This is a genomic window from Pectobacterium brasiliense, from assembly GCF_016950255.1.
GTDB classification, from domain to species: Bacteria; Pseudomonadota; Gammaproteobacteria; order Enterobacterales; family Enterobacteriaceae; genus Pectobacterium; species Pectobacterium brasiliense.
Genome location: NZ_JACGFN010000001.1, coordinates 2,936,399 through 3,051,741 on the forward strand (window position 1 = coordinate 2,936,399; position 115,343 = coordinate 3,051,741).

General features: G+C 52.2%; 92 protein-coding genes, 3 tRNA genes, 3 rRNA genes and 1 pseudogene (1 of these 99 cut by a window edge). 53 read left to right on the forward strand and 46 right to left on the reverse strand.

What is annotated here, in order from left to right; translation table 11 throughout:
• Positions 1–1,018 carry the 5' portion of a serine hydrolase domain-containing protein gene (locus H4F65_RS13050; protein WP_048255958.1) on the reverse strand. It extends 185 nt beyond the left edge of the window, so 1,018 of the gene's 1,203 nt are visible here — the first part of the coding sequence; it begins with the start codon at positions 1,016–1,018; its stop codon lies beyond the left edge, outside the window.
• Between the two features lie 320 nt (positions 1,019–1,338).
• Here H4F65_RS13050 and H4F65_RS13055 point away from each other — a divergent pair, with 320 nt between their 5' ends.
• The 6 genes from H4F65_RS13055 to H4F65_RS13080 are packed head-to-tail and all read left to right on the forward strand — an operon-like array spanning position 1,339 to position 8,648.
• Positions 1,339–2,976, forward strand: coding sequence for a TIGR04028 family ABC transporter substrate-binding protein (locus H4F65_RS13055; protein ID WP_010281735.1), 1,638 nt, complete (start codon positions 1,339–1,341; stop codon positions 2,974–2,976).
• A gap of 20 nt (positions 2,977–2,996) precedes the next feature.
• Positions 2,997–3,941, forward strand: coding sequence for an ABC transporter permease (locus H4F65_RS13060; RefSeq protein ID WP_010281733.1), 945 nt, complete (start codon positions 2,997–2,999; stop codon positions 3,939–3,941).
• Positions 3,938–4,798: an ABC transporter permease gene (locus H4F65_RS13065; RefSeq protein ID WP_010281730.1), complete on the forward strand. Its 861-nt coding sequence runs from the start codon at positions 3,938–3,940 to the stop codon at positions 4,796–4,798. Before H4F65_RS13060 ends, H4F65_RS13065 begins: the two co-directional genes overlap by 4 nt.
• Positions 4,795–6,468 carry a dipeptide ABC transporter ATP-binding protein gene (locus H4F65_RS13070; protein WP_010281729.1) on the forward strand — a complete coding sequence of 558 codons (1,674 nt, stop codon included), beginning with the start codon at positions 4,795–4,797 and terminating at the stop codon, positions 6,466–6,468. Before H4F65_RS13065 ends, H4F65_RS13070 begins: the two co-directional genes overlap by 4 nt.
• A 15-nt stretch (positions 6,469–6,483) precedes the next feature.
• Positions 6,484–7,518 (forward strand): putative FMN-dependent luciferase-like monooxygenase, encoded by a 1,035-nt coding sequence (locus tag H4F65_RS13075; protein ID WP_010281728.1) that lies wholly within the window; start codon positions 6,484–6,486, stop codon positions 7,516–7,518.
• Positions 7,515–8,648 carry an alkylhydroperoxidase domain protein gene (locus H4F65_RS13080; protein WP_039320733.1) on the forward strand — a complete coding sequence of 378 codons (1,134 nt, stop codon included), beginning with the start codon at positions 7,515–7,517 and terminating at the stop codon, positions 8,646–8,648. The genes H4F65_RS13075 and H4F65_RS13080 overlap by 4 nt, the downstream gene beginning before the upstream one ends.
• Before the next feature lie 56 nt (positions 8,649–8,704).
• Here H4F65_RS13080 and H4F65_RS13085 read toward each other — a convergent pair whose 3' ends face one another.
• On the reverse strand, positions 8,705–9,214 hold the full coding sequence (locus tag H4F65_RS13085) for a phenolic acid decarboxylase (protein WP_010281725.1): 510 nt from the start codon (positions 9,212–9,214) through the stop codon (positions 8,705–8,707).
• 102 nt (positions 9,215–9,316) lie between these two features.
• On the opposite strand from H4F65_RS13085, the gene H4F65_RS13090 reads away from it, so the two are divergent.
• On the forward strand, positions 9,317–10,189 hold the full coding sequence (locus H4F65_RS13090; protein WP_010281722.1) for a LysR family transcriptional regulator: 873 nt from the start codon (positions 9,317–9,319) through the stop codon (positions 10,187–10,189).
• Positions 10,190–10,232: 43 nt separating this feature from the next.
• Here the strand turns inward: H4F65_RS13090 and H4F65_RS13095 are convergent, their stop codons facing one another.
• Positions 10,233–10,856 carry a LysE family translocator gene (locus H4F65_RS13095; protein ID WP_010281721.1) on the reverse strand — a complete coding sequence of 208 codons (624 nt, stop codon included), beginning with the start codon at positions 10,854–10,856 and terminating at the stop codon, positions 10,233–10,235.
• A gap of 181 nt (positions 10,857–11,037) precedes the next feature.
• On the opposite strand from H4F65_RS13095, the gene H4F65_RS13100 reads away from it, so the two are divergent.
• Together H4F65_RS13100 and dsbG are read left to right on the forward strand one after the other, a co-directional pair.
• Entirely contained in the window at positions 11,038–11,742 is a 705-nt protein-coding gene (locus tag H4F65_RS13100) for an SMI1/KNR4 family protein (protein WP_010281718.1), read from the forward strand.
• Between the two features lie 69 nt (positions 11,743–11,811).
• Positions 11,812–12,567, forward strand: coding sequence for a thiol:disulfide interchange protein DsbG (gene dsbG, locus H4F65_RS13105; protein ID WP_010281715.1), 756 nt, complete (start codon positions 11,812–11,814; stop codon positions 12,565–12,567).
• Positions 12,568–12,600: 33 nt separating this feature from the next.
• Here dsbG and H4F65_RS13110 read toward each other — a convergent pair whose 3' ends face one another.
• Positions 12,601–13,506 (reverse strand): siderophore-interacting protein, encoded by a 906-nt coding sequence (locus H4F65_RS13110; protein ID WP_039320731.1) that lies wholly within the window; start codon positions 13,504–13,506, stop codon positions 12,601–12,603.
• A 253-nt stretch (positions 13,507–13,759) separates the two neighbouring features.
• Here H4F65_RS13110 and H4F65_RS13115 point away from each other — a divergent pair, with 253 nt between their 5' ends.
• Both H4F65_RS13115 and H4F65_RS13120 read left to right on the forward strand, forming a co-directional pair.
• Positions 13,760–14,011: a type II toxin-antitoxin system Phd/YefM family antitoxin gene (locus H4F65_RS13115; RefSeq protein ID WP_010281712.1), complete on the forward strand. Its 252-nt coding sequence runs from the start codon at positions 13,760–13,762 to the stop codon at positions 14,009–14,011.
• Positions 14,008–14,295, forward strand: a complete 288-nt coding sequence (locus tag H4F65_RS13120) for a type II toxin-antitoxin system RelE family toxin (RefSeq protein ID WP_010281709.1) — start codon at positions 14,008–14,010, stop codon at positions 14,293–14,295. The genes H4F65_RS13115 and H4F65_RS13120 overlap by 4 nt, the downstream gene beginning before the upstream one ends.
• 119 nt (positions 14,296–14,414) lie before the next feature.
• Here H4F65_RS13120 and gorA read toward each other — a convergent pair whose 3' ends face one another.
• Complete coding sequence (gorA, locus tag H4F65_RS13125) at positions 14,415–15,767, reverse strand: glutathione-disulfide reductase (protein ID WP_010281708.1); 1,353 nt, start codon at positions 15,765–15,767, stop codon at positions 14,415–14,417.
• Positions 15,768–15,895: 128 nt separating this feature from the next.
• A complete protein-coding gene (locus H4F65_RS13130) occupies positions 15,896–16,738 on the reverse strand; it encodes a 23S rRNA (adenine(2030)-N(6))-methyltransferase RlmJ (protein ID WP_010281707.1) in 843 nt (280 codons plus the stop codon).
• 242 nt (positions 16,739–16,980) lie between these two features.
• Here H4F65_RS13130 and H4F65_RS13135 point away from each other — a divergent pair, with 242 nt between their 5' ends.
• Positions 16,981–17,685 (forward strand): DUF1266 domain-containing protein, encoded by a 705-nt coding sequence (locus H4F65_RS13135; protein ID WP_234830628.1) that lies wholly within the window; start codon positions 16,981–16,983, stop codon positions 17,683–17,685.
• Positions 17,685–20,402, forward strand: a complete 2,718-nt coding sequence (locus tag H4F65_RS13140) for a J domain-containing protein (RefSeq protein ID WP_010281704.1) — start codon at positions 17,685–17,687, stop codon at positions 20,400–20,402. Before H4F65_RS13135 ends, H4F65_RS13140 begins: the two co-directional genes overlap by 1 nt.
• 44 nt (positions 20,403–20,446) lie before the next feature.
• Here H4F65_RS13140 and H4F65_RS13145 read toward each other — a convergent pair whose 3' ends face one another.
• Complete coding sequence (locus H4F65_RS13145) at positions 20,447–22,138, reverse strand: molecular chaperone HscC (protein ID WP_010281702.1); 1,692 nt, start codon at positions 22,136–22,138, stop codon at positions 20,447–20,449.
• A 220-nt stretch (positions 22,139–22,358) separates the two neighbouring features.
• Between H4F65_RS13145 and H4F65_RS13150 the strand changes: the two are divergent.
• A pseudogene (locus tag H4F65_RS13150) lies at positions 22,359–22,653 on the forward strand (DUF2623 domain-containing protein).
• A 10-nt stretch (positions 22,654–22,663) separates the two neighbouring features.
• Here H4F65_RS13150 and H4F65_RS13155 read toward each other — a convergent pair.
• The 4 genes from H4F65_RS13155 to H4F65_RS13170 form a co-directional block, all read right to left on the reverse strand.
• Positions 22,664–23,485, reverse strand: a complete 822-nt coding sequence (locus H4F65_RS13155; protein ID WP_010281700.1) for an energy transducer TonB — start codon at positions 23,483–23,485, stop codon at positions 22,664–22,666.
• A 200-nt stretch (positions 23,486–23,685) separates the two neighbouring features.
• Positions 23,686–24,675: a FecR domain-containing protein gene (locus tag H4F65_RS13160; RefSeq protein WP_010281696.1), complete on the reverse strand. Its 990-nt coding sequence runs from the start codon at positions 24,673–24,675 to the stop codon at positions 23,686–23,688.
• Positions 24,672–25,184 (reverse strand): sigma-70 family RNA polymerase sigma factor, encoded by a 513-nt coding sequence (locus tag H4F65_RS13165; RefSeq protein WP_010281694.1) that lies wholly within the window; start codon positions 25,182–25,184, stop codon positions 24,672–24,674. Before H4F65_RS13165 ends, H4F65_RS13160 begins: the two co-directional genes overlap by 4 nt.
• Before the next feature lie 179 nt (positions 25,185–25,363).
• A complete protein-coding gene (locus tag H4F65_RS13170) occupies positions 25,364–27,913 on the reverse strand; it encodes a TonB-dependent receptor (protein ID WP_010281693.1) in 2,550 nt (849 codons plus the stop codon).
• 320 nt (positions 27,914–28,233) lie between these two features.
• Here H4F65_RS13170 and prlC point away from each other — a divergent pair, with 320 nt between their 5' ends.
• The 3 genes from prlC (at position 28,234) to H4F65_RS13185 (ending at position 33,067) form a co-directional block, all read left to right on the forward strand.
• Positions 28,234–30,276 carry an oligopeptidase A gene (gene prlC, locus H4F65_RS13175; RefSeq protein WP_010281692.1) on the forward strand — a complete coding sequence of 681 codons (2,043 nt, stop codon included), beginning with the start codon at positions 28,234–28,236 and terminating at the stop codon, positions 30,274–30,276.
• The gene (rsmJ, locus tag H4F65_RS13180; protein WP_010281687.1) at positions 30,273–31,019 is read left to right on the forward strand and encodes a 16S rRNA (guanine(1516)-N(2))-methyltransferase RsmJ; all 747 of its coding nucleotides are present in this window, start codon (positions 30,273–30,275) and stop codon (positions 31,017–31,019) included. The genes prlC and rsmJ overlap by 4 nt, the downstream gene beginning before the upstream one ends.
• Before the next feature lie 152 nt (positions 31,020–31,171).
• Complete coding sequence (locus H4F65_RS13185; RefSeq protein ID WP_010281686.1) at positions 31,172–33,067, forward strand: bifunctional metallophosphatase/5'-nucleotidase; 1,896 nt, start codon at positions 31,172–31,174, stop codon at positions 33,065–33,067.
• Positions 33,068–33,169: 102 nt separating this feature from the next.
• Here H4F65_RS13185 and H4F65_RS13190 read toward each other — a convergent pair whose 3' ends face one another.
• The 3 genes from H4F65_RS13190 to uspA form a co-directional block, all read right to left on the reverse strand.
• On the reverse strand, positions 33,170–34,483 hold the full coding sequence (locus H4F65_RS13190; RefSeq protein WP_010281685.1) for an NAD(P)/FAD-dependent oxidoreductase: 1,314 nt from the start codon (positions 34,481–34,483) through the stop codon (positions 33,170–33,172).
• A 173-nt stretch (positions 34,484–34,656) separates the two neighbouring features.
• Positions 34,657–36,000: an NADP-specific glutamate dehydrogenase gene (gene gdhA / locus H4F65_RS13195; protein WP_010281683.1), complete on the reverse strand. Its 1,344-nt coding sequence runs from the start codon at positions 35,998–36,000 to the stop codon at positions 34,657–34,659.
• A gap of 291 nt (positions 36,001–36,291) precedes the next feature.
• A complete protein-coding gene (gene uspA, locus H4F65_RS13200) occupies positions 36,292–36,729 on the reverse strand; it encodes a universal stress protein UspA (protein ID WP_010281679.1) in 438 nt (145 codons plus the stop codon).
• Between the two features lie 553 nt (positions 36,730–37,282).
• On the opposite strand from uspA, the gene uspB reads away from it, so the two are divergent.
• Positions 37,283–37,618 (forward strand): universal stress protein UspB, encoded by a 336-nt coding sequence (gene uspB / locus H4F65_RS13205; RefSeq protein WP_010281678.1) that lies wholly within the window; start codon positions 37,283–37,285, stop codon positions 37,616–37,618.
• A gap of 122 nt (positions 37,619–37,740) precedes the next feature.
• On the opposite strand, the gene pitA is transcribed toward uspB, so the two are convergent.
• Positions 37,741–39,246: an inorganic phosphate transporter PitA gene (pitA, locus tag H4F65_RS13210; protein WP_010281677.1), complete on the reverse strand. Its 1,506-nt coding sequence runs from the start codon at positions 39,244–39,246 to the stop codon at positions 37,741–37,743.
• A 278-nt stretch (positions 39,247–39,524) separates the two neighbouring features.
• On the opposite strand from pitA, the gene H4F65_RS13215 reads away from it, so the two are divergent.
• Positions 39,525–40,724, forward strand: coding sequence for a BaiN/RdsA family NAD(P)/FAD-dependent oxidoreductase (locus H4F65_RS13215; RefSeq protein ID WP_010281676.1), 1,200 nt, complete (start codon positions 39,525–39,527; stop codon positions 40,722–40,724).
• A gap of 92 nt (positions 40,725–40,816) precedes the next feature.
• Complete coding sequence (locus H4F65_RS13220; protein ID WP_010281674.1) at positions 40,817–42,424, forward strand: EAL domain-containing protein; 1,608 nt, start codon at positions 40,817–40,819, stop codon at positions 42,422–42,424.
• Positions 42,425–42,467: 43 nt separating this feature from the next.
• On the opposite strand, the gene H4F65_RS13225 is transcribed toward H4F65_RS13220, so the two are convergent.
• The 4 genes from H4F65_RS13225 to ligB all read right to left on the reverse strand — a co-directional run bounded on the left by H4F65_RS13225 (position 42,468) and on the right by ligB (position 47,262).
• The gene (locus H4F65_RS13225) at positions 42,468–42,992 is read right to left on the reverse strand and encodes an Ail/Lom family outer membrane beta-barrel protein (protein WP_010281672.1); all 525 of its coding nucleotides are present in this window, start codon (positions 42,990–42,992) and stop codon (positions 42,468–42,470) included.
• Between the two features lie 435 nt (positions 42,993–43,427).
• Positions 43,428–43,504, reverse strand: a tRNA-Pro gene (locus tag H4F65_RS13230).
• Between the two features lie 131 nt (positions 43,505–43,635).
• Entirely contained in the window at positions 43,636–45,315 is a 1,680-nt protein-coding gene (gene eptB / locus H4F65_RS13235) for a kdo(2)-lipid A phosphoethanolamine 7''-transferase (protein ID WP_010281670.1), read from the reverse strand.
• Positions 45,316–45,570: 255 nt separating this feature from the next.
• Positions 45,571–47,262 (reverse strand): NAD-dependent DNA ligase LigB, encoded by a 1,692-nt coding sequence (ligB, locus tag H4F65_RS13240; RefSeq protein ID WP_010281669.1) that lies wholly within the window; start codon positions 47,260–47,262, stop codon positions 45,571–45,573.
• A 321-nt stretch (positions 47,263–47,583) separates the two neighbouring features.
• Here ligB and gmk point away from each other — a divergent pair, with 321 nt between their 5' ends.
• The 7 genes from gmk (at position 47,584) to H4F65_RS13275 (ending at position 56,837) form a co-directional block, all read left to right on the forward strand.
• Complete coding sequence (gmk, locus tag H4F65_RS13245) at positions 47,584–48,207, forward strand: guanylate kinase (RefSeq protein ID WP_010281667.1); 624 nt, start codon at positions 47,584–47,586, stop codon at positions 48,205–48,207.
• A gap of 53 nt (positions 48,208–48,260) precedes the next feature.
• Positions 48,261–48,536 (forward strand): DNA-directed RNA polymerase subunit omega, encoded by a 276-nt coding sequence (gene rpoZ, locus H4F65_RS13250; RefSeq protein WP_005968230.1) that lies wholly within the window; start codon positions 48,261–48,263, stop codon positions 48,534–48,536.
• Between the two features lie 18 nt (positions 48,537–48,554).
• Positions 48,555–50,654 carry a bifunctional GTP diphosphokinase/guanosine-3',5'-bis pyrophosphate 3'-pyrophosphohydrolase gene (spoT, locus tag H4F65_RS13255; RefSeq protein ID WP_010281663.1) on the forward strand — a complete coding sequence of 700 codons (2,100 nt, stop codon included), beginning with the start codon at positions 48,555–48,557 and terminating at the stop codon, positions 50,652–50,654.
• A 5-nt stretch (positions 50,655–50,659) separates the two neighbouring features.
• Positions 50,660–51,352, forward strand: a complete 693-nt coding sequence (gene trmH, locus H4F65_RS13260) for a tRNA (guanosine(18)-2'-O)-methyltransferase TrmH (protein ID WP_010281662.1) — start codon at positions 50,660–50,662, stop codon at positions 51,350–51,352.
• The gene (recG, locus tag H4F65_RS13265) at positions 51,352–53,433 is read left to right on the forward strand and encodes an ATP-dependent DNA helicase RecG (RefSeq protein ID WP_010281661.1); all 2,082 of its coding nucleotides are present in this window, start codon (positions 51,352–51,354) and stop codon (positions 53,431–53,433) included. The genes trmH and recG overlap by 1 nt, the downstream gene beginning before the upstream one ends.
• A 166-nt stretch (positions 53,434–53,599) precedes the next feature.
• On the forward strand, positions 53,600–54,988 hold the full coding sequence (locus tag H4F65_RS13270) for a nucleobase:cation symporter-2 family protein (protein ID WP_010281660.1): 1,389 nt from the start codon (positions 53,600–53,602) through the stop codon (positions 54,986–54,988).
• Positions 54,989–55,145: 157 nt separating this feature from the next.
• Positions 55,146–56,837, forward strand: coding sequence for an AsmA family protein (locus tag H4F65_RS13275; RefSeq protein WP_010281659.1), 1,692 nt, complete (start codon positions 55,146–55,148; stop codon positions 56,835–56,837).
• A gap of 371 nt (positions 56,838–57,208) precedes the next feature.
• On the opposite strand, the gene fabY is transcribed toward H4F65_RS13275, so the two are convergent.
• From fabY to typA, 4 genes are all read right to left on the reverse strand, one after another.
• Complete coding sequence (gene fabY / locus H4F65_RS13280) at positions 57,209–58,150, reverse strand: fatty acid biosynthesis protein FabY (RefSeq protein ID WP_010281658.1); 942 nt, start codon at positions 58,148–58,150, stop codon at positions 57,209–57,211.
• A 153-nt stretch (positions 58,151–58,303) separates the two neighbouring features.
• The gene (gene dtd, locus H4F65_RS13285) at positions 58,304–58,741 is read right to left on the reverse strand and encodes a D-aminoacyl-tRNA deacylase (protein WP_010281657.1); all 438 of its coding nucleotides are present in this window, start codon (positions 58,739–58,741) and stop codon (positions 58,304–58,306) included.
• Between the two features lie 64 nt (positions 58,742–58,805).
• On the reverse strand, positions 58,806–59,417 hold the full coding sequence (gene yihX / locus H4F65_RS13290) for a glucose-1-phosphatase (protein ID WP_010281655.1): 612 nt from the start codon (positions 59,415–59,417) through the stop codon (positions 58,806–58,808).
• A gap of 162 nt (positions 59,418–59,579) precedes the next feature.
• The gene (gene typA / locus H4F65_RS13295) at positions 59,580–61,403 is read right to left on the reverse strand and encodes a ribosome-dependent GTPase TypA (RefSeq protein ID WP_010281652.1); all 1,824 of its coding nucleotides are present in this window, start codon (positions 61,401–61,403) and stop codon (positions 59,580–59,582) included.
• A gap of 369 nt (positions 61,404–61,772) precedes the next feature.
• Between typA and glnA the strand changes: the two genes are divergently transcribed.
• The 4 genes from glnA to H4F65_RS13315 all read left to right on the forward strand — a co-directional run bounded on the left by glnA (position 61,773) and on the right by H4F65_RS13315 (position 66,135).
• Positions 61,773–63,182: a glutamate--ammonia ligase gene (gene glnA / locus H4F65_RS13300; RefSeq protein ID WP_010281651.1), complete on the forward strand. Its 1,410-nt coding sequence runs from the start codon at positions 61,773–61,775 to the stop codon at positions 63,180–63,182.
• 201 nt (positions 63,183–63,383) lie between these two features.
• Positions 63,384–64,433 (forward strand): nitrogen regulation protein NR(II), encoded by a 1,050-nt coding sequence (gene glnL, locus H4F65_RS13305; protein ID WP_010281649.1) that lies wholly within the window; start codon positions 63,384–63,386, stop codon positions 64,431–64,433.
• An 8-nt stretch (positions 64,434–64,441) separates the two neighbouring features.
• Positions 64,442–65,854 carry a nitrogen regulation protein NR(I) gene (gene glnG / locus H4F65_RS13310; RefSeq protein ID WP_010281648.1) on the forward strand — a complete coding sequence of 471 codons (1,413 nt, stop codon included), beginning with the start codon at positions 64,442–64,444 and terminating at the stop codon, positions 65,852–65,854.
• 143 nt (positions 65,855–65,997) lie between these two features.
• A complete protein-coding gene (locus tag H4F65_RS13315) occupies positions 65,998–66,135 on the forward strand; it encodes a YshB family small membrane protein (protein WP_010281646.1) in 138 nt (45 codons plus the stop codon).
• A 54-nt stretch (positions 66,136–66,189) separates the two neighbouring features.
• Here H4F65_RS13315 and H4F65_RS13320 read toward each other — a convergent pair whose 3' ends face one another.
• The 3 genes from H4F65_RS13320 to yihI all read right to left on the reverse strand — a co-directional run bounded on the left by H4F65_RS13320 (position 66,190) and on the right by yihI (position 68,749).
• Positions 66,190–66,438, reverse strand: coding sequence for a hypothetical protein (locus tag H4F65_RS13320; protein ID WP_010281644.1), 249 nt, complete (start codon positions 66,436–66,438; stop codon positions 66,190–66,192).
• Positions 66,439–66,495: 57 nt separating this feature from the next.
• Positions 66,496–67,869, reverse strand: a complete 1,374-nt coding sequence (gene hemN, locus H4F65_RS13325; RefSeq protein ID WP_010281642.1) for an oxygen-independent coproporphyrinogen III oxidase — start codon at positions 67,867–67,869, stop codon at positions 66,496–66,498.
• Between the two features lie 325 nt (positions 67,870–68,194).
• Complete coding sequence (gene yihI, locus H4F65_RS13330; RefSeq protein ID WP_010281636.1) at positions 68,195–68,749, reverse strand: Der GTPase-activating protein YihI; 555 nt, start codon at positions 68,747–68,749, stop codon at positions 68,195–68,197.
• Positions 68,750–68,952: 203 nt separating this feature from the next.
• Here yihI and yihA point away from each other — a divergent pair, with 203 nt between their 5' ends.
• Positions 68,953–69,588: a ribosome biogenesis GTP-binding protein YihA/YsxC gene (gene yihA / locus H4F65_RS13335; protein ID WP_029367904.1), complete on the forward strand. Its 636-nt coding sequence runs from the start codon at positions 68,953–68,955 to the stop codon at positions 69,586–69,588.
• Positions 69,589–69,793: 205 nt separating this feature from the next.
• Here the strand turns inward: yihA and spfP are convergent, their stop codons facing one another.
• The 5 genes from spfP to H4F65_RS13355 form a co-directional block, all read right to left on the reverse strand.
• Positions 69,794–69,841, reverse strand: coding sequence for a small protein SpfP (gene spfP, locus H4F65_RS22230; RefSeq protein WP_071892919.1), 48 nt, complete (start codon positions 69,839–69,841; stop codon positions 69,794–69,796).
• 162 nt (positions 69,842–70,003) lie between these two features.
• Positions 70,004–72,793 (reverse strand): DNA polymerase I, encoded by a 2,790-nt coding sequence (polA, locus tag H4F65_RS13340; protein ID WP_010281627.1) that lies wholly within the window; start codon positions 72,791–72,793, stop codon positions 70,004–70,006.
• A gap of 378 nt (positions 72,794–73,171) precedes the next feature.
• Positions 73,172–73,795 (reverse strand): thiol:disulfide interchange protein DsbA, encoded by a 624-nt coding sequence (gene dsbA, locus H4F65_RS13345; RefSeq protein ID WP_010281626.1) that lies wholly within the window; start codon positions 73,793–73,795, stop codon positions 73,172–73,174.
• A 24-nt stretch (positions 73,796–73,819) separates the two neighbouring features.
• On the reverse strand, positions 73,820–74,806 hold the full coding sequence (locus tag H4F65_RS13350) for a serine/threonine protein kinase (RefSeq protein WP_010281625.1): 987 nt from the start codon (positions 74,804–74,806) through the stop codon (positions 73,820–73,822).
• Positions 74,807–74,884: 78 nt separating this feature from the next.
• A complete protein-coding gene (locus H4F65_RS13355) occupies positions 74,885–75,154 on the reverse strand; it encodes a YihD family protein (RefSeq protein WP_010281624.1) in 270 nt (89 codons plus the stop codon).
• A 210-nt stretch (positions 75,155–75,364) separates the two neighbouring features.
• On the opposite strand from H4F65_RS13355, the gene mobA reads away from it, so the two are divergent.
• The gene (gene mobA / locus H4F65_RS13360; RefSeq protein WP_010281623.1) at positions 75,365–75,943 is read left to right on the forward strand and encodes a molybdenum cofactor guanylyltransferase MobA; all 579 of its coding nucleotides are present in this window, start codon (positions 75,365–75,367) and stop codon (positions 75,941–75,943) included.
• A complete protein-coding gene (mobB, locus tag H4F65_RS13365; RefSeq protein WP_010281622.1) occupies positions 75,933–76,454 on the forward strand; it encodes a molybdopterin-guanine dinucleotide biosynthesis protein MobB in 522 nt (173 codons plus the stop codon). Before mobA ends, mobB begins: the two co-directional genes overlap by 11 nt.
• A 208-nt stretch (positions 76,455–76,662) precedes the next feature.
• Here mobB and rrf read toward each other — a convergent pair.
• The 12 genes from rrf to H4F65_RS13425 form a co-directional block, all read right to left on the reverse strand.
• A 5S ribosomal RNA gene (rrf, locus tag H4F65_RS13370) occupies positions 76,663–76,778 on the reverse strand.
• 140 nt (positions 76,779–76,918) lie between these two features.
• Positions 76,919–79,825: ribosomal RNA gene (locus tag H4F65_RS13375) — 23S ribosomal RNA — on the reverse strand.
• Positions 79,826–80,040: 215 nt separating this feature from the next.
• A tRNA-Ala gene (locus H4F65_RS13380) sits at positions 80,041–80,116 on the reverse strand.
• 42 nt (positions 80,117–80,158) lie between these two features.
• Positions 80,159–80,235: transfer RNA gene (locus H4F65_RS13385), tRNA-Ile, on the reverse strand.
• Positions 80,236–80,308: 73 nt separating this feature from the next.
• Positions 80,309–81,850 (reverse strand): 16S ribosomal RNA (locus H4F65_RS13390).
• The 16S, 23S and 5S rRNA genes sit together here with 2 tRNA genes alongside, the layout of an rRNA operon.
• Before the next feature lie 429 nt (positions 81,851–82,279).
• Positions 82,280–83,275 carry a ribose operon transcriptional repressor RbsR gene (rbsR, locus tag H4F65_RS13395; RefSeq protein WP_039320122.1) on the reverse strand — a complete coding sequence of 332 codons (996 nt, stop codon included), beginning with the start codon at positions 83,273–83,275 and terminating at the stop codon, positions 82,280–82,282.
• A 3-nt stretch (positions 83,276–83,278) separates the two neighbouring features.
• Positions 83,279–84,205: a ribokinase gene (gene rbsK / locus H4F65_RS13400; protein WP_010681481.1), complete on the reverse strand. Its 927-nt coding sequence runs from the start codon at positions 84,203–84,205 to the stop codon at positions 83,279–83,281.
• Between the two features lie 71 nt (positions 84,206–84,276).
• Positions 84,277–85,164, reverse strand: coding sequence for a ribose ABC transporter substrate-binding protein RbsB (gene rbsB / locus H4F65_RS13405; RefSeq protein ID WP_010681480.1), 888 nt, complete (start codon positions 85,162–85,164; stop codon positions 84,277–84,279).
• Between the two features lie 25 nt (positions 85,165–85,189).
• Positions 85,190–86,158, reverse strand: a complete 969-nt coding sequence (gene rbsC / locus H4F65_RS13410) for a ribose ABC transporter permease (protein ID WP_010681479.1) — start codon at positions 86,156–86,158, stop codon at positions 85,190–85,192.
• 7 nt (positions 86,159–86,165) lie between these two features.
• Complete coding sequence (gene rbsA, locus H4F65_RS13415; RefSeq protein ID WP_010681478.1) at positions 86,166–87,671, reverse strand: ribose ABC transporter ATP-binding protein RbsA; 1,506 nt, start codon at positions 87,669–87,671, stop codon at positions 86,166–86,168.
• Positions 87,672–87,678: 7 nt separating this feature from the next.
• Positions 87,679–88,098, reverse strand: coding sequence for a D-ribose pyranase (gene rbsD, locus H4F65_RS13420; RefSeq protein WP_010681477.1), 420 nt, complete (start codon positions 88,096–88,098; stop codon positions 87,679–87,681).
• A 315-nt stretch (positions 88,099–88,413) separates the two neighbouring features.
• Positions 88,414–88,809 (reverse strand): YgiW/YdeI family stress tolerance OB fold protein, encoded by a 396-nt coding sequence (locus H4F65_RS13425; RefSeq protein WP_010681476.1) that lies wholly within the window; start codon positions 88,807–88,809, stop codon positions 88,414–88,416.
• A 244-nt stretch (positions 88,810–89,053) separates the two neighbouring features.
• Between H4F65_RS13425 and qseB the strand changes: the two genes are divergently transcribed.
• Both qseB and qseC read left to right on the forward strand, forming a co-directional pair.
• Positions 89,054–89,716 (forward strand): quorum sensing response regulator transcription factor QseB, encoded by a 663-nt coding sequence (gene qseB / locus H4F65_RS13430; protein WP_010681475.1) that lies wholly within the window; start codon positions 89,054–89,056, stop codon positions 89,714–89,716.
• On the forward strand, positions 89,713–91,062 hold the full coding sequence (gene qseC / locus H4F65_RS13435; protein ID WP_010681474.1) for a quorum sensing histidine kinase QseC: 1,350 nt from the start codon (positions 89,713–89,715) through the stop codon (positions 91,060–91,062). Before qseB ends, qseC begins: the two co-directional genes overlap by 4 nt.
• Before the next feature lie 138 nt (positions 91,063–91,200).
• Here the strand turns inward: qseC and kup are convergent, their stop codons facing one another.
• Positions 91,201–93,069 carry a low affinity potassium transporter Kup gene (gene kup, locus H4F65_RS13440; protein ID WP_010681473.1) on the reverse strand — a complete coding sequence of 623 codons (1,869 nt, stop codon included), beginning with the start codon at positions 93,067–93,069 and terminating at the stop codon, positions 91,201–91,203.
• A gap of 351 nt (positions 93,070–93,420) precedes the next feature.
• Between kup and ravA the strand changes: the two genes are divergently transcribed.
• Positions 93,421–94,920 carry an ATPase RavA gene (ravA, locus tag H4F65_RS13445; protein ID WP_010681472.1) on the forward strand — a complete coding sequence of 500 codons (1,500 nt, stop codon included), beginning with the start codon at positions 93,421–93,423 and terminating at the stop codon, positions 94,918–94,920.
• Positions 94,921–94,926: 6 nt separating this feature from the next.
• The gene (gene viaA, locus H4F65_RS13450) at positions 94,927–96,405 is read left to right on the forward strand and encodes an ATPase RavA stimulator ViaA (protein ID WP_010681471.1); all 1,479 of its coding nucleotides are present in this window, start codon (positions 94,927–94,929) and stop codon (positions 96,403–96,405) included.
• Here the strand turns inward: viaA and asnA are convergent.
• On the reverse strand, positions 96,402–97,394 hold the full coding sequence (asnA, locus tag H4F65_RS13455; protein ID WP_010681470.1) for an aspartate--ammonia ligase: 993 nt from the start codon (positions 97,392–97,394) through the stop codon (positions 96,402–96,404). The genes viaA and asnA overlap by 4 nt on opposite strands.
• Before the next feature lie 152 nt (positions 97,395–97,546).
• Between asnA and asnC the strand changes: the two genes are divergently transcribed.
• The 13 genes from asnC (at position 97,547) to H4F65_RS13520 (ending at position 109,064) form a co-directional block, all read left to right on the forward strand.
• Complete coding sequence (gene asnC / locus H4F65_RS13460) at positions 97,547–98,008, forward strand: transcriptional regulator AsnC (protein ID WP_010300103.1); 462 nt, start codon at positions 97,547–97,549, stop codon at positions 98,006–98,008.
• A gap of 89 nt (positions 98,009–98,097) precedes the next feature.
• The gene (gene mioC, locus H4F65_RS13465; RefSeq protein WP_010300101.1) at positions 98,098–98,541 is read left to right on the forward strand and encodes an FMN-binding protein MioC; all 444 of its coding nucleotides are present in this window, start codon (positions 98,098–98,100) and stop codon (positions 98,539–98,541) included.
• 390 nt (positions 98,542–98,931) lie between these two features.
• The gene (gene mnmG, locus H4F65_RS13470; protein ID WP_010681469.1) at positions 98,932–100,821 is read left to right on the forward strand and encodes a tRNA uridine-5-carboxymethylaminomethyl(34) synthesis enzyme MnmG; all 1,890 of its coding nucleotides are present in this window, start codon (positions 98,932–98,934) and stop codon (positions 100,819–100,821) included.
• An 82-nt stretch (positions 100,822–100,903) separates the two neighbouring features.
• Positions 100,904–101,524: a 16S rRNA (guanine(527)-N(7))-methyltransferase RsmG gene (gene rsmG, locus H4F65_RS13475; protein WP_010681468.1), complete on the forward strand. Its 621-nt coding sequence runs from the start codon at positions 100,904–100,906 to the stop codon at positions 101,522–101,524.
• Between the two features lie 623 nt (positions 101,525–102,147).
• On the forward strand, positions 102,148–102,531 hold the full coding sequence (gene atpI, locus H4F65_RS13480) for a F0F1 ATP synthase subunit I (protein ID WP_010300094.1): 384 nt from the start codon (positions 102,148–102,150) through the stop codon (positions 102,529–102,531).
• Positions 102,532–102,553: 22 nt separating this feature from the next.
• Positions 102,554–103,354, forward strand: coding sequence for a F0F1 ATP synthase subunit A (gene atpB / locus H4F65_RS13485; protein WP_010681467.1), 801 nt, complete (start codon positions 102,554–102,556; stop codon positions 103,352–103,354).
• 49 nt (positions 103,355–103,403) lie between these two features.
• The gene (atpE, locus tag H4F65_RS13490; protein WP_005976545.1) at positions 103,404–103,643 is read left to right on the forward strand and encodes a F0F1 ATP synthase subunit C; all 240 of its coding nucleotides are present in this window, start codon (positions 103,404–103,406) and stop codon (positions 103,641–103,643) included.
• A 63-nt stretch (positions 103,644–103,706) separates the two neighbouring features.
• Positions 103,707–104,177, forward strand: coding sequence for a F0F1 ATP synthase subunit B (atpF, locus tag H4F65_RS13495; protein ID WP_010681466.1), 471 nt, complete (start codon positions 103,707–103,709; stop codon positions 104,175–104,177).
• A 14-nt stretch (positions 104,178–104,191) separates the two neighbouring features.
• Positions 104,192–104,725 carry a F0F1 ATP synthase subunit delta gene (gene atpH, locus H4F65_RS13500; protein WP_010681465.1) on the forward strand — a complete coding sequence of 178 codons (534 nt, stop codon included), beginning with the start codon at positions 104,192–104,194 and terminating at the stop codon, positions 104,723–104,725.
• Positions 104,726–104,737: 12 nt separating this feature from the next.
• On the forward strand, positions 104,738–106,279 hold the full coding sequence (gene atpA, locus H4F65_RS13505; RefSeq protein WP_005976551.1) for a F0F1 ATP synthase subunit alpha: 1,542 nt from the start codon (positions 104,738–104,740) through the stop codon (positions 106,277–106,279).
• A gap of 52 nt (positions 106,280–106,331) precedes the next feature.
• Positions 106,332–107,195 (forward strand): F0F1 ATP synthase subunit gamma, encoded by an 864-nt coding sequence (atpG, locus tag H4F65_RS13510; RefSeq protein WP_010681464.1) that lies wholly within the window; start codon positions 106,332–106,334, stop codon positions 107,193–107,195.
• A gap of 47 nt (positions 107,196–107,242) precedes the next feature.
• Positions 107,243–108,625, forward strand: coding sequence for a F0F1 ATP synthase subunit beta (atpD, locus tag H4F65_RS13515; RefSeq protein WP_010681463.1), 1,383 nt, complete (start codon positions 107,243–107,245; stop codon positions 108,623–108,625).
• A gap of 19 nt (positions 108,626–108,644) precedes the next feature.
• Entirely contained in the window at positions 108,645–109,064 is a 420-nt protein-coding gene (locus tag H4F65_RS13520; RefSeq protein WP_010300077.1) for a F0F1 ATP synthase subunit epsilon, read from the forward strand.
• A 284-nt stretch (positions 109,065–109,348) separates the two neighbouring features.
• Here H4F65_RS13520 and pelX read toward each other — a convergent pair whose 3' ends face one another.
• Positions 109,349–111,583, reverse strand: coding sequence for a pectate disaccharide-lyase PelX (gene pelX / locus H4F65_RS13525; protein ID WP_010681462.1), 2,235 nt, complete (start codon positions 111,581–111,583; stop codon positions 109,349–109,351).
• 324 nt (positions 111,584–111,907) lie between these two features.
• Between pelX and glmU the strand changes: the two genes are divergently transcribed.
• Entirely contained in the window at positions 111,908–113,278 is a 1,371-nt protein-coding gene (gene glmU / locus H4F65_RS13530) for a bifunctional UDP-N-acetylglucosamine diphosphorylase/glucosamine-1-phosphate N-acetyltransferase GlmU (RefSeq protein WP_010681461.1), read from the forward strand.
• A 189-nt stretch (positions 113,279–113,467) separates the two neighbouring features.
• Positions 113,468–115,300: a glutamine--fructose-6-phosphate transaminase (isomerizing) gene (gene glmS, locus H4F65_RS13535; RefSeq protein ID WP_010681460.1), complete on the forward strand. Its 1,833-nt coding sequence runs from the start codon at positions 113,468–113,470 to the stop codon at positions 115,298–115,300.
• Positions 115,301–115,343 lie beyond the last annotated feature (43 nt).

Consider the following 115,343-nt stretch of genomic DNA (forward strand, 5'->3'; position numbering starts at 1 on the left):
AGCCGACCTCATCAGTAATCCAGGCAATATTGGCCGCCTGTTTGGTACGATTGTAATACGTCTTCATTGAATCATTTATGGCTTCGTCCAGTGCGTAATAGCCCGTCGGATAAACATGTGCTCGGGCAAATTTCAACAGATCATTGGCACTGGTGTACAAGCTGGCAGCGCCTACCATATTGGAAGAAAAGTGCCAGTCAGGTATCGGCTTACCGCGCATAATAAATTTGGGCTGATCGCCAGCGTGACCAATTGCTCGGTAGGGAAAGCGCGTTAGTTTTTGTGGGGTAAAACTGGTGTTTTCTAGTCTGAGAGGTTCGATGATAGTTTCATTAACCAACCGATCAATGGATTCCCCCGTTTTTAGCTGTAGGACATACCCCAGAATGGCGTAGCCAAGATTCGAATAAGTCGGCTCTGGATTCGCCGGTAACGTAACGTCAGCCAAATAATCCAATACGCGATCGTCATCCAATAGCGTATAGAAGTTATTCCCAGTAAATAGATACTCGGCAAAAAGCCCCAGCATCTGCATATCCATCATCTGGCGAGGTAAGCCCGAAGTGTGGGTAACCAACTGTAGTAAGGTGATCTTTTTTGCGCTATCGCTTAAGAGAATCTGACCAGGCAGGAGTTCTTCAAGCGTATCCTCCCAGCGTAATATGCCTCGCTTTACCAGAATGCCCGTGGTTTCCGCCATAAACCCTTTACTCACCGACCCCACGGCAAACAGGGTATCGCCCGTAATGGGGTAACGGTGATCGCTGTCCGTAAAGCCATATCCCCAACTCCGCATCGTTCCATCCGCAGTTAATATCCCAACAACCAAGCCCGGTATCGCTTTTTGTTTAAGGAAAGGCACGGCCAGACGATCGACCTCAGCGGTTAAATCTTGGTAGCAGGCAAGCCGTAGAACATCAGCATCCGATTCATCAATAGATATATTTGATAATGCACCACACCCTGAAAGCATCAATAATACTGCCATGCACAGCGTAAATCGAAAGCGTAAACGCATAATATAAATATCTTAAATTGACTATACGGCGTTGAATTTTTTCGATCTTAAAAGGTTCGTTCAAAAAGCACTATCAATATATTTCCCCCACGTAACTATGCTCCCATTTATTAACGCTATTCGTTTTCTTTCTACCTAAAACTGGATAACCAATACCGGTATTGTTCTTTGCTGTTTCCTACCTCCTATGGAAGTATCGGCTGTAACGAGCGGTTAACGTCTTCTGCTGTATTCCCCGTTTCAGGACGTAATCGATACGCGTATTCACCTGATAAAAAAAACAAATTTAATAAAAACCATCACATGTAGGGAAAACCATCGTGGCGACTTTTTTGCATCCTCATCAGAAACTCACTATTTTTGCCTCATTGCTCCTTCTGGGTGGTGCGTTAAGTGCACAGGCAGCGAACGACGCACCGAAAATCGGCGGCACGCTGATTTATCTGGAGCAGCAGGCACATACCAATCTCTATACGCCCGCAGGCGGGTTTTACCCGAATGGCGGCATCCTCAACCAGATTACCGATAAGTTGACGTATCAGAACCCCGAAACGCTGGAGGTAGAACCGTGGATTGCAGAATCCTGGACCATTAACGCGGATAACACCGAATACACGTTCAAGATTCGTCCGGGTGTTAGCTTCTCTGACGGCACGCCGCTGGATGCCAACGCAGTAGCGAAAAACTTCGATACCTACGGTTTAGGGAATACGGCACTCAACCAACCGGTTTCCGAGGTCATCAATAACTACCTGCGCAGTGAAGTAATCGATCCGCTCACGGTGAAGTTTTACTTTAAGAAGCCGTCTCCAGGCTTTCTGCAAGGGACTGCAACCATCGGTTCCGGTCTGGTTTCTCTCAGTACGCTTGCGCGCAATTTCAATCAGTTAGGCAATGCTAAAAACATTATTGGCTCCGGCCCGTTCGTGGTGAGCAGCGAGAAACTGGGACGCGAACTGAAGCTGACCGCCCGTAAGGATTACAACTGGGCACCGGTTAAATCGAAGCATCAGGGACGCGCCTATCTGGACGGCATTACCTATCTGGTCACCCCGGAAGACAGCGTGCGTATTGGCGCGTTGGTATCCGGTCAGGCTGACTTCATTCGTCAGATTCAGGCCTATGATGAGAAGCGGGTGCAGAGTCAGGGCTTCAATCTTTATGCCCCGCCGACGCGCGGCGTCAATAACAGCGTGGTTTTCCGTCCGGATAACCCGCTGGTCGCCGATATCCGCGTGCGTAAAGCGCTGCTGCACGCCACCAACACCAAAGAGATCATCAATACGCTGTTCTCAGACAACTACCCACATGCCACGTCACCACTGGCTAAAACCGCCGCTGGCTATGTCGATCTCTCCAGCAAGCTCACGTTCGATCCCGCACAGGCCAACAAACTGTTAGATGACGCAGGCTGGAAAATCGGCTCGCAGGGATTACGACAAAAGGACGGCAAAACGCTGGAGCTGACCGCCTATGAATCCCTGCCGCAACCGCAGAATAAAGAAACCTTACAGCTGGTTTCTCAACAGTGGGCAAAAGTCGGCGTGAAGCTGAACGTGCTGGCGGGCGATGCGGGCAGCAAGACCGTCGATAGCCTGGATCCGCTGAAAACCGGCGTGGCTCCGGCGATGGTAGGCCGTGCCGACCCGGATGTGCTGAAAAGCCAGTATTACCCGACGGTACGTAACGTCCTGCTGCAAAAAGGCGGTTCCAGCGACAAGGTGAACACCTTTGTAGATTCACATCTGAATACGCTACTGGATGGCATTGCGGCAGAAACCGACCGCAGCAAGCGGCTGGCGCTGGTTGGAGAGGTGCAGAGCTACCTGATCGATCAGGCCTACGTCATTCCTATTTTCGAAGAACCGCAGGTATTTGCGGGTGCGCCCACCACGAAAGGCATCGCGTTTGAAGCCGTTGGCCGCCCCAGCTTCTACAACACTTGGCTGGATAAGTAATACAGAACAGAGAGGCTATCATGAACCGATATCTGGCACTGCGCATCGGTCAGGCACTGCTCGTCCTGTGGGCGGCATTTACCTTATCTTTCATCCTGCTCCAGGCAATGCCGGGTGATGCGGTACTGATCAAGTTCCAAAACCCGGAGCTCGGCCTGAGCGCCGAGCAGATCGCGCAGCTGCGTTTGTCCTACGGTGCCGATACACCGGTACTCACGCAATATTTTCATGCGATAGCCCAGATACTGCGTGGCGATCTCGGCCTCTCTCTTCAGGCGGGCGTGCCAGTCACCGAGCTGATTGCCGCGAATCTGCCGCCTACGCTGCTGCTCGCGGTGCTGGGTTTCATTGCCGCTGGTCTGCTGGCGTTTGCCCTCGCATTCTTATCGACGATGACGCCGTTCCAGTGGCTGCGAACCGCGCTGCAATCTCTGCCGTCGCTGTTTATTTCCGTGCCAACCTTCTGGCTGGGCATCGTGCTGATTCAAATTTTCTCTTTCCGTCTGGGGCTGATCCCGGTGATTAACCCCGGCGAGTGGGAAGGGCTGATTTTGCCCGTTCTCACGCTGGCATTGCCGATTTCCGCTCCGCTTGCCCAAGTGCTAATGCGCAGCATCGATCAGGTGCAAACCCAGCCGTTTGTTGCCGTCGCCCGTGCCAAAGGCGCCAGCCGCAGCGGCGTACTCTGGCGACACATCGCCCGCAACGCGATGCTGCCCACACTGACCATCGCCGGCCTGCTGTTGGGCGAGCTGATTGCGGGCGCACTGATTACCGAAACCGTATTTGGCCGTAACGGGCTCGGCCAGTTGACGCAGGAAGCCGTGAACTATCAGGACAGCAGCGTATTGCAGGCCATCGTACTGATTTCCGCCGCCGCCTTTGTTGTCGTCAATCTGGCCGTCGACCTGCTCTATCCCCTTCTCGACCCGCGCCTGAAAAGCACGACAGGAGCCACGCTATGACTACCGTACAGCTGGAAAAAATTACGTTTCCTCTTCTGCGCAAGCGACCTCTGCTGCGCCGCTACGCCTTTCAGCCGGGGCTGGTGCTAGCCTGGCTGGTGATGCTGACCGTCACGCTCTGGGCGCTGTTTCCCGGCTGGTTTACCGGCTATAGCCCAACGGAAGGCATCGCGGGCGCACAGCGGCTGGCACCTGACGCTGACTACTGGCTCGGTACCGACCAACTGGGGCGCGATCTCTATGCGCGCATCGTTTATGGCGCGGTGCACTCGCTTTCGGGCGCGGTTATCGCCGTCGGCCTGGGTTTGGTGCTCGGCAGCCTGTTCGGCCTGCTGGCAGGTGCCGTTGGCGGCTGGCTGGATAGCGTCGTGATGCGCAGCATTGATGTGTTACTGGCCATTCCCGGCCTGCTGCTGGCACTGAGCGTCATTATCCTGTTGGGTTTCGGCACGGTTAACGCCGCGATTGCCGTGGGCGTCACCTCCGTCGCCAGTTTCACGCGACTGGTGCGTTCAGAAGTGCTGCGCGTGCGCCACAGCGACTACGTCGAAGCCGCCTATGGCAGCGGCGGCACCTTTTTCAGCGTGCTGTGGCGACACATCCTGCCGAACTCACTGACCACCGTTTTCGCCTTTGCCGCCCTGCAATTCGGCAGCGCGATTCTGGCTATCTCCACGCTGAGCTTCCTCGGCTACGGCGCACCGCCGCCCACGCCGGAATGGGGACTGCTGATCGCAGAAGGCCGCAACTACATCGCAACCGCCTGGTGGCTAACCACCTTCCCCGGCCTGATTGTCGTACTCGTTGTGTTGTCCGCTAACCGTATCAGCCAGTCGATCAGGAGGACGGAACGATGAGCCTGTCAGCCAGCTTACAAACCAGCGCGGCCGTACCCGTACTGGCTCTGGAGAATGTCACGATTGCCTATCGCGGTGACGATCGTGAGCAGACCGTGGTGGAAGGCGTCTCTTTCCATATTCAGCCCGGTGAAGTGGTGGCGCTGGTGGGAGAGTCCGGTTCAGGAAAGACGACCACTGCGCAGGCCGTCATCGGTTTACTCGCCGAGAACGGCAGGCTCACACGCGGCGCGATTCGGCTAAACGGCGTGGATATCAGCGGCTGGTCGCAGAAGCGATTGGATAGCGTGCGTGGTGCACAGATCAGCCTGATCCCGCAAGATCCCACCAGTTCCCTGAACCCGGTGCAGACCATCGGCGAGCAGGTGGACGAGATTCTGCGCATTCATCAGCGGGAAGATCGTCAGACTATCCGTCAGAAAACGCTGGCGCTGCTGGAACGCGTAGGGCTAAACCAGCCGGAGCTGCGGGCAAAGCAGTATCCGCACGAGCTGTCTGGCGGCATGAAACAGCGCGTCCTCATCGCCATTGCCATTGCGCTAAAACCTGCGCTGATTATTGCCGATGAGCCCACCAGCGCGCTGGACGTCACGGTGCAGAAACGTATTCTCGATCTGCTTGATGAACTGCGGCGCGAAAATGGAACGGCAGTGCTATTCGTCACGCACGATCTGGGGGTGGCGGCCGAGCGTGCCGATCGGCTGCTGGTCTTCCAGAACGGCTATATTCAGGAACAGGGGCCAACGCTTGAGGTGCTCAGCGCGCCCTCAAGCCACTATGCCCGCACGCTGCTGGCAAACGTGCCGTCACTTAATCCCACTCCGCGTCCACCGCGCAACCATGCTTCCGACATTATTGTCTCGGTTGAAAATCTGGTGCAGACCTTTCCCCTGTCGGGCCGCAAAGGGGAACATTTTCGTGCCGTGGATGACGTTTCTTTCAGCGTAGCTCGCGGCACAACGCACGCCATTGTTGGCGAGTCCGGTTCCGGCAAAACCACCACGGCGCGCAGCCTGCTCGGGTTCCATCACCCTAGCGCGGGACGCATTCTGATCGACGGAACCGACATCACGCATCTGAAGGGTGAAGCGCTGCGGCAGTTCCGGCAGAAAATCCAGTTGGTCTATCAAAACCCTTTTAGCTCGCTCGATCCGTCGCAGCGTCTCTACGACATCGTCGAGGAACCGCTGCGTAATTTTAATCGCCATACCGCCGCGCAGCGGGAGCGAAAAATTCATGAGATGTTCGAACGCGTTGCCCTGCCGGTCGCGCTGCTGTCACGCAAACCGCGTGAGCTGTCCGGCGGCCAACGCCAGCGTGTCGCCATCGCCCGAGCGCTGGTGCTAGAACCGCAGGTGCTGGTGCTGGACGAGGCCGTCTCAGCGCTGGATGTCACCGTGCAGGCGCAGATTCTGCGTTTGCTGGCCGAGCTACAGGAATCACTCGGGCTGACGTACCTGTTCATTTCGCACGATTTAGCAGTGGTACGCCAAATCGCCGACACCGTGTCCGTGCTGTACCACGGCAAACAGCTTGAATCCGGCCCGGTGGAGCAGATCTTCGCCCAACCCGAACATCGCTACACCCGTGAACTCATCGAGGCCATCCCCGGGCAGCAACACCCGGCTTTTGACCGCTCGCACCACGCTCAGATTCACCATTCGCACTAAACCAAGGACTGTAGAATGACAACGAAACGGCTGGGATTTTTCACGCGATTGCTGGATGACGTCTCCGCCCAGCAGCGCTATCGGCTGGCGACGGAACAGATCGTCAAAGCCGAACAATTAGGATTCGACAGCGCCTGGGTCGCACAGCATCATTTTCACGCCGATGAAGGCGGATTGCCTTCACCTCTGGTGTTTCTGGCGCTGGTTGCTGCCCGTACTCAACGTATCCAACTCGGTACCGGCGTGATTACGCTGCCGATGGAAGAGCCATTGCGCGTGGCGGAAGATACTGCCGTGCTCGATTTACTCAGCAACGGCAGGCTAGAAGTCGGCGTAGGTTCCGGCGGCACGCCGTCCTCATTTGCCGCATTCGGCCACGACAGCACACAGCGCGGGCAGATCCTCGGGCGCTATCTGGAAAAACTGCGCGCCGCGTGGCGGGGGGAAGCCTTGAGCGAAGACGGTAATCAGCTCTACCCTGCCGCGCCGCATTTGGATAAGCGCGTCTGGCAGGCCACGTTTTCTATCGAAGGCGCGGAGCGAGCCGGTAAAGCAGGCGATGGCCTGATGCTCTCTCGCACCCAGCCACGCCCGGAACACTTCCCAGATGCCACGCTCGCCGATCTGCAAAACCCGATGATCGACGCCTATCTGGCCGCGCTGCCTGCGGGCGTCGCACCACGCATCCTCAGCTCGCGCAGCGTTTTCGTGGCTGACGATCGTCAATTAGCGCTGAGTCTGGCAGAAAAAGGGCTTAATCGTTCCTCCGCCCGTTCTGGCACGTTCCGCCCGATCCCTCACGACTCGGTAGAGGCGCTGATCGCCTCGTTCGATAGCCATGTTGGCACCGCGCAGGATGTCATCACGTCACTTCAGGCAGACAGTTCTCTGGAGCGTGCGACCGATGTGACATTCCAGGTGCATTCCATCGATCCGCCGCATGCGCTGATTCTTCGTTCGCTTGAACTGATTGCCACTCAGGTAGCCCCGGCATTGGGCTGGAGACCCGCCGTCAAACAGAAAAGCCCGCTCGGGCAGGAGATTGCATGACGCACGCTAACACGTTACACACTCAGGACGTACTGGACGCGCTGGCTGAAATCAGCCCGGATTCTGCCCTCGCCGCCGCCAGAAAAACCCGTGATGCGGCAACTCGCCATACTCAGGGCAGCTACGACGCGCTGTTTAACGCCGATGCCGCAGACGATGCGACATTACCGTTATCGCTGCGCTTCTGGTTTGCGACCAAAATCAGCGGCTGGCAGCAGGACGATCAGCTACAGCATTTTTATGCCGAGCGGCTGGCGGACTTCCCGGAACCCACGCTGACACCGACACTACAGCTGGCGCTGGACCATGCCGAGCGTCTGACGAAAACGCCTGTGCAGGCCTCGGCATCCCACGTCAACGCGCTGGAGCAGGCGGGCTGGTCGGTAGACGATATCGTGACGCTGTCGCAGCTCATTGCGTTTGTGAATTTTCAAAGCCGATTGCTGCGCGGCTATCGCCTGATTGCCGGCCATCGCGTCAGCCAACCGCATTCGAAGGCCGCTGTTGCAGGTCAGTGGCATACCCAACCGCAGACGCACAGCGGCAAGTCTGCACCGCAGGCGTTTACTCAGGCAGAGCTGGGCTGGGAACCGTGGATCGCCCCCAAACCGTTAGCCGAATTCAATGCCGATGAGCAGGCGATTCTGGCGCGCTTCGGCCACACCGATTCCGACTATTTCCGCTTGCTAGGCCGCAACCTTCCGGTACTGGAGCAGCGCACGCTGACGGATAAAGGGATTTTCTATACCGCAGGCGGCCTGCCGCGCAAGGAGCGCGAACTGATCGCCGCCGTCACCAGCAAGGTCAACGGCTGCATCTACTGCGCCTCGGTACACGCGCGTAAAGCCAGCCAGCTCTCCAAGCAGGACGGCGATGTGCAGCGGTTGCTGGACGTCGTCCCCGGCGGGGATTTAAGCATCGGTCAAAGCCCGCGCTGGCAGGCGATTATCGATTTCTCGGCACGCCTTTCCGCCACGCCCGCGCAGGTCAACGCAAATGACCTGAAACAGCTGCAAGAACAGGGATTGGATACGCTAAAGATTATCGATGTGGTGCAGTCAGCCGCCTTCTTCTCATGGGCCAACCGACTGATGCTCACGCTAGGCGAACCATTCTGGCCGGAGCATTAAATCAGCGTTGCCCTCTAGCGAATCAGGCGGCACGGCTGCGTGTCGCCTTTCAGTCTTTATTTTTTCAGGTAAGCAGGGAAATCCGCAGACAATTCGCTGGCAGGACAGTTGATGACCTCATTGTTGTTCTCACCACAGTCGCGGATGAACGTGATGGTGGCGAATTCATCGATAACTTCGGTCGGGTACACAGGGCCCGCATCGCGATAGGCTTCCATTTCAGCAATGTGTTCGTTCTGGAAGCACACTGTTTTCTCTGGATTATTGATGATCCAACGCGGGAAGAAGATAGTGCCGTGGAAAACCTTATCAGCAATATTCACGATCAGGCTGACGTCTGTTCCCGTCGGTTCTGTCCATGAAATCTTATACACCTCGCGGGCAACCTGCACGATATACACCTGCTGATCCTTAACCCAGCGGTTACCCACGATACCGCTATGAATGCGATAGTCTATGGTGTTGGCATTTTTGACATACAGTTCGTAATTCCAGCCATTGTCATAGGTATATACCAGGTGTTTCCCTACAAAATGGCTCAGATCATGTTGATTGAATGAAGGCATGATTGTTCTCCTGAAGTGTGTGAATTCACTTTAGATCTTTATTAATTCGATGAATAACGCTATTTTTCAGGGAAAATCATTCAATATTTAGATATATAAAAGATGCTGGCAAAGACGACGCTGGAACAGTGGGAAATCCTTCAGGCAGTTATTGATTTGGGCGGCTATACACAGGCGGCGAATGCGCTTCATCGCAGCCAGTCTTCGGTCAGCTACCAGCTTGCTCTGCTGCAAGAGCGGTTGGGCATCGCGCTACTCACGATCCACGGACGCAAAGCCGAGCTCACGCCAGAGGGCGAAAATCTACTCGCGCAGGTGCGGCCCGTAATACGTTCATTTCATGCGCTGGAAGCGCGCGCCCATTCTCTGAAAATGGGTGAACAGTCCAGCATCAATCTGGTTGTTGACAGCACCTTCCCCAAAGATCGCCTATTCCACCTGCTCAGCACCTTTCAAAAACGGCATCCGGCCACACGTATCCACCTGACCGAAGTGCTACGTAATGAAACGCCGGAACAGTTGAAGGCACGGGATGCGGATATTTACGTCATCACACAGCGTGAACTCGACGACATTGCCGGACAATGGCTGATGAACGTTGATTTTGTCGCTGTCGCACATTGCCATCACCCACTTTTCTCACTCCCCACGCCGTTAAGCCATGAGGATCTGTCTCGCTATCCCTGTGTCGAGATCGTGATGCGCACGACGCCGCATAAGCAGCCTTCCTCCGCCGAGAGTTGGACATTCACCACGTTTGAAGCCGCCACGCAGGCCGTTTTGCATCAAGTGGGCTACGGCTGGCTGCCGGAAGCACGAATCGCAGAGCACATTACGCGGGGAGAATTGCAAATATTACCGTTGCAACAGGGGGAAAGGCGCACCACCCCACTCTATCTGTTAGCGGAAGAGAAAGGGCAGCCGCTCAGTAAAGCGCTCCTCACGCTCATCGCGCTACTGTTCGGCAGGCTCTGAGGTATGGGAGGTCTTTATCGATAATTTCGATGCTAGGGCTGTCCTACCGCCGGGAAAAAGCCAGACGCGCGGCGAATGCCAGAAAGATAATGCCTGTCGTTCGGTCCATCCACTTCACTACGGAACCACGACGCAAAAAACGCGACAGCGGGCGCGTAGCGGCAATCAGCGTAGACGACCACAGCGTGCCGATAAAGACGTGAATAAGAACAAGCAGGTAAGTCCACAGCACTACTGAATGGCCAGCAGGGATAAACTGCGGCAGGAGTGAAACGTAGAACACGCCGATTTTTGGATTTAACACGTTGCCCAACATGCCACGGAGAAACCAGTTCTGCGGCTTCGGTATGTCTTGTGACGCCGCCATCACCAGCTCGGTTCTGGGTTTCAGGATCATTTGCAGACCCAGCCAGCAGAGGTACGCCGCACCACACCATTTCAGGATGTTATAGGCCAGTTCCGACGCGGCAATCAGCGTTCCCAGACCAAACGCCACCATCGCGCCCCAAATCAGGCAGCCGACTTGAATACCAAACGCCGCATGGAAGGCTTTCTTACTGCCTTCAACGGTCGCGGTGCGTAGAATCAATGCCGTGTCCAAACCCGGCGTCAGGGTTAATATCGTCGCGGCAAACGTAAAAGCAATCAGCGATTCGGTCAACGTCACGGTAATTCATCACTCCAGCAGGGAAAACCACAAAACGCGCCATCCTCATCGAGAATGAGGCAGGTTAGCGGACACGCTATCTTATAGTAATCTCTACCTAATAGACGATAGGGCATGGTCATATCCATCTCTTCAGCCAGGCCATGCAACTCAACATCACACAACGATAGCGAAAAATGAGATGCACAGACTCGATGATCTAGAAAGCTGGTTAATCAATCAGTTGCCTGAAGTAACAGAAGACCTAAACCCCGGCGCAGCGCAAAGCGAGCTCGATGCCTTTATAGAGCACATCGGCGTAGCAGTGCCGGATGATTTTCTCGCGCTGTATCGCTGGCACAACGGGCAGCGTATGGAACAGAATACCGGCCTGTGGTATGGCATGAGCTTTTTACCGCTAGCGCGCGTCATGCAAGAAGTCGATGGATGGCGAGAGATTGTGAATACATCAAGCGATGACGATCTCACCAGCTTGAATTACGGGATGTCATCTACGCCCCCTCACTACGTTAAGCCTGTTTATGCCAATCCACTGTGGATTCCCTTCGCCTATGACTGGGGCGGCAACTATCTGGCGGTCGATCTGGATCCCGATGTACAAGGTACGCGTGGACAGGTAATCAACTGTGGACGTGACGAAGACAGGAAAATAGCCATCGCTCCCAGTCTTGATGCCTTCGTCCACTGGATGATGGAGGAGTTAAACGCAGGCAACGTCAATATCCGTCTTGAGGATGACGGTGGCCGGAGTTTCAACACGCTACGGCCAGAGAAATACCATTTCCTCGATGCATTGGCAGAGATTTTTGACGATGCACCATCGCCAGCAAGCACCTCGGAGACATCAGGAAAATCAATCTGGTCCTGGTTCAAAAAGCGCAAATAAACTCCTCCGATCGCTTACCTTCCGCTACGCTATCCGGCAGGCAATGACTCACGATACAGGCGCAACACCATGATAAAACGTTTCTTCCTCACGCTCGCTTTATTGACGTTTTCCGCATCTTCGCTGGCGCAAGACACTCTGCCAGAGGCGGTGAAGAGTATCGAAAAACAGGGCATTACGATCATCAAACCGTTCACTGCCCCCGGCGGCGTGCAAGGCTGGCTGGTTAGTTATCAGGGCGTAGGGGTGACCATCTATTTAACGCCGGACGGTAAGCATGCCATTTCGGGCTATATGTATGACGAACACGGTAACAACCTGAGTGAAGCGCTAATTCAGCAGGAAGTGTATGTGCCTGCCGGTCGGGAGATGTGGCAGAAATTACAGCAGGCGCCGTTTATCACCGAAGGGGCGAAGGATGCGCCGCGTAAAATCATCGTCTTTGCCGACCCGTTATGCCCGTACTGCAAACAGTTCTGGCAGCAGGCACAGCCGTGGGTAAAAGCAGGGAAAGTCCAACTGCAAACGCTGCTGGTCGGCGTCATTAAACCGGAAAGCGGGCGTTATGCCGCCGCGATTCTTGCCGCCAGCGATCCGGCTAAAGCCTGGCATAAATATGAACTGTCGAACGGCAAAACGGTGCCTCCGTTCCCCAAAAACTCATCACGCGATATCTGGAATAACATTCAGCATAATCAGCGGCTAATGGATGAACTGGGGGAAAACGTCACGCCCGCCATCTATTACCTGAATGATAAGAATGAGCTACAGCAAGTGGTCGGGCTGCCGGATGCACAACAGCTGGCGGAGATGATGGGAAAATAGACACAGGAGGGAATCTCCCTCCTGACGTTTCTCTTAGCGATGCGACCAGTACGCCATAAAGTTGATCGTCTCTTTATCGAGGTGCCGCTCGTCGAGCAAATAGCGGCGCAGCCGTTTGATGGCGGAAGACTCTCCCGCCGCCCAGGCGTAAAACGGGCGATGTGCCGTTGCCCGTTCCCACAGTAGCTCGTCTTCCGGCGTTTCCTGTGCAATCTCATCACGATTAGTACAGGCGCTGGCAGGAATATTCACGTCCTGCTGAACCGCAACCAGCAGGCGTTCGCCCCACACTGTGCTGCCCGTTTCCTCACGCGGCAGCCAGTGAATCTGCGCAAAAGGGAAGTCGCCTGATGTCACGCAGTCAGCCGCTTTTGGCACTTCAAAAAAAGCCTGTACCGACGGCGGAGAAGGCTGGGTAGCCAGCTGTTCAAGAATTCCCATTGCCGCAGGCAGCGCCGTTTCATCTGCAATCAGCAGTACCTGCTCAACGCCATCGTGCGGTGCCCATTCATAGCCGCCGCTGTCGCCATCGGCCTCTGCATTGGGCGCGACAATCTGTAGCGTCTCACCCGGCTTAGCGTGATTCGCCCAGCTTGAAGCAGGCCCGGTATCACCGTGCAGCACAAAATCGATTGTTGCCTGCTGTGATTCCTGTGAGACAGAACGCAGCGTATAGGTACGCAAAATCGGACGACGCTCACGCGGCAGCCCCAGATAGTCCTGATACCAGGTATCGCTCACGGCCATCGGCGTCAGCTCCCCGCTTTCGCTGGCGAGCAGCAGCTTGATGCGCTGATCCGGCGCGTCCAGTTTCATCTGGCGCACTTCCGGGCCAGTGAACACACAGCGTACTAATGAAGGCGAGAGTAACGTCTTACTCTCTAAGCGTAAATTGAACAGCCGATAGGCGGAAGACGTTGTACGGGTAGCTAAAGACATAGTGAGAAAACCGTATGTTTTGTAAGGAAAATCAGTTCACGGGATAAACCCTATTCACGGCAACTTACCATAAACAAAACACTAACGATAATCATTATCACCATTCGGATGAATGTCGTGATAAAAGCAGCATTTTCTTCATCTCACAGGCCAGGGGCCGTTCTGAGCGGGGATAAAAAATCATCAAAAGACTTGTTAACAGGTCTTCTATTGCTTATTTTAAAGACCTATTAACCGTCATTAAAGGTCTGTCATGCCGAATATTATATTGAGTGATACCAGTGCTAGCGTCAGTGAACTGAAAAAGAACCCGATGGCGACGGTCAATGCTGGCGATGGTCTACCTGTCGCTATTTTGAACCGCAACCAGCCTGCGTTTTATTGCATTCCTGCGGATCTCTACGAAAAAATGCTGGATGCGCTGGACGATCAAGAACTGGTTAAGCTAATCGGTGAACGTAAAAACCAGCCGCTGGTTGACGTGGATTTGGATAGTTTCCTATGAGCTGTAGCGTCAAATTCAGGGAAGATGCGCTGAAAGAATGGCTCAAGCTCGATAAAACCATCCAGCAGCAATTTGCCAAAAAACTAAAAAAATGCTGCGAAAATCCCCATATTCCTTCGGCAAAGTTACGGGGGGTGAAGGACTGCTACAAAATAAAGCTCCGAGCGTCAGGCTTTCGTTTGGTTTATGAGGTTATTGACGACATATTGACTATCGCCGTAGTGGCGGTAGGCAAACGTGGGCGCAGCGGTGTTTATCATCTGGCGAGTGAGCGAATGAGATAACCACATTAACCTGGGAATAAAAAAACCTGAGAATAAAAAAATGCCGGCCAAATAGTTCACTATTCAACCAGCACATTTTCGTTTTTCAGAAAAGCAGTAAGACCCGCTTTCCTACTCCATCATCGCATCGTCACAAACTCTTCCGACGCAGTCGGGTGAATGGCGACGGTGTTGTCGAAGTCTTTCTTGGTTGCGCCCATTTTGACGGCGACCGCGAAGCCTTGCAGCATCTCATCCATACCAAAACCGATGCCGTGGATGCCGACGATTTTTTCTTCTTTACCCACGCAGACCAGCTTCATACGGCACGGCTGGCGGTGCTGCGTAACGGCGGTGTACATCGCGGTGAAGGCAGATTTATACACTTTCACCTGATCGTCGCCGTACTGCTCACGCGCCTGCGGCTCGGTCAGCCCAACGGTGCCAATCGGCGGGTGGCTAAAGACGACGGTTGGGATGTTGCTGTAATCCAGATGCTCGTCCGGCTTGTTATTAAACAGACGTTCGGACAAACGACGCCCCGCCGCGACAGCAACCGGCGTTAGCTCAACCGCACCAGTGTTATCACCTACGGCATAAATGCCAGGAACGTTGGTGTTCTGGAATTTATCGACATTGATGTAGCCTTTGTCGTTCAGCTCTACACCGGTGACGCTCAGGTTCAGGTTATCCGTCGCGGGTTCACGACCAACCGCCCAAATCAGGCAATCGACAGTTTGTGACTGACCGTTTTCCAGCTCCAGCGTCAGGCTGCCATCCGCGTTCTTCACAATCGCTTTCGGGATCGATTCGGTATGCAGCGTCGGCCCTTCGGTGTTCATCACTTCCACCAGCGTATCGACAATCAGCGGATCGAAGCTGCGCAGCGGTGCGTGTTTACGTACAAACAGGTGAGTTTCAGAACCCAGCCCATTCAGCACGCCGGCAATCTCTACCGCGATATAGCCTGCACCGACGATAGCCGTACGCTTCGGCAGTGCATCCAGTTCAAAGAAGCCGTCAGAATCGATACCGTATTCCGCACCGGGAATAGCAGGGTGAACCGGACGACCACCCGTCGCGATCAGGATATGGTCAGCCGTAATTTTCTCGCCGTTCACTTCCACCGTGTGCGCATCGACAAAGCGGGCAAAACCGTGGATGACATCGACCTTATTCTTGCCCAGCACGTTATCGTATGACTGGTGGATACGATCGATGTAAGCGCTACGGTTCTTAACCAGCGTGCCCCAGTTAAACTGGTTTACCGTGGTATCGAACCCGTAATCCGGCCCGTACTGATGGATCGCTTCGGCAATCTGCGCCGCATGCCACATCACTTTCTTCGGCACACAGCCGACGTTGACGCAGGTGCCGCCCAGATATTTTGCTTCGATCAACGCACATTTTTGTCCATACATCGCCGCGCGGTTGATAGACGCGATACCGCCGCTGCCGCCGCCAATAGCAAGATAGTCATAGTGTTTGGTCATCAGTGTATCCATGCTTAAGTGAATAAAATTTGCCTAGAGTGTAACGCCAGAGCCATACGCCGAATCAAGGTTATGCCTATGGTTGTGATAGGAAAAACCAACCATGTCACCCATCGCAACGGTGCGCATTACTCCGGTACGATTTGCTCCACCAGCGTATGTCCGGTGCCTTCTGGTACCAGTACGCTATGCAACCACGGCAGCACGCTCTTCATCTGAGATGCCAGTTTCCACGGCGGGTTAATCACAATCATGCCAGACGCCGTCATGCCATAGCGATCGCTGTCCGGCAGCACTGCCAGCTCAATTTGCAGAATGTTGCGAATGCCCGTGGCTTCCAGCTCTTTCAGCATGCGTTTGATGTGCTGACGCAGCACCACCGGATACCACAGCGCAAAGACGCCAGTCGCAAAGCGCTTATGCCCTTCCTGAATGCCTTTCACCACAGCCTGATAGTCCGTTTTCAGCTCATACGGTGGGTCGATTAGTACAAAGCCGCGACGGGAAAGCGGCGGCAGCTGGGATTTCAACTGCTGGTAGCCATCATCACGCAGCACTTTGGTACGCGAATCCTTCTGGAATTCATTGCGCAGCAATGGGAAATCGCTGGGGTGCAGTTCAGTCAGGTGAAGTTTGTCCTGTTCACGCAGCAGCTGGCGCGCAATCAGCGGGGAGCCGGGGTAATAGCGCAGTTGGCCGTTGTGGTTATAGGTGCGTACGGCCTGCATGTAAGGTTCAAGTTCAGCCGGAATGTCGTCACGCTGCCAGATTTTCGCGATGCCATCCAGATACTCGCCTGTGCGTTCGGCGTGTTCGCCGCTGAGCTGATAGCGACCCGCACCCGCGTGGGTATCCAGATACAGGAAAGGTTTCTCTTTCTCTTTCAGGGCAGTGATGATCAGGCTCTGAACGGTGTGTTTCAGCACGTCGGCGTGATTGCCGGCATGGAAACTGTGGCGGTAACTTAGCATGCTTGCTTTCCGGTGAAGTTTTTATAAATAACGTCGATTAACCGACAGTATAACCGCCTGCGACGGAAAATATCCCGTCAAACGCTCCCCTCTGCGAGCCGCCCCGCAAACCAGCCATTTTTATCGTCTTAAATCAGTAAATTGAGAAACATGGCCGTTTTTCATTCGATTGAAAACTACCGATATTCAGGCAGATAAAGTACGATCGCACGCTAACCATGATGGAATTGGACGTTATTCTGATGGAACCTGAATATCAGCGCTGGCTGATGGCGCTTTCCGCCCCGATGGTCGCACTCAACATCAAGTACGGTGCCCGCTTCTACGAGCCGACCTTTTATGAGCCCGGTGAACCCGTCAGTCTGAGCAACAGCTGGGGCATCACTTCCCGCGAAGGCCTGATCTCAATGATTAACGATATGACAGACGGCGGCCACGCCGAGCGTCTGGCGTATTACTATCACCTTTGGCACCACCTGACGGCATCCGAATGGCAGCAGCACTGCGCCAATCAATCTGAAGACGTACAGGGTGCACTCGCGCTGGTGAGCGAAACGGCCGCGCTATGCGGTGAAGGCGGGATCCGTGCCTGGGATCTGGGGCGCATGAGTTTCCTGAGCCGCATCGGATTACTCAACGGCTGGATTAGCGAGAAAGAGAACCTGTGGATTCACACCCGGCTGGCCGACAGGGCGCGCTACTACTACCGCAGTTGGGAGAATTATTACGCGGCGTTCTTAATCGGCCGCACCTACTGGCTCACCTTGGATGAAGAAGACCCTGAGTGCCAGCGCTACATTTTCAGCAACGCTAGCCAGAATCCTGACTACATTGACCAGATCGGCACGCTCTATACTCACCCGGACTGCCCGATTCATGACCTCGACTGGGATGTTGATCCGATAGAAATGGATAAGCCCGAGTCCTTACCAGAAGCAGAAATATAATGGACACACAATGCTGGCAGCGACTAGGCATTGAGCCGACTCAGGATCTGGATGTTATCCGTCAGGCTTATCGTCAGAAAGTACCGCAGTTTCACCCGGAAACCGACCCCGAGGGCTTTAAACAGCTGCGCGATGCGTACGACACCGCCTGTAAGCTGGCGAAGAATCCCGTACTGTCGGGTGAAGAAGAGCAGACCCCCGCCGAATCACAAAACGCCTCCTCGGCAACCGAGAAGGCCTCCGCTGAACAGGAAGAAGCGCTGGTTAACGCGTTTGAGCAGTTGTTAAGCAACCCAGCCGAACGTTTCGTTCCGCTGCACTGGGAGCGCTACATTCAGCTGTTGAATCAGCAGGATTTCGAAGTGATCGATCGCATTCGCTGGCCGCTGCTTCAGCGCTTGATGAGTGAGTCTTGTATCTCAATTCTCTGTGTCCGCATACTGGCCGAACGCCTGCGCTGGCAACAGCGACAAGGGGAGCTGTCCGGCGACGGGGTGGAAGATGTCCGCCACTTCCTCGACTCACTCGGCTATGAGGATCTGTTCGATTTTTCCCTGCTATCGCACCTGAATCTGCCCGCACAGTTGGAAACTATCTTCTATTTCCAGCAGGCCAATGGCATGTACTGGAATCGGCCGGCGTTCATGCTGGGCACCCTGCTGCGCACCCCGACCGCAATTTATTGGCCCGATAGCCCTACGCTGATGCAAAAGCTCGTGCGCTGGCACAGCCACGCCGGTGTACCCAACGCCATCCTGCGCGATTACTGTCTACAACAGTTGGATGCGACTCCACACGACGCGGAATGGCTCGAACTCAGCGCCAGCCTCTGTTCGCTTACCGGAGAAAACGAGCAGGCCTTTACGCTGTGGCTGACGCTTTATCAGCAAACCCGCCATGCACAGGCGGAACAATGGCTGATTAACTGGTGCAAACAGCATCAGCCGGATGCGCTTCCCTTACTGATTCAGTCGTTCAACTATACGCCAGCGCCAGACCTGACAGGGTTAGCGCTGGACGATCCGCGCCAGCGTTTCTTCATTTCTCAGCACAACACCCAGATGCTGATACGCTGGGGGGAGGCGCTGAAACTGCCGCTGTCGCCTATGGCAGAAAGCTATGCCCGTTGGAAGCTGGGCAAACAGGATTTGCAGGATATCTACCGACATCTGCTGCTGCACAGCGGGGAGGCGATTCAGGATCGCCTGTATTGGCACGCCAGCATGTTAACCGTGGGTAATGAACGCCTGTTGCAGGACATTCTGGCGCAGCCGTTGCCCGAGGAACCGCTGTATGCGTTGATCTTACAGGGATTACAGTTTCAGGCGACACAGCGCCTATCCTGGCTGCACACTTCCGGCGCGATTCACGCCTTCACGGAATGGCTGTATTCGCCGTCAGAAGAAACGTTGCCCAGCATATTCACTAACCAGAAATCGTCCGCCTGGCTACAAGCGCAAACCTGGCTGCGACAATGGCGTCCGCTGTCGCTGAATCAGTTGAACAAGCTGTATCGCAGCGGCATACATACGGAAGACATCGACCCGATCAACGATTGTCTGGTCGAGCTATCCGCACGCTACCAGTGCGATGTGTCTCTGGTGCCGCAAGGAGCGGAGACACCGCAGGATCTCAGCGCTAAAGAGGAATTGAGACAGGCTATTCTGATCGCATTAATGATGACCGATCCAACCTCTTGTCTGGGTTTACCGCGTCAATCGGTGCTGCCCGAACTGGCCTTAACCCACCCTGCACATTCGCTCTCTCGGCTCTTCCGCAAGGCAGAGTGCCACGATGGTGATGCGGTAACGCCGTTGAAAAAACAGCTGGAACTCACCGATCCGCTGCACTATCACTGCTGGATGAACTTCCCCGCGTCTATTGAGGAATATCTCAGCAGCAGGGAGACTTACAGCGAGTCCGCTGCAAGCCATTTTTATCTTACCGATGAGCATTGGCAGGCGGAACTGGCGAAATCGCCCATCATCTACCAGATCTTTTTCCACGCGTGTTATGCCCTTATGGGAGAGGAAGAACAGGTCGGGCAACACCTTGAGCGGCTGGCCGCTATTTCCGTAGAAAGGGAGCAGGAAGATGCGATCCGCACTGCCTTTACCGAAGGGTCGGATGAACTGGAGAAACAGCTAAAACAGCTCTCCGACGACAAACGGGTCACGCTCATCGGCAAGCTGATTCAGAACTGTGCGAAGGATGACACGTCATTATTCGATAACAGCGATCAGGAATTTCTAACCGAACATCTGTCCTATCCGCACGAAGACGTTACGCTGAGATTGGTGTCGAAAGTGCTGCTGCAATGTGCCGATCGGCGTGAACGTCAGTTCCAGGCATCACAGGCTAAAAAGAGCTACTGGTGGCAACTGTGGCGCACGAACGCTCGCATCGGCCGTCTCGGTTTTCTGATGCAGGCCGGGTTGGGAAGCTATTTTCTCTATCGCGCGAGTGACTGGATTGGGTCGCCACCGGCGTTTATTGAAGGGCTGCTGATGGTGCTCATCGTGCTCAATCTGCTGAGTGCGACGCGTCGACGCTATAACGATATCGGTTCCAATATGCCGTGGGTGATGAGTTTCTTCACCCTACTCATACCGCTGTTTCTGCTGCTCCCCTTGCTGACACCGAGTCTTAAGCGCTGGAACCAATTCGGGCCGCCGCCGGCTGGCAAGAAAGTCGAAACGGACACCACGCCTAGCTGACGACAGTGAATCGGGCGGCGTAGCAATGACACGCCGCCCAAATATCAACGAGATACCTCATCCAGATATTGCTCAATACGCTGCCGCGTTTCGTCAATCGCCGGAGAGTATTGCCCTGCCAACACCTGTTCAAAATCCCGCAGCCAGAAGCCAATCTGTTCCCGCTCTTCCATACGCGTCTGCGCCCAGGCTTTTTCCAGCCGCGCCAGCAGGTTGCGGTTCATCAAGTTATCTCTGGGGTGGATCTTCAGCGCTTGCAGTTTCTGATGACTTTTCTGCTGCTGCTCGGCACTCAGGCCGGTCGGACTGCGATCGATCACTTTCGTGAAATTATCGCCGCTGTCCGGCAGATTAACATCCACTTCCAGCAGCCCATTGATGTCATAGCTGAAACGTACTTCAATGGATTGCTTATACGATTTCGCTTTTATCGGCATGGTGAATTCATCGATAAACACGTTGTTATCGACGTAAGGGCTTTCCCCCTGATAGATCGCGATGCAGATATTGTCTTGTCCGGCGGAACCCGTGGAAAACGTCTCGACCCGCGAGGTCGGCACCACCGTATTGCGCTCCAGTATCGGGGAAAACAGACCGCTTTGTTTGTCGTTGGCGGTTTTAATCCCGAGGGTATACGGGCAAACGTCCGTCAGGATCACTTCTTCGATGTCCTGCTCACGCAACCGACAGGCGGCCTGCACCGCCGCGCCTTTGGCGACCACGGTATCGGCATCCAGATGCTGATAAGGTAATTTGCCAAACAGCCTGGCCACCAGCTTCTGGATAACCGACATCTTTGATGCCCCGCCGACCAGCACCACATGGTCTAGCTGCTCAGGCTTCAGGCGGGCATCATGCAGCGCCTGTTCTATTGGCGCGCGAATGCGGTTCATCAACGGCAGCCAGGCGGCGTCGATTTCTTCATTATCCAGTACGATGCGCCATTCTTCCTCGCGCCAGTGCCATACCAGCTCATTCGATTGAGAAGGAAAGCCAGGCTGACATTTTAACGCTTCTGCGAGGCTGTAAAGACGTGCCAGATCGGTCGCGGGAATCGCCGAATCCTCAAGTTTCCACGCATTCAGACAGGTTTTCACCATCACCTGCGTGAAGTCTTCTCCACCCAGATAGTTGTCGCCCGCCGAGCTGTGTACTTCGATTAGCGGAAACGCGTATTCCAACACGCTGACGTCAAAAGTGCCGCCGCCTAAATCGAAGACCAGCGAACGCCCTAACTCCTGCGTGTGTAAGCCATAGGCCATAGAAGCAGCGGTGGGTTCATTGATTAAGCGAACGGCATTCAGATCGGCCAGTTCTGCCGCAAAACGCGTCTGCTTACGCTGTTCATCGCTGAAGTAGGCTGGCACCGAGATCACCACATCCTTAATGGGGTGCCCGAGGTAACTTTCCGCATCGGCTTTGAGCGATTTCAACACCATGGCCGACAGTTCGGCGGGAGAGAACGTTTTATCCCCGAGTCGGAAGGCTTTCTTACTCCCCATGTAACGCTTAAACAGCGACGCCGACACCTGCGGGTGCGTGGTCAAACGGGAAATCGCGGGTTTACCAACCAGAATGCTACCGTCTTCATCAATACTGACGGCCGAGGGCGTGAAGTGATCATTCAGCGCATTCGGTATCAGGTGGGCCTCGCCATGTTGCCAAACGCTAATCAGGCTGTTCGTCGTGCCCAGATCGATACCAATCGCCAGAGAAGCGTCTTGCGGGTGCGTCATGCTGTTATTCCTTATTTAACCATTCCGTACACTACTTATTCCCAGAGTGCCCATCAGGCGCAGATCAGTAGCCCGTTCGGCGAGCAGGGCAATAGTATATACATACTGATCGGGAAAAGACCGCGCACGACAGATTCAGGAATATTTTTCAACAGATCTGGTGAGTGATAAATAAGCGTTATATTATTTACTATATAACGATCATTCACGGAGCATTATCATGGGAAACCATTTTGAGCGGGGCGTCCTCGCGGGGCTGAGATCCGCCAACCCAAAATCCACCAACGACATTAATCCCTACTGCTACGACTATCGGCGCGGCTATATCTGTGGCTATGCTCACAATTTGGCTGAAACCAAGGGCGACCGCCAGCAGGCCGCCTTCGAGGCAGGGTTGTTGTCACGCCGCTACGGGCTGGAGCGGGAGAGAGTCGCAGAGTTCTTTACCGAACAAGGCAACCCGTACGCGATTCGGTTTTTTTTATGCAGGCTATGATGCGCACACGCCGCGCTAGTGAACGCCAGTTAGCGGCGCGCTTCCCGTAAATCAAAGCTAATGGGGATGGTGATGGTGAGCTGCGCATTATCCCCTATCACCTCTGCTGGCGGAGCCGGAAGCGGCTGAGCACGCTGCGGCAAGGCGACAGATTCCTTATCCAGCGGCATCACGCCGCTGCTGCTGGCTAACGAAACGGCCAGCACGTTCCCCGTCCGATCCAACGTCACGCGAATCTGGGCGACGCCCTGCAATCGCTGCCGCACCGCCTGCGCCGGATACCGTTTATAGCGGCTCAGGTGTGCCAGCAGTTGGCTGCTCCAGTCCGCCACCCCTTTGTGCATCTGCGCGGCATCGCTGTTATACGGCGCAGCAACTTGCTGGCTGCTGCCCGGCAGCGGCGCGCTGGTGACGGGTGCGGGCGGTTTTTCCGATGGCGCAATCTCTTCCTGTGGCGTGGTCTCCTGCACCGGTTTTTCCATTTTTTTCTGCACTTTTTTCTGCGGCTGCGGCTTTTCCTTTTGTGCCGCCGCTATCACCGGTTTCGGCGCGGGCGCAAGCAGCGGCACCTCCTGCGTCATTTTTTCCGGCTGAGTCGCCGCTTCTTGCGGCGTGGACAGCGTCTGCTGCGGGCCGACAGGCGCATCCTGAGGGCTGGGTGTTGATTGCACACTATCCGCCACCATTAACATCATGGCGGGCGGCGGCGCTTCAATGGAAGAATCAAGCGCATGGTAGCTAATCCAGACAATCAGCCCGGCGTGTAGCGCCAATGCCAGCAGCCAGCCGCTCCCCCAACGAACCGTCGTGGCGGGCCGCACCGTATTGTATTTCAGCGTCTGTGCAGCCATTAGCCTACTGCCCCTCGCCGTGGAGAAAGGGGGGCACTCTCAATGAATGGGGCTCTGAGGAGATCATCATGCGTTCTTCATCACATCGTTAGGTATAAAACGGACAGCAGATAATAGTAAGTCGTTCAGCTACGGGGATCGGGCAGAAAAAAAGTGAAAACAGCATAAAAAGTAATGTTATTACGTTTTAGCAGGATATTTTATCGCGCAGCAATCTGAACCCAGTAGCGAGAGAAATAACGTACCTGTACAGGGAGCGCCTCGACCAGCGCCGCTAAAATATTATCGGTATCCGACAGCGGGAAGACGCCGGAAAACCGCAGGCTCTCCACCTCAGACTGGCAACGAATGATACCGCTGCGATAGCGACTCAGTTCATCAACAAAATCCACCAGACGCTGATTATCTGCCAGCAGTTGTCCTTTCACCCAAGAAGGCTCTGCCTCCGTCGTCGCTATCTGGCCACAGCGCTGCGTGGTGAACGTCGCCGTCTGCCCGCTTTTCACCACCTGTATATCCTGACCGTTCTGCTGCGGATGAAGCCTTACCGCGCCGTCATACACCGCCACCTGCGTGTGTTCATCCTGTACTCGCAGACTAAAGCGCGTCCCCAGCGCCTGCACTTTTCCCTGTGCCGTCGTCACAATGAAAGGACGCGGATACAACGCGGCCTTCTCCACCTGACCGGTTTCGATCATGACTTCACCGCGAATCAGCGTGAGCTGGCGTAGGTCATCACCGTAGGCCACATTCAGCGCCGTCTGCGTATTCAGCAGCAGCGTCGTGCCATCATCCAATACCGCATGGCGCTGTTCACCGACCTGCGTCTGGTAATCCGCCGTCAACGACTGCCAGAGGTCGGTGCGCGATCCCGCCACGCCAGCGCCGCCGGTCAGACAGAGAATCGCCAGCGCTTTGAGTACGCTGCGACGCTGCATACCGTTAAGCGTCGACAGGCTCTGGTGTGCTGCCCGAGCGTTAAGCTGACCGAGATTGGCACACACGGATTCGATATGCTGCCACGCCTGTTCGTTATCCGGCGAGGCTTCCCGCCAACGCTGCCACTCGCGGCGATCCTGTTCCGTGACGCTGTCGGACATCAGTTGCGTCAGCCACGCCACGGCTTCACGTGCGCTGTCCGGCTGAATCGGCTGACCCTGTCGGTCACGATAAAAAGTGCGATCGTTCATAGTGGCAGCGCAAAGAAACACTGGAGGTTGGCGCGTTGCAGATACTGTTTCACCGAACTGCTGGAAACCCGCAAGCGTTCGGCGATGTCGCTGTAGCGCATACCGTGGAGATGCGCCAGCAGAAAAGCTTCCCTGACCGGCGCTGGCAGGCCGTCTAATGCAGCATCAAGCTGTTCAAGAATTTCGAGGGTAAGCAGACGCGTTTCTGGAGAGGGCATACAGGCATCCGGCTGCGTGCTCAGCACATCCAGATAGGCATCTTCAATCTTTTTACGGCGGTAATGGTTGGCGACCAAACGGCGAGCCACGGTAGCCAGAAACGGGCGCGGCTGGCGAATAGTGAGCAGTTCTGGGTTCATCAGCACGCTCAGGAACGTGTCCTGTGCCAGATCTTCCGCATGCTGGGAGCAGTCCAGTTTATGACGCAGCCAGTTACACAACCAGCGGTGGTGATCGAAATAGAGCTGCTGGGCAAAGTCATTAACGCTGGCCGTCGCTTTCCTCACCATCGAACTTTACCCCAGAGCACTATTTAAACATAAGAATGATAATCGTTCTTATTTATGTTTTTTCCCTCTGACTGTCAAGTTCCGAAATGAAAATTATTCAAATTTGCTGAATTTGCATTACGCCCATGCAACATCATCCGCTAACGGGGCGGCGAGCCTAACCGCCCCGAACATCGCAATCAGAAACGCTGTAACACGCTGATTTTCACGTTACGTCCTACGCCGGATACGGATTCGCCCAGATACGGGTAGTAGTCAGTATTCAGCAGGTTATCAACCGTCACACGCGCTTCGAATCCTTTTATCGTCTGCGGCTGCCAACTGGCAAACAGACCATGCAGCACATATCCCTTCGTCTTCGGTAACGCCCAGCCAGAAGCGAGCGGGTCGCCATCTGTAGGTGAACGATCCTGCTTGCGCACAAAGTCCCCCGTCCAACCTACGGCCATATCCAGACGCGGAATTTTGGTGCCCAGCGTGGCGTGTGCTGTCGTTGGTGGGATTTCGGCAACCCAGGTTTTATTGCCCCACGGATTACGCGGAGATGCATCACGTTCTCCACGAATCGAAGAGAAAGACAGGCTGCCAAACAGCCAGCGGCTGTCGTAGAAGGATTCAATCTCAACCCCTTCAATGGTATATCCCGGCAGGTTGCGGTAAACCGACAACGGCCCGGCGCAGGAGGAATTGCTGCCCGTCTGGGAAGATGCCGCGCAATAAACACCGGTGCGTTTGAAAATTTCGTTTTTGCCACGGTTACGGAACAGCGTGGTGCGGATTTGCAGACTGTCTTCTTCCAGCATCAGGTTGTTGAAGTCCAGAATCGCCCCCAGCCGAAATGCTTTGATGCTTTCCACGTCCAGATTACGGCTACTTCCCGGCACACCCGAGGTCGCTGACTGCACTTCATATTGTTCATCAATGACGGGCGCACGCCAGGTACGGCTGGCATCGGCAAACAGCGACAGATTGTCCGTCGCCTTCCACAACGCCCCAATGCGTGGCGACCAGCCGGTATAGGTCACGCTGTTGTAGTCATGCCCCGCAGCCGGGTTGCTGCTGTTATAACGCGGAGCAACGTTGGGCCGCCCAGTATTGGTCACATGGTCATAACGCACACCCGGCGTAATCGTCACGCTCCCCAGCGTCACAGCGTCTTGCACATACAGGCTACGCGTTTCCTGATCGCCAGCCGGCATATAGTAAGGCTGTAAATAGCCGTAGTTATACTCGGCGTTATTCTTACCGGATGGATAATAGATCAGCGTGTCGCGCTTATGCTGGTGCCAGCGCATACCCACCAGCAGTTTATGATCGAGCGGGCCGGTCGTGAACTGGCTTTCGTTACTGACCTCCGCCAGCTGATCTTTATAGCTCACCCAGCTTTCATTCCCCAGCGTTCCCAGAAAACTGTCTTGTGACGCCGAATCAGGGCGTTTGTCATGCTGTTCGGTTTTTGAGGTGGCAAATGACGCCGTCAGATTCAGCCACGGCTTATCCTCCGGCGCAAAGTTCCATTTCAGCGAGTAGTTCTTATCCACCTGATCGCGGTAAACCAGCTTGCGTAGCCAGGCTTCTTCCCAACCGTAGCGATCAATGTCCCTTTGTGAAGGTGCTGTCATATCATCACGCTTCGCAGCAAACGGCTGCCAGCCGTCAGATTCGGAGCGCATGGCAGAGAGCGTCAGCGTCTGAGCGTCCGTCAGATAGATGTTAGTCTTCAGTAAATAGGACGCCATATCGCTGGTCGAATAGACAAAGCGCGTGCCGTCAGGGCGTTCGATGTTGTCGCCATCGCGCTTGCTCATGTAGAGCAGGCCATCAGCCATTCCGTCTTCCGTGCGGCCATACAGCGCGCCACTGTAAATATTTTGCCGATCGTTGGTGTGATAGCTGTATTTGGCCATCCCGCCGAAATTTTCTCCCGGTAACAGCAAATCGCCAGCGTCTTTGGTATCAACGTGAATCGTGCCGCCGAAGCCGCCGTTGCCGCTGCGAATATCATGCGGCCCTTTATCGACGTCGATCCGCTTAATCAGCTCAGGCTCAATAAACACCGAGCCCTGACGGTATTTCTCAAAGCCTTTTGGCGCGCCGTCCAGCACGACTTTGACGTCTTCCATGTCGCCCATGCCCCAGATATTCAGGCTTTGCCCACCCGGACGGGGAGACCCCGCCATCGATACGCCGGGGAGCTTATCGAGCAGGCTGGCAATATTATCGGCCTGGACGCGGTCAACATCGGCCTGACGCAACACCGAACGTCCGGCGGCGGCGCTGTCCGATGTTCCGCCAACAACCGACAGCGTCGGGATCATCAGGCTGCCGTCGCTTCCCACGGCGGCAAGCGTGGATTCCAGCCGATAGCCCGTGGCCGTCTGGACCGCACTCAGTCCCGTTCCCGCCAGCGCAGCCGCAAAGGCTTCCTGAACGGTGTAAGTTCCCTGCACGCTCCCGCTGGTTTTATTCTGTGTTTGATCGGGAGAAAACGTGAGAATGACATTGGCGCGGCTGGCAATAGCCTGCAACGTAGATCCGAGCGGCCCTGCCGGAATGGAAAACGCCACTGTCGGTGCTGCGGCAGAAGCGACCGTTTCCGCCGCCAGCGTCGAACTGACCGTTCCGGCACTCAAGATCAACACGCCGGACAGCGCCAGATGCACTGCCCGCGCTACAGCCAAGGTAGGTTTATGCGCGATGCCCCCACCCTTATGATTATTTATCGCCATTGTCATTCCCCTGAAATATTGAAAAAAAAGACACATCAGGTAGGTCACGCGAAAAACCAAATCGGGCAGAAAAAGTGCAAAAAATTTCAGAGAAACGTCTTTAGCACAGTGTTAACGACCGCGTTCAGGTAACGTACGGGATGCTTTATGACGAAAAAACGCACCGTTGCTCACGAGGTGCACCGCCTCCGCCATTGATTTTCACGGCGCTTGACCTCATCTTAGTGATTAATCCGCAGTAGATATCCGCCTTGCCGGCCTTTATTCAACAGATTCCACTTACCGGCAACGAGATCACCCACAATTATCAGGACGGCACCATGACGAATCCATTACTGACCTCATTTACCCTGCCCCCGTTCTCCAGCATCAAAACGGAAGATATTGTCCCTGCGGTGAAGTCCGCACTGGATGAATGCCGCGAGACGGTAGAACGCGTGGTGGCGCAAGCGGGGCCGTTTACGTGGGATAATCTGTGCCAACCGCTGGCAGACAGCGACGATCGTCTTGGCCGCATCTTCTCCCCCATCAGCCACCTGAACGCGGTGAAGAACAGCCCAGAGCTGCGTGCGGTTTATGAAGAATGTCTGCCGCTGCTGTCTGAACACAGCACCTGGGTCGGCCAACATGCCGGACTCTATCAGGCCTATCGCAGCCTGCGCGACGGCGAGCACTATGCCGCATTGAGCCTGGCGCAGAAAAAATCCGTGGATAACGCGCTGCGCGATTTTGAGCTGTCCGGTATCGGCCTGTCGCCGGAAAAACAGAAACGCTACGGCGAAATTTCCGCTCGCCTTTCCGAACTTGGTTCGCAGTACAGCAACAACGTGCTGGATGCCACGATGGGCTGGAGCAAGCTGATTACCGACGTCGCCGAGCTGGATGGCATGCCGGAAAGCGCGCTGGCAGCCGCCAAGGCGCAGGCTGAAGCCAAAGAACAAGACGGCTGGCTGCTGACGCTGGATATCCCAAGCTACCTGCCAGTGATGACCTACTGCACCAATCAGGCGCTGCGCGAAGAGATGTACCGTGCCTACGGCACGCGCGCCTCCGATCAGGGGCCGAACGCAGGTAAGTGGGACAACAGTGAGGTGATGGCAGAAGAGCTGGCACTGCGTCACGAGCTGGCACAGCTGCTGGGCTTCGACAGCTATGCGCACAAGTCGCTGGCGACCAAAATGGCGGAAAACCCACAGCAGGTACTCGACTTCCTGACCGATCTGGCGAAACGCGCTCGTCCACAGGCGGAAGAAGAACTCGCGCAGCTGCGTGCCTTCGCCAAAGAACACTACGGCGTAGAAGAATTGCAGGCCTGGGATATCACCTACTACAGCGAACAGCAGAAGCAACACCGATATTCCATCAGCGACGAGCAGCTTCGCCCATACTTCCCAGAAGAACGCGCGGTGAACGGCCTGTTCGAAGTGGTTAAACGCATCTACGGCATCACCGCCAAAGAGCGTAAAGACGTCGATGTCTGGCACCCGGACGTTCGCTTCTTCGATCTGTTCGATGAAAGCGGTGAACTGCGCGGCAGCTTCTACCTCGATTTATACGCCCGTGAACACAAGCGTGGCGGAGCCTGGATGGACGACTGCGCGGGTAAACTGCGTAAAGGCAACGGTGAACTGCAAAAACCAGTCGCCTATCTGGTCTGTAACTTCAACCGTCCGGTCAACGGCAAACCCGCGCTGTTTACTCACGACGAAGTCACCACGCTGTTCCACGAATTCGGTCACGGCCTGCACCACATGCTGACCCAGATCGATACCGCCGGTGTCGCTGGCATCAACGGCGTACCTTGGGATGCGGTCGAACTGCCGAGTCAGTTCATGGAAAACTGGTGCTGGGAACCGGAAGCACTGGCCTTTATCTCCGGCCACCACGAAACCGGTGAACCGCTACCGCAGGAACTGCTGGATAAAATGCTGGCAGCGAAGAACTATCAGGCCGCGCTGTTCATTCTGCGTCAGCTGGAATTCGGCCTGTTCGATTTCCGCCTGCATGCCGAGTTTGATCCTGCGAAAGGCGCACAGATTCTGCCGACGTTGGCCGAAATCAAAGCGCAGGTGGCCGTGGTGCCAAGCCCAAGCTGGGGCCGCTTCCCGCACGCGTTCAGCCACATCTTCGCGGGCGGCTATGCCGCAGGCTATTACAGCTATCTGTGGGCGGACGTGCTGGCGGCGGATGCTTATTCCCGCTTCGAGGAAGAAGGTATCTTCAACCGTGAAACCGGCCAGTCATTCCTGGATAACATCCTGACCCGCGGCGGCTCCGAAGAGCCGATGGAGCTGTTCAAACGCTTCCGTGGCCGTGAACCTCAGTTGGATGCCATGCTCGCGCATTACGGCATCAAAGGATGAGCATCTGCTTAATCGCAGAGGAAGGCGCCGATAGTGGCGCCTTATCTTCTCTGGCCGCACGCTGGGGTCTGGTTTCCGATCCCGATGCGGTCATGGCGCTGGTGCTGACTGCGGAACGTCTGGAACTGCGTAAGCAGGACGAACCGAAGCTCGGTGCTATTTTCGTGGATTTCGTTGGTGGGGCGATGGCGCACCGTCGCCGCTTTGGCGGCGGACGCGGCGAGGCTGTTGCCAAAGCTGTCGGTATCAAAAAAGATTACCTGCCGGATGTCGTGGATGCGACGGCCGGGCTGGGGCGCGATGCCTTCGTGCTGGCCGCATTAGGCTGCCACGTACGCATGGTGGAGCGTAATCCAGTGGTTGCGGCACTGCTGGACGACGGATTGCAGCGTGGCTATCGGGACGCAGAAATTGGCCCATGGCTACGGGAGCGGCTGACGTTGCTGCACGCGTCGAGCATGACCGCGCTGCGCGATATCACGCCGCCGCCGGATGTGGTTTATCTCGATCCGATGTTCCCACATAAACAAAAGAGCGCGCTGGTGAAGAAAGAAATGCGGGTGTTTCAGTCGCTGGTGGGTGCGGATGACGATGCCGATGCGCTGCTGGAGCCCGCCCGTGCGCTGGCGAAAAAACGCGTCGTGGTGAAGCGGCCAGACTATGCACCGCCGCTGGCTGGCGTACCGGCACAGTCTATGCTGGAAACCAAAAGCCACCGTTTTGATTTCTATCTTCCCGCCTGAACAATCTCATCGCCGCGACGCTAAGCGTATCGGCGACTAAAAACTTAGCCTGCTTCGCATTTCCTACGCTGCTTTTGCAAAGTCTGTGGCACTAATGAGAAGCAAATCGCATAATTCCACGCTATCACCTTTTATGACACTAAGATGACATAATGAAAAAAACGCTTCTGTCACTTCTGCTTTGTTTGAGTACTTCTGCTATGGCCGCTCAAGAACCCGTCAATATTACGATTCTGGGGACATCCGATCTGCATGGCACCTTTGTTCCCTGGGATTATGCCACCGACACCGCCAACATGGCTGGCAGCCTGAGTCAGATCGCCACGCAGGTGCATAAGGTTCGTGCGCAGCAGCCGAATGTGATTCTGGTTGATGCGGGCGATACCATTCAGGGCAACTTTGTCGAAACCTTCAAGAATGACAAAACCAGCCCGATGATCCTCGGTTTTAACGCCCTGAATTATGACGTCTGGGTGCTGGGCAACCACGAGTTCGATTTCGGCCTGAACGTGCTTTCCACTTCGCTTGACCAGTTCAAAGGCACCGCGCTGGCGGGCAACATTTTTTGGGAAAGCGGTAAACCTTACTTACCCGCCTATAAAATTGTCGAACGACAGGGCGTGAAGATTGGCATCATCGGTATGGATACGCCGATGACCGCGGAATTCGCCAAAGGCACTGACCGCGTGAAAGGGCTGAACTTTACCGATCCCGTCGGGGCGGTCAAAACCGTTATCCAGCAAATCCACGGCAACGTGGATGCCATCGTGCTCGTCGCCCATATGGGCATCGATAACGAGAACCAACGACCGGGCACCGGCGTCGGTGATATTGCCCGCGCGAATCCTGAATTAGCCGCCATCGTCGCAGGCCATATGCACGTAAAAGTGGACAAAGAGGTGATTAATGGCGTGATCGTCACCGAACCGGACAGATATGGCCGCGCACTGTCGCGCATCGATTTGCAGTTTGAACAGCAGAATGGCAAATACGTGCTGATCAACAAAGACAGCTATACCTATTCGATTAAGGACGTGGATTCTGACCGCAAGATGGAAGACATCTACGAGCCTTATCACAATACCCTGCGCGCCAACGCTAACCGTCCGATTGCGCAGCTCCTCGGGCACGATCTGGTGCCGCAAGATGCCGTGAAAGGCATTCCTCAGGTACACGTGCAGGACACGGGCATCAGCGCCCTGTTCCAGGAAGCCAGCCGTCATTACGCCCCTAAAGCGCAGGTTGTCGCACTGCAAATCGATAACGACCGGCCTAAGCTGAACGTCGGCACCATCGCCGCGAAAGACATTGCCTTTAACTATCAATACGCTGGCGGCGAGATCACGGTTTATCAGCTCACCGGTAAAGAACTGAAGAAATACATGGAATGGTCAGCGGGTTATTTCAACCAGTTGCAGGATGGCGATGTGACTTACAGCTTCAATCCGCAGCGCCGCGCGTCCAAGTATTCCACCAATGATTTCTTCGACGGCGTGACGTACACCATCGATCTGACGAAACCCGCCGGGCAGCGCATCACCGACCTGAAAATGAATAACGGCACGCCGGTTACCGACGACATGCCGATTCGTCTGGGCATGAACAGCTACCGCATGGGCCACCTGACGCAGAAAGGCGGCGTGCTGGAAGGCATGCAGTTCCCGGTACTGTCGGATACTAAAGTGGAATATGGCGAAGAGGCAGGCACAATTCGTAACCTGACCATCCGCTATCTGACCGAAGTGAAAAAAGGCCAATACGAGGGTACGGTGCCGCAGCGCTGGAAGCTGGCAGGATTGCAGGGCTATGAGCGCGAACGCCGCATCATCGAATCGCTGCTCAACAACGGGAAAATCAGCGTGCCAACCTCAGACGACGGTCGCTACAGCAACGTGCAATCCATCAACGTGAAAGCATTACTGCTGCCGGATACCGCACAGAGAGAAAAACGCGTAGCGGAATTGACGCAACAGCGCGACAGCGCCACCAACGCGTTGACCAAACAGCGGCTGAACGATCAACTGACGATTATCGCGGCCATTAACTAACCGACACTTCAGCGGGAATCCAAGATCGCTGACCGCCTGTGTCGAGCGGTGATAATGGAGAGATCGTAAAGACGCTGCACAGCCTGCCATTGGCAGGCTGTATTATCTCTCGCTGCGGGCTTTCCAGCGTTCGCTCGTCAGGTAGCCGTTCACGCCCACATCCAGGAAAGGACGTGGCGGCAAGTAATTTGCCTGTCCGAGCGATTGCATATCGCCAATCAGTGGGTTGTCTTCACCTAGCGCCAAATCCGCCAGAATATGCCCGGCAGCAGTTTGCTTCGATAGCCCCGCCCCGTTACAACCTGCGGACGCGTACACATTATCGCTTAGCTGCCCCCAAATTGGCGCGCCGTTGCGCGTGACGCTAATCAATCCTGACCAGGTATGCGCCATCTTCACATCGCTCAACTGCGGGAACATCCGGGCAAAAATAGCCGCGTGACGACGCGCATGGCGTCCGGTTTCTACCGCGCTATTGACCAGCTCCGGGGTAAATTTCACATGCTCCCGAATCAGGAAACGATGGTCACGCGTATAGCGCAGCGTCGCGCTGGCTAGCGCATTGACCGGCGTCAGCCCCCAGTCCGGCATATCGCCCATACGTGCTAGCTGTTCCGCATTTAGTGGTTCCGTCAGCGTCGCGAAGGTCGCCACGGCAAACACCCGGCCATTGAACAGCGGCAGGCCGCGCGCCGCGCCGTTAATCGCCATCATCAGCTTATCCGCCTGAATCTCTCCATAGGGCGTTTCCACGCGAATGCGCGATCCAGTTTCGATATTCAACGCCGGAGAATGGGCGTAAACCGTCACGTTCTTCGGCAGATTCGCCACCAGCCCGACCACCAGCGCCGCCGGGTTTAGCAAAATGCAATTGGGGGTGTACACCGCACGATGATAGAAAGACGTGCCGAGGCGCCGGGCAAGCTCGTCTTTTTCCACCACCTGATAGGATTCACCCAAATCGTCCAATTCGCGGACATAGGTATCGATCAGACCGTTAAACGTTGAACTGACGGCGCAGTGATATTTCCCCGCCACGCTCCAGTCACACGCGATAGCATGACGATCCACCTTCTCTTTCAGATGCGCCACGCCGGACTGCAACAGGCGACGATACGCCGCCGCTTTTTCCAGCTCGGCCGTCGAACTGCCGATGTTGTGCGGCAAATCGATAACGAAACCAGAGTTACGCCCAGAGGCATTGTCGCCAATCTCCCCCGCATCCAGCAGGATAATGTGTTTATCCGGGCGCTGTTCAGCCAGACGCTGTGCAAAGGCAATCCCCGCATAGCCCGCGCCGATCACCAGCCAGTCCGCCGTTGTTTTTCCGCGCTGCTGCGGGTAATTCGGTTTATCGATAAGATCTGCCGACCAGCCATTACGATTCTGATCGAAAGGAAGATGTTTGATTTTCACAATGGTGTAAGCCTTGAAGGGAACGGGTTGTACCAGAAGACTGACGATACGCAATGCTGATTAAGATAAAGAAAGGCAGGAAGCGGTGTCCAGCAAGAAATGTCGCTAACACTTAGATAAATAAATGAAAAGTCAAAGCGCCTGCGAATGCAGGCGCTTTAAGTAAACAGTCGTTACACGACGCCCTGCGCCAGCATCGCGTCGGCCACTTTTACAAAGCCCGCCACGTTGGCACCGCGCACGTAGTTAGTCTGGCTGTTTTCACCGCCGTACTGCACACAGGCATTGTGAATATCCAGCATGATGTGGTGCAGACGCGCATCCACCTTCTCGGCTTTCCAGCCCAAACGTGCCGCGTTCTGCGCCATTTCCAGCCCAGATGTCGCTACGCCGCCGGCGTTGGCCGCTTTGCCCGGCGCAAACAACACGCCTGCATCCAGGAACGCATCGGTCGCTGGGATCGTGGTTGGCATGTTGGCACCTTCTGCCACGGCTTTCACACCGTTAGCAATCAGCGTCTGCGCCGCAGGCAGATCCAGCTCATTCTGCGTCGCACACGGCAGCGCGATGTCTACCGGTACTTCCCACGGCGTTTTGCCTGCGAGGTAGGTCAGCTTCGCTTCGCGCGCATAATCTTCCACGCGGCCATAGCGTTTGTTTTTAATCTCTTCCAGCAGCGCCAGTTTCTCTGGGGTAAACCCGCTCTCATCCACCACCGTGCCGTTAGAATCCGATGCCGTAACCACGCGTGCACCCAGTTCCATCGCTTTTTCAATCGCGTACTGCGCCACATTACCAGAACCGGATACCGCGACACTCATACCTTCAAAGCCCAGACCGTGGCGTTTCAGCATCGCTTCCGTGAAGTAGATCAGGCCGTAGCCCGTCGCTTCAGGGCGGATCAGACTGCCGCCGAACGACAATCCTTTACCCGTGAAGACGCACGCGGTGTTATTGGTCAGTTTCTTCATCATGCCGGTCATGAAACCGACTTCACGGCCACCCACACCGATGTCGCCCGCCGGAACGTCCGTATCCGCGCCCAGATGACGATACAGCTCCGTCATCAACGCCTGACAGAAACGCATGACTTCGCCCTGGCTTTTCCCTTTCGGGTTAAAGTCCGAGCCGCCTTTGCCGCCGCCCATTGGCAACGTCGTCAGCGCATTTTTGAAGGTCTGTTCGAATCCGAGGAATTTCAGAATCGACAGGTTAACGGACGGGTGGAAACGCATGCCGCCTTTGTACGGACCAATCGCGGAGCTGAACTGGACACGCCAGGCGCGGTTCACCTGTACCTGACCTTTGTCGTCCGTCCATGCGACGCGGAACTGAATCACGCGTTCCGGTTCTACCAATCGTTCCAGCAGGCTGTAATCCGCATAGTGAGGGTTCTGCTCCAGAAAAGGCCACAGAGTGGAAAGAACTTCATTAACGGCCTGTAGAAACTCAGGCTGATGCGGATCGCGTTGTTGAACAGAATCAAGAAAACTTGCCAGAGATACGATTTGTGCCATGAACAGCTCCTGATTGAACGAATAAGTCCCCGTCTGCTTCTTTATTTTTAGACACGCAGAAGCTTGTGGGATCGGTGAAAATGATGTTGTGTCCTCTGGACTATAACACTGGCGATGGATATTTAAGCAAGCGTTTTCTTTTCAGATAAACGTTATAATCCAATGGGATAGGAAGGGTTTTTTGGCGATTTGAGAAGAGAAATTTGCTATAAGTTTTTGTTATATAACAAAAGGCACAGCTAAGAAGCCGTGCCTTTCATCACTGAAAAAAAATGCAAGAAAAGCTAATTTTTATTCGTCTTCATCATCACGCAACGGCACGATGAGCATGTCGACATGTACGGTATTAATCAGCTGACGAGCAGAAGACATCAGTTTGCTCCAGAAGTCCTGATGGTGGCCGCACAGCACGAGGTCGACATCGTATTTCTTAATCGCATCAACCAGCACCTGCCCTAAATCGCCGCTGCCGCTCAGCGTCTCGCTGATAGGGTAGCCCGCGTTCTGGGACAGCTCAGACAACGCATTCTGGGTTTCTTCGGAGATACGCTGTTGCATGTCACCCAGATTGACGTCGATAAGCCCGGTGTAGAGATCGGAGTAGTTCACATCGACGTGGATTAACGACACTTTCGCATTGTACGGTCTTGCCATTGAAACCGCTTTTTCCACTAACACTTTGCTTTCTGGAGAAAGGTCAACAGCAATAAGGATGTGTTTGTAAGCCATAATAAGACTCCTTCCGTAAAGACTAATTAAGGGTTAGCAGATATTTATCCTGCCAATCTGATACTTAACAGCGGATTACAGGATAGCACTCGTCCACGCTATCGGACTGTTCAGTCGATCACAACCCGTTTTCAAACCTGTTAATTCTATTGATAAGTGTAGTAGAAACCGCTCCTTTTCACAGTTAAATCGCGTAGCTTCTCCTTTCAGAAAGGACATTATCTTGTTGAAAATCGTCCTTCATGCCGATTGCGCCTGCCTCTCTGGCACAAACGAACATTCTTCTTCTACACTACAAGTAGGGAGCGGTGAGCCTGTCCGCCGCTCCCTGGGATGGAAAACGAGAATGGGGCTAGCCGTGATGCCGTTGGCTATCCAAAATGACAATAAAATCGTGCGCAAGCGCGTGGCATAACTATTCGTAGAAAAATGTCACAGACAAACGTCGTAGATAAGCGTCGCGGATAAAGAGTAACGCTTGTCATCGGTGACAGGTGGACAACGGGAAGGTATGGCCATCGAATCTGACGAATAGAACGACCGGGAGGGAAGCATGATTAGTACATTTGCGCTTTTCTGGGCTTTATGTATCGTCTGCATCATCAATATGGCGAGGTACTACTCTTCATTACGCGTGTTACTGCTGATTTTGCGTGACTGTGACCCGCTGCTTTACCAATACGTTGACGGGGGTGGCTTCTTTACATCGCACGGCCAGCCAAGTAAACAAATCCGGCTGGTACGCTATATCTACGCGCAACGCTATCTTGATCATCACGACCCTGAGTTTATTCGCCGTTGCGAGCGAGTGCGGGGACAGTTTCTGCTTACGACCGCCCTGTGTGGCCTTATCGTCATCAGTCTGTTTGCGATGACAATATGGTATTAAACGCGGGTACTTACACACATTAACACCATCATTGGTATGACACCATGAACGTCGATAAAAAGTAAAAAGGCGATTCCCCACAGAATCGCCTTTTTTATTTTATGCGTGATGAATTACCGCAATTAGATCAATTTCAACGCCAGCCAGTACAGCGTACCGGACATCAGCATTGAGACAGGCAGCGTCAACACCCAGGCAAGCAGAATACTTCTTATCGTTTTGCCCTGTACGCCACCACCGTCCGCAATCATCGTCCCGGCAACCGCCGAGGACAATACGTGCGTGGTGGATACTGGCATACCGGTATAGCTGGCAACGCCTATCGACAAGGCCGCCGTCACCTGCGCCGAAACGCCCTGTGCGTACGTCATGCCTTTCTTACCAATCTTCTCACCGATGGTCACTGCAACGCGTTTCCAGCCCACCATGGTGCCCAGAGACAGCGCCAATGCGACAGCGACGATAATCCAAAGAGGGGCATACTCAATCGTCTGCAGCATGTCTTTACGCAGGTTGCTCAGGTAGCGCTTATCTTCGCCCGGCGTTTCTGGCAGCTTGATCACCCGATCCATCGTGTCAGAGATACACATCAGCAAACGACGTACTCTGCTGCGATCGTCAGGGTTCAACTGGTCGTAACTTTTCAGGTTACTCAGCAGGCCCTGTGTACGGTCAATCGCAATCATCACGCGTGAACTGTCACAGTGAAACTCTTTCTGACCGTTGCCGGGAATCGTGCTTTCTGGCGTAGGAATCACTGGCGGAGACAGGTCGATAACATGCGTCAGCGCGTCGCCATGCTGCCTGTAGTATTCCTGCAAATTGACAACGGCATCACGGGTACGGCTGATGTCATAGCCAGACGCGTTCATGTTGACAATAAACCCGGCTGGCGCGACGCCAATCAGCACCAGCATAATCAAGCCGATACCTTTCTGACCGTCGTTTGCACCGTGAGAGAAACTCACCCCAATTGCCGATAAAATCAGCGCGGTACGCGTCCAGAACGGTGGCTTGCGTTTGCCGTCCTGCTTTTCGCGATCGACAGGCGTCAGATGCACGCGCTTGCGTTTTTTGCTGTTGTTCCAGAACCGACGCAGCACCAGCACCAGCAGGCCTGCAACCACCATCCCCACAATCGGTGAGAGCAGCAACGACAGGAAAATGCTGATCATTTTCGGCACGTTCAACGCATCCACAACGGAGGTATCCGTCAACAGCGCGTTGGTTAAACCAATACCGATAATGGAGCCGATCAGCGTGTGAGAACTGGAGGCAGGAATACCGAAGTACCAGGTACCCAGGTTCCAGATAATGGCGGCCAGCAGCATGGAAAAGACCATCGCCAGACCGTGCGCCGAACTCACGTTCAGCAATAAATCCGTGGGGAGAAGGTGAACAATTGCATAGGCCACGCTCAGGCCGCCCAGCAGTACACCGAAGAAATTAAAGACACCCGCCATAACAACAGCAAACTCGGCACGCATGGCGCGGGTATAAATAACAGTGGCAACGGCGTTCGCAGTATCGTGAAAACCGTTGATGGCTTCATACATCAGTACAAACAACAAAGCCAATATCAACATCAGGCCAGTGTAGTAATCCAAACCGGCAAATAAATGTAGCATAAACGTTAGGCCATTTAGTGGTCATGAACGCGGCGCATTATCGGCGACAAGCAGGGGTCGGGAAAAGCGAAATATGACATTTTTTTGACTTAATATGTGACGACGATCGGTGGATAAACCACTTAATCAATAAAAATCAAATAATTATATATTTTTACTAAAATACGCAAATTGTTACGCTGGTATCGAACAAAAACCAACACTACAATTTGCCGCCCTATGGCTTATCGGCCTGTGGCAATCCAAGAAGATAAAATCACTCATCGGAGAAATGCATTGTGGAACAGTTTGACGCTGTCATCATCGGTGCTGGTGCAGCAGGCATGTTTTGTGCGGCACAGGCAGGACAACGCGGACTGCGTGTTCTACTGCTCGACAACGGCAAGAAGGCTGGCCGGAAAATATTGATGTCCGGGGGCGGGCGCTGCAACTTTACCAATATGTATGCAGAGCCGGCGGCCTATCTGTCTCACAATCCTCACTTTTGTAAATCAGCACTGGCGCGTTATACCCAATGGGATTTCATCAGCCTGGTCAACAGCCACCGCATCGCTTATCACGAGAAAACGCTCGGTCAGCTATTCTGCGATGATTCCGCACAGCAAATCGTGGACATGCTGGTAACAGAATGTGAGCGGGCAAATGTCACCCTCCGTCTGCGCAGTGAAGTGACCTCGGTGGAGAAATCAGACGATCGGTTCACCGTCCAGCTAAGCAACGGCACATCATTCCAGAGTGCATCGCTGGTCGTTGCCTGCGGCGGCCTGTCGATGCCCGGCCTAGGCGCGACACCATTTGGCTACCAGCTCGCCGCACAGTTCGGTATCAACGTGCTCCCAACTCGTGCTGCACTGGTACCCTTTACGCTACACAAGCCGCTGCTCGAACAGCTGCAAACGCTCTCCGGCGTCTCCGTGACGACCGTCGTCACCACAGAAAACGGCGTGACGTTCCGTGAAAATATCCTGTTTACGCACCGTGGGCTCTCTGGCCCGGCTATTTTGCAGATCTCCAGCTACTGGCAAGCAGGTGAATTCGTCACCATCAATCTGCTACCCGATCGCGATCTCACTCAGCTTATTAATGACGAGCGCGCCGCTCACCCGAACCAAAGCCTGAAAAACACGCTGGCACAGTGGCTACCTAAACGACTGGTTGAATGCCTACAGGAGTTAGGGCAACTACCGGACGTCACATTGAAACAGCTCAACAGCGCACAGCAAACGCAGATTGAACAGAGCCTGCAACAGTGGCGCGTGCAACCAAACGGTACGGAAGGTTATCGCACAGCCGAAGTGACCATCGGCGGCGTTGACACCCGTGCGCTATCCTCCAAAACCATGGAAGCCAGTGCGGTGCCGGGGTTGTATTTCATCGGCGAAGTGGTCGATGTAACCGGCTGGCTCGGTGGCTATAACTTCCAATGGGCGTGGAGCTCAGCATGGGCCTGTGCACAGGCGCTGCCTTTTAGTAAATAGACACTATAATAATCTCTATTCAGCACTCTCCTTTGATTCACGGAGAAAAGGACGTCTCTACACAGGCCTCTGCTGCCAGAAAGGAGATGTGAATGAGCCTCATACGTAGTGAACATAAAATCAACATATTGCTGTTACTGGTTGCAGGTATGCTGCCACTGCTGCTTGGTTTATTGTTCACCTTTGTTGAGTCCAGATTAATGGTAAAGCGCGATTTGGAATCCACTGCGCAAATCGCAATGAATCATGCCGAGAATATTTCGACACAGGCATGGCAGATGGTGGATCGCCTCCAGCGCTTTTATGGTCAGCCCTGCGACGTCATCGGCGATGAATTGCAACGTCTTGGCTCGGTCTTTTCTTACTTCCGCGCTATCGGCGTTATCCATAATACTGACGTCTATTGCTCTTCAACGTTTGGCAGCACGCTGACGCCACTCAGCCGCGTCATTCAGCAGCCGCTACCGGATACCTATTCTTCTGAACGATGGAGCCTATCGATTGCTGGTTCAGATAACGTCAAAGAACGCCCAGCGCTGATCTTTGTCCAAATGCCTCCTATGGGTTACGGCGCTTATGCCATGGTCGATGCGCAATATCTGATCGATCTCATGACTGCGATTAGCAAGATTCGGGGCTATCAACTTATCCTGCAAATGGATAACGGTCACCCGATTCAAACGGGCCCAACCATTACGCCGCACAGGAGCCTATTTTCTACCTCTGCGCTTGAAATCAAATCGAGCCGCTTTCCGATTACCCTCAATATTACCGCTCCCGCCACCCAGGAAATTACCAACTGGAAGCAGGCATTTTTCACGTTTCTGCCACTGGCCATTATTCTCTCTCTGCTTTTCACTACAGCGATGTGGTACTGGCAAAAACGTAAGCTATTCTTTCGCGAAGAAATCCGTAAGGGCATCGCTAACGGCGAATTTTCCGTCTATTACCAGCCTATCTATGACGCGGAATCGAGAACCTGCACCGGAGTAGAGACGTTATTGCGCTGGCGACGCAGTAATGGGCTGTGGATTAGACCCGATATATTTATCTCTGCCGCCGAAGCAGAAAGTATGATTATTCCCATCACGCGGCATTTATTTGATCTGGTGGCGTCAGATATCGCCAGTTGGCAGGTAAAACCGGGGTTTCATCTGGGGCTCAACGTTGCAGCGGAGCATTTACATCACCCAAGTTTCGAATCAGACGTACACCGCTTCGCAGAGAAAGTCGCCGCTCATTCATTAAGCATTACACTGGAGCTGACAGAACGTAACCTCATCAGCAACGGCCCTGAAATCATACAGCGCCTGCATCAGCTGCGTGAAGATGGCTTTATGATTGCCATTGATGACTTCGGTACCGGCCACTGTTCACTCTCTTATCTGCAAAACTTCCCACTGGATTGCCTGAAAATAGATCAGGGATTTGTCAGCGCAATCTCATCACCGGATGAAGAAGCCCCGATTCTTGATGCCATTATTAATTTGAGCCATCGCATCAAGCTTCAATCTGTAGCAGAAGGCGTAGAAACCGAACAGCAGCTCATGTACTTGCAGCGGCGCGGTGTCAAATATATACAGGGATTCCTTTATGCCAAGCCGATGGACAATGAATCATTACTGGTCTGGCTTCACTACAATGGTAATAAACCGATTGAGAGCTTTATGAATAAAAACAAAGAAGGGGAAAAGCAGTAATAACCGGCGGAAGCCTGTCCACCGGTATTCAATAATAGGCAAATCAGAAACGGTAACCGACACCAATATTAAAACCGTCTACACGCGTTTCATCGATTTTCGTGCCTTCGTAGCCAATATCAATCGCCCAGTTTGCTACTGGCGTAATTTGAATACCGGCGCCGTAAGCGAAGCTGGATTTACTTTCACTACCCGATTCACGGACAGCATCTCCCTCTTCCCAACTTGATTTACCGTGGCCAATACCCGCCAAACCATAAACACTGACATATTCGTTAAAGCGGTAAGATGGACCAGCCATGAGTGAATAGTATTTCAGCTGATAAACATCACTGCTTGAATTCTGATAATACTCAGTTTGTTCCGCGCTCACATAAGTGAAAGAGCCAATAATGCCAAGAGCGGAATCGCCCTGATAATGATATTTGGCCGTAATCCCTTTTGGATCTTTAAAATCATCGACTTTCGCCTGAGCATAACCCAAAGATACGGTTTGTGTCGCCTGAGCAGCAGACATTCCCATAGCACAAGCAATCAAAGTGGAGAGTAGCAGTGTTGTTTTTTTCATGATCGAAACATCTTCCATGTTTGAATAAAAAGACGGTTTTAACAAAGCGAATATATAAGTATCGCGAATGTTGACCGCACATAAACTTACATTTAAATACGGAGAGGTAAAGTCAGCATTATTTTTAAACAATCGAGTTGATATTTATTTAAATCATTAAAAAACAAAAAGATACATATTAATCATAGTAATTAATGTGCTATTTTTAACACTATTTTTGGGAACATTCTGAACCGAAGGCCGAGAAAATATGGAAATTTTCGACGCCAAAAAATACGAAGGTAAAACCACACACTCATAAAGGTAATTTTTTCAAAGCGACTATTTTTTAAACAAAAATATTCTTAAAACGAGATTATTTTTAAACCGATAGTATGAGTAGACGATGATTCGAAACAGGAGAAAAATTGAGGATGACTTACTGAGGAAGAAAATTGGTCGGCGAGAGAGGATTCGAACCTCCGACCCACTGGTCCCAAACCAGTTGCGCTACCAAGCTGCGCTACTCGCCGAATGCGGGCGCATATTACTGCTACCTTATTAGAGCGTCAATACCTTTTTAGCAAAAGGATTCCGGCTGTCGTTAAAGTATCCATCTCTTGTATTTACAGCCTGAAACCGACGTCCTTGTCCGTGATTCATGTCAATTAGCAGATTTCTGGCACCAGTTATTTTTAGGGTTAATACCGCCGTCAGGCGATGTGTATCCCACACATCCAAGAATCGTATCAAACAGCTCTTCATGGCGATGTGTTTTGCCAACGCGCTGCTGAGCCTTCAACTGCTCGAACGCATGCTGATTATCGGCGTCAGCCAGAAACTTATCCGATGTCCATACCATCATCGGTGAACGGAACTGTTCAGGCGGTGCCATCTGACGCGGCGTGCCGTGTAAATGATAGTTATCATCGATGGATTCACCATGATCGGAGGCATAAAACACAATCGCTTTCTTATCCCGCACCTGATCAATCACGCTATCAATAAAGCTATCGGTATAGAGCACGCTATTATCGAAAGCATTAATCAACTGCTCACGCGTACAAGAGGCATCAACGCCCATACATTCTGGCTGATAGCGCGCATAGCTGCGGGGATAGCGCATGGAATACAGATAGTGGGAACCTTTGGTATGCAACACAATCAGATGCTTACCTTTGGGGTAGCGTGCCAGCGACTCCTTGACCTCGTCGACCAGCAACATATCCTGCACTGACTTGCCGTCATTGTGTTTCTCTGACGCAATCATCTCACGGAAAGAATAGTTGTTTGCCTCGATACTATTGTAAAACCACACCTCACTTTGCATAGCAAACAGCTCAGAGGTAAAGCCCAACTCTTTCAGTACGGAAAAGATATTCCGTTCTTTCAGCGTTCGCTGTGCGTTGTCTTCCGTACCGCCTTCTCGCACAAACATACAGCGCATGGAAAGTTTGGTTGAGGTATCACACGACTGACCGCGGAATGCGACCAGGTTTTTTTCTTTTGATAGCTTCGGCGTCGTATCTCGCTCGTAGCCTAACAACCCCATATGATCCCAGCGGGTGGTTTCACCGATAATGAAAACGACGTAGGTATCATCAATGCCTTTCGGCGGGACATAGGTAAAATGCTGAGCCGGATCGAAAAGATTAGAAGAATCCTGGCTCTCGTCATACTTGGTGTATGCAAATAATCCTAAAGCAGACAACCAGTTAGAAGGCAGATACGAGTGAGCGACTACACCACCATAGCTGGGCAAATCCACATTGGATTCTCGCTCGGACACTGACTGAACGTTATCCATATAGCGAAGCGGCATCCAAACCAGCGCAACAACGGCGATAAGAACCAAAAGAGGAATCAACCGCTTTCCCGGTGATTTAAGCTGTTCGATCAGCGTATGACGTAGCGAGTTCTTCCAGATCAAAAACAGCGGCAGCGCACTTACCACCAGCATCCACAGGAAAAAACGAAAACCAATGACTTCTTTAGAAAGATCAATATCCGTGGTCATGACCGCAGCAATAATGCCATAGCCAATCACAACATTAAAAAACGTCATGTAATAGCTGGCAGCAACGGAGATCAGTACCAAGAGAGAAGCGATTATCCGATAAAAACGGCGCCCCCCGAGTGAAATAATCCTCATAAGGAAAAAGGTAAATAGGATACTCACGGTCAATTCGACAAGAGCGGGAATAAACGTTGGAACCTGACTACCAGCAGAGAGTGAAAAATAATCAAACCGGCGATAATACACTGAGATATTGAGAAAAAGACCAATATAAATTGCCAGGACAAACGATAATTTGGGTTGCGAAAAAGATGCTACAAACTTCATTATGACAAGTGCTCCAACAAACCTTTCTTATTATCTGAAGCTATACGACAACATCCGTATGCCTGAGTTCAACGGAAATAATCAGACTATCAGGCATTCTATATCGCAAAACAGCAAATAGGCGCAGATCTTTAATTTATAAATTTTACTTATGATTAAGTGGGGGGGAACAGAAAAAAATTGTCCTTTTATGTGAATGAATCCACGAAAAAATAAAAGGAACGATCCCAATCTGTTATGAAAAATCACCACCGCTTATCTATGTATACCTTCACGATCTAATCGGGCAATTAATTCCACCACGATAGGGTGCTTCAGGAACGCCATAATCTCTTCCGCACGTCCCTCCCCAATACCAGGGAACTGTCGCCACTGTTGCGCTGTCCATTGCTGTAACGCCAGCCAACCTACATTATCCAATGCGCTACTGGCAGAACGAGGCACAGGAATACCCAGCGCAAGTAGCCAGCGGGATAGTGGCATATTCCGTGCCGACTGCAAGCTTGTATAAATATCTCGCGCCCGCTTATCGCCCATACCATTGACCGCATTAAGCTGTGCCTCCGTCAGAGATAGCCACGACAGCACATCCTCCAGTACATCATGCTGTATCAGGCGCTGCCACATCCCTTCACGCACTCCCGCCAGATTTAAGCCATGCTCTCCACTCAACCAGACTAAGCGCGCCAGAAATTGCTGCTGGCAAGCCACGCTATACCGAAAACAGCTAAAAGCATGGAAATCGTGTTCATTAGGGGAAACGATGGCAGGCCGCTCAGTACTACGCCATACTACATTATCCAGACGTGGAATCCCCTGCCCTGCCAGACTGACACTAACCCGATCGCCGGGCAACACATCCCACTGTTTCCAACGCGACAGCGAGCCCACATTCACCCGGCGGACCGATTTGTCATCCAATTTCAAAGGATTAAGCTTCAGTACTACGGCGACTTTACCCGTCCGTCCGACAGAAAATGCTACATCAACCACTTCAGCAACCTGATGCACAGGTGGGTATTTCCATGCGATCGCCCAGTCGGCTAATGTATTACGCCAATAGCGCCCCTGCGGCTCTTTAGTCTGGCGGATAACCACGCCATCCGTCACGAAGGGCAGCGGACTGTGATACCAGTGATGGCGCCATTTCTCCGCATCGGCGAATGACCCAATAGCATGGGTATAGTCCGCCGTCATCGCAAACCCCATTTCCTTCAATTTCTCCAGACGCTCTGGCATCGTCTTTGGGCCATCCGGCCATTCCCAGACAAACAGGCCAATCTGCGACAACACGGGAGATGGCTGATGACGACGCATCTCACCGGCCACGACCGAGCGGGCATTAACGCTGCCCTGGATACGCTGTCGATGATCGGTCATCTTCAGGAAAAGCTCCCCTTGTAGTACCAATGAGGAAGGCGCATCGGTTAATAAATGAGGAATTCCCGGAATCAGGCGCACTTTTTCCGTCCAGTCTTCACCTTGCAGGCCGTTACCCCGGCTAACCGCAGACACGAGCTTACCGTGCTGATAGACCAACGTAACAGCCACACCATCAACTTTTGGCTGAATCCATAAATCCTCACGCGGTGCGATCCATTGCACCAGTTGTCGACGATCGGACAATTTTTTCAGTCCCGTATGGGCAACAGGATGAAGCTGCTTGCCATTATCGGGTAACCGAGCAGGAATCGCGTTTTTAGGCTGAAAACAGCCTAACCACTGGTTTAACTGGTCCCGCAGTTGATCGTAAACGTCATCTTCTATCGGGCTTTTTCCTTCGGTGTAATACACGTCATCCCACAGCTCTAACTGGTGACGCAATGCATCAATTTCTTTGCCGGAACGCGTGCTATCCCAATCGGGGCACACCGCAGCCATGGCAGGAAAATTGCTGATGCCCCCCATGACGATGATGATTAAAAATGTGCGGATCCTGAGCCACATAAACCCTCCTGCCATCCATTAGCGAAGGGTCGCAGTACATAGCAACGGAGAGGAAAATACGAGGCGAAAAAAGGAGAAATGCCAAACGCGCCGCAAGATGATTCATCGTTTGCAGCTGCGATAAAAAAGACGGGAACGCGCTCCGCAATCTAAAAAAGAAACGTTGGCAAAAAGTTTTCCCGATGGCATAACGAAAAAACAGTCAGCGGAGAATTTATCGCAGCGCGACTGATGACATATAGGCGTGTATAATGCGGGGAAATGCGCATTTTTCTGCTGCATATCACCATTCACCACCGTAACCGTTAATAAAACTTCATTATGGCTCAAGGCACGTTATATATCGTTTCTGCTCCCAGTGGAGCTGGGAAATCCAGCCTGATTCAGGCGTTATTAAAAACTCAGCCGCTTTACGACACTCAGGTATCGATTTCGCATACCACGCGAGCGAAACGACCGGGAGAAAACCACGGCGAACACTATTTCTTCGTCGAAGTCGATGAATTTAAGCGTATGATTCAGGATAACGAGTTTCTGGAACACGCTGAAGTCTTTGGCAATTACTACGGTACATCCCGACCAGCAATTGAGCAGGTATTAGCGACGGGCGTTGATGTTTTTCTGGATATCGATTGGCAAGGAGCCAAGCAAATCCGTGCCCAGATGCCACACGCGCGCAGTATTTTCATTCTGCCGCCGTCAAAAGAAGAGTTGGCTCGCCGCTTGCGCGGCCGTGGACAAGACAGCGATGAAGTCATTGCCCGTCGTATGTCTCAGGCAGTGGCTGAAATGACGCACTACGGCGAGTATGATTACCTGATTGTGAATGATGATTTCGATCTGGCGCTGCTCGATCTAAAAACCATTATTCGCGCCGAACGTCTGCGTTTGAGCAGACAAAAGGTTCGGCATGATGCATTAATCACCAAACTATTGGCAGACTGACGCCTCTTTCAGTATGATGCGCAGTCATTTTATTTCCTGTGGAGTAGCACATTATGGCACGCGTAACTGTTCAAGACGCTGTAGAGAAAATTGGTAACCGTTTTGACCTGGTGTTGGTCGCTGCTCGTCGCGCCCGTCAAATCCAGACTGGCGGCAAAGATCCGCTGGTTCCTGAAGAAAACGATAAGTACACCGTGATCGCACTGCGTGAAATCGAAGAAGGTCTGATCAACAACCAGATTCTGGATGTTCGTGACCGTCAGGAACAGCAAGAGCAGGAAGCCGCAGAGATTCAGGCGGTTACCGCGATTGCTGAAGGCCGCCGTTAATCACACCACGAGTCGCCCTTGTACATTTTTGAAAGCCTTAATCTGCTGATTCAACGTTATCTGCCAGAAGATCAGATCAAACGTTTACAGCAGGCTTACTTAGTTGCACGTGATGCTCACGAGGGGCAGACTCGCTCCAGCGGTGAACCCTACATCACACACCCTGTTGCCGTCGCCTGTATTCTGGCGGAGATGCGTCTCGATTACGAAACGCTGATGGCAGCACTGCTGCATGATGTCATAGAAGACACCCCCGCCACCTATCAGGACATGGAACAGCTTTTCGGTAAAAGCGTTGCTGAACTGGTAGAGGGCGTGTCCAAGCTGGACAAACTGAAGTTCCGCGATAAGAAAGAAGCGCAGGCTGAAAACTTTCGCAAAATGATCATGGCGATGGTGCAAGATATTCGCGTCATCCTGATCAAACTCGCAGACCGTACCCATAACATGCGCACGCTGGGCTCATTGCGCCCGGACAAGCGCCGCCGCATTGCCCGTGAAACGCTGGAAATATACAGCCCGCTGGCACATCGGCTGGGTATCCATCACCTCAAAACCGAGCTGGAAGAACTGGGTTTTGAGGCGCTGTATCCGAACCGCTATCGCGTTATTAAAGAGGTCGTCAAGGCCGCACGCGGTAACCGCAAGGAAATGATTCAGAAAATCCTGTCGGAAATCGAAGGACGTTTGACTGAAGCCGGGATTGCCTGCCGCGTCAGCGGTCGCGAAAAACACCTGTATTCCATCTACTGCAAAATGCACCTGAAAGAGCAGCGTTTTCATTCCATCATGGATATTTACGCGTTTCGGGTCATCGTGAAAGAGTTGGATACCTGCTATCGCGTGCTCGGTCAGGTTCACAGCCTTTATAAGCCGCGCCCAGGTCGAGTAAAAGACTACATTGCCATTCCTAAAGCCAACGGCTATCAGTCGCTGCACACGTCTCTGATTGGTCCGCACGGCGTGCCGGTCGAAGTACAGATTCGCACCGACGACATGGACCAAATGGCGGAAATGGGTGTTGCCGCGCACTGGGCCTATAAAGAAGGCGAAAGCAGCACTACCGCACAGGTACGCGCTCAACGCTGGATGCAAAGCCTGCTGGAACTCCAGCAAAGCGCCGGTAGCTCATTCGAATTTATCGAAAGCGTGAAGTCCGATCTCTTCCCTGACGAGATGTACGTCTTTACGCCGGAAGGCCGTATTGTGGAACTCCCCGCAGGCGCGACGCCCGTCGATTTCGCCTACGCGGTACACACCGATATCGGCCATGCCTGCGTCGGCGCTCGCGTCGACCGCCAGCCTTACCCGCTGTCACAGTCGCTCACCAGCGGCCAAACCGTTGAAATCATTACTGCTCCGGGTGCCAGACCAAACGCCGCATGGCTTAACTTCGTGGTGAGCTCCAGAGCACGCTCCAAAATTCGTCAGATGCTGAAAAACCTCAAGCGCGATGACTCCGTAAGCCTCGGTCGCCGTTTGCTGAATCACGCATTGGGCAACGGTCGCAAACTCTCCGACATCCCTGAAAAGTCGATTCAGCTTGAGCTTGAGCGCATGAAGCTCGCCACGCTGGACGATCTGATGGCGGAAATTGGGATGGGTAATGCCATGAGCGTCGTTGTGGCGAAAAATCTGCTGAACGAACAATCTGAGCTGGGAACTACCGGGCTGCGCAAGTTGCCGATCAAAGGCGCAGATGGCGTCATGATCTCATTTGCCAAATGCTGCCGCCCTATCCCCGGCGACCCGATTATTGCCCACGTCAGCCCTGGTAAAGGGCTGGTTATTCACCATGAATCCTGTCGCAATATTCGTGGCTATCAGAAAGAACCTGAAAAGTTCATGGCGGTAGAGTGGGATAAGGTGACGGAACAAGAGTTCATCGCCGAAATCAAAGTCGATATGTTCAACCATCAGGGCGCGCTGGCGAACCTGACGGCAGCGATCAACGCCGCGAACTCCAATATTCAGAGCATCAATACGGAAGAGAAGGATGGCCGCGTATACAGTGCCTTTATCCGTCTCACTACTCTCGATCGCGTTCATCTGGCCAATATTATGCGTAAAATCCGCGTGATGCCGGATGTCATCAAAGTTAACCGTAACCGAAATTAATCGTCATGACCCCTCAACGTTATGCACGTATAAAAGAAATGCTCAACTGTCGTCAGCCCGATCTGACAATTTGCATGGAGCAGGTGCATAAACCTCATAACGTTTCTGCGGTTATCCGTACTGCGGATGCTGTCGGTGTGCATGAGGTCCATGCGATTTGGCCCACCAGCCGGATGAAAACGCTGGTCTCCTCCGCGGCAGGCAGCAATAGCTGGGTGCAGGTGAAAACCCATCGCAACATAGGTGATGCAGTCGGTCACCTGAAGGCTGAAGGCATGCAGGTTTTGGCGACCCATTTGTCTGAACATGCCGTCGATTTTCGGGAAATTGATTACACCCGCCCCACCTGTATTCTGCTCGGGCAAGAAAAAACCGGTATTACAGCCGAAGCGCTCAAACTGGCCGATCGGGATATCATCATTCCGATGACCGGCATGGTGCAGTCGCTGAATGTCTCCGTAGCCTCAGCGTTGATCCTGTATGAAGCCCAGCGCCAGCGCCAGATCGCGGGCATGTACCAGCGTGAAGACAGCCCGTTGGATGAAGAAGAGCAGCAGCGCCTGCTTTTCGAAGGGGGCTACCCAGTACTGGCTCGCGTCGCAAAACGTAAAGGGCTGCCTCGTCCTTATATTGACCATCAGGGTCAGATTGTAGCGGATACCCCGTGGTGGGCCGCGATGCAATCGTCGGAGTGCTGATGAAAGGCCGCCTGCTGAACACCCAACCGCTGAGTACACTTACTGGCGTGGGTGCAAGTCAGGCAGCGAAGCTCGCGCGACTCGGGCTGGAAACCGTGCAGGACCTCCTGCTGCACTTACCTCTGCGCTACGAAGACCGCACGCATCTTTACCCGATTGGCGACCTCCTCCCCGGTATGTATGCCACCGTGGAAGGTGAAATCCTACGCAACGACATCACCTTTGGCAGCCGTCGTATGTTGACCTGCCAAATCAGCGACGGCAGCGGCATGCTGACCATGCGCTTCTTCAATTTCAGCGCCGCGATGAAAAACAGCCTCGCACCGGGGCAGCGCGTTACCGCTTATGGTGAAATCAAGCGTGGCAAAATCGGTGCGGAGATCATCCATCCTGAATATCGAGTTCAGGGGGATAGTACGCAGGTCGAGTTACAAGAATCGCTCACACCGGTTTACCCGTCCACAGAAGGCGTTCGTCAGGCCACGCTCCGCAAACTGACCGATCAGGCGCTGGCGTTGCTCGATGCCAACCACATCGATGAGCTGCTGCCTGAATCTCTAAGCCGATCGCTCATTAGCCTGCCAGATGCGCTGCGCACCTTACATCGTCCCCCACCGGATATGCAGCTCAGCGAGCTCGAGCACGGGAAACACCCGGCACAGCAGCGGCTGATTATGGAAGAACTGCTGGCGCATAACCTGAGTATGCTCGCCGTGCGAGCGGGGGAACAACGGCATAAAGCCTCGCCGCTACAGGCGCAAGACGGTTTGAAGCAACAGTTGCTCGCTGCGCTGCCGTTCAAACCCACACAGGCGCAAGAACGTGTCGTAGCCGAAATTGAAGCGGATATGGCGAAAGATTTCCCGATGATGCGTCTGGTGCAAGGCGATGTCGGTTCAGGAAAAACACTGGTCGCCGCACTGGCAGCATTACGCGCCATTGCCAACGGCAAGCAGGTCGCGCTGATGGCACCCACAGAGCTATTGGCCGAACAGCATGCCCATAATTTCCGCCAGTGGTTTGAACCACTAGGGCTCGAAGTCGGCTGGCTGGCTGGCAAACAAAAAGGGAAAGCGCGTCAGGCGCAGCAGGATGCCATCGCCAGCGGTCAGGTTTCCATGGTTGTCGGGACGCACGCTATTTTCCAGCAGCAGGTACAATTCAACGGGCTGGCATTGGTCATTATCGATGAACAGCACCGCTTTGGCGTGCATCAACGCCTTGCGCTGTGGGAAAAAGGCGAAGAACAGGGCTTTTATGCCCATCAATTAATCATGACCGCGACACCGATTCCCCGCACGCTGGCGATGACGGCCTATGCCGATCTGGATACGTCCGTCATTGATGAACTGCCGCCGGGCAGAACCCCCGTCACCACCGTCGCCATACCCGATTCACGCCGCAGCGACATTATCGAACGCGTGAATAATGCCTGTCAGCAGGAAGGGCGGCAGGCCTATTGGGTATGTACGCTGATCGAAGAATCCGACCTGCTGGAAGCGCAGGCAGCAGAAGCCACCAGCGAAGAGCTGAAGGCTGCCCTGCCGAATCTCAAGGTTGGATTGGTTCACGGCCGAATGAAAGCGCAGGAAAAGCAGGCGGTGATGCAAGCTTTCAAACAGGGCGAACTGCAACTGCTGGTAGCGACCACCGTCATCGAGGTAGGAGTGGATGTACCGAATGCCAGCCTGATGATCATTGAGAACCCAGAGCGCCTGGGCTTAGCGCAACTGCACCAGTTGCGCGGGCGCGTCGGACGCGGTGCGGTGGCATCTCACTGCGTGCTGCTCTACAAAACGCCAATGAGCAAGACTGCACAAAAACGGCTCCAGGTTCTACGCGATAGCAACGATGGCTTTGTTATCGCACAGCGCGATCTGGAAATTCGTGGGCCGGGAGAATTACTCGGTACGCGCCAGACGGGCAATGCCGAGTTTAAAGTCGCTGACCTCCTGCGCGATCAGGAGCTGATTCCACAGGTGCAGCGTGTTGCTCGCCACTTGCATGAGCACTATCCCGAGCATGCAGTTGCACTAATCGAACGCTGGCTACCAGAACGCGCACGGTACACCAACGCCTGATTGCGGCTATGTATTCTGAATTTTCCCTAAAAGTATCCCCTTAAATAATAAGGTCTTGCTTGTCAGACAAAATTCATATCGAAAAGATGAGTTAGCAAACGTTTGCTTTCAGCAAAGAGATCATTAAAATGCGCTCTTTGTCGTTTCAGGAACGCCAACTTACATCATGACTACCACCACGGAAACGTCCCAAACAGAAGCCGCCGCCGCACCTCAGCGCAGTGAACTCATCTATCATCTTGAAGACCGCCCGCCGCTGCCGCAAACACTGTTCGCCGCCAGTCAGCACTTGCTTGCCATGTTTGTTGCGGTGATTACCCCCGCGCTACTGATCTGTCAGGCATTAGGTTTACCCGCTGAGGATACGCAGCGCATCATCAGCATGTCGCTTTTCGCTTCCGGTCTGGCCTCTATTCTACAAATTAAAACCTGGGGCCCTGTCGGTTCTGGTCTGTTGTCTATTCAGGGCACCAGCTTTAACTTCGTGACGCCGCTGATTATGGGTGGACTTGCGCTGAAAAACGGCGGAGCAGATGTTCCCACGATGATGGCAGCACTGTTCGGTACGCTGATGGTCGCCTCCTTCACCGAAATCATTCTTTCACGCTTCCTGCATTTAACCCGCCGCATCATTACCCCGCTGGTTTCCGGCATTGTGGTGATGATCATTGGGCTGTCGCTGATTCAAGTCGGCCTGACCTCCATCGGCGGCGGCTATGCTGCGATGGGTAATAACACCTTCGGCGCCCCCAAGAACTTACTCTTAGCGGGTGTGGTGTTGCTGGTTATTATTCTGCTTAACCGCCAGCGTAACCCTTACCTGCGCGTCGCGTCGCTGGTGATTGCCATGGCGGTGGGTTATCTGGGTGCCTGGTTGATGGGAATGCTGCCGGAAAATGCGCCTGCTCAAAACGACACGGTGATTATGGTGCCCACACCGCTGCATTACGGCCTAGGCTTTGACTGGAACCTGTTGATTCCGCTGATGCTGGTCTTCATGGTGACATCGTTAGAAACCATCGGTGACATCACCGCGACCTCCGACGTTTCAGAGCAGCCGGTTAGAGGCCCGCTGTACATGAAACGCTTAAAAGGCGGCGTGCTGGCAAACGGCCTGAACTCTTGCCTTTCTGCCGTATTCAACACTTTCCCCAACTCTTGCTTCGGCCAGAATAACGGCGTCATCCAGCTTACCGGTGTTGCCAGCCGCTATGTGGGCTTCGTGGTTTCGCTGATGCTGATCGCACTGGGGCTGTTCCCTGCCGTTAGCGGATTTGTGCAGCATATTCCAGAGCCAGTTCTGGGCGGTGCTACTATCGTGATGTTTGGTACGATCGCCGCTTCTGGTGTGCGTATTGTGTCCCGTGAGCCGCTGAATCGTCGTGCGATCATGATTATTGCGCTGTCGCTGGCTGTTGGCCTTGGCGTATCACAGCAGCCGCTGATTCTGCAATTCGCACCGGATTGGATTAAAACATTACTGTCTTCCGGTATCGCCGCTGGCGGGATTACGGCAATCGTGCTGAATATTGTCTTCCCACACGAAGAAAAATAGCGCCAGCCCGCAATAATTTCTGTTCAGTTCATGTAAAAGCGAGCGGTGATGCAACACCGCTCGCTTTTTACTGTCTGTAACAGCATTACCTATTGAGCCTTCAGGGAAATTGCGGCATAAGAACAGTTCTCCCTGACGATTGGCATGGACTGACACGATGAAATTTATCGGGAAATTATTGCTGACCCTACTGCTGCTGGCCTTTTTAGCGCTAGTAGTCGTATATGTATTACTGCAAACCAGTTGGGCAGCAGGCTGGGTGAGTAATTGGGTAAACCAGAATACCGACTACCAGTTGTCACTGGGCAAAATTAATCATGACTGGTCAACAGCCGATCATATCCAACTCACCGATGTCAGTTTTGGCCAGAAAAATCAGCCACCGACACTCACTGCAAAGCAGATTTCAGCCGGGTTTAGCGCCCGTCAAATTACCGATCCGCGCCACTTCGCCAGTCTCGAACTGGAAGGCGGTACGCTAAACCTTTCCTCACAGGCCGCCACACTCCCTATCGAAGCCGATGTGCTACAGCTGCGTACAATGGCACTGCAGGCAAAGGACGGCGATTGGCGTCTGAACGGTCAACAAATTAACGGCGGCATGATGCCGTGGCAGCCCGAGGCAGGCTATGTGCTGGGTAAACAGGGGCAGTTCCAGCTCAGCGCCCGCTCACTCGAACTCAACGATATTCCCGCCAGTCAGGTATTGGTTCAGGGCGAAATCAACCACAATCAGCTGATTCTGAGCAATTTCGGCGCGGATGTCGCTCAGGGGCAGCTAACGGGCAATGCCAGCCGCGCAGAAGACGGCAGTTGGCAGATCGGTAACCTGCGACTCAGCAATGTCCGTTTGCAAACGCAGAGAACGCCGGAGGCCTTCTGGCAGCCCGTTACCGAACTGCCTTCTGTTACCGTTGACCGCTTTGATCTGATTGATGCCCGTATTGAAGGGCCGGGATGGGCGTTTATCGACCTTGATGTTGCCCTGCAAAATGTCACATTTAAGCAGAATGACTGGCAGAGCGAGGGTGGAACGCTGTCATTCAATGCGACTGACATTGTGAACGGCAACATGCACCTTATCGACCCTATCGTGAATCTGGACTTGTCACCGGTGGGCGTTAACATCAAGCAGTTTTCTACGCACTGGGAAGGCGGTTTACTGCGAACCAACGGCAGTTGGCAGCGTAGTAACCACCGTTTAGAGCTGAATGATTTTGTTGTCGCAGGGATGGAGTACACACTCCCCGGCGACTGGCGTCAGCGGTGGCAAGCGACCCTGCCATCATGGCTGGCAGAAGTGAATGTGCGAAAATTCACGGCGAACCGCAATCTGCTGATCGATATCAACCCGGATTTCCCCTTCCAGCTAACCGCATTAGATGGCTACGGCAGCAATTTGCTACTGGCTCGCAATCACCAGTGGGGAATGTGGACAGGATCGTTGAATCTTAATGCCAGCAACGCGACGTTTAATAAAGTCGATGTCCGCCGTCCTTCTATGGCACTGGTAGCCGACGATAATCAGATCGCCATTAACGAACTCAGCGCGTTTACGCAAAATGGCATGCTGGATGCCAAGGCAACGATCAATCAGCAACCGGCACGCAATTTTTCCCTGTCACTGACAGGACGCGCCGTACCGCTGGATGTTCTGACGCGTTGGGGATGGCCAGAACCCGCAACCGCACCGACGGGCAATACAAATCTGCAATTGCAACTGAATGGACGGCTTGCCGCTGATACGCCGCTGAAGCCTACACTAACTGGCACGCTACAAGGTGTCGACAGCAATGATCATCCCATCAGACAGCAAATGCATCAGGGCACCGTGACGGAAGCGCAATAATTATTACGTTTTCAAAACACGGGGCCAAGCCGCAAGCCGTTGGTAAATAGATTTGCCAAATGGAAACGGGAGTAACGGAATAGAAGAGTAAAGCGTTTGCGCCAGGGACAAAAGCGTCAGGAACGCTTTTGAACGTCGCTTGCGATGGCCCGGCAGGGTGAATCTCAGGGATGAGATTCATATTCGCGCAAGCCGAGCTTACATGGACATACTTGCAGCGTCTTTACGATCTATCCGTTACTCCCGCTCTACGGACTTTGTCAGCAACATCACACAGTCAGAATCACGTGTATTATTATGGCGAAATGCTGCTGGCTAACATGCAGCGTGATGTTCCGATAGGAAGGCCATCATAATATGGTCACTGCGAGTTAATCGGCTTCCGACCCGCCCTCTTCCAGTGGTGCATCTGGTTGAGCAGGCAGTACGATATAAACCCCTTCGAATAACGCCCCTTTATTGTCATCACCAAAAAGCTCAACATTGAGCTGCACGCGCGCCTTACGCCCACGAGCAAGACGATCCAGATCGCCACTAAGCGACCCTAAATCAGCGATGGCGTTCGGTCTGCCACTCACTGGCGTACTGTAACGAATGTGCGCATCCGCCAGAATAATCGTTCCACCGAGGTGCCGTTCACGCAGCAACAGCCAGATTAGCCCCCATCCGGTGAGCGTAGCGAGAGAAAACATACTGCCGGCAAAAAGCGTGTGATGCGGATTCTGATTGCCCGTTTCAGGCATGGTGGTAATAAATTGCTTTCCGGTGTACTGGCTTATCCGCACGCCCATTTTTTCACTCAGGGGGATGTGCTCGTACCAGGCCTGCTGCAGCTGTCCGCACCAGTCAGGGCGATGCAAAATGTCATCCAGCGTCGCCACCGGTTTAATCATTAAGAAGTGCCGCACAGGTGTGGTTTGTGGCGCGGTAATCTCTCCCTGATTAACAAAACCCAGCTTGGAGAAGAAATCCATTGCGTCTTCACGGGCGCTACAGACCACGCGCTTGGCGCCTTCCTGACGCGCAACGGACTCCAGAGTAATCGCAAGCAGCGTGCCTAACCCTTTCCCTCGGACGTCGGGGTGAACAGCTAAAAAACGGATTGCCGCTTCATTATCTGCATTGATAGAAAGACGCCCAATCGCGACCAGCCTTCCCTGCTCATCCACCACGGTTTGGTGATGTGCCAGAGCATCGTAAGCATCACGTTCAGAACCCAGCGGCTGGCGTAGAGGTTTGCGCAGCATTTCCCAGCGAAATTGATAGTACGCATCCAGTTCTTCCGCGCTTTTGGGTACTCTCAAATGATACATAACCCTTCCTCTATACCGAGATGCCTCATGACATCGGGGTTCATAAGATCAGACTGTTGAAGCAAATTTATACGCGAAACAGCAACGGCGATAGCACTTCATAAGACAATAGCGTTACAAACTTATGACTTTACAACCCCAGACGTCACAGCCCTATGTCTGTAGCCAGAACGTCACCGGGCCATCATTCACTAATGCCACTTTCATATCAGCCGCAAACTGCCCTGTTTCCGTGTGAACGCCTTGCTCACGACACTGTCCGACAAAATATTGATAGAGGCGATCGGCCTCAGAAGGATGCGCACCGCGAGAAAATCCAGGCCGCATGCCACGCTGCGTATCAGCCACCAGCGTAAACTGCGAAACCACCAGCACATTGCCGCCAGCCTGACGAACATTGAGATTCATTTTCCCGTCATCGTCACCGAATATGCGGTAACCCAACACGCGCTCGCAGAGTCGCGTGGCTTTTTGTTCGTCATCGCCCTGCTCAACGCCCAGCAGGATCAGTAAACCTTTATCGATTTCCCCAACCACACTGCCTTCTACCGTAACGCTGGCGCTGGATACTCGCTGAATTAGCGCAATCATAAAACCCGACTACTCCTGATGTCATCATTCCCAATAGGGGCGATGTCCGCCCCTGCGATATAAATCATGCTTTAGCCGTCGTCGCCTGCATGGCGAAAAAATCCGGCACCACCTGACGATCGGTCACCAGAATGCTGTGAATGCCCAGGCTTTGTGCCGCATCGACGTTCGCGGCATTATCGTCAAAAAAGACGGCTTGCGCAGGCGGAACGCCTTCCTCTGTCAGGACATATTGGTAAATCGCTAGCTCCGGCTTACGTAATCCAATCTCTTGCGACAGGTAGAGTTTGTCAGCCGCCGTTGCCACTTCTGGGAATAACGCAGGCCAGTGTGAACAGTGGAGGCGATTGGTGTTCGACAGAATCACCACGCGGTGCCCTTCCTGACGCAGGCGCTGCATGATGTCGATAACCTCAGGACGCAACGCGACAAAAATAGCCTGCCAGCCAGCGGTGAATTGTTCGAAGCTCAGGGCGATACCCATTTCCTGACACAGTCTGGTGGCAAATTCCTCGTCGCTGATCTCACCCCGCTCATGCTGTTCAAACGCGTCGTCCATGACAAAGCGCTCTTGCAACGTCGCGAGCGGCGCGCTGCTCAGATTACTCCAGACACCCAATACTCTATTGAAATCAATATCTATGACGACATTGCCTAAATCAAAGATATACAGCATGGCAGTGACCTCCTGACGTAATCGTAGGATTTTCACTGTAGCGGGAAATGGAGAAACTGAATAGGGAGGAAATATAAAGGAAAGGTTAAAGTGGAAGAAAGCGCATAAAATTCAGGGCACCCGAAGGTGCCCTGTTGCGTAACAAGACAAATCCGTCTGAAATTAGACGTCTTTGCTGCCGCGGCTAGCGCGTTTACGATCGTTTTCGGTCAGGTGACGCTTACGAATACGGATAGACTGTGGCGTAACTTCAACCAGTTCGTCGTCATCGATGAACTCCAGCGCTTGTTCCAGAGACATTTTGATCGCCGGAACCAGTGTGGTGGCTTCATCGGTGCCCGATGCACGCATGTTGGTCAGTTTCTTACCGGTCAGACAGTTTACTGTCAGATCGTTAGAACGTGAGTGAATACCGATGATCTGGCCTTCATACACTTCTGCACCGTGTCCGAGGAACAGCTTACCGCGATCCTGCAGGCTGAACAGCGCAAACGCGACAGCTTTACCCTGACCGTTAGAGATCAGTACGCCGTTCTGACGCTGGCCGATTTCACCTGGACGCACGTCATCGTAGTGGCTGAACGTGGAGTACAGCAGACCTGTACCAGACGTCATAGTCATGAATTCGGTACGGAAACCGATCAGACCACGAGCAGGGATCAGGTAATCCAGACGGATACGACCCTTGCCATCTGGGATCATGTCTTTCACATCACCTTTACGCTCACCCATGGCTTGCATGACTGAACCCTGGTGCTGTTCTTCGATGTCCAGCGTCACGTTTTCAAACGGCTCTTGGTTACGGCCGTCGATAACGCGGTTGATAACTTTCGGACGTGATACGGCCAGTTCAAAGCCTTCACGACGCATGTTTTCGATCAGAACTGACAGGTGCAACTCACCACGACCAGAAACGCGGAATGCATCAGCATCTTCGGTTTCGTCAACGCGCAGGGCTACGTTGTGTACCAGCTCTTTGTTCAGACGCTCCAGAATCTGGCGCGACGTAACATACTTACCTTCTTTACCGCAGAATGGTGAAGTATTGACGTTGAAGAACATGGTAACGGTAGGTTCATCGACGCTCAGTGCTGGCAGCGCTTCGACATTCTGCGGATCGCAGATGGTGTCGGAAATGTTCAGCTCGCCCAGACCGGTGATTGCGATGATATCGCCTGCTTCCGCTTCAGTCGCGTCGATACGCTCCAGACCCAGGTGAGTCAGAACTTTACCGACTTTGCCGTTACGGGTTTTGCCTTCGCTATCAACAATAGTAACTTGTTGGTTAGGCTTAACTTTACCGCGCTTGATACGGCCGATACCGATAACGCCAACATAGTTGTTGTAGTCCAGCTGAGAGATTTGCATCTGGAACGGCGCATTCATCTCAACCTGAGGCGGAGAAACGTGATCGACAATCGCCTGATACAGCGGAGTCATATCTTCCGCCATGTCGGTATGGTCGAGACCCGCGATACCATTCAGCGCAGAAGCATAAATGATCGGGAAATCCAGCTGCTCGTCAGTCGCATCCAGGTTCACGAACAGGTCGAATACCTGATCGACAACCCAGTCAGGACGCGCGCCAGGACGGTCAACTTTGTTGATAACCACAATCGGTTTCAGACCGTTGGCAAATGCTTTTTTGGTCACGAAACGCGTTTGCGGCATCGGGCCATCCATCGCATCAACAACCAGCAGTACCGAGTCAACCATCGACATTACACGCTCAACCTCGCCGCCGAAGTCGGCGTGTCCCGGGGTATCTACGATGTTAATACGGTAGTCTTTCCAATTAATGGCGGTATTTTTTGCGAGGATGGTAATTCCACGCTCTTTCTCCAAATCGTTGGAGTCCATTACACGCTCGGTTGCTTCGACACGTTCACCGAACGTTCCGGATTGTTGCAACAGCTTGTCAACCAGGGTGGTTTTCCCATGGTCAACGTGCGCAATAATGGCGATGTTACGCAAATTTTCGATCACAGCTTTGCCTCAGGCATTTAGAAATAGCGCGCTATTGTACACGTATTAATCGAGGGACTAAACAAGATCACAAGCATCTATGATAAACAACCTAGAGCTGCCTGCTTTGTGATCCCTTTCACGGTGCAAAAGCGCTACAAGCGAACATGAATGCACCAAATAAGTGCAATAATTCACATATGGAGCACCATTTTGGTGCTTTAGACTATAATGGTGCAGTGGGTTTACGTGAGAAAGCCCCAAGGAGCCACACATTGCACACATTTAAAAAGTTGGCACACTTTTAGCTTTAGTCTACTCACGGCAACAACATCAATCCACAACGATATTCGTTCCACGACGATAAATGACCAATCGGGAGAACCAAGTATGTCCGCAGAACATGTTTTGACGATGCTGAATGAGCACGAAGTGAAGTTTGTTGATTTACGCTTCACTGATACTAAAGGTAAAGAGCAGCACGTCACCATTCCGGCTCATCAAGTCAATGCCGACTTCTTCGAAGAAGGTAAAATGTTTGATGGTTCCTCGATTGGCGGCTGGAAAGGTATTAACGAGTCAGACATGGTTCTGATGCCCGATGCCAGCACCGCAATGATCGACCCGTTCTTCGAAGATTCTACACTGATCATTCGTTGTGACATCCTCGAGCCAGGCACGATGCAAGGTTATGACCGCGACCCGCGTTCTATCGCGAAACGTGCGGAAGATTTCCTGCGTTCTTCCGGCATTGCCGATACCGTCCTGTTCGGGCCTGAGCCAGAATTCTTCCTGTTCGATGACATCCGTTTCGGCAGCAGCACTTCCGGTTCCCACGTTGCTATCGACGATATCGAAGCTTACTGGAACTCCGGTAAAGCCTACGAAGGCGGTAACAAAGGTCACCGTCCAGGTCTGAAAGGCGGCTACTTCCCAGTTCCACCAGTCGATTCATCACAGGACATCCGTTCTGCTATGTGTCTGACCATGGAGCAAATGGGTCTGGTTGTTGAAGCTCACCACCACGAAGTGGCTACCGCTGGTCAGAACGAAGTGGCTACCCGCTTCAACACCATGACCAAAAAAGCTGACGAAATTCAGATCTACAAATATGTCGTGCACAACGTGGCTCACGCCTACGGTAAAACCGCGACCTTCATGCCAAAACCAATGTTCGGTGATAACGGTTCTGGTATGCACTGCCACATGTCTCTGTCTAAAGACGGCACTAACCTGTTCGCTGGCGACAAATACGGCGGCCTGTCTGAAATGGCGCTGTTCTACATCGGCGGTGTTATCAAACACGCTAAAGCTATCAACGCCCTGGCGAACCCGACCACCAACTCCTACAAGCGTCTGGTCCCAGGCTACGAAGCCCCGGTTATGCTGGCTTACTCTGCCCGTAACCGTTCTGCTTCAATCCGTATCCCAGTGGTTGCGAGCCCGAAAGCACGTCGTATCGAAGCGCGCTTCCCAGATCCAGCCGCTAACCCGTACCTGTGCTTCGCTGCGCTGCTGATGGCTGGCCTCGACGGCATCATCAACAAAATCCACCCTGGCGATGCCATGGACAAAAACCTGTACGACCTGCCGCCGGAAGAAGAAGCAGAGATTCCAAAAGTTGCAGGTTCTCTGGACGAGGCCCTGGCTGCACTGAACGAAGACCGCGAGTTCCTGACCCGTGGTGGCGTGTTCACCGACGACGCTATCGAAGCATATATCGAACTGCGTAAATCTGAGATTGACCGCGTTCGTATGACGCCGCACCCAGTTGAGTTCGAACTGTATTACAGCGTCTAATCTCTACCTCGGCGTGGTTGGGTGTGCTGATACCCGACCATGACCGATAAACAACAGAATACTAAGAAGTTTGTTCTTGTTGCCGTGGAAACGCTTCAGCCCATCTTCGGATGGGCTTTTTTCACCACCGGCATTGGCCGTTGCGACGTAACATCCATCATTCACACTACAATGCACCATGCTGGTGCGGGAGTCTGCGTTATGGCAACAGGCACGCTGCCCGATGCTGGGCAGATCCTAAATTCCCTGATAAACAGCATCTTATTGCTGGATAACGATCTGGCGATTCACTATTCCAACCCGGCAGCACAGCAATTACTGGCACAAAGCTCGCGTAAATTATCCGGCACGCCGCTGCCTGATTTGCTGGGATATTTTTCTCTGAATGTCGATTTGCTGCGTGAAAGTCTGGATTCAGGGCAAGGTTTTACGGATAACGAAGTCACCCTCGTCGTGGATGGTAAAGCGCACATCATGTCGCTCACTGCCCAGCGGGTACAAAACGATTTTATCCTACTGGAAATGGCGCCGATGGATAACCAGCGCCGCCTCAGTCAGGAACAGCTGCAACATGCACAACAACAGGCCGCCCGTGATTTGGTCCGGGGTCTGGCGCATGAGATAAAAAATCCGCTTGGCGGATTGCGGGGTGCCGCGCAGTTGCTTGCTAAAGCACTGCCCGACCCAGCATTGACGGAATATACCAAGGTCATCATTGAACAGGCGGATCGCCTGCGCAATCTGGTAGATCGCCTGCTGGGGCCACAGCAACCCGGCCTGCACGTCACCCAAAGCATCCATCAGGTCGCTGAACGCGTTTGTCAGCTTGTCTCACTGGAAAAGCCAGATAACGTGACGCTGGTGAAAGACTATGACCCTAGCCTGCCAGAACTGACGCACGACCCCGATCAAATTGAACAGGTACTGCTGAATATTACCCGCAACGCGCTACAGGCGCTGGGCGAGGAAGGCGGAACGATTACGATACGTACCCGCACGGCTTTTCAGCTTACGTTACACGGTGTGCGCTATCGTCTCGCCGCGCGTATTGACGTGGAAGATGACGGCCCCGGCGTACCGGCTCAACTACAGGACACACTGTTTTACCCGATGGTGAGCGGACGCGAAGGGGGCACGGGTTTGGGGCTTTCCATCGCCCGCAGTCTTATCGACCAACACTCCGGTAAAATTGAATTTAACAGTTGGCCAGGACACACCGAATTCTCGGTTTACCTGCCCATTCGCCAGTGAGGTTCACAATGCAACGAGGGATAGTCTGGATTGTCGATGACGATAGCTCCATCCGTTGGGTGCTTGAGCGCGCGCTTGCTGGTGCGGGTTTAACCTGCGCAACGTTTGAGAACGGAAATCAGGTACTGCATGCGCTGGCGACACAAACGCCCGATGTTCTGCTGTCCGACATCCGTATGCCAGGGATGGATGGATTAGCGCTCTTACAGCAAATCAAACAGCGCCACCCAATGCTCCCGGTCATCATTATGACGGCACATTCCGATCTGGATGCCGCCGTCAGCGCTTATCAACAGGGTGCGTTCGACTATTTGCCGAAGCCATTCGATATTGATGAAGCCGTTGCGCTGGTTGAGCGCGCGATCAGCCATTATCTGGAACAGCAACAGCCGGTACGCAGCCAACCGATCAATGGCCCGACGACGGATATTATCGGCGAAGCGCCCGCGATGCAGGATGTCTTTCGCATCATCGGTCGCCTGTCTCGCTCGTCAATCAGTGTGCTGATTAATGGCGAGTCGGGGACGGGTAAAGAGTTGGTCGCGCACGCTCTGCATCGCCACAGCCCTCGGACCAAAGCCCCTTTTATCGCACTGAATATGGCCGCCATTCCCAAGGATCTGATCGAATCAGAACTGTTCGGCCATGAAAAAGGCGCGTTTACAGGCGCAAACCAGATTCGTCAGGGCCGCTTTGAGCAAGCCGATGGCGGTACGCTGTTTCTGGATGAAATCGGCGATATGCCGCTAGACGTACAAACACGTCTGTTGCGCGTATTGGCAGACGGACAGTTTTACCGCGTTGGCGGCTATGCTGCGGTAAAAGTGGATGTTCGTATTATCGCGGCAACGCACCAAAATCTTGAACAACGCGTGCAAGAAGGCAAGTTCCGTGAGGATCTGTTTCACCGCCTGAATGTGATCCGCGTCCATCTGCCACCGCTGCGCGAACGTCGGGAAGATATCCCCCGTCTGGCGCGTTATTTCTTGCAGGCCACCGCCAAAGAACTGGGCGTCGAGCCGAAGAATCTGCATCCAGAAGCGGAAACGGCGCTAACTCGTTTACCGTGGCCCGGCAACGTGCGCCAATTGGAAAATACCTGCCGCTGGTTGACGGTCATGGCCGCTGGTCAGGAAGTGCTGATTCAGGATCTGCCGCCTGAACTGTTCGAGACCACTGCGCCTGATTCCACCGTGCATATTCTGCCGGACAGTTGGGCCACGCTGTTGGCACAATGGGCCGATCGCGCGCTGCGTTCTGGTCATCAAAACCTATTGGCAGAGGCACAGCCGGAAATGGAAAGGACGCTGCTGACGACGGCTCTACGACATACGCAGGGGCATAAACAGGAAGCGGCAAGATTGCTGGGATGGGGCAGAAATACCCTGACGCGTAAATTAAAAGAGCTGGGAATGGAGTAGCAAGATTGCTTTTTTATTGCTCAATTGTTAACAAACAAACTGGTGATAAAAAATACAATCTGGCGCACGAAATTGTCATTAATTTGTCCTTTACTTGCCTCGAGTCAGCAGTATGATCGTGTCGCTGATTCGGGAGGAACACCATGCTGGATTCATTGATTTCTGCGGCAACGCTTTCCGTTGCAACACACGGCGCTGAAATTGGCTCCGCGGCAAGCCATTCGCCACAGGCTGCTATTGCCGCCGTTTTGTGTGCCGCACTGATTAACTTCTTTAGTTAATCCTATAAACGTTCAAGAACAGCCAGTCGGTGCAAACATCTACTGGCTGTTTTTTTATTTACGTTTTTCAGCGTCCGTATAGGCTGGCATGTCAGCCACTTTCAGGTCAGGATGCATCGCTTCAATCTCTTTAATCAGCTTATCGAATACGTCCACAATGCCATTCCCTACAACGCCACGAAATTTCTTGTGCTCGTCTTCTGGCACTTTCCCCTGTAATGTTTTTACCTCGTTGTACATGAGGTTCGCGAGGTTAAGTGCCTTATCCCGATATTCTCTGGCTATCTCTTTATCTGAAAACATGCGATCTCCTTGTCATTAAAGCCTTTTCCCCCTAGGATAGCCACCCTCCCCGGGCAGTTAAATCACGCGGGAAAATTGCTGTGTTCTGAGCTTGCTGCGTAGATAAACGTCAAAGCACATACAGATATTGCGGATCAGCAACCGTCCCTTCGGCGTCACCATCAGCCCGTCTTCCTGACTCTCGACCAGCCCATCGGCCACCAGCGGAGCAAGCAGTGCTAAATCCTGCTCAAAGTAGGTTTTAAAATCGATAGCATATTCCGCCTCAATGGGCGCATAGCTGAGCTGGAAATTACAAATGAGCGTCTTAATCACATCGCGGCGGAGGCAGTCATCACGCGTCAGCTGTAACCCACGCCACAAGCCATTCCCTTGGTCTTTGACCTGCGCATAATACTGCTTCAGCTCTTTCTGGTTCTGAGCATAGCTATCACCGATCATACTAATCGCCGACACACCCATCCCAAGCAGATCGCTGTCGCCCTGCGTCGTATAGCCCTGGAAATTGCGATGCAGTTTCCCTTCTCGCTGCGCCACCGCCAGCTCATCGTCTGGGCGAGCAAAGTGATCCATACCGATAAACTGATAACCCGATTGCGTCAGCGACCCAATCGTCTGTTGCAGAATATCCAGCTTTTGCTCCGCGCTCGGTAGATCCGCTTCTTTAATCTTGCGCTGCGCGGCAAACAGGCTCGGTAAATGCGCATAGTTAAAGACGCTAAGCCGATGCGGGCTTAATTCTGCAACGCGCTGTAGCGTAAAGGCGAAGCTTTCCGGCGTTTGTTTCGGCAGGCCGTAAATCAAATCGATATTGGTTGAGGTGAAACCCAGCGCTTTTGCCCGTTCAATAAGGGCGAAAATAAAGTCTTCATCCTGCTCACGATTGACCAGCTTCTGCACGTCTTTATTAAAATCCTGCACGCCCATGCTCAGGCGGTTAAACCCTTCGGCACGCAGATGATCGAGGACGTCCAGCTCAATTTCTCGCGGATCGACTTCAAGCGACAGCTCAGCCTGATCGGAAAAAGAGAACTGCTCGCGCAGCAGCGACATCAGTCGGCTGATTTGTACTTTATTCAGATAGGTTGGTGTACCGCCACCCCAATGCAATTGCGTCACCGTTCGTCCAACGAATAGCGGCGCACGCTGGCGGATTTCCAGCTCCAGCACATCAAGGTATTCATCCGCTTTATGCTGCTGACGCGTAACCAGCTTATTACAGCCGCAGAAATAGCACAGCCGATGGCAAAAAGGGATGTGGATATACAGCGACAGCGGTCGCTGCGGATAACGGGCAATGGCCTGCTGAAACGCCGGCTCATCGTAAGCTTCACTGAATTCTAACGCTGTGGGATAAGACGTATAACGCGGCCCGGAATAGTTATATTTTTGAATCAGGGCCAGATCCCAGTCAACGGACGGTATCGACATATTCGCTCACTCCTTCCAGTTTTTACTCGGTGGGTTATCCTTCCCCTCCTTCAGATCACCAAAAATGGCGTTCAAAAACGCTCCCGGCGTTTTGTTACTCGTCTCATCCATGAGACTCGCCCTAAGGGCCGTCACGTTGTGACGTTCAAAAACGCTCCCGGCGTTTTTGTCTTGGGCGTAAGTGTCGCACCTGATTCATGCGCCCGTTAAACAGGGCGCGATGCAACCGGTGCTTACGCTTCGACAATAGCCATAGTTTACTGAACAGACAGAGCAGATAAAACGCAACCAGCAATATCAGAAACAGAAACAGCCATTTCATTGATTAGAACGTGTCTTTCGGGCTATTACGTTTCAAAAGCTGCAACATATCTTCCTGCTGCTCTTCTTCGTCATCATCACCCAGCTCGATTCCAAGCTCTTCCATCAGGATGTCGATACGATCCAGCGTTTCATCAACCCATGACTGATCTTTGGCGCTTAGCGTCTCGCCGCTATCCAGACGATCCAACAAGGCATCCAGGCGCGCATCGTTTTCTAACATTTCCAGCTCTTCTTCCGGCGACATTGTCGGCTTCGCAGCAACGACTTTCTCCACAGGCTCAGAAGGCTTCGATTTAGGCTTAGGTTTAGCCACAGCGCTGTCTAACACACCAAGCTGTACCGGCTTTTTGCTGCCGATACGCGGATCGGCAACTTTACGCTGACCAGAACGCTGATCGGTAGAGGCTTTTTCCTGAGTTCGGCTGCCCGACGCATTGCCACGATGCTTTTTATCTTTTTTCCGCTCGCGCGCTTCACGCTCCAGCTCTTCGCGGGTCTTTCTTTTTACTTTGGGTTTCCCTGCCTTATCGGCAGCCCCTTTGACAGGTCGGTTCATAATATTGTTCTCAGGTACACAGATATAAGGGAAGTGCGGCGGAATCTAGCAGAAAGCCCGCGAATAAAAAAGCGTCCACATCAGACAGCTGAGCTTTTCTTTTCGCATCAGTCTGCCGCATTTCACGACAGATAAAGCCGCCTTTATTGTCAGTTACAGGTATAATCCCCAACCAGACAGAGATCCAGATAGAGATAACCATCGTGACCCAGCAATATAACTACCACATGACGCGTTTTATCATCAGCGCCCCGGATATTCGCCATCTGGCAACAGATAGCGGTATTGAAGTGGCCTTTGCTGGGCGCTCTAATGCCGGAAAATCCAGCGCACTGAACACGCTGACCAACCAGAAAAACCTGGCACGAACCAGTAAAACGCCAGGCCGTACTCAGTTGATTAACCTGTTTCAGGTGGTAGACGGCGTGCGTTTGGTCGACCTTCCCGGCTATGGCTATGCCGAAGTGCCGGAGCAAATGAAGATCAAATGGCAACGTGCGCTCGGTGAATACCTGCAAAAGCGTAACAGCCTTAAGGGTCTGGTTGTGCTGATGGATATTCGCCATCCGCTGAAAGATCTCGATCAGCAAATGATTCAGTGGGCTGTTGATGTCCAGCTTCCAGTCTTAGTGCTGCTGACCAAAGCCGATAAGCTGGCTTCAGGCGCGCGTAAGACACAGTTGAACATGGTTCGCGAGGCTGTCTTGCCATTTATGGGTGATATTCAGGTCGAAGCATTTTCGTCACTGAAAAAGCTCGGCGTCGACAAACTACGGCAGAAATTGGATAACTGGTTCAGCACGTTGGAACACGCTGAAGAAGAACAAGAAGCAGAGTAATCCTTTCGCGTGGTGCAGAGTATTATCACTCGCATCACGCCCCCGCTTTCCCGCAATGATCGCCCACCAGAAACGTTATTTTCACACGCGAAACCATGTTGACATATTGCTGTCTGCTACACGGCTACCGGCGTTTTAAGGGTAAAAATCCTGGATAAAGCCCATAAAAAACGCCCCGCTCAAAACTGAGCGGGGCGGCTAATATTCAGCCAAATCCGATTACGTGAAGTAAAAGGTCTGAAAGATAGAACATCTTACCTCTGTACCCTACGTCTTTAACTCTACCCTATTTTTTCACGGGAACAAAGGCTTTTTTGTTGTTTACTTTCATAGAAAATGGTTATCGATTACACAAAGTTAAACCAGGTCACACAATACTGTTATTTAATTACAGAAATAGCGTAAGAATCGGCCATTAATGTGCTTCATCCCAGTTCATGCCCGTACCGATGTCTACCTGTAACGGAACATTCAATTGCATACAACCTTCCATTAATGCTTTGATTTTACTAATGGATTCTTCAATAACCGAATCATGAATCTCGAAAACCAATTCATCGTGAACCTGCATGATCATCTTCACCTTCGGCGTGTCTTTCTGTAGCCAATCGTCAATCGCGATCATTGCTTTCTTAATAATATCGGCGGCGGTGCCCTGCATTGGGGCGTTAATCGCCGCACGTTCTGCGCCTTTACGCGCCATCGCATTACGAGAATGGATATCGGGCAGATAGAGACGACGACCATCCAATGTGGACACATAGCCATGCTCTGCGGCCTGTTGGCGCGTACGTTCCATGTAATCCTGCACACCTGGGTAACGTTCAAAATACAGGTTCATGTATTTCTGCGATTCGCTACGGGGAATATTCAACTGACGCGACAAGCCAAACGCGCTCATGCCGTAGATCAGACCGAAGTTAATCGCTTTCGCACTGCGACGCTGTTCCGATGTCACCTTATCCAGTGCGATGCCAAACACTTCTGACGCCGTTGCACGGTGGATATCCAACCCGTTCGCAAACGCGTTCAACAGCCCTTTATCACCCGATAGGTGCGCCATGATGCGCAGTTCGATTTGCGAGTAGTCCGCCGCCACAATGCTGTAGCCCTTCGGCGCAATGAATGCCTGACGAATACGGCGCCCTTCGTCATTACGAACCGGGATGTTTTGCAGGTTCGGATCACTGGAAGACAAGCGCCCAGTCGCAGTAACAGCCTGATGATAAGACGTATGAACACGCTTCGTCGCCGGATTGATCATCAACGGCAGCTTATCGGTGTAAGTAGATTTCAGCTTGGCCAACCCACGATATTCCAGGATCAACTTCGGCAGAGGGTAATCCAGCGCCAGTTCAGCCAGCACTTCCTCATTGGTTGACGGTGCGCCTTTTGGCGTTTTCTTCAGAATCGGCAGCTTTTGCTTTTCATACAGAATACCCTGTAGCTGCTTGGTCGATGAGAGATTGAACTCTTCGCCCGCCAGCTCATAGGCTTGTGTTTCCAGCTCTGCCAGACGGATTGTGAGCTCTTTTGAGTGTTCCGCGAGAATAGCAGGATCGATCAGCACGCCTGTACGCTCGATGCGGGATAAAACCGGCACCAGCGGCATATCAATCGTCTGGAAAACCTGGCACAGATCGGCATGCGGCTGGAGTTTCCCCCAGAGCTTCTGGTGCAGATGCAGCGTAACGTCCGCATCCTCGGCTGCATAAGGCCCAGCCTGTTCCAGTGCAATCTGATTAAACGTCAGCTGATTTTTTCCCTTACCCGCGATCTCTTCAAAGGTAATGGTTTTGTGGCTCAGATAGCGTTCGGCCAGGCTATCCATATCGTGGCGGCCCGCCACGCTGTCGAGCACATAAGATTCCAGCATGGTATCAAACGCGATGCCGCGTAAATCGATGTCATACCGCTGCATCACGCCTTTATCAAATTTGAGATTCTGACCAATCTTAAGCAGCTTCTCATCTTCCAGCAGCGGTTTGAACAAGGCCAGCACTTTGGTGCGATCCAACTGTTCCGGCGCATCCAGGTAGTCATGCGCCAGCGGCAAATAAGCGGCTTCACCCGGCTTAATGGCGAATGACAACCCAATCAGATTAGCGGTGAGTGTATCCAGCCCGTCGGTTTCCGTATCAAAAGCGAAAACTTCAGCCAGCTTTAAACGCTCAACCCAATCGAGCAGCGTTTTTTCATCAAGAATCGTGACATAACCGTCGGCAGAAAGTGTAGGCGCATTATCTTCTTCAGCAACTTGCTCAACCACCGCGTTACTGACAGCCTGGACAGGCTGGCTGCTCTTTTTACCCTGCATCCAGGTACCGGATTCAATATCCGATAACCAGCGTTTAAATTCATAGCGGGAAAAGAGACGATGCAGCTCATCCACATCCAGCTCGTTAACGGTGAGCTGATCGCAGCTAAGCTCCAGCTCGACATCCGTTTTAATGGTGGCTAGCTGATAAGAGAGGTAGGCCACGTCTTTGTGCTGTTCCAGCTTCGGCGCCATGGTTTTCGCACCACGGAAGGAAAGCCCGGCAATTTTATCAAGATTGGCATAGAGCGAATCCAGCCCGCCAAGCCCTTGCAATAGCGCTTGAGCCGTTTTTTCACCCACGCCAGGTACGCCGGGAATGTTATCTGATGCATCTCCCATCAGCGCAAGAAAATCGATAATCAGCTCAGGAGGAATACCGTACTTATCACACACTTCCTGTGGGCCAAGAATCGAGTTATTCATGGTATTAATGAGCGTCACGCTCGGCGTCACCAGCTGCGCCATATCTTTATCGCCGGTACTAATCAGCACCGGTTTACCCGCTTTTTCAGCCTGAACGGCGAGCGTACCAATCACATCGTCCGCTTCTACGCCGGAAACCGCCAGAAGCGGCAACCCCATTGCTTTCACCATCTGATGCAGAGGCTCTATTTGCTCGCGTAGATCCTCCGGCATCGGTGGGCGGTGAGCCTTATAATTTTCGAATAGTTCATCGCGAAACGTTTTCCCTTTCGCATCAAAAACGACGGCAACGTGGCTGGGCTGATATTGCAGCAGCAAACTGCGTAGCATATTCAGTACGCCATACATTGCACCAGTGGCTTCTCCCGCGCTGTTTGTTAACGGTGGGAAAGCGTGATAAGCACGATACAAATAGGATGAACCGTCTACCAGTATTAAAGGATTTTCTGCAATCTGAGCCATAGCCTGCCATGATCGTTGTGGTCTGTCATAGCACTAAGCATGCCATAGGTCAGGGAAAGAGACGATCCTTAACGTGAGATATTGGCTGATTTTGCATGGATCCTCGCAAGATCTTCCTGTGGATAACTTTGTGAGTAGTTTTATCCGCTTAATTGCTAATTTCCCTTATTATCTCAAGTTGTTTTTTTATATTCATTAATTTCATGGAGTTATAATATAACCTGTTTATTTTTAAGGCGTGATAAACCGTCATCCAATTTGTGGATATAAACACGTAGATATATAGATATTGGGAGCTGATGAGATATAAAAGATAAGAAGATGAACCGCGGGAAGGTATAAAGTCATGCGGTTTTACCCGCATGACTTATTAAATAATTACTTCTTGGTAATGAGGAACTTCACCACGTCAGCGTACTGTTTTACATACCCATCCATTGAACTGGTATCAAGACCATCATTCTTGATCATATATTTACCGTTAACGAACATGGCTGGAACGCCGCGTAATTGTAAATCGGCGGCCGCTTTTTCCTGCTGGGCAACCAGAGATTTCACAACAAAGCTATTCAGAGCACCATCAAATTCTTCCGCACTTACACCGGCTTTCACAAAGACTTCACGAATATCTTCCGGTTTTTGTACAGTCTGTGTTTTCTGAACCGCATCAAACATCAGCGGGGTAATTTTATCTTCAACACCCAGCGCCATAGCAACAGCCCATGCCTGCGTCAGGTTTTTACCCAATGGGCCCAGGAAGTCCACGTGATAACGTGTCATCTTCGTACCCTCTGGCAACGCTTTTTTTACTGCATCTGGAACGTGGTAAACCTGTTCAAATTGATAGCAGTGCGGGCAATAGAATGAGAAGAACTCAAGAACCTGAGGCTCTTGGGTTGCAGGTTTATCTAATTCTACATATTGCTTGCCGTCAGAAAACTCTGCAGCAGAAGCACTAAATGCCAGAACAACGCCAATCAGCGCAAGCCATAACTTTTTCATAAATTTAACTCTCTCCATTTAATTTCAGTACATTGGCATTAGCTGTAGAGGAGGTTCCTGCAACAGCTGAGTTTGCCCAATAAATATTGCCGTTTGCTTCAACCAGAAATCAGCATCCGTCATCCAGGGGAAATTTTTCGGAAAAGCGGGGTCTTCCCAGCGACGGGCAACCCAAGCCAGATAATAAACCTGCCGCATCGCACGAAGAGGCTCAATCAGCGAGAGTTCTTTCTCCTGAAATTCCGCAAATTCGCTATAGGCTTCTAACAAGATATCCAGTTGAATACGTTGTTCACGACGGTCACCGTGCAACAGCATCCATAAATCCTGTATTGCCGGACCATTACGGGCATCATCCAAATCCACAAATAGCGGGCCATCACGCCACAAAATATTGCCTGGATGACAATCCCCATGCAGACGCAGTGGTCGCCAATCGTTATGCCAATAAGTTTCAACTGTATCAATCAGCTGACGGGTCGCTTGTAAAAAATCATGTCGATGTATTTTCGGTATTAGCGGACATGTCTCCAACAACCGATAAGATTCATGCAGGTATTCATTTATCCCGATCGTTGGACGCTCGGTGAATAACGATTTCTGCCCCGTCTGGTGAATCCGGCCGAGAAAACGACCGACCCACTCTAGCTGGTCTTCATTATCCATTTCATACTGCCGCCCACCCACGCTGGGAAATACGGCAAAATGAAACCCTTCATAGGAGTTCAACGTTTGCCCATTAAGCGAGACGGGCGCGACAATAGGGACTTCATCTTCTGCCAATTGCTGGGCAAAAATATGCTCTTCCTGAATCTGTGCTGCACTCCACCGTTCTGGGCGATAAAATTTCACCACGAATCGTTTACGATCTTCATCCGCAAACTGATACACCCTGTTCTCATAACTGTTTAATGCCGTCAAACCAGAATCAACGCGCAGCCCAACATCCAGTAAGGCATCCACGATCAGATCTGGGAATAGCGTCTGAAAATTAAATATCGAACTATTCATCACGGCCACAAATGGTTAGAGGCAACGTAAGAGATATGCGTGCAATAGTAAGCATCATGAACGTGTTATTCCTTTCCACTAGTCTTTAATAACTCCCCGGGCACGAAGCAAAGCTGTCTTAAAATCTTCTTCGTAATCCTTCTTCAACCCGGGGATGACTTGTTCTTTATCTGCATCACGCATTTTTAGATGGTAAATAAGGATATCATCAGTCAGTTCATTTAACTGCCCCTCGAACCCCGCCTCCTGTGCAAGGTTTTGTAAAAATTGCACCAGATTTAAATCGGGCTCTTTTTGCCAGGCTGGGTGCAACAGTTCAACCAACTCATTAACACGATGACATTTCATTTTTTTCTCCTTAACAACGATTTGTACTCAATAAATTTCAATATGCAGGAAGCGACTTGAGCGCTATTGAGTATATAGCGATAAAAATAACAGCCTTGCTCACATGAGGAAAGAACTTGGTCTTCTGCGAAAGTTTTCAGAGAATAGCGTATGGTTTAGCACCACAAACTTTCGGTAGAGGAAAGTGGGCATCGATAATTGGAAAGTGAAATGATTACAGGCGTTATTCTCGCAGGCGGGCGTGCAACTCGCATGGGCGGGCACGATAAAGGTCTGATAGCACTGAACGGTGAGCCGCTATATCTGCATGTCCTGTCTCGGCTTAAAGCACAGGTTAATGAAGTCATGATCAGCGCTAATCGCAATCAGGCTGTGTATGCACAAAGTGGCTGCCGCATTATTAGTGACTTTGATACAAGCTTTCTTGGCCCGCTGGCGGGTATTCTGAGTGGATTACATGCCTCTCCATCCGAATGGGTTGCATTCGTCCCTTGCGATGTCCCTGCGCTCCCTTGCGATCTGGTAAACCGCTTGTGGCAAGCACGTGGGGAAGCCAATGCGGCTTATGCCACTGATGGAGAACGACCACATCCCACATTACTCTTAATCAATAAAAACCTTATTGAATCACTAGAGACCTATCTGCATCTCGGAAACCGTAAGCTGATGCTATTTATGGAACAGGTTGAAGCAAACGCCGTTTCATTTAGCGATCAGCCTGAAGCTTTTCGCAATATGAATTCGCCTGAAGATTTATCCAATTGGGAGAAGCAACACCGTGAATCCTAATCGTGTCCCCTTGCTCGCTATTACTGCTTATAGCGGTACAGGTAAAACGACATTACTTAAACACGTCATCCCGCTGCTAGCTCATCATGGCGTTAGAGTCGGACTTATTAAACATACACATCACCAGATGGATATTGATACGCCAGGTAAAGATAGCTATGAACTCCGTAAGGCAGGTGCAGCACAAACGATTGTAGCCAGCAGCCAACGGTGGGCGCTAATGACGGAGACGCCTGATCAGGAAGAACCCAATATTTACGATCTAGCTGGGAAAATGGATGCATCAGCTCTCGATCTAGTGCTGGTTGAGGGGTTCAAACACGAGAAGATCGCTAAAATAGCCTTGTTTCGCCAATCGTTGGGTAGAGAATTAAGTAATTTGATCGATGAACATGTCATTGCGATTGCAGCGGATACGGAGATAGACACCCGACTTCTTGTGCTCGATATCAATCAACCAGAACAGGTTGCTGCTTTTATCCGACAATGGCTCAAAAATAACAGTTTGTAGTGCGGAATAGACTACCGCTCACACTGAACCATTGGGTAATGTCTGGTAGGAGGTTGATTTTCGCCCCATATCTCTTGGTAGCAAGGTTGTTCTGCCGGATACACCTAAATAAATGCACAACGGTGAGCAGCAAACCGTTGCACATAATCCCAAATTCCCCATAGCAAAAAGCCCCTGTCTTTCGACAGGGGCTTTCCACTTATTTGATGCCTGGCAGTTCCCTACTCTCACATGGGGAAGCCCCACACTACCATCGGCGCTACGGCGTTTCACTTCTGAGTTCGGCATGGGGTCAGGTGGGACCACCGCGCTATCGCCGCCAGGCAAATTCTGTTTCATTCCAGCCGTTACTGTGCTGACTTTATCTCTCTTGTCATCACGTAACCACCAGAACCAATCTCTGAACAAGCTGAACATCGTTCTCTATGAGTCTTTCATCACCCACAAAACACCTTCGGTGTTGTAAGGTTAAGCCTCTCGGGTCATTAGTACTGGTTAGCTCAACGTATCGCTACGCTTACACACCCAGCCTATCTACGTCGTCGTCTTCAACGGCCCTTCAGGGGCATCTGGTGCCCAGGGAAGACTCATCTCGAGGCAAGTTTCCCGCTTAGATGCTTTCAGCGGTTATCTCTTCCGCACTTAGCTACCGGGCAATGCAATTGGCATCACAACCCGTACACCAGTGGTGCGTTCACTCCGGTCCTCTCGTACTAGGAGCAACCCCTCTCAATCTTCCAACGCCCACGGCAGATAGGGACCGAACTGTCTCACGACGTTCTAAACCCAGCTCGCGTACCACTTTAAATGGCGAACAGCCATACCCTTGGGACCTACTTCAGCCCCAGGATGTGATGAGCCGACATCGAGGTGCCAAACACCGCCGTCGATATGAACTCTTGGGCGGTATCAGCCTGTTATCCCCGGAGTACCTTTTATCCGTTGAGCGATGGCCCTTCCATTCAGAACCACCGGATCACTAAGACCTGCTTTCGCACCTGCTCGAGCTGTCACTCTCGCAGTCAAGCTAGCTTATGCCTTTGCACTAACCTCCTGATGTCCGACCAGGATTAGCTAACCTTCGTGCTCCTCCGTTACGCTTTGGGAGGAGACCGCCCCAGTCAAACTACCCACCAGACACTGTCCGCAACCCGGATCACGGGTCCACGTTAGAACATCAAACATTAAAGGGTGGTATTTCAAGGTTGGCTCCATGCAGACTGGCGTCCACACTTCAAAGCCTCCCACCTATCCTACACATCAAGGCTCAAGGTTCAGTGTCAAGCTATAGTAAAGGTTCACGGGGTCTTTCCGTCTTGCCGCGGGTACACTGCATCTTCACAGCGAGTTCAATTTCACTGAGTCTCGGGTGGAGACAGCCTGGCCATCATTACGCCATTCGTGCAGGTCGGAACTTACCCGACAAGGAATTTCGCTACCTTAGGACCGTTATAGTTACGGCCGCCGTTTACCGGGGCTTCGATCAAGAGCTTCGCCTTGCGGCTGACCCCATCAATTAACCTTCCGGCACCGGGCAGGCGTCACACCGTATACGTCCACTTTCGTGTTTGCACAGTGCTGTGTTTTTATTAAACAGTTGCAGCCAGCTGGTATCTTCGACTGATTTCAGCTCCATGAGCAAGTCACTTCACTTACCATCAGCGTGCCTTCTCCCGAAGTTACGGCACCATTTTGCCTAGTTCCTTCACCCGAGTTCTCTCAAGCGCCTGAGTATTCTCTACCTGACCACCTGTGTCGGTTTGGGGTACGATTTGATGTTACCTGGAGCTTAGAGGCTTTTCCTGGAAGCGTAGCATCGGTTACTTCATCACCGTAGTGACTCGTCATCACGCCTCAGTGTTAACGATGACCCGGATTTACCAAAGTCATCCACCTTCACGCTTAAACCGGGACAACCGTCGCCCGGATAACCTAGCTTTCTCCGTCCCCCCTTCGCAGTAACACCGAGTACAGGAATATTAACCTGTTTCCCATCGACTACGCTTTTCAGCCTCGCCTTAGGGGTCGACTCACCCTGCCCCGATTAACGTTGGACAGGAACCCTTGGTCTTCCGGCGTGCGGGTTTTTCACCCGCATTATCGTTACTTATGTCAGCATTCGCACTTCTGATACCTCCAGCAGCCCTCACAGGCCACCTTCGCAGGCTTACAGAACGCTCCCCTACCCAACAACACCTAAGTGTCGCTGCCGCAGCTTCGGTGCATGGTTTAGCCCCGTTACATCTTCCGCGCAGGCCGACTCGACCAGTGAGCTATTACGCTTTCTTTAAATGATGGCTGCTTCTAAGCCAACATCCTGGCTGTCTGTGCCTTCCCACATCGTTTCCCACTTAACCATGACTTTGGGACCTTAGCTGGCGGTCTGGGTTGTTTCCCTCTTCACGACGAACGTTAGCACCCGCCGTGTGTCTCCCGTGATAACATTCTTCGGTATTCGTAGTTTGCATCGGGTTGGTAAGTCGGGATGACCCCCTAGCCGAAACAGTGCTCTACCCCCGAAGATGAGTTCACGAGGCGCTACCTAAATAGCTTTCGGGGAGAACCAGCTATCTCCCGGTTTGATTGGCCTTTCACCCCCAGCCACAAGTCATCCGCTAATTTTTCAACATTAGTCGGTTCGGTCCTCCAGTTAGTGTTACCCAACCTTCAACCTGCCCATGGCTAGATCACCGGGTTTCGGGTCTATACCCTGCAACTTAACGCCCAGTTAAGACTCGGTTTCCCTGCGGCTCCCCTATACGGTTAACCTTGCTACAGAATATAAGTCGCTGACCCATTATACAAAAGGTACGCAGTCACCTAACAAGTAGGCTCCCACTGCTTGTACGTACACGGTTTCAGGTTCTATTTCACTCCCCTCGCCGGGGTTCTTTTCGCCTTTCCCTCACGGTACTGGTTCACTATCGGTCAGTCAGGAGTATTTAGCCTTGGAGGATGGTCCCCCCATATTCAGACAGGATGTCACGTGTCCCGCCCTACTCATCGAACTCACAGCTTGTGCATTTTTGTGTACGGGACTATCACCCTTTACTGTGCGACTTTCCAGACGCTTCCACTAACACACAAACTGATTCAGGTTCTGGGCTCCTCCCCGTTCGCTCGCCGCTACTGGGGGAATCTCGGTTGATTTCTTTTCCTCGGGGTACTGAGATGTTTCAGTTCCCCCGGTTCGCCTCATGACACTATGTATTCATGTCATGATAGTGTGTCGAAACACACTGGGTTTCCCCATTCGGGTATCGTCGGGTATAACGCTTCATATCAGCTTACCGACGCTTATCGCAGATTAGCACGCCCTTCATCGCCTCTGACTGCCTAGGCATCCACCGTGTACGCTTAGTCGCTTAACCTCACAACCCGAAGATGTTTCGATTGATTCATCATCGCGCTGCGATTATTTGAGAGACTCATTGACAGACTGATTCATCACGACACACCCGAAGGCGGTCATAATTGTTCAGCTGTCATGTTTCAATTTTCAGCTTGTTCCAGATTGTTAAAGAGCAAAACTTCGCAGTGCACCCAAACAGGTACACTCTGAAATTTTCTATACAGCGAGTAGTGATGGTGGAGCTATGCGGGATCGAACCGCAGACCTCCTGCGTGCAAGGCAGGCGCTCTCCCAGCTGAGCTATAACCCCATCGTTGCTTACAGATACCTTAGATACCACTCACGGAAGAGTTGGTAGGCCTGAGTGGACTTGAACCACCGACCTCACCCTTATCAGGGGTGCGCTCTAACCACCTGAGCTACAAGCCTATTAAGGTATTTCTGCTCGTTATTTTCATCAGACAATCTGTGTGAGCACTTCACTCAACGCACATCTTCTTGGTAAGGAGGTGATCCAACCGCAGGTTCCCCTACGGTTACCTTGTTACGACTTCACCCCAGTCATGAATCACAAAGTGGTAAGCGCCCTCCCGAAGGTTAAGCTACCTACTTCTTTTGCAACCCACTCCCATGGTGTGACGGGCGGTGTGTACAAGGCCCGGGAACGTATTCACCGTAGCATTCTGATCTACGATTACTAGCGATTCCGACTTCATGGAGTCGAGTTGCAGACTCCAATCCGGACTACGACGTACTTTATGAGGTCCGCTTGCTCTCGCGAGGTCGCTTCTCTTTGTATACGCCATTGTAGCACGTGTGTAGCCCTACTCGTAAGGGCCATGATGACTTGACGTCATCCCCACCTTCCTCCGGTTTATCACCGGCAGTCTCCTTTGAGTTCCCGACCGAATCGCTGGCAACAAAGGATAAGGGTTGCGCTCGTTGCGGGACTTAACCCAACATTTCACAACACGAGCTGACGACAGCCATGCAGCACCTGTCTCAGAGTTCCCGAAGGCACCAAAGCATCTCTGCTAAGTTCTCTGGATGTCAAGAGTAGGTAAGGTTCTTCGCGTTGCATCGAATTAAACCACATGCTCCACCGCTTGTGCGGGCCCCCGTCAATTCATTTGAGTTTTAACCTTGCGGCCGTACTCCCCAGGCGGTCGATTTAACGCGTTAGCTCCGGAAGCCACGCCTCAAGGGCACAACCTCCAAATCGACATCGTTTACAGCGTGGACTACCAGGGTATCTAATCCTGTTTGCTCCCCACGCTTTCGCACCTGAGCGTCAGTCTTTGTCCAGGGGGCCGCCTTCGCCACCGGTATTCCTCCAGATCTCTACGCATTTCACCGCTACACCTGGAATTCTACCCCCCTCTACAAGACTCTAGCCTGTCAGTTTTGAATGCAGTTCCCAGGTTAAGCCCGGGGATTTCACATCCAACTTAACAGACCGCCTGCGTGCGCTTTACGCCCAGTCATTCCGATTAACGCTTGCACCCTCCGTATTACCGCGGCTGCTGGCACGGAGTTAGCCGGTGCTTCTTCTGCGGGTAACGTCAATCAGCAAGGTTATTAACCTTACTGCCTTCCTCCCCGCTGAAAGTGCTTTACAACCCGAAGGCCTTCTTCACACACGCGGCATGGCTGCATCAGGCTTGCGCCCATTGTGCAATATTCCCCACTGCTGCCTCCCGTAGGAGTCTGGACCGTGTCTCAGTTCCAGTGTGGCTGGTCATCCTCTCAGACCAGCTAGGGATCGTCGCCTAGGTGAGCCATTACCTCACCTACTAGCTAATCCCATCTGGGCACATCTGATGGCGAGAGGCCCTAAGGTCCCCCTCTTTGCTCTTGCGAGGTTATGCGGTATTAGCTACCGTTTCCAGTAGTTATCCCCCTCCATCAGGCAGTTTCCCAGACATTACTCACCCGTCCGCCGCTCGTCACCCAAAGAGCAAGCTCTTCTGTGCTACCGCTCGACTTGCATGTGTTAGGCCTGCCGCCAGCGTTCAATCTGAGCCATGATCAAACTCTTCAATTTAAGATTTGTTTGATTTGCTGAACTCGTCAGCGATGCTCAAAGAATTAAAACTGTTTATTCGTAATGAATTTACTGTTGTTCACTCTTCAAGACTTTTTATATCGTTAAGATACGGTCTTGTGAGTGCCCACACAGATTGTCTGATTAAATTGTTAAAGAGCAGTGCCACTTCATCGGTGGCGCGGGCTGCATATACTATGCTTTTCCGCTGTGAAGTCAAGTCATTACTGACCGCCTTCGGTGAATCTTTTTTCCTGTTACCGCAACTGCGTGTCGCTGTTGCCGTGTCAGTGGAGGCGCATTATAGGGACTTCTCGGCCACTGACAAGTGCTAAATGCAAAAAAATTACCGAGTGGTTTTTTTTTCAGCAAAGCGCATTAAAAGACGCCGTTATGCGGGATTTTTCAGCGTTTTCTTAGCGAGAAACCTTACCTGACAGACTCGCGCACCATTAATTCCGGCGTCAGCACCAACACATTAGGTTCGGTGTTAGGGTGTTCCAGACGATATAGCAGCGTATCAATCGCCAATTCGCCAAGCTCATCCTTTGGTTGATGGACAGTAGTTAGAGGTGGTGACATATAGCGGGCCAATTCTATGTCATCGTAACCAATAACCGCCATGTCTTGCGGAATAGAAAGTCCAGCCTGATAAAGCGCATGGTACACGCCAACGGCCATCGCATCGTTACTGGTGAACACCGCTTCAGGTTTATCTTCCAGCGCTAACAACTGCTGCATAGCGCGATAGCCCGCTTCAAACTCAAAATCGCCGAAAACTTCATAGTCAGCGGGAATGAATAGCCCAGCGAGCTGCATCGCCTGTCGATAACCTTCTAATCGGTTATAGGCGGTCGTCTTATCTTTTGGACCCGCAATACAGGCTATCTTTTTATAGCCACGAGAAATGAGGTAATTGGTCGCGATCTCCCCACCGAGCAGAGAGTTATCTTTAATGACGTCCATAACGCCTTCAAAGGGTGCCCAATCCATCATGACCATAGGTATAGAAGGATAGCGGCTCATCATTTCGGGCAAAGGGCGATGGCTTTCGGTACACATCAACAGTACGCCGTCAACCCGCTTTTGCAGCAGCGTTTCGAGACTATGGCTCATTCTGTCGCGATCGCCTTCTGTATTGCACAGAATCAGGCTATAGCCTCGCTCATAACAACAGCGCTCTACGCCACGAACCACTTCGGCATAAAACGGGTTATTACTGGCAGTGAGCAACATGCCGATGGTGCGGGTCTGGTTTATTTTCAGACTTCTGGCCAGCGCAGACGGCGCATAGTTGAGATCCTCAACGGCCTTCATCACTTTTTCGCGAATGGTGTCGCTGACAAAGCGATTGTTATTAATGACGTGAGATACGGTAGAAGTAGAAACGCCCGCAAGACGGGCGACATCTTTCATGGTGGCCAAAGATCACCCCTGGGTTTGCAAAAATGCGTCGATCTCTTCACGCCACGGGACAGAGGGCTGAGCGCCTCGGCGAGTAACGGCTATCGCAGCTGCCGCATGGGCAAATTTTACGGCGAAGGACATGGGCTTATTTTCCAGCAATGCAGTCACTAACGCGCCATTAAACGTGTCTCCGGCGGCGATAGTATCCACGGCTTTTACACGATATCCCGGAATGCGCTGCCCCTGACCGTTTTCACTTAACCATACGCCACGGCTACCCAATGTGATGAGAACCGTTTCAATACCTTTATCGTGCAGAACCTGTGCTGCGCGAGCCGCATCGTCTTCCGTCTCAACGGTAATTCCCGTCAGGAACTGCGCTTCGGTTTCATTCGGCGTGATCATATTGACCAGCGATAACAGTTCATCGGGCAGTTCGCGGGCAGGGGCGGGGTTAAGAATCACTTTCGTTTGATTTTCATGCGCCAGTTTAGCGGCCGCAATGACCGTTTCCAACGGCGACTCAAGCTGCATAAGCAATGCTGAAGCATCAATAATGTGTTGCTGATAACGATGAAGATAATCAGGCGTCACCGCAGCATTCGCACCGGCATTAATCGCGATCATGTTCTCAGCGTCGGCGTTAACAAAAATCAGCGCAACGCCGGTTGTTTCCCCGGAGATAGCCTCAACGGCGGAAACATCGATATTGTCCTTGGATAGCTGCTGGCAAATACGGGTGCCGATATCATCTTCTCCCACGCAGGCAATAAAGGCGATGTCTGCACCGCTTCGACCAGCGGCAACGGCCTGATTGGCACCTTTCCCACCGAAAGCAACGCTATATTGCTCACCGATCACCGTTTCGCCTGGACGGGGAAATTGCTCAAGATTGAGAATATGGTCAGCATTAATACTGCCCAGCACCACCAGCTTACCCGTTTTCATTATGTCGAATCCCGCTACGTTAATAATGCGCCACCACAAACGGGTGGCGCGAGCCCTGCTTTATTCTTTAATTATTTTGCGACCAGCTTCAGGTCAACCGGAATGATAGCCTGCGTTTTTTCGCCTTTCAGCACTTTCGCCGCCGTTTCGATACCGATCACACCGATCTGATCAGGACGCTGAGCAACAGTCGCAGCCAGCTTGCCTGACTCAACGGCCTTCACGCCATCCTGAGTGCCGTCAAAGCCGACAACCAGCACATCTGTTTTGCCTGCGGTTTGCAGTGCACGCAGAGCACCCAACGCCATTTCATCGTTCTGAGCAAATACAGCCTGAACGTCAGGGTGTGCGGTCAGCAGGTTCTGCATCACGTTCAGCCCTTTAGTACGGTCGAAGTCAGCGGGTTGGCTGGCCAGCATAGCGAATTTATTTTTCTCAGCAGATTTCATGAAGCCCGCCCCACGCTCGCGCGCGGCAGACGTTCCCGCGATGCCTTCCAGCTGAATCACTTTAGCGCCTTCACCCAATTTCTTGGCAAGGAAGTCACCGGCAACTTTACCGCCGAAGGCGTTATCAGAAGCCACGTGGCTCACCACTTCACCACTGCTCGCGACGCGGTCCAGCGTAATAACAGGGATCTTGGCTTGGTTAGCCATTTTAATCGCATTACCTACTGCATCAGAATCGGTCGGGTTGATCAGCAGAACTTTGGTTCCACGTACCGTCAAATCCTGAACGTTAGCCAGTTCTTTTGCTGGGTTATTCTGGGAATCCAGCACAATCAACTCGTAACCCAGTTTGTCAGCTTCTTTCTGTGCACCCTCTTTCATTGAAACAAAGAACGGGTTATTCAGCGTAGAAACCACCAGAGCAACCGTATCTTTGGCCAAGGCATTAGCACTGACAGTCGCGCTCAGCGCAACAGCGGAAACCAGAGTAGCCAGCTTTTTCATATTCATAACTCAATTCCTGTGTGAATGAAGGTTATTTACTGCTTTTGTTATCTACCAGAACCGCTAGCAAAATGACGACTGCTTTAACGATCATTTGGTAGTAAGAAGAAACACCTAATAAATTCAGTCCGTTGTTGAGGAAACCAAGGATAAGTGCGCCGATCAACGTACCAACGATACGCCCTTTTCCTCCAGCCAGACTGGTGCCGCCCAATACTACAGCCGCGATAGCATCCAGCTCATACCCTGTACCCGCCGTCGGCTGTGCAGAGGACAAACGTGCGACTTCGATAATTCCCGCCAGGGCAGACAACAGCCCACACAGGGAATAGACAATAATCTTGATTTTATCAACGCTGATGCCGGACAAACGGGTAGCAGACTCGTTGCCGCCCAGCGCATAGATATAGCGCCCCAGACGCGTGTGGTGCAACATGTACCAGGCAGCCGCGAACACGATAGCCATGATCCAGATTGGTGTCGGAATCCCCAACGGACGACCGATACCAAACCAGCCAAACGCATCTGCTACGTCGGAAAAACCAGTATTAACCGGGCTGCCGTTGGTATAAACCATCGTCACACCACGAAGTAACAGCATCATGACCAACGTGGCGATAAACGCCTGCACTTTGCCTTTGGATACAATGACCCCCGTACCCGCACCGATCAGCGCCCCCAGCGCCAGTGCGCCAAACACCGCCACCAGCGCATTGACCTCAAGCCCGACGATGGAAGCCGCTACGGCACCGGTCAATGCCAGCAGGGAACCCACTGACAAATCGATGCCCGAGGTCAGAATCACCAGCGTCATGCCGACGGCCATGATGGCGTTCACCGACGTCTGCTGGAGAATATTGAACAGGTTGTTCAGGGTAAAAAAGTTAGGGCTCATGGCGGAAACAACCGCAATCAGGATCAGGAGCGCGATCAGCGATTTCTGCTCCAGTAACCACTCTTTGCTGAACCAGCGTTTTGCCGCGATAGATTGAGAACTCATGTCTGACTTACTCCTGCTTTGCGCCGTATTGCTTACCAACGGCCGCGGCCATCAGTGCTTCCTGGGTAGCTTGCTCAATAGGGAAATCACCGCTCAAGCGCCCTTCATGCATCACAATGATGCGATCGCTCATTCCCAAGACTTCGGGCATTTCGGATGACACCAATATGATGCTCAGCCCTTCTTCTTTGAATTGATTGATTAACTGATAAATCTCTTTCTTCGCCCCGACATCGACGCCACGCGTCGGTTCATCGAGGATCAGGACATTTGGGCGTGTCATCAGGCCACGGGCAATCGCCACTTTCTGCTGATTACCGCCGGAGAGCAGGCCGATAGGCTGCTCCATCGAAGGCGTTTTCACGTTGAACAGGCGAATAAAGTCGGCAACCGTCAGTTGCTCTTCGGCATGTTTTAGACGACCGCCCGCATGGCTGAAATAGCGCAGTGCGGTTAAGGACATGTTTTCTTTTACTGACATGCCCAGCACCAGACCATCACGTTTGCGGTCTTCGGAAATGTAAACGATGCCGTTCGCCAGGCCATCCTGCGGTTTACGGGTCACTACGTCGCGGCCATCCAGCGTCACATTACCGCCCGTTCGCGGCAGTGCACCGTAGAGAATCTTCATCAGTTCGGTACGGCCCGCACCCATCAACCCTGCGACGCCCAGAATTTCGCCTTTCCGCACCGTAAAGCTGACGCTGTCGACGCCCGGCCCAGACAGATTCTGTACCTTAAGGCGAACCTCTCCCGGCACTTTATTCGAACGTGGGTACTGATCTTCCAGCTTACGACCGACCATCATTTCAATCAGCGTATCTTCCTCTAAATCACTGACCGGACGCTCACCGATAAACTGACCATCGCGGAACACGGTAATGTCATCGCAGATTTCAAAGATTTCTTTCAGGCGGTGGGAAATATAAACAATGCCGCATCCCTGAGATTGCAGCTCTTTGATCACACTGAATAACGAGGCGGTTTCAGTATCTGTCAGGGCATCGGTCGGTTCATCCATGATGATGACTTTCGATTCAAAGCTCAGCACCTTGGCAATTTCTACCATTTGCTGATCGCCAATCGATAAATCCCCGACCATACGACGGCTGTCATAGCGCAGATTAAGGCGTTTCAGCAGCTTATCGGCTTCCGCATACATCTTGTTCCAGTCGATACGACCGAAGCGGTTGGTAAATTCACGACCAAGGAAGATATTCTCGGCAATCGTGAGTTGGGGAATCAGGTTAAGTTCCTGATGGATAATACCGATACCTGCTTCCTGGGACGCTTTCGGCCCGCTGAAATCGACCTCTTTCCCCAGAAAATGAATGCTGCCGGCATCTTTACGATAGATCCCGGTCAGAACTTTCATCATGGTGGACTTGCCCGCACCGTTCTCGCCCACCAGCGCCATCACTTTTCCCGGATAGACGTTGAGTGCTGCACCGGAAAGCGCTTTAACGCCGGGAAAAGATTTCGTGATGCCTTGCAGTTGCAGTAAAGGTTGCATTGATGCCTCAGAACGTTACGCCAGCACAAAGGATGACATTGGCATACGGAGTGCACTCCCCGCTGCGAATGATGGCCCGGCTTTTGCCGCTTTGGGTTTTAAATTCTTCATGGCTGACATAGTGCAATGCAATTGAGTTTCCCTGATGCTGTTCAAGTTGCTTCAATTGATCGAGTAATGCGTCATGGACGGCGGGGTTCTTTTCAATAATTTCTTCCGCCAGAATAGCGGCTTCAACCTGCATTTCGCTGGTGACAACATTAACCACCTGCAAAAACGTCGGCACATTGTGCGTCAACGCCAGGTCGATACGGGTCGTCGTTTCAGGAATCGGTAAACCAGCATCACCAATAACAAGGCTATCGGTGTGTCCCAGCCGAGCAATCACGGAAGAAATATCTGAATTCAATAATGTTGCTTTTTTCATCTTCTCACCCCACCAGCGAAACGTTTCGCTAACAATATTCTAGAAAAAGAAGTAGGAAAGGCAATGAAGAAATAAAAAAAATGTGATCACCATCGAAACGTTTCGCTAACAAAAAATAAAAACAAGATAACGCGGTTATCAACTCTAGGTAATTCACATTTCAGGAAGATGGCAAAGAAAGATGTCTGGCGGCTTAATCACGTCGATCATTTGGATGAACAAGCGTAGGCAACGTAAAGAATGACAGATAGAGAAGGTTGATAAATAGAGAAATGGCGGGCAATCGCCCGCCACGAGATAATTGGAGATAGCGTATTAGAGTTTACGGATCTGCTTCACATCCAGCTCGACGGAATTGAAGTCTTTATCCAACTCACCCTGTATTTCAACTTTATCGGTAGGTGAAACCATCTGGCCATTCCAGCGCTTATGATCGATTTCAACTTCCATCGTGCCAGTGGAGTCACGGAACAGGTAGTTCTCATCACCAATCCGTTTTTCGATATTACCGCTCAGCGTAACCCAACTATCGTCACGCAGATCTTTAGCCTTATCTACCGTCGTGAGGGAATTCTGCGGATCGACGAATCCCCCTTTATGTGTGCCAACCGCAGGCGTTTCTGGGTTGACGAAGCCACCGCCGCTTTGTGCGGCAAATACGGGTGCAGAAACCAGAGCGGTAATGGCAAATAACGCAGCTGCTTTTTTCATAGTATTCCTTCCTTATTTTGCCTGTCGTTTCGCAGTCAACCTGCGGGAGTAATCGGTCTTCGAGAAGGATTAAAACAAACCGTTCTTAACAGAATCTTAAGGACTCAGCTTTTACATTTTTATTTTTTTATATTGCCGAAATCGTCCAATTTCAGCGATTTGTCCTGTACACATCGCCCCCCGATTTCGTATAAAACCGGAAAAGGCGCAAACGCGACAGCGGCACATCCCTTGCGAGGCAGCCATGAGAGTATTGTTAATCGAAGACGATCGCCTGATAGGTGATGGCCTAAAAGCTGGATTGATCAAACTGGGCTTTAATATTGACTGGTTTACGGAAGGTAAAGCCGGCGCTGCCGCGTTGAAGGCCGCCCCTTATGATGCGGTGGTGCTCGATCTCAGCCTGCCGGGTATGGATGGCATGGATATCCTGCGCCAGTGGCGTCAGGCTGGACATGACGAACCGGTACTGATTCTGACGGCCCGCGATGCGCTGGAACAGCGTGTAGAAGGGTTGCAGCAGGGGGCCGATGATTATTTATGTAAGCCTTTTGCGCTAACTGAAGTTGCCGCTCGCCTTCAGGCGCTGATTCGTCGCCGTCACGGTCAACTCCAGCCCGCATTAACACATGGCGCAGTTTCCCTTGAGCCTGGCTCACGGAGCGTCACGCTTAACAGCGAGCCATTGATACTAAAATCCCGCGAGCTGGCACTGCTGGAACTGTTCTTGCTCAATCCAAGCCGCGTGCTCACGCGTGCACAGTTGGAAGAGAAGCTCTACGGCTGGGATGATGATGTCTCCAGCAATGCGGTAGAAGTCCATATCCACCACCTGCGCAAAAAGTTGGGCAGTGGGTTTATCCGTACCGTGCATGGCGTTGGCTACATTCTGGGAGATGCACCATGAACCGACTCAGCCTGCGCTTACGTCTGATTGCGGGCTTTGCGCTGCTGACATTAATTTGCTGGAGTGTCGCCAGTCTGCTTTCGTGGTATCAGACACGTCATAATATCAATGAGTTGTTTGATACTCAGCAAATGCTGTTTGCCAAGCGTCTTGCCACCATGAATCCCGATGAATTGCGAAGCCCATCAGCTTCTCTGCCAAAAACCAAAAATCTGGTACATAAAAACCGAGGCAAGCAGGATGATGACGCGCTGGCCTTCGCCATTTTTACCCGCGACGGAAAAATGGTGTTGAACGATGGCGATAACGGCAAAGATTTCATTTTTGACTATAAACGCAACGGCTTCACCGACGGCAGGTTGCGCGATGACAATGACGCCTGGCGTATCGTCTGGCTGACGACGCAGGATGATCGTTACGTCATTGCTGTGGGTCAGGAATGGGAATACCGTCAGGATATGACGCTGGATATTGTAAAAACCAACCTGATGCCCTGGCTGTTTGCGCTGCCTATCATGCTGGCATTGCTTTTTTGGCTAGTGACACGCGAACTTTCTCCGCTAAAACGTATTGCCGCTGAGCTTCAGTTACGCTCCCCCGACGACAGCACACCACTGGCGACGCAGCACATCCCACAAGAAGTTCGCCCGCTGGTAAACGCGCTGAATCTCCTGTTTTCCCGCATAAGCGATATGCTAACTCGCGAGCGCCGTTTTACCTCCGATGCGGCTCACGAATTGCGTAGCCCGCTGGCAGCGTTGAAAGTTCAAACCGAAGTTGCACAGTTGGCGCATGATGATGAAGCCATGCGGCACCATGCGCTGGTCAATCTGGATAAAGGCATCGATCGAGCCACACGGCTGGTGGATCAGCTCCTGACGTTATCACGGCTAGATGCCGAATCGTCCCCCGAAGGGATGCAGCCCGTCCAGTTCAATGAACTCCTGCAACAGGCGGTGATCGCGCATTACAACACAGCGCAAACCGCGGGTATCGAACTGACGCTGGATTTACCGGACACCCCGGTTATTAGGCAGGGCCACCCGCTACTGCTGACTCTGCTGGTACGCAATCTGCTGGATAATGCTATTCGCTACAGCAATGAAGGGGGGACGGTAAGCCTGACGCTGACAGAGCGTGGCTTTCAGGTTACCGATAACGGACCGGGCATTAGCGAAGAGGCGCTGGCAAGAATTGGCGAACGCTTTTATCGCCCACCGGGGCAGGAGAAATCCGGCAGCGGTCTTGGGATTTCCATCGTCAACAACATCGCAAAACTGCACCACATGCGGGTCACGTTCACCAATCAGCCCGAAGGGGGGCTGATTGTCGCCATAAATTGGTAAAATAGTTAACGTACTAGCAGCAACTCGCTGCCTGTTATTAGGGAAACACGAGGATGAGGTTCCCGCAGGGATGCCTCACCTCGTGGTCGACCGTATATCTCGATCTTATCCCAACATAAGATCATCTATTCGGTTCACTTAAATCTCGACCTGTATCCCCAGCTCAATCAGCCTGTTCGGCGGTATTTCAAACTGATCCGCCGCCCGCAGCGCATTGCGGCTGAGCATCATGAATAGCTTGCCGCGCAAGCGCAGATACCACGGGCGCTCACCGATAATCAGCGATTCATTGGACATAAAGAAAGACGTTTCCATCATTTGGCAGGTTAACCCATCCTGCCAACAGCGCTGAAAGACCTCTTCCACATCCGGTGTCTCACGCCAGCCATAGTTGGCAATCACGCGCCAGAACGTCGGTGAAAGCTGTTCAACCGTCACTCGACGCGCGTTAAGCACATAGGGCGCATCCTCCGTTCGCATGGTCAACAGCACCACGCGCTCGTGCAGGATCTTATTGTGCTTAAGGTTATGCAACAGCGCGAACGGAATCACGCGAGTCGCACGCGAGAAATACACGGCGGTCCCCGGCACACGCGTCGGCGGCGTTTTCTCCAGCGAGGCAATCATGGCATCCAGCGAGTTACCATGCTCATGCAACCGGCGCAGCAACCTGAAACGCTCGCTTTTCCACGTCGTCATGATAATAAACATCACCATACCCAGCGCCAGCGGCAGCCAGCCGCCGGACAGGATCTTGACTACGTTGGCCAAAAACATCGGCACGTCGATAATCAGCAAGCCCGCCAGCAACATCCACGCCAGATAGCGATTCCAGAGCCAATTCTTCACCGCAACTGTACAGAAAAGAATGCTGGTAATCACCATCGTACCCGTTACCGCAATCCCGTAAGCCGCCGCCAGATTGCTTGAATGCTCAAAGCTGACAATCACGATGACAACGGCGATATAGAGCATCCAGTTAATGGCGGGGATATAGATCTGACCGGATTCCATATCTGACGTGTGTACGATACGCATCGGCGGCAAGTAGCCCAGCCGCACTGCCTGACGGGTCAGGGAGAAAACACCGGAAATAACGGCCTGCGAGGCAATGATTGTCGCCAGCGTAGCCAATATCATCAGTGGAATCAGCGCCCAGTCTGGCGCTAGCAGGAAGAAGGGGTTCTTGATGGCTTCCGGGTCCTTTAACAGCAACGCGCCCTGCCCGAAGTAATTTAACACCAGCGACGGCAGTACCACCGTAAACCAGGCCAGACGGATCGGGAATTTACCGAAGTGGCCCATATCGGCATACAGCGCTTCGACCCCGGTAATCGCCAGCACCACCGCCCCCAGCGCGAAGAACGACACCGCTTTATATTCGATAAAGAAGCGCACGGCGTACATCGGGTTCAACGCCTGCAAGACTTCAGGGTTAGCAATGATGCTGCGCGCGCCCAGAACGCCAAGCGTCAAAAACCAGATCAGCATCACGGGTGCAAACAGCTTACCGACGCTACCCGTACCGTGTTTTTGAATGATAAACAGTAATGTCAGAACGACAATCGAGAGTGGTACGATATAGCTGTCCATTGAAGGCGCAGCGATTTCCAGCCCTTCCATTGCCGACATCACCGAGATGGCTGGCGTAATGACCACTTCCCCATAGAAGAAGCTGCCGCCAATCAACCCCATGATGACCAGCACGGACGTCATGCGATCGGAGGTATTGCGCCCGGCTAACGACATGAGGGTGAGAATCCCACCTTCACCTGCGTTATCGGCACGCATCACATAGGTCAGATATTTCAGCGAAACAACGAGGACCAACAGCCAAAAGATCAGTGAAAGAAAGCCAAAGACCGAGTCAGGCTCGACCCCAAAACCAAACTGCCCTGATAAACATTCCCTTAACGTATAAAGAGGGCTGGTTCCTATGTCTCCATAAACCACCCCGATGGCCGCCAGCGTGACAGCCGGAAGCGAACGTTTATGTTCTGAGCTCATATCTATCTTCTGTTGTTAATCAGTCCGCGAATGTTAATCAGTCCGCGAAGCGCGTCATTCACAGCAACTCATCCAAGAGCGCACAGTATGCACAAATCAGGGTAAAAACCCATTTTTATTATGCGGTCACCTGTATAAGAAACATCCTGTAAAAGGTGGTTTATTGCTTACTTACCCCGTTAGGGTGAATAATCCGTAAAAGTATTCTAATAAAAAACTGTGATCTGCCGTTTATTATTACCATTACCTTTCTGAAAGTAGAGATTTTCTGAGCGTCCACTTTCAGGGGATCAATCGGGTTCAAAAATAAACGATTTCAGTACATCACATCATGGGACTAACGGATTAATTATGCGTCAAACTGCGGCATTGGCTGAAAGAATTTCTCGTCTCAGTCATGCGCTAGAACACGGGCTCTACGAAAGACAGCACACCATTCGTCTCTGTCTGCTGGCCGCGCTAAGTGGGGAAAGTGTTTTCCTACTGGGGCCGCCAGGTATAGCCAAAAGTATGATCGCCCGGCGTCTTAAATTCGCTTTTCGTCATGCGAACGCGTTCGAGTACCTGATGACCCGCTTTTCCACCCCGGAAGAGGTATTCGGTCCCCTTTCCATTCAGGCGTTAAAAGACGAAGGGCGCTATCAGCGCCTGACAGCAGGCTATCTGCCGGAAGCTGAAATCGTGTTTCTGGATGAGATCTGGAAAGCGGGCCCCGCCATTTTGAATACCCTGCTGACGGCTATTAACGAGCGGCGTTTCCGTAATGGCAACAGCGAAGACACGATCCCGATGCGCCTGTTGGTCGCCGCGTCGAATGAATTGCCGGAAGCGGATGGCGGTCTGGAAGCGCTCTACGACCGAATGCTCATCCGTCTGTGGCTCGATCGTGTGCAGGAAAAACAGAATTTCCGTGCGCTGCTCGTGAATAACAGCAGCGAACGCGATAACCCCGTCCCGCCCGCTCTTAGCGTCAGCGATGAAGAGTACCAACAGTGGCAGAAAGATATTGAGCACGTCGCGTTGCCAGAATTCGGCTTCGAGCTGATTTACACGCTGCGCCAGCAGCTTGATGCGCTGGAAAATGCTCCTTACATTTCCGATCGGCGCTGGAAAAAAGCCCTGCGCCTGCTTCAGGCCAGCGCGTTTTTCTGCGGACGGGATGCCATTACGCCGGTTGATATCATTCTGCTGAAAGACTGTCTCTGGCATGACCAAAGCACGTTAACGCTCATCGAGCACCAGCTTGAATTACTGATTACCGAGCACGCTTACCAGCAGAAAAGCCTGCTGTTCCGCTTGCAACAGGTGAACACCAGACGTCAGCAATACCAGCGTGAACAAAGCGAATTACAGGCCTTTTCGGTGGAGAAACAGGGGCACTTTCTCGGTAGAAAATTCCATTACACCTTGCCTGAAGCTATCACCGCTGAAACGCTGGATCTGGTGCTGCAACGCCCGCTGATCCTGCACGATATTGAAGTCAACCACCTGATCATTGAGAAGAATGCTCTGCAAGGCTGGCTGCAAAAAGGGGGAGAAATTCGGGGCAAACTCAACGGTATCGGCTTCACGCAACGTCTCGACCTGCTGGTGGACGATCGCCAACATCTGACGGTTCGTGATATCAGCCTGCAATCCTCTATTCTTTCTCTGCCAGAAAAGCGCGACTGTGCGCTTCCTGCTGACATTATCGATGAGTATGAAAAGCTGAACATGCAGTTGCGCGAACAGCGCCGCTTATTCAGCCAGCATCAGCCTTGCCTGTTCGTTCCCAGTGAGTGGTTGGCCAAAATAGAAGCCAGCCTGCAACAGGTCGCTGAGCAGATCCAGCAATCAGAGCAACAGGATTAACGCCCGATGATCACGCTGGAATCACTGGAAATGCTGCTGTCTATCGATGAAAACGAGCTGTTAGACGATCTTATCGTCACACTGCTGGCGACGCCTCAGCTCGCTTTCTTCTTTGAAAAGTATCCCAGCCTGAAGTCCGCGTTACTCAACGATCTGCCTCACTGGAAGGAAACCTTAAAACAGCGCCTGCGTACCACACAGGTACCGTCAGAGCTGGAAAAAGAATTTAGCTGCTACCAGCGTTCACAATCGATCGACAATCAGACTTTTCAGACACGCCTGCCTGCGATTATGGATACGCTGAACAACGTGGAATCCCCCTTTCTGACGCAGGCCTCACAGCTCATGGCCTCTCCAGAGCGAACCTTAGGGCAGAAGGTCACGAGCGGGCTTCACGCGCTCTTTCTTCAGCGCTGGCGGCTAAGCCTCACTCTGCAAACTGTTTCACTGCATCAGCAATTGATGGATCAGGAGCGGGAAATCCTGCTGGATGAACTGCAACAACGCCTGACCCTCAGCGGCAAACTCGAACCTATTCTGGCCGAAAACGAAAATGCGGCCGGGCGGCTCTGGGATCTCAGCGCCGCGCAGCGTATTCACACCGATCCCCGTCCGTTACTGGATTTCGGCGCTTTCCTGCAACGCCAGCCTGCATTACAACAACTGGCGGAACGCTTAGGGCGCAGCCGCGAAACCAAATCCATCCTCACGCAGGAAGCACCACAAGAAGCCTTCCGGGTCAGAGTACGGGAACCCGCCACCGTGCCTGAGCAGGTGAGCGGCGTGCACCAGAGCGATGACATTTTGCGTTTGATGCCGACGGAACTGGTCACGCTGGGCATTAGCGAACTGGAATATGAATTCTATCGTCGCCTGCTGGAACATCGGCTGCTCACCTATCGCTTACAGGGTGAGAGCTGGCGCGAGAAAATCACCGAGCGCCCCGTGGTACATCAGCAAAACGAACAGCAGCCCCGTGGCCCCTTTATCGTCTGCGTCGATACGTCAGGCTCGATGGGCGGCTTTAATGAACGCTGTGCCAAAGCCTTTTGTCTGGCGCTGATGCGCATCGCGCTCGCCGACAACCGCCGTTGCTACATCATGCTGTTTTCTACTGGCGTGGTGAAATATGAGCTCACGTCTGCGGACGGCTTAGAGCAGGCGATACGTTTTCTCAGTCAGTCTTTCCGTGGCGGCACGGATATGAGCGCCTGTCTGTCAGCATTGTTGGATAAGATGGACGACGCACTCTGGCATGATGCCGATGCGGTGGTGATTTCGGATTTTATCGCCCAGCGGTTGCCGGATGAGGTGGTAAATAAGGTGAAAAGCCGCCAGAAACAGCTACAGCATCGTTTCCATGCTGTAGCGATGTCCGATCATGGCAAACCCGGCATCATGCACATCTTTGACCATATCTGGCGCTTTGATACCGGGTTAAAAAGCCGCTTAATGCGCCGTTGGCAGCACGGCAAGGCTAATTAAAGCAGTCCGGAAACTGACTCACGTAGCGGCTGTGGCCATACGCCGCACTGAACCTGACCAATGTGCGGCAATTGCAGCAACAGCATGACCAGGCGAGACTGACCAATCCCCCCACCGATCGTTTGCGGCATTTCGCCGCGCAGCAGCGCCTGATGCCATTCCAGCTTCAGACGTTCTTCATCCTGCGTCAGCGCCAGCTGGCGTGTTAACGCTTCCGCATCGACACGGATGCCCATTGATGAAATTTCAAATGCATCGTTCAGAACCGGGTTCCATACAACGATATCGCCGTTCAGACCCGCCAGTTCCTGCTCGCCCGGCGTCGTCCAGTCATCATAATCCGGTGCACGCACATCGTGAGAGTGCCCGCTGGACAGCTTACCGCCAATCCCAATCAGGAAGACCGCACCCAGTTCTTTAGCGATAGCGCGCTCACGCCCTTTGGCATCCAGATCGGGGTAACGCTGCAGCAACGTTTCGGTATGCACAAAATGAATCTGCTCTGGCAGGAAAGGCTGAATGCCAAACGCCTGATGTACCGCAGCTTCCGTTGCTTTAATGCCTTGATAAATACGCGTCACGGTCGATTTCAGATACTCCGCATTACGCTCGCCATCTCCCATCACGCGCTCCCAGTCCCACTGATCGACATAGACCGAGTGGATCGGGCTCAAACGATCTTCGTCCGGGCGCAGTGCCTTCATGTGGGTATAGATGCCTTCGCCGAAGCTAAAATCGTACGCACCCAGCGTCTTACGTTTCCATTTCGCCAGTGAGTGAACGACTTCAAATGTGGCATCTGGCAGGGCTTTAACCTTAACCTGCACCGCTTTTTCCGTACCGGACAAGTTATCCTGCGTGCCGTCGCCGATACGGCTGAGAATCGGTGCCTGGACTTCAATCAATCCCAAAAGCTGCTCCAGCTGGCTGGAGAAGAAAGACTTAACGAAGCTGATTTGCTGTTGTTTTTCGATGTACTGCTTTTTCATTGCCGCGTCTCTTATTCATCGTAGTTAGTTATTCATTAAGCAATAAAAACTGCTAGTCATTCAATAATCTTATGGATAAATTGCACTTGTGCTTTTAATCCGTCATTTTAGAGCGGTATAAAATCATTATTCGCTAAAATAGGGGGCTCAAAGTGGCAGAAATTTATCAGATCGATAATCTCGATCGCGGCATTCTTTCCGCCTTAATGGAAAATGCGCGCACGCCTTATGCCGAACTGGCAAAACAGTTTTCCGTCAGTCCGGGGACGATCCACGTTCGAGTGGAGAAGATGAAGCAGGCGGGCATCATTGTCGGTACGCGTCTGGACGTGAACCCAAAGCAACTGGGCTATGACGTATGCTGTTTTATCGGCATCATTCTGAAAAGCGCCAAAGATTATCCCTCTGCGCTGGAGAAGTTGAACAATCTGGAAGAAGTGGTCGAGGCCTACTATACCACCGGGCATTACAGCATCTTTATTAAGGTCATGTGCCGCTCGATCGAGGCGCTGCAACATGTGCTTATCAACAAGATCCAAACAATTGATGAAATTCAGTCCACTGAAACGCTAATCTCCCTGCAAAACCCCATCATGCGGACGATCGCGCCGTGATACTTTTTTCCTATACCCATATTATCCACAGGTAGATCCCAGCCAGATCACAGCGTACAATGTCCCGTCTTTTATCGGATGGGATCGCTATGGCAGACATTACCTTAATCAGTGGCAGTACCCTTGGCAGTGCCGAATATGTTGCAGAGCATTTGGCTGAACTGCTGGAGAAGGATGATTTTTCCACTGAAATTCTGCATGGCCCTACGCTTGATGCACTGCCTGAAAGCGGTATATGGCTGGTGGTGACGTCTACGCACGGTGCAGGAGAATTCCCTGACAACCTGAAAGCACTGTTTGAACAACTGGAACAGCAAAAGCCCGATCTTTCTCAGGTGAGTTTCGGTGCGGTGGGGATCGGGAGTAAAGAGTACGACACGTTCTGTGGCGCGATCCAAACAGCGGATCGTGTATTGGCTCAATTAGGTGCCAAACGGATCGGTGAAATCCTCGAGATCGACATCACCCAGCATCAGATTCCAGAAGATCCAGCAGAAGAATGGCTAGGATCGTGGGTTAATTTACTCAAATAAGATGAAATATTCGGCAGTTGAATGTGGATAACTATGCTTAATTCAGGTGTAAAAGCCGTAATTATCCCAATAACAACCCAAGTATGTTTTTTGTCCTGTGCATAAACCCGCATTAAGATCCCAGCTTATACTGTCCAGGATCACCGATCATTCACAGGTAAGGATCAACGCCATTCTCTTGATCTTTAATATGAATAATCACTTATCCACACAACATGACGATCCTAATAAGAGATCTAATAAAGAGATCTTTAAATAAAAAGATCTTTCTTTAATTAACGAGGATCCAACGGACTTGGTCGTTGGCTCAAAGTTGAGTAGAATCCCCACCCCAGGGCAAATAACGATCGTTCGCCACTCATCATTCGCGATAATGCGAGGAGCAGTACCATGTTTTATCCAGATCCATTTGACGTCATCGTGATCGGTGGCGGTCATGCCGGAACAGAAGCTGCTATGGCTTCTGCCCGAATGGGCCAACAGACGCTTTTGCTCACACACAATATTGATACGCTGGGACAAATGTCTTGTAACCCGGCGATTGGCGGTATTGGAAAAGGTCATCTGGTTAAAGAGATCGATGCCATGGGAGGCTTGATGGCGCGTGCCGTCGATCAGGCAGGTATACAGTTTAGGATACTAAACAGCAGTAAAGGTCCGGCAGTCAGAGCAACGCGCGCACAGGCGGATCGCGTGCTCTATCGTCAAGCGGTTCGCACCGCACTGGAGAATCAGCCAAACCTAACGATCTTCCAACAGGCTGTTGACGATCTGATCGTGGAAAACGATCGCGTCGTCGGTGCTGTTACCCAGATGGGACTAAAATTCCGTGCAAAAGCCGTGGTGTTAACGGTAGGCACTTTCCTTGATGGCAAAATTCATATCGGGCTGGATAACTACAGCGGTGGCCGTGCAGGCGACCCGCCTTCTATTCCACTCGCACGTCGCCTGCGTGAACTGCCTCTGCGCGTTAACCGCCTGAAAACCGGTACGCCGCCACGTATTGACGCCAGAACGATTGATTTTAGCGTGCTGGCTCAACAGCACGGTGACAACCCAATGCCAGTTTTCTCGTTCCTGGGTAATGCGAGTCAGCATCCGGCGCAAATGCCGTGCTACATCACGCATACCAATGAGAAGACCCACGATGTGATCCGTAATAATCTGGATCGTAGCCCGATGTATGCCGGGATCATCGAAGGGATCGGCCCACGCTATTGCCCGTCGATCGAAGACAAAGTCATGCGCTTTGCCGATCGGAATACGCATCAGATCTTTCTTGAACCGGAAGGGCTGACCAGCAACGAAATTTATCCTAACGGGATCTCAACCAGTTTGCCATTTGACGTCCAGTGGCAGATTGTTCGCTCAATGGCAGGGATGGAGAATGCGCGCATTGTTCGTCCTGGCTATGCGATTGAGTACGATTTCTTCGATCCTCGCGATCTGAAACCTACGCTGGAAAACAAATTTGTTCATGGCCTGTTCTTCGCTGGACAGATCAACGGAACAACAGGTTATGAAGAAGCGGCCGCACAGGGTATGCTGGCTGGGCTGAATGCAGCTCGACTGGCTGCCGATAAGGAAGGCTGGTCTCCACGTCGCGATCAAGCTTATCTCGGCGTGTTGGTTGACGATCTCTGTACGCTGGGGACGAAAGAGCCTTACCGTATGTTTACCTCACGCGCTGAATATCGTCTGATGCTGCGTGAAGATAATGCCGATCTGCGTTTGACGGAAATGGGCCGTGAGCTGGGGATGGTCGACGATCATCGCTGGGCACGTTTCAACGAGAAACTCGAGAATATTGAGAAAGAGCGTCAGCGCCTGCGCGACATTCACGTTCATCCGCAATCTGAGCAATTAGATCAAGTCAACTCACTGCTGAAAACGCCGCTGTCCCGTGAAGCGAACGGTGAAGAACTGCTGCGTCGCCCGGAAGTGGATTACGTTCAGCTTACTGCGCTACCGCTGTTTGCCCCAGGATTAACCGACGAGCAGGCCGCAGAGCAGGTTGAAATTCAGGTCAAATACGAAGGGTATATTGCTCGCCAGCAGGATGAAATCGAGAAACAGCAGCGTAATGAAAATGCACTTCTGCCTGCCGATCTGGATTACAAACAGGTGAGCGGGTTGTCCAATGAGGTGATTGCCAAGCTGAACGATCATAAACCTTCGTCGATCGGTCAGGCTTCACGGATTTCTGGCATCACGCCTGCGGCGATCTCCATTCTGCTGATCTGGCTTAAAAAACAGGGGCTGCTGCGCCGTAGCGCCTGATTTAAGGTAAACTTATCCCCTAAATAGCCGGTTCTCCGGCTATTTTTATTATTAACTTCATACTTTTCATCGGGATCTTATTGTGCGCAACACACTCGATAATCTGCTAAACGCGGCTGGTATTGTGATTTCAGATAAGCAAAAAAATCTTCTGATACAGTATGTTGATATGCTGAATAAGTGGAACAAAGCTTACAACCTGACGTCAGTACGCGATCCGCAGCAAATGCTTGTCCGCCATATCATGGACAGTATCGTGGTTGAGCCACATTTACACGGACAGCGTTTTATCGATGTGGGTACCGGACCTGGATTGCCGGGAATTCCATTGGCGATTGTTCGCCCTGATTCGCATTTCACTTTGCTGGATAGCCTGGGTAAGCGTGTGCGCTTCCTGCGTCAGGTTCAGCATGAGCTACAGCTTGAAAACATCACGCCAGTTCAGAGTCGCGTTGAGGCGTTTCCAGCAGAGCCGCCTTTTGATGGGGTGATCAGTCGGGCATTTGCCTCTTTGCAGGACATGATTAGCTGGTGCAGCCATCTTCCGGCCAGACCGACAGGGCGGTTTTATGCTCTAAAAGGCGTACTTCCAGAGGATGAATTGTCATCCTTGCCACAAGATGTCCTATTAGATCAGGTTGTTCGCTTATCCGTTCCCGATCTGGAAGGTGAGCGCCATTTGGTCGTGCTTAAACCAAACTAATTTTGTTTTTTATCAAAAAAATTATAACTAAATATTGCATGTCAGGATGCCACTTCGTCTATCGGTGGCATTGTTCCAGAACGCATAGCGATCACTGAAATTTTACATCTTCTTTCTTTCAGTGTTGTCCTTTTGCTTTCGCACTGAATAATAACGAGTGAAAATAAATCATCGGCATCAAAATTTAGTTATTTTTGTGTTAATTGAGTAAAAAAACGATATCAATAATGTCAATAGGTGGTTGAAACGTTGTTTATTGCGATTTTTGGATAGGGTTTTTATTAACTTATTGAAAATAATTAAAATAAATACGTTTTATTGATAAGGACAAAAAAAGACACATCCTGTTGTAAATATTCGTAAGCCCTTTTATGTGAGTCATATCACAGATTAGAGACCTTTAGAAATTAATGACACCAGACATGAGTCGTGAGGATTGTTAGTAAAAACGGGGCTTCAGAAAGAAATTTAAATAATTGTTCACCTTTTCGCTACTTATCGATTGAATTCGCAGGTATGACCCGTATAATTTGCTCGTTTTTTGCTGCTTGACTCAGTGGTGTAAAGGCAGTTTTATACGTCATTCGGTATACCTCTGAAAAGGTACGGAGAGAGCAAACGTCATGCCTGTATCCCTTTACAGCGGAAAAGTAGCCTTAAGGCTGCTGTTGTTACAGTTAGTGACTTTTGCTTTGTTGAGTGCTGCTTTCAGCCTCAATAGCGTCAACGCTGCTGCTTCTGCATTAGGCGGAGGATTGGCAGCCTGGTTACCGAATGTGTTGTTTGTGTTGTTTGCCTTACGTCATCAGTCACACAAGCCTGCTGATGGGCGTGTGGCCTGGTCATTCGCGATTGGCGAGGCGCTTAAGGTATTTATCACCATTGCACTGTTAGTGGTGGCGTTAGGCGTGTTTAAAGCGGCATTCTTTCCGCTTGGCCTGACTTATTTATCGGTGCTGGTTATGCAGATCGTGGCACCGGCCGTAATTAATCGTTGCCGTAATTAACAACAAAAGGGTAAGAGACATCATGGCTGCTGGAGAAATCTCTACTCCGCAAGAGTATATCGGTCACCACTTGCAGCATTTGCAGGTCGGGACGGGTTTTTGGGCGATCAACGTCGATTCGATGTTTTTCTCCATCGCTCTTGGGGTCCTCTTTCTGGTTATCTTTCACCGCGTAGCGAAACGTGCGACCAGCGGTGTGCCAGGTAAGCTGCAAACGGCTGTCGAGCTGATTATCGGTTTCGTTGATGGCACCGTGCGCGATATGTTCCATGGCAAAAGCAAACTGATTGCTCCTCTGGCGCTGACCATTTTCGTCTGGGTTTTCCTGATGAACCTGATGGACCTGCTGCCTATCGATCTGTTGCCGCAAGCCTGGGCGGGCATTTACAGCCTGCTGGGATACGATCCGGCGCATGCTTATCTGCGTGCTGTGCCGACGGCAGACGTGAACATCACGCTGTCGATGGCGCTTGGGGTGTTTATTCTGGTTCTGTTCTACAGCATCAAAATGAAGGGTCTCGGTGGTTTTGTTAAAGAACTGACCATGCAGCCGTTCAACCATCCAGTATTTATTCCTATCAACCTGATTCTTGAAGGTGTCAGCCTGCTGTCCAAACCTATTTCTTTAGGCTTGCGACTGTTTGGCAATATGTATGCGGGTGAGTTGATCTTCATCCTGATTGCCGGTCTGTTGCCGTGGTGGTCACAATGGCTGTTAAATGTGCCTTGGGCTATTTTCCACATTTTGATTATTACGCTTCAGGCTTTTATTTTCATGGTTCTGACGGTTGTTTATCTCTCGATGGCATCTGAAGAGCATTGATTTTCTTTCAACAAATAACGTTTTTAACTGAAACAAACTGGAGACTGTCATGGAAAACCTGAGTGTGGATCTGCTGTACATGGCTGCCGCGTTAATGATGGGTTTGGCGGCAATCGGTGCTGCGATCGGTATCGGCATTCTGGGTGGTAAATTCTTGGAAGGTGCTGCTCGTCAGCCTGACCTGATTCCTTTACTGCGTACACAGTTCTTTATCGTCATGGGTCTGGTTGACGCCATCCCGATGATCGCTGTTGGTCTGGGGCTGTATGTGATGTTTGCGGTGGCCTAAGCAGAATGTTTTCTGCTGAGGTTAAAACATCAACTTATTTAACTTTGAAAGAGGCATTGTGCTGTGAATATTAATGCAACAATCCTCGGCCAGGCCATTGCGTTCGTCCTGTTTGTCTGGTTCTGCATGAAGTATGTATGGCCGCCGATGATGGCAGCCATCGAGAAACGTCAAAAAGAAATTGCTGACGGTCTGGCTTCTGCTGAACGTGCCAAAAAAGATTTGAACTTGGCTCAGGCCAATGCGACAGATCAACTGAAGAAAGCCAAAGCGGATGCTCAGGTTATCATCGAGCAGGCGAACAAACGCCGTGCTCAGATCCTGGATGAGGCGAAAGCTGAAGCGGAAGCTGAACGTAACAAGATTGTGGCGCAGGCGCAGGCTGAAATCGAAGCCGAACGTAAACGTGCTCGTGAAGAGCTGCGTAAGCAAGTTGCCGTATTGGCGATTGCCGGTGCCGAGAAAATTATTGAACGTTCCGTGGATGAAGCTGCTAACAGCGACATCGTTGATAAACTGGTCGCTGAACTGTAAGGAGGGAGGGGCTGATGTCTGAATTTGTCACGGTAGCTCGCCCCTACGCCAAAGCAGCTTTTGACTTTGCGGTTGAGAATCAGGCCTTGGATCGCTGGCAGAACATGCTGGCATTTTCGGCCGAAGTAGCGCGCAATGAGCAGATTGCCGAGTTGCTTTCTGGTGCGGTTGCACCGATTGAGCTGGCGAAAACATTTATTGCCGTTTGTGGTGATCAACTTGATGAAGCCGGTCAGAACCTGATTAAGGTGATGGCCGAGAACGGACGTTTACCGGTGCTTCCTGAAGTACTGGAACAATTTATTCAACTGCGGGCAGCACTGGAATCGACGGTTGACGTCGATGTGATTTCTGCCAGCACGTTGAGTGAGCAGCAGCTGTCGAAGATCGCTGCCGCTATGGAAAAACGTCTGTCACGCAAAGTGAAGCTGAATTGCAAAATTGATAAGTCTGTCATGGCCGGCGTGGTTATCCGCGCGGGCGATATGGTGATAGATGGCAGCATTCGCGGTCGTCTGGAACGTCTGGCAGACGTCTTGCAGTCTTAAGGGGACTGGAGCATGCAACTGAATTCCACCGAAATCAGCGAACTGATCAAGCAGCGCATTGCTCAGTTCAATGTGGTGAGCGAAGCTCACAATGAAGGTACTATTGTTTCCGTCAGCGACGGAATCATCCGCGTCCACGGTCTGGCAGACGTGATGCAGGGAGAGATGATCTCTCTGCCGGGTAACCGTTATGCGATCGCATTGAACCTGGAGCGCGACTCTGTTGGTGCGGTAGTTATGGGGCCGTATGCGGATCTGGCCGAAGGCATGAAAGTCAAATGCACCGGCCGTATTCTTGAAGTTCCAGTTGGTCGCGGCCTGCTGGGTCGTGTGGTCAACACGCTGGGCGCACCGATTGACGGCAAAGGCGCACTGGATCACGACGGTTTCTCTGCGGTTGAAGCGATTGCGCCTGGCGTTATCGAACGTCAGTCCGTTGATGAGCCGGTACAAACGGGCTATAAGTCCGTTGACGCCATGATTCCAATCGGTCGTGGTCAGCGTGAGCTGATTATCGGTGACCGTCAGACGGGTAAAACCGCACTGGCCATCGACGCCATCATCAACCAGCGTGATTCCGGCATCAAATGTGTGTACGTCGCTATCGGCCAGAAAGCTTCCACGATTTCTAACGTGGTACGTAAACTGGAAGAGCACGGCGCACTGGAAAACACCATTGTTGTTGTTGCTACCGCGTCTGAATCTGCTGCTCTGCAATATCTGGCACCGTATGCCGGCTGTGCGATGGGCGAGTACTTCCGTGACCGCGGTGAAGATGCGCTGATTATTTATGATGACCTGTCTAAACAGGCCGTTGCTTATCGTCAGATTTCTCTGCTGCTCCGTCGTCCGCCAGGTCGTGAAGCTTATCCTGGTGACGTTTTCTATCTCCACTCCCGTTTGCTGGAGCGTGCATCGCGTGTTAACGCCGATTACGTTGAAGCATTCACCAAGGGTGAAGTGAAAGGGAAAACCGGTTCGTTGACCGCTCTGCCGATCATCGAAACGCAAGCGGGTGACGTTTCTGCGTTCGTTCCGACCAACGTAATTTCTATTACCGATGGTCAGATCTTCCTGGAATCCAACTTGTTTAACGCCGGTATTCGTCCTGCGGTTAACCCAGGGATCTCCGTATCCCGTGTGGGTGGTGCAGCACAGACCAAGATCATGAAGAAACTGTCCGGTGGTATTCGTACCGCACTGGCACAGTACCGTGAACTGGCAGCATTCTCTCAGTTTGCTTCCGATCTTGATGATGCAACCCGTAAGCAGTTGAGCCACGGTCAGAAAGTGACCGAGCTGTTGAAGCAGAAACAGTATGCGCCGATGTCTGTCGCACAGCAGTCTCTGGTTCTGTTTGCGGCGGAACGTGGTTATCTGGAAGATGTTGAGCTGTCGAAAGTCGGTAGCTTTGAAGCGGCTCTGTTGGCTTACGCTGACCGTGAGCATGGCGAACTTCTGCAACAAATCGACCAGACTGGCGCTTATAACGATGAGATCGAGGGCAAGTTTAAAGGCATCCTCGATACTTTTAAGGCAACCCAGTCCTGGTAACGCCCGGTGGCCTGCTGTAAAGCAGGCCGCAAGGCTTTGAGGAGAAGCAAAGATGGCCGGCGCAAAAGAGATACGTAGTAAGATCGCAAGCGTCCAAAATACGCAGAAGATCACCAAAGCAATGGAAATGGTCGCCGCTTCCAAAATGCGTAAATCGCAGGATCGTATGGCGGCCAGCCGTCCTTATGCGGAAACCATACGCAATGTGATTGGTCACCTTGCGTTAGGAAATCTGGAATATAAACACCCGTACCTGGAAGAACGCGACGTTAAGCGCGTTGGGTATCTGGTGGTGTCTACTGACCGTGGCCTGTGCGGTGGTTTGAACATTAACCTGTTCAAGAAACTGCTGGCTGATATGAAATCCTGGAGCGACAAAGGCGTTGAAACTGATTTAGCGCTGATTGGTTCCAAAGCGGTCTCTTTCTTCGGTTCGGTAGGCGGAAACATTGTTGCTCAGGTTACCGGTATGGGGGATAACCCTTCCGTATCAGAATTGATCGGCCCGGTTAAAGTTATGCTGCAAGCCTACGACGAAGGTCGTTTAGACAAGCTGTATATCGTCAGCAACAAGTTTATTAATACCATGTCTCAGGAACCGCTTGTTGTTCAAGTGTTACCGTTACCGCCTTCGGATGACAGTGAGTTGAAGAAGAAAGCCTGGGATTACCTGTATGAACCCGATCCTAAGTCGCTGCTGGATACCCTGCTGCGCCGTTATGTGGAATCTCAGGTTTATCAGGGCGTCGTAGAAAATCTGGCTAGTGAGCAGGCCGCGCGAATGGTTGCGATGAAAGCCGCGACTGATAACGGCGGTAGCCTGATCAAAGAGCTGCAGTTGGTATACAACAAAGCTCGTCAGGCCAGCATCACCCAGGAACTCACCGAAATCGTCGGGGGAGCCTCCGCGGTTTAAAGCAGGTTTACGAATTACGTATTGTCGAATTACGTAGAGGATTCAAGATGGCTACTGGAAAGATTATCCAGGTAATCGGCGCCGTGGTGGACGTCGAGTTCCCGCAAGATGCCGTACCGAAGGTGTACGATGCGCTTGAGGTAGAGAACGGCGCTGAAAAACTGGTGCTGGAAGTGCAGCAGCAGTTGGGCGGCGGCATTGTTCGTTGTATCGCAATGGGTTCTTCTGACGGCCTGCGTCGCGGGTTGAACGTGAATAACCTGGACCACCCGATCGAAGTACCGGTAGGTAAAGCAACGCTGGGTCGTATCATGAACGTGTTGGGTGATCCCATCGACATGAAAGGCGACATCGGCGAAGAAGAGCGTTGGGCTATCCACCGTTCAGCTCCGAGCTATGAAGAGCTGTCAAACTCACAGGAACTGCTGGAAACCGGCATCAAGGTTATCGACCTGATGTGTCCGTTTGCCAAGGGCGGTAAAGTGGGTCTGTTCGGTGGTGCGGGCGTAGGTAAAACCGTAAACATGATGGAGCTGATCCGTAACATCGCGATCGAGCACTCCGGTTACTCCGTGTTTGCAGGCGTAGGTGAGCGTACCCGTGAAGGTAACGACTTCTACCACGAAATGACCGACTCCAACGTAATCGATAAAGTATCACTGGTGTATGGCCAGATGAACGAGCCGCCGGGTAACCGTCTGCGCGTAGCATTGACCGGTCTGACCATGGCGGAAAAATTCCGTGATGAAGGCCGTGACGTACTGCTGTTCGTCGATAACATCTACCGTTATACCCTGGCCGGTACGGAAGTATCCGCACTGCTGGGTCGTATGCCTTCTGCGGTAGGTTATCAGCCGACGCTGGCGGAAGAGATGGGCGTTCTGCAAGAACGTATCACCTCAACCAAAACCGGTTCTATCACCTCCGTTCAGGCCGTTTACGTTCCTGCGGATGACTTGACTGACCCGTCACCAGCCACCACCTTTGCTCACTTGGATGCAACCGTGGTACTGAGCCGTCAGATCGCTTCTCTGGGTATCTACCCGGCCGTTGACCCGCTGGACTCCACCAGCCGTCAGTTGGATCCGCTGGTTGTTGGTCAGGAACACTATGATGTTGCTCGTGGCGTGCAGTCTATTCTGCAACGTTACCAGGAACTGAAAGACATCATCGCGATTCTGGGTATGGACGAGCTGTCTGAAGAAGACAAGCTGGTGGTATCCCGTGCGCGTAAGATTCAGCGCTTCCTGTCTCAGCCGTTCTTCGTAGCGGAAGTATTTACCGGTTCTCCGGGCAAATACGTTTCCCTGAAAGACACCATCCGTGGCTTTAAAGGGATTATGGAAGGCGAATACGACCACCTGCCAGAGCAGGCGTTCTACATGGTTGGTTCCATTGACGAAGTCGTGGAAAAAGCCAAGAAACTGTAACGCCTTGTAGGAGGGTGACATGGCTATGACTTACCATCTGGATGTCGTGAGTGCAGAACAGCAAATGTTCTCCGGTCTGGTGCAGAAGATCCAGGTAACGGGGAGCGAAGGCGAACTGGGTATTTATCCGGGACATGCCCCTCTGCTCACTGCCATTAAGCCGGGTATGATTCGTATCGTTAAGCAGCACGGTGAGGAAGAGTATATTTATCTTTCTGGCGGCGTCCTTGAGGTGCAGCCGAATATTGTCACCGTACTGTCTGATACCGCTATCCGCGGGCAGGATCTGGATGAAGCACGTGCGCTGGAAGCAAAACGCAAAGCCGAAGATCATATCCGCAATTCGCATGGCGATGTGGATTATGCTCAGGCTTCCGCAGAGTTGACTAAAGCGATTGCGAAGCTGCGTGTTATCGAGCTGACCAGAAAAGCGATGTAACAGATAAGCTTGCAATAATTGAAGGCCAGTCAGTTCACACTGACTGGCCTTTTTGCATTTAAGCCTATGTTACATATAAAAATGCCTGCTTTCGCAGGCGTTTTTGGTATGACAAAGTGCGTCGAGCGATAGTAACGGATAGATCGTAAAGACGCTGTGAATACGTCCATGTACGCTCGGCTTGCGCCATCCATGGCGCAAACGCTTTACTCTTCTATTCCGTTACTACCGTTTCCGTTCGGTAAATGGGTTTCCCACCACCTTAATTGGGATACTTGAAGCCCTTATTTTTTCTTCAGGAAGTCGCCAAGTACCAGATTGCCTTTGGCATCACGCGTAAACGTCTCTGGGATGGCTACTGAAACGAAATTATTTACGGTGATTTCCTTACCTTGCGCGTTAACCGAACGGTCGCCTTTGATGAAGTAGTTGGTGTTATCGATATTGCCGACAACTGCATCATCATATTTACCCGCTTTGGTTTTCAGCGAAACGTTGTTCTTGAACACGCCCTGTTTTTCCGGGCCAGAGTAAGGGCTTGGGCGGAAAATGAAGTTAAAGCGTTCGTTATCTAACGCGATGTTGTTTTCAACGATCAAGGCACCAGGGTTGAAGTTGTCAGTGAAACCATCAAGTTTGTTACCCACAGCAATGCTGTTTTTAACCTGATGCGCCACCGGCTGACCTTCACCACCCATTTTGAAACCGTTGCTGGTGTTGTTCATGGCAATTGAATTCTCGATCACCACAACGCCGTTTGCGCCGTCTTCAATTTTGTTAAACAGGTCGAAGCCGTCATCAATGTTGTTGTGTGAGAATGCGCCGCGAATCATGTTGCCTTCACCCACACGCATTTTCACCGCGAAACCATCAGCGTTAATTTTGCCTGGGTCCTGATTGCTGTGAGATTCTGAATTCAGGATCAGGTTGTGGCTGGCCCACAGTGGTCTACCCACATCGGCCGTCGAAGTTACCTGAATTCCGGTATCGTCAGCGTGGTGCGCCAGAACGCGTTCGATGGTGTTGTAACTCCCCTCGATACGGAACGGTTTCTCGGTGATTTCAATCCCTTTAACATGCCAATGGCTCGCTTTCAGCTGTAGGCCATGAATCACAGCTTTATTGCCGACAGCAAACAGGTTCTTGACGGTTTTTTGCTGGCCGCTGGCGCTGACAGGGATTTCAGTTGCGCTGTAATCACCATCGTTGAGCCAGATTGTGCCACCAGCTGGCAGAGCGGCGACGGCGCTGGCTAAATCGATCGGTGCATTTTTACTGCCGTCATTGCTGGCTGCACCCTGTGGCGAAACATACAGATTTTTAGCGTCTGCGTAGGCCACTCTTTCAACCTTGAACGTGCTCTCTTTTACTGCTTTATCATCGCCTTCTGTAGGTTGGTAGGCTACCTTGAATTCAGCGCCATTACCGGCAATTTTCGCTGGCAGAGATAAGGTTTCTCCCGCTTTTACCTGCTTCGCTTCACCCAGAGGTTGACCGTTTTGCGACACCGCGATCGTGCCAGCGTAATTGCCTCTGGCCTGAACCACATAGTGTTCGCTGGTGGTTTTAGGTGATGACATCACCTGGAGCAAAGGATCATAAGCTTTGGCTTTAAACTCCGGTGACGCTTTGGTTTGCGCTGGTGTGGTAGTCAACTGTGCATTGCTGACGGTGATTTTGGCGTTACGGGAAGCAAAGAAACCGACGTAGTAGTGGTCTTTATCCAGCTTGGTGACGACGTCCGCGCCTTTGACTTCTTTTGATACCCAGTTATCCGTGCCTTTCGGCGCATAAGAGGTAATAAAGCCGTCGTTGGTACGTTCCAGTTTCAGACGGAACGTCGGCGTTTGCTCCAGATTCACATTTTCCTGGTAGCTGGTCTTGGTAATTTTCGCACCGGCATTGCCCCACGGCTGTGTGACGCCATTACGCAAAATAGCCTGCAATTTGATTTCGGTATGAGACTTCTTATCCTGCGTCATGATGGCATTCATCACCATGTTGGATGCCGCAGGGAACTCCTCATACCCTTCTTTCAGCGGTTCCTGACGCGGCACGCCAATAATATCGCGCACCAGAATCCCCGCCCCTTCCTGAGCCGCTGGCTTGGCTCCGTTTTCTGGCCCAAACTGTTCCACGGTAATATCAGACTGAAGCGTAAAATTCACATTCGCAGGCAGCTGCGTATAGAAGAACGTCAGCCCGTCATGGGTGTTGGCAATCTTGCCGCCACGACTTTCGATCGTGATAGGTGCGGACAAATCAGCGTTATCCCCCGGTGCTAATTTCTTGCCGTTAATGGTGACGTCATTAACGCCAATTTTTTCCGGCAGAACATTAGATGAAAAGTTTACGTCTGTTGATTGACCAAAGGCGATGCCGTGCCAGACAGGGGTTGATTCTGTCGCGGCGTGTGTACTAAAACTAAAAAGTAATGCATTCGTCAACGCGACGGCTGCGAGGCGTGAAGAACGGTGTTTCCGTAATGAATCACATTTTGGTGAAGAACAACGTTTCATTGTATCTCCTTCGTTATTGAATTATTCGCCCGCGTATATTGCTATAAATGAAACGCTGTTTCTTTTGTGTGTGTCACAAATGGAAATACTTAAAAACAAAGTCTGTTTTTTATGAAACCCTGTGTCATTTCTGTTTGGGTTGAGAGTATGGTGCTTGTATCTTCTTCTCGTGAACATTCGTCGTTTTGAGCGAGATTTTCAGAAAAAACTCACCAAAAAGTATCCGCGTTACGCTGTAGTTTCGGTAAACTCTGGTTATTCATGCCGTAACAGGCTGGCCATTTTATTCTTGCGGAGCGGTGGCTCCGTACTTTCAGGATGCTTATGTCAAATAGTGCGATGAGTGTGGTGATCCTTGCTGCGGGTAAAGGAACCCGTATGTATTCCGACCTTCCCAAGGTGCTGCATAAACTGGCGGGTAAGCCGATGGTTCAGCACGTTATTGATGCTGCCATGACGACAGGCGCACAGCACGTTCATCTGGTCTATGGCCACGGCGGCGATTTGCTAAAACGTGAATTGGCCGATCCGGCGTTGAACTGGGTATTGCAGGCGGAACAGCTGGGAACCGGGCATGCGATGCAGCAAGCCGCGCCCCATTTTGCCGATGATGAAGATATCTTGATGTTGTATGGCGATGTGCCGCTAATTTCATCGCAAACGCTGGGGCGTTTACGTGAGGCTAAGCCGCAGGGCGGTATAGGTTTATTGACGGTGAAGCTGGACGATCCGACGGGCTATGGACGAATTGTGCGTGAAAACGGAGCCGTAGTCGGGATCGTCGAGCACAAAGATGCCAGCGAAGAACAGCGCCAGATTAATGAGATTAATACCGGCATTCTGATTGCGAACGGCAAGGATCTGAAGCGTTGGTTAAGCCAGTTGAATAACAACAACGCGCAGGGCGAGTTTTACATCACCGATATTATTGCGATGGCAGCGGAAGAAGGTCAGCGTGTTGAAGCGGTTCATCCTGAGCGACTGAGTGAGGTTGAAGGCGTCAATAACCGTCTGCAACTGTCGGCACTGGAGCGCGTTTATCAGCGTGAACAGGCGGATAAGTTGCTGCTGGCCGGTGTGATGCTGCTCGATCCGGCACGATTTGATCTGCGTGGCGAGCTGGCTCATGGTCGTGACGTGGTGATTGATATCAATGTTGTCGTGGAAGGCAATGTTAAGCTAGGCAACCGGGTGAAAATCGGTGCTGGCTGCGTGATCAAAAACTGCATCATTGGCGATGACTGTGAGATCAGCCCTTATTCCGTGTTGGAAGATGCCGTACTCGAAGCAGAGTGTACCGTTGGCCCATTTGCCCGCCTGCGTCCAGGCTCGGAACTGGCTGAGGGCGCGCATGTCGGCAACTTTGTCGAATTGAAAAAAGCGCGTTTAGGTAAAGGTTCAAAAGCGGGTCACCTTAGCTATTTGGGTGATGCGGATATCGGTTCCGGTGTTAATATTGGCGCGGGAACGATCACCTGTAATTATGACGGCGCAAATAAATACAAAACGATTATTGGTGACGATGTATTTGTCGGTTCGGATAGCCAACTGGTAGCACCCGTTAGCGTAGCCAGCGGTGCGACTATCGGCGCGGGAACGACGGTTACGCGCGATGTGGCAGAGAATGAGCTGGTGGTCGGTCGCGTGAAGCAACGGCATATTTCCGGCTGGCAGCGTCCGGTGAAAAAGAAATAGTCGTTGAGTCTTATACCTCCGCTTATGGCGGAGGTTGTTTTGTCCTGTGTTTTAGTCTCCCAGAGCACAGAACAAAACATAATAATCCCCAACTCTCTACAAGGCTCGGGGAACCCGGAAAAACCGGAACAATCAGGTCTAAGACATCCCAAGTGACACAATATGTCACTTTTATAGGAATACACATCGATGTGTGGAATTGTAGGCGCAGTCGCGCAACGTGATATTGCAGAAATTTTGTTGGAAGGTTTACGCCGTCTTGAGTACCGCGGCTATGACTCTGCGGGCCTGGCGGTTGTTGACAGTGAAGGAAATGTCGCCCGTTTGCGCCGTCTGGGGAAAGTGCAGGTGCTGTCTCAGGCAGCCGAAGAGCATGAACTGCACGGCGGTACTGGCATCGCCCATACCCGTTGGGCAACGCACGGCGAACCTTCTGAAGAGAACGCACACCCGCATGTTTCTGAACATATCACTATCGTTCATAACGGCATTATCGAAAACCATGAGCCGCTGCGTGAACTGATGATCGGTCGCGGCTATCGCTTTGTTTCTGAAACCGATACCGAAGTGGTTGCCCATCTGGTCCATTTTGAACAGCAGCAGAACGGCGGGACGCTGGTTGACGTCGTCAAGCGAGTGATCCCACAGCTGCGCGGTGCGTATGGCATGGTGGTGTTAGATAACCGCGACCCAAGCGTATTGGTTGCCGCTCGTTCTGGTAGCCCGCTGGTAATTGGTCGCGGTGTCGGAGAGAACTTCATTGCCTCCGATCAGCTAGCGCTGCTGCCTGTGACGCGCCGCTTCATGTTCCTGGAAGAAGGCGATATTGCGGAAATTACCCGCCGTGATGTGCGCGTGTTTGATAAATCCGGCCAGCTTGCCGTACGCGAAGAAATTGAATCAAAAGTGAATTACGATGCTGGTGATAAAGGCGCGTATCGTCACTACATGCAGAAAGAGATCTACGAACAGCCGATGGCGATTAAGAACACCCTTGAAGGGCGTTTCAGCCACGGCGAGATCAATCTGTCTGAATTAGGCCCGAAAGCGGATGAGCTGCTGGCTAAGGTTGAACACGTTCAGATTATTGCCTGCGGTACGTCCTACAACTCCGGTATGGTTTCCCGTTACTGGTTTGAAGCACTAGCTGGTATTCCGTGCGATGTGGAAATCGCCTCTGAATTCCGCTACCGCAAACCTGCCGTGCGTAAGAACAGCCTGATGATTACCCTGTCTCAGTCCGGTGAAACAGCGGATACGTTGGCAGCGTTGCGCTTGTCTAAAGAACTGGGCTATCTGGGGTCGCTGGCTATCTGTAACGTGGCGGGTTCCTCGCTGGTGCGTGAATCCGATCTGGCGCTGATGACCAAAGCGGGCGTAGAGATTGGCGTGGCCTCGACTAAAGCCTTCACCACTCAGCTTACCGTTCTGCTGATGCTGGTGGCGCGTGTTGGTCGCCTGCGCGGTATGGATGCGCAGATTGAGCATGACATCGTTCATGGTTTGCAGGCGCTGCCAGCGCGTATTGAGCAAATGCTGTCTCAGGACAAGCTCATCGAATCTCTGGCGGAAGGTTTCTCTGACAAGCACCATGCGCTGTTCCTCGGCCGTGGCGATCAGTACCCGATCGCGATGGAAGGTGCGCTGAAGTTGAAAGAGATCTCTTACATCCACGCGGAAGCCTATGCGGCAGGTGAGCTGAAACACGGCCCGCTGGCGCTGATCGATGCGGATATGCCGGTTGTGGTGGTGGCACCGAACAACGAACTGTTGGAAAAATTGAAATCCAACATTGAAGAAGTGCGGGCACGCGGCGGTGAGCTGTATGTCTTCGCTGACGAAGATGCCGGTTTCACCAGCAGCGAAAATATGAAGATTATTCCACTGCCGCATATCGAAGAAGTGATTGCGCCAATCTTCTATACGGTGCCGTTGCAGCTGCTGTCTTATCACGTCGCGCTGATTAAAGGCACCGATGTCGATCAGCCACGTAACCTGGCGAAATCCGTTACGGTAGAGTAACTCTCCGGTATTTTATGGGTTATTACTGTCCGCCTTATATTGC

Coding starts and splice junctions, on each gene's coding strand:
- rsmJ (WP_010281687.1), top strand. CDS start 30,273: ATGAGCATCTGCTTAATCGCAGAGGAAGGCGCCGATAGTGGCGCCTTA.
- asnA (WP_010681470.1), bottom strand. CDS start 97,394: ATGAAAAAGCAGTACATCGAAAAACAACAGCAAATCAGCTTCGTTAAG.
- H4F65_RS13155 (WP_010281700.1), bottom strand. CDS start 23,485: ATGGCTGCACAGACGCTGAAATACAATACGGTGCGGCCCGCCACGACG.
- H4F65_RS13170 (WP_010281693.1), bottom strand. CDS start 27,913: ATGGCGATAAATAATCATAAGGGTGGGGGCATCGCGCATAAACCTACC.
- H4F65_RS13130 (WP_010281707.1), bottom strand. CDS start 16,738: ATGCTAAGTTACCGCCACAGTTTCCATGCCGGCAATCACGCCGACGTG.
- qseB (WP_010681475.1), top strand. CDS start 89,054: ATGAGAGTATTGTTAATCGAAGACGATCGCCTGATAGGTGATGGCCTA.
- glnA (WP_010281651.1), top strand. CDS start 61,773: ATGTCCGCAGAACATGTTTTGACGATGCTGAATGAGCACGAAGTGAAG.
- ravA (WP_010681472.1), top strand. CDS start 93,421: ATGCGTCAAACTGCGGCATTGGCTGAAAGAATTTCTCGTCTCAGTCAT.
- H4F65_RS13135 (WP_234830628.1), top strand. CDS start 16,981: ATGGAACCTGAATATCAGCGCTGGCTGATGGCGCTTTCCGCCCCGATG.
- atpG (WP_010681464.1), top strand. CDS start 106,332: ATGGCCGGCGCAAAAGAGATACGTAGTAAGATCGCAAGCGTCCAAAAT.
- rbsA (WP_010681478.1), bottom strand. CDS start 87,671: ATGCAACCTTTACTGCAACTGCAAGGCATCACGAAATCTTTTCCCGGC.
- dsbA (WP_010281626.1), bottom strand. CDS start 73,795: ATGAAAAAGTTATGGCTTGCGCTGATTGGCGTTGTTCTGGCATTTAGT.
- dsbG (WP_010281715.1), top strand. CDS start 11,812: ATGATAAAACGTTTCTTCCTCACGCTCGCTTTATTGACGTTTTCCGCA.
- atpB (WP_010681467.1), top strand. CDS start 102,554: ATGGCTGCTGGAGAAATCTCTACTCCGCAAGAGTATATCGGTCACCAC.
- glnL (WP_010281649.1), top strand. CDS start 63,384: ATGGCAACAGGCACGCTGCCCGATGCTGGGCAGATCCTAAATTCCCTG.
- H4F65_RS13185 (WP_010281686.1), top strand. CDS start 31,172: ATGAAAAAAACGCTTCTGTCACTTCTGCTTTGTTTGAGTACTTCTGCT.
- atpE (WP_005976545.1), top strand. CDS start 103,404: ATGGAAAACCTGAGTGTGGATCTGCTGTACATGGCTGCCGCGTTAATG.
- H4F65_RS13165 (WP_010281694.1), bottom strand. CDS start 25,184: ATGGTGAGGAAAGCGACGGCCAGCGTTAATGACTTTGCCCAGCAGCTC.
- prlC (WP_010281692.1), top strand. CDS start 28,234: ATGACGAATCCATTACTGACCTCATTTACCCTGCCCCCGTTCTCCAGC.
- H4F65_RS13060 (WP_010281733.1), top strand. CDS start 2,997: ATGAACCGATATCTGGCACTGCGCATCGGTCAGGCACTGCTCGTCCTG.
- glnG (WP_010281648.1), top strand. CDS start 64,442: ATGCAACGAGGGATAGTCTGGATTGTCGATGACGATAGCTCCATCCGT.
- viaA (WP_010681471.1), top strand. CDS start 94,927: ATGATCACGCTGGAATCACTGGAAATGCTGCTGTCTATCGATGAAAAC.
- H4F65_RS13075 (WP_010281728.1), top strand. CDS start 6,484: ATGACAACGAAACGGCTGGGATTTTTCACGCGATTGCTGGATGACGTC.
- rbsB (WP_010681480.1), bottom strand. CDS start 85,164: ATGAATATGAAAAAGCTGGCTACTCTGGTTTCCGCTGTTGCGCTGAGC.
- H4F65_RS13350 (WP_010281625.1), bottom strand. CDS start 74,806: ATGAATAGTTCGATATTTAATTTTCAGACGCTATTCCCAGATCTGATC.
- H4F65_RS13275 (WP_010281659.1), top strand. CDS start 55,146: ATGAAATTTATCGGGAAATTATTGCTGACCCTACTGCTGCTGGCCTTT.
- H4F65_RS13065 (WP_010281730.1), top strand. CDS start 3,938: ATGACTACCGTACAGCTGGAAAAAATTACGTTTCCTCTTCTGCGCAAG.
- ligB (WP_010281669.1), bottom strand. CDS start 47,262: ATGTGGCTCAGGATCCGCACATTTTTAATCATCATCGTCATGGGGGGC.
- H4F65_RS13140 (WP_010281704.1), top strand. CDS start 17,685: ATGGACACACAATGCTGGCAGCGACTAGGCATTGAGCCGACTCAGGAT.
- H4F65_RS13355 (WP_010281624.1), bottom strand. CDS start 75,154: ATGAAATGTCATCGTGTTAATGAGTTGGTTGAACTGTTGCACCCAGCC.
- H4F65_RS13080 (WP_039320733.1), top strand. CDS start 7,515: ATGACGCACGCTAACACGTTACACACTCAGGACGTACTGGACGCGCTG.
- H4F65_RS13070 (WP_010281729.1), top strand. CDS start 4,795: ATGAGCCTGTCAGCCAGCTTACAAACCAGCGCGGCCGTACCCGTACTG.
- glmU (WP_010681461.1), top strand. CDS start 111,908: ATGTCAAATAGTGCGATGAGTGTGGTGATCCTTGCTGCGGGTAAAGGA.
- H4F65_RS13225 (WP_010281672.1), bottom strand. CDS start 42,992: ATGAAAAAAACAACACTGCTACTCTCCACTTTGATTGCTTGTGCTATG.
- hemN (WP_010281642.1), bottom strand. CDS start 67,869: ATGTCGATACCGTCCGTTGACTGGGATCTGGCCCTGATTCAAAAATAT.
- eptB (WP_010281670.1), bottom strand. CDS start 45,315: ATGAAGTTTGTAGCATCTTTTTCGCAACCCAAATTATCGTTTGTCCTG.
- H4F65_RS13425 (WP_010681476.1), bottom strand. CDS start 88,809: ATGAAAAAAGCAGCTGCGTTATTTGCCATTACCGCTCTGGTTTCTGCA.
- trmH (WP_010281662.1), top strand. CDS start 50,660: ATGACCCCTCAACGTTATGCACGTATAAAAGAAATGCTCAACTGTCGT.
- recG (WP_010281661.1), top strand. CDS start 51,352: ATGAAAGGCCGCCTGCTGAACACCCAACCGCTGAGTACACTTACTGGC.
- H4F65_RS13100 (WP_010281718.1), top strand. CDS start 11,038: ATGCACAGACTCGATGATCTAGAAAGCTGGTTAATCAATCAGTTGCCT.
- atpD (WP_010681463.1), top strand. CDS start 107,243: ATGGCTACTGGAAAGATTATCCAGGTAATCGGCGCCGTGGTGGACGTC.
- H4F65_RS13145 (WP_010281702.1), bottom strand. CDS start 22,138: ATGACGCACCCGCAAGACGCTTCTCTGGCGATTGGTATCGATCTGGGC.
- H4F65_RS13160 (WP_010281696.1), bottom strand. CDS start 24,675: ATGAACGATCGCACTTTTTATCGTGACCGACAGGGTCAGCCGATTCAG.
- qseC (WP_010681474.1), top strand. CDS start 89,713: ATGAACCGACTCAGCCTGCGCTTACGTCTGATTGCGGGCTTTGCGCTG.
- atpA (WP_005976551.1), top strand. CDS start 104,738: ATGCAACTGAATTCCACCGAAATCAGCGAACTGATCAAGCAGCGCATT.
- H4F65_RS13110 (WP_039320731.1), bottom strand. CDS start 13,506: ATGTCTTTAGCTACCCGTACAACGTCTTCCGCCTATCGGCTGTTCAAT.
- H4F65_RS13270 (WP_010281660.1), top strand. CDS start 53,600: ATGACTACCACCACGGAAACGTCCCAAACAGAAGCCGCCGCCGCACCT.
- H4F65_RS13115 (WP_010281712.1), top strand. CDS start 13,760: ATGCCGAATATTATATTGAGTGATACCAGTGCTAGCGTCAGTGAACTG.
- dtd (WP_010281657.1), bottom strand. CDS start 58,741: ATGATTGCGCTAATTCAGCGAGTATCCAGCGCCAGCGTTACGGTAGAA.
- gorA (WP_010281708.1), bottom strand. CDS start 15,767: ATGACCAAACACTATGACTATCTTGCTATTGGCGGCGGCAGCGGCGGT.
- yihX (WP_010281655.1), bottom strand. CDS start 59,417: ATGCTGTATATCTTTGATTTAGGCAATGTCGTCATAGATATTGATTTC.
- gmk (WP_010281667.1), top strand. CDS start 47,584: ATGGCTCAAGGCACGTTATATATCGTTTCTGCTCCCAGTGGAGCTGGG.
- glmS (WP_010681460.1), top strand. CDS start 113,468: ATGTGTGGAATTGTAGGCGCAGTCGCGCAACGTGATATTGCAGAAATT.
- mioC (WP_010300101.1), top strand. CDS start 98,098: ATGGCAGACATTACCTTAATCAGTGGCAGTACCCTTGGCAGTGCCGAA.
- atpH (WP_010681465.1), top strand. CDS start 104,192: ATGTCTGAATTTGTCACGGTAGCTCGCCCCTACGCCAAAGCAGCTTTT.
- polA (WP_010281627.1), bottom strand. CDS start 72,793: ATGGCTCAGATTGCAGAAAATCCTTTAATACTGGTAGACGGTTCATCC.
- H4F65_RS13090 (WP_010281722.1), top strand. CDS start 9,317: ATGCTGGCAAAGACGACGCTGGAACAGTGGGAAATCCTTCAGGCAGTT.
- atpI (WP_010300094.1), top strand. CDS start 102,148: ATGCCTGTATCCCTTTACAGCGGAAAAGTAGCCTTAAGGCTGCTGTTG.
- rpoZ (WP_005968230.1), top strand. CDS start 48,261: ATGGCACGCGTAACTGTTCAAGACGCTGTAGAGAAAATTGGTAACCGT.
- rbsK (WP_010681481.1), bottom strand. CDS start 84,205: ATGAAAACGGGTAAGCTGGTGGTGCTGGGCAGTATTAATGCTGACCAT.
- mobA (WP_010281623.1), top strand. CDS start 75,365: ATGATTACAGGCGTTATTCTCGCAGGCGGGCGTGCAACTCGCATGGGC.
- pelX (WP_010681462.1), bottom strand. CDS start 111,583: ATGAAACGTTGTTCTTCACCAAAATGTGATTCATTACGGAAACACCGT.
- H4F65_RS13220 (WP_010281674.1), top strand. CDS start 40,817: ATGAGCCTCATACGTAGTGAACATAAAATCAACATATTGCTGTTACTG.
- fabY (WP_010281658.1), bottom strand. CDS start 58,150: ATGTATCATTTGAGAGTACCCAAAAGCGCGGAAGAACTGGATGCGTAC.
- H4F65_RS13120 (WP_010281709.1), top strand. CDS start 14,008: ATGAGCTGTAGCGTCAAATTCAGGGAAGATGCGCTGAAAGAATGGCTC.
- H4F65_RS13315 (WP_010281646.1), top strand. CDS start 65,998: ATGCTGGATTCATTGATTTCTGCGGCAACGCTTTCCGTTGCAACACAC.
- H4F65_RS13085 (WP_010281725.1), bottom strand. CDS start 9,214: ATGCCTTCATTCAATCAACATGATCTGAGCCATTTTGTAGGGAAACAC.
- rbsD (WP_010681477.1), bottom strand. CDS start 88,098: ATGAAAAAAGCAACATTATTGAATTCAGATATTTCTTCCGTGATTGCT.
- rbsC (WP_010681479.1), bottom strand. CDS start 86,158: ATGAGTTCTCAATCTATCGCGGCAAAACGCTGGTTCAGCAAAGAGTGG.
- yihI (WP_010281636.1), bottom strand. CDS start 68,749: ATGAACCGACCTGTCAAAGGGGCTGCCGATAAGGCAGGGAAACCCAAA.
- kup (WP_010681473.1), bottom strand. CDS start 93,069: ATGAGCTCAGAACATAAACGTTCGCTTCCGGCTGTCACGCTGGCGGCC.
- mnmG (WP_010681469.1), top strand. CDS start 98,932: ATGTTTTATCCAGATCCATTTGACGTCATCGTGATCGGTGGCGGTCAT.
- H4F65_RS13520 (WP_010300077.1), top strand. CDS start 108,645: ATGGCTATGACTTACCATCTGGATGTCGTGAGTGCAGAACAGCAAATG.
- gdhA (WP_010281683.1), bottom strand. CDS start 36,000: ATGGCACAAATCGTATCTCTGGCAAGTTTTCTTGATTCTGTTCAACAA.
- H4F65_RS13320 (WP_010281644.1), bottom strand. CDS start 66,438: ATGTTTTCAGATAAAGAGATAGCCAGAGAATATCGGGATAAGGCACTT.
- uspB (WP_010281678.1), top strand. CDS start 37,283: ATGATTAGTACATTTGCGCTTTTCTGGGCTTTATGTATCGTCTGCATC.
- uspA (WP_010281679.1), bottom strand. CDS start 36,729: ATGGCTTACAAACACATCCTTATTGCTGTTGACCTTTCTCCAGAAAGC.
- pitA (WP_010281677.1), bottom strand. CDS start 39,246: ATGCTACATTTATTTGCCGGTTTGGATTACTACACTGGCCTGATGTTG.